Consider the following 115,343-nt stretch of genomic DNA (forward strand, 5'->3'; position numbering starts at 1 on the left):
CAATAAATCCGGTTTGAGCGAATCAGCAGGCAGAAAAAAGCGTATGCGAATGAGGATATCAGGTCCGTGAACAGTTTGAGCTTCAGGTAAGTGTAATGAGTTATGTTAACGTTAAGAAAGTAAAATGATGCTGGGGTAATGGGTAAACAAACCGCTGATAAATGTAAAGACGACTACTCCGGCAGCAAAAGGGCGGCCGGAGTAAAAGAGCTCTGGTTAAGTTTAATCAGCGTGCGCCGGAGTAAAAGAGCTCTGGTTAGTTTTAATCAGCGTGCGCCGGAGTAAAAGAGGCCTGGTTAGTTTTAACCAGCGTGCGCCGAAGTAAAAGAGCTCTGGTTAGTTTTAATCAGCGTGCGCCGGAGTAAAAGAGGCCTGGTTAATTTTAACCAGCGTGCGGCCGGTTATTTCGTTGTTAAGCAATTTTTCCGCGCTGGCTACCGCTTCCGCCAGCGTGATTTCGCTGGTGGCCTGCTGATAGAAAGCGTCAGGTAGGGTTTTCGTTAGCCTTTTCCAGGCTTCAAGGCGGCGATTAAGCGGCGTCGTCACTGAATCCACACCCTGAAGACGAACGTTACGTAAAATAAAAGGCATCACCGTTGTCGGCAAGGCAAAACCTGCCGCAAGGCCACAGGCTGCGACTACCCCGCCATAATTCATCTGCGCCAGCACGTTCGCCAGCACTTTATCGCCAGCGGTATCGACGGCACCCGCCCAGCGCTGTTTTTCCAGCGGACGGCTGTCGGCAACAAAAGCGTCACGCGGCAAAATTTCGCTGGCGCCCAGCTGGCGCAGGTAGTCGTGGGTTGATGAACGACCGCTGACCGCCACAACCTGATAGCCCAGCGAACTAAGCAGTGATACCGCCGTACTGCCAACGCCGCCGCTGGCACCCGTTACCACGACCTCACCGCTTTGTGGTACGAGACCGCCTTCTTCCAGCGCCATCACGCACAGCATCGCCGTTAATCCGGCCGTGCCGATAATCATCGCTTTGCGTCCATCCAGGCCTTCCGGCATGGGGATTAGCCAGTCGCCTTTCACCCGGGCCTGTTCCGCCAGGCCTCCCCAGTGATTTTCACCCACGCCCCAGCCGGTCAAAAGTACCGACTGGCCAGCATGGAAACGCGGATCTTCACTGTGGCGAACCGTGCCGGAAAAATCGATGCCGGGCACCATAGGAAACTGACGGATGATTTTGCCTTTACCGGTAATCGCCAGCGCATCTTTGTAATTCAGTCCTGACCAGTGAATATCGACCGTCACCTCGCCGGGCGGCAGGGTGTCCACGCTGATATGCTTAACTTCTGCCCGGGTTTTGCCTTCGGACTGCTCAAGAACAAGTGCCTGCATGAGAATCTCCTGAAAATGAATCGCAAAGGTATAATTAAAGCCTGACCTCACTATACTCGCGGCAGAACAAAATATTTTTTAAAAATACAGAAAGGCGTGCGAACCCCTTTGCGGAAATAGTCATCGTGAACCCTTGCAGGATGATTCACGGCGTTTCTTTAACGGCAGTCAAAGAGCACAAGGATGCGATTAACCACTAAACTTTCCGCCCTCATCACTTTTGTCAGCGCGCTGGTCATGCTTGTTATGCTGGTGTGTGGCGTCATGAGTTTCTATTACCTCAGCGATTTACGTGCCGAACACCGGCTGCAAACGATGGCCGAAGATGTCGACCTCGCGCTTGAGCAGCAAACGCCAGCACAGATTGCTGAATGGCTGCCCAGGGTAATGGGGCCGTTACGGGTCATTCGCGTGACGTTTCAGGAAGAGAACCGACCTGCCGCAAGCGTAGCCCGCCAGCAGGATGCGCTGCTGGAAGATGAGCCGAACCGCTACCGCGAAAGTACCATCCGGCTGAAACAGCACCCCGGTTACACTCTGCATATTGTCTGGATAGACATGGCGAAAACCTGGCTCACCTCTTTCACCGGTGCGTCAATATTAAGCCTGGCACTGCTGCTTGTTGGGCTGCTGACGCTCATCCTTTCTCTGACGCATCGCTGGCTATACCGACAGCTTGAAGGCATGGAGCGCCTGGAAATACGCGCGGAAAGGATCCTTAAAGGTGAAAGGGAGACGGTAAAGCAGGGTGCCGTACAGGAGTGGCCGCCAAAAGCCAGCAGCGCGCTGGATTTGCTGCTGGGCGATCTGCTGGAAGCGGGCGAGCAGCGCAATCGCGTCGATACGCTAATCCGCGCGTTTGCGGCTCAGGATCCCATGACCGGCCTCTACAACCGGCTGTTCTTTGATAACCAGCTGGCGACGCTACTGGAAAACAATGAAACCACCGGCGCGCACGGCATGGTGATGATGATTCGCCTGCCCGACCTGGACACGCTGCGCGATAACTGGGGGCATTCTCAGGTACAGGATTACCTCTTCAGCCTGGTCAACTTACTGTCCACCTTTGTTATGCGCTATCCGGGATCGCTACTTGCCCGCTATTTCCGTAGCGACTTTGCCTTACTCCTTCCTCATCGCAGTCTGAAAGACGCCGACAGTATCGCCTCGCAGCTTATTAATGCGGTAGACGCTTTGCCACCGACCCGCATGCTGGATCGCGAAGACATGATCCATATAGGCATCACTCCCTGGCACAGCGGACAGACCACCCAGCAGGTAATGGAAAGCGTCGAGCTGGCCACGCGCCACGCGGCGCTTTTAGGCGGTAACAACTGGTCGGTTAGCGAAACGCCGCAGCAGGAGTTCAGCCGTGGCAGCGTCAAATGGCGCACGCTGCTGGAAAATACGCTCCACCGTGGCGGCCCGCGTTTATACCAGAAGCCTGCCGTCACTCAGGAAGGACAAGTCCATCACCGTGAAATCATGCCGGGCATTTTTGATGGCGAAACGGAGGTCTCGGTGGCGGAATATTTGCCGCTGGTCCAGCAGCTCGGTATGGCAGAAAGCCACGACCGCCTGTTGGTCAGCCGTATCCTGGCCCTGATTAAAGCGTTACCGGAAGAGAGTATGGCTATCCCGCTAACGGTCGATGCGCTGCTACAGCGGCCTTTTCAGGTTTGGCTACGCGATATGCTGCTGCAATGCACTAAATTACAAAGAAATCGTATTTTATTTGAACTTGCGGAAGCAGATGTAGGTCAACACATCAGCCGCCTGCACAGGGCCTTTCATTTATTGAAGGGATTTGGTTGCCGGATTGTGATCAATCAGGCCGGGCTAACGCTGGTCAGCACGGCTTATATCAGAGTGGTTGAGCCGGAGCTGATCAAGCTGCATCCGGGGCTGGTACGCAATATCGATCGGCGGAAAGAGAACCAGCTTTTTGTGCAGAGCCTGCTGGAAAGCTGTAAAGGAAAGCCTACCCGGATTTTTGCTGCCGGGGTTAAAAACCGCAGCGAATGGCAAACCCTGAAAAAACTGGGTATTGCAGGTGGCCAGGGCGATTTTATTGCTGCATCGCAGTTGTTAACAGGTGATGCAAAAAAATATTCGCAAAGATATCGAGTTTAGTCTGCCGTTAAGCCGGATTTCACGTAGAATACCCGCGCGGCTGTGGTGCCGGCTACGGTTGACGGACGATGAAGCAGCGTCCAAATATGTAAAATTTTATGTACGTTATGTCCGTACAGCAGCCTTAAAATATGCGCGCGACGCCTGAATACGGGCACTTTGTCGGCCTGGCTTTTGGGGTTGTGTTTCAGGCGTGAGATAGCGTGATTTTTCACCGAAGCAGAGCGTTTTTGCGCCTTGTCGCTGCTTCGTGTGGTTGGTAAAGTAAGCGGATTTTATTTTCCGCCCCCAGCTAGCAGGATTATCCTTCAGTATGTTTAAAAAATTCCGTGGCATGTTTTCCAACGACTTGTCCATCGACCTGGGTACTGCCAATACCCTGATTTATGTGAAAGGACAGGGCATCGTTCTGAACGAGCCTTCCGTCGTCGCCATTCGTCAGGATCGTGCCGGTTCGCCAAAGAGCGTTGCGGCAGTCGGGCATGATGCTAAACAGATGCTGGGGCGTACGCCTGGCAACATCGCGGCTATTCGTCCAATGAAGGATGGCGTTATCGCCGATTTCTTTGTGACCGAAAAAATGCTGCAGCACTTTATCAAGCAGGTTCACAGCAACAGCTTTATGCGCCCAAGCCCGCGCGTGCTGGTGTGCGTACCGGTTGGTGCGACTCAGGTTGAACGCCGTGCTATCCGCGAATCCGCTCAGGGCGCAGGCGCACGTGAAGTTTTCCTGATCGAAGAACCTATGGCGGCGGCAATCGGCGCAGGCCTGCCGGTTTCTGAAGCGACCGGTTCAATGGTTGTGGATATCGGTGGCGGTACGACTGAAGTCGCGGTTATTTCTCTTAACGGCGTGGTTTACTCTTCATCTGTACGTATCGGCGGCGACCGCTTTGACGAAGCTATCATTAATTATGTGCGCCGTAACTACGGCTCGCTGATCGGTGAAGCGACGGCAGAGCGTATCAAGCACGAAATCGGTTCTGCTTATCCGGGCGACGAAGTACGCGAGATCGAAGTGCGTGGTCGTAACCTGGCAGAAGGTGTGCCGCGTGGCTTTACGCTGAACTCCAATGAAATCCTTGAAGCGCTGCAGGAGCCGCTGACCGGCATCGTCAGCGCGGTGATGGTTGCGCTGGAACAGTGTCCGCCAGAGCTGGCTTCCGACATCTCCGAACGCGGTATGGTGTTGACCGGCGGTGGTGCGCTGCTGCGTAACCTCGATCGCCTGCTGATGGAAGAAACCGGCATCCCGGTCGTGGTTGCCGAAGATCCGTTAACCTGCGTTGCACGCGGTGGCGGTAAAGCGTTGGAAATGATCGACATGCACGGCGGCGACTTGTTCAGCGAAGAATAATCAGCCCTGAAGGCGTGCGGCTGCCGCGCGCCTTGTTAATGATGTCGAGGACTACGCCGAGTTTATGAAGCCAATCTTCAGCAGGGGACCCTCCCTGCAATTACGTCTGTTTCTGGCAGTTGTGGTCGCGGTAGGCGTCATTATCGCCGACAGCCGCATGGGCGCTTTTAGCCAGATCCGCACCTATATGGATACGGCGGTCAGCCCATTCTATTTTCTGGCCAACGGGCCACGTCAGATTCTGGACAGCGTTTCTGAAACGCTGGCTTCTCGTCAGCAGCTGGAGCTGGAAAACAAAGCTCTGCAGCGCGAGCTGATGCTGAAAAACAGCGAATTGCTGATGCTTGGTCAGTTTAAGCAGGAAAACGCGCGCCTGCGCGAGCTGCTGGGATCGCCGCTGCGCCAGGACGAGCACAAAATGGTCACTCAGGTGATTTCAACCGGCACCGATCCCTATACCGACCAGGTGGTTATCGATAAGGGCAGCGTAAACGGCGTGTATGAAGGCCAGCCGGTGATCAGCGATAAAGGCGTGGTAGGCCAGGTGGTTGCCGTGGGCAAAATCACCAGCCGCGTGATGCTAATCTGCGACTCTTCACACGCGCTGCCTATCCAGGTACTGCGTAATGACATCCGCGTAATTGCGGCGGGTAACGGCTGTACGGAAGATTTGCAGCTTGAGCATCTGCCAGGCAACACCGATATTCGTCCGGGGGATGTGCTGGTCACTTCCGGCCTGGGCGGGCGTTTCCCGGAAGGCTATCCGGTCGGCGTGGTTTCTTCTGTAAAACTCGACACGCAGCGCGCCTACACCGTTATTCAGGCCCATCCAACCGCAGGGCTACAGAGACTGCGCTATCTGCTACTGCTGTGGGGTGCGGATCGTAACGGCACCATGCCGATGGCGCCGGATGAAGTTCACCGCGTCGCCAATGAACGCCTGATGCAGATGATGCCGCAGGTATTGCCGGCCGCCAGCGAGCTAATGGGCCCGCCAGCACCGGGCGCGCAGCAAACGCCTGCCGCCAGCCAGGCCGCGCCTGCTCGCGGAGGCCAGCCTTGAGCAGCTATCGCAGCCACGGACGCTGGGTCATCTGGCTCTCGTTTCTGGTCGCGCTGGTGTTGCAAATCATGCCCTGGCCTGAACAACTCTATATGTTCAGGCCGTCCTGGCTACTGTTGATTCTGATCTACTGGGTACTTGCGCTACCGCATCGCGTGAATGTCGGCACGGGCTTTGTGATGGGATCTATAATGGATCTGATTTCCGGCTCGACGCTGGGCGTGCGGGCGCTGGCCTTCAGCATTGTCGCCTATCTGGTCGCGTTTAAGTTTCAGCTTTTCCGCAACCTCGCGCTCTGGCAGCAGGCGCTGATGGTCATGGTGCTGTCGCTGGCGATGGACGTCATCGTCTTCTGGGCGGAATTTTTAGTCATTAACGTCTCGTTCCGTCCGGAAATTTTCTGGAGCGGCATCATAGACGGTATTCTGTGGCCCTGGCTGTTCTTACTGATGAGAAAAATACGCCGCCAGTTTGCCGTACAATAAGGAAGATTATGCTATCCCTTTATCTGGCTTCTGGTTCTCCCCGCCGTCGCGAATTGCTAACGCAGCTTGGCCTGCGTTTTGAACGCCTGAGTACGCAGGTTGCAGAAGAGAAGCGGCCGGAAGAAGCGGCCGCCGCCTACGTAATGCGCCTGGCCAATGAGAAAGCGCTGGCTGGCGTGGCGGTCGCCGAACAGGATCTGCCCGTTCTTGGCGCGGATACCATCGTCGTATTAAATAACGAAGTACTGGAAAAACCGGCGGATGAAGCGGCGGCAGCGGCCATGCTGGCGAAGCTTTCTGGCCAGACGCACGTGGTAATGACGGCTATTGCGCTGGCAGACCGCCAGCGGCAGCTTGATTGTCTGGTCACAACCGAAGTGACCTTCCGTATTTTGACCGCAGAAGATATCGCCGCTTATATCGCCAGCGGTGAGCCGATGGACAAAGCCGGTGCCTATGGAATTCAGGGGCTCGGCGGAAATTTTGTCAGAAAAATCAACGGAAGCTATCACGCCGTGGTGGGATTGCCGCTGGTGGAGACGGCTGAGCTGCTGAGCCATTTTCACGCTCTGCGCGAGATAAGGGAACAAGATGACGGCTGAATTACTGGTAAATATTACCCCTTCAGAAACCCGTGTGGCCTGGATCGACGGCGGCATCCTGCAGGAAATTCATATCGAACGCGAAGCGCGCAGAGGCATTGTCGGCAACATTTATAAAGGCCGCGTTAGCCGCGTTCTGCCCGGCATGCAGGCCGCTTTTGTCGATATCGGTCTGGAAAAAGCGGCTTTTCTGCACGCTTCTGACATTATGCCGCATACCGAGTGCGTCGCAGGCGACGAGCGCAAAAACTTCTCCGTACGCGATATCTCCGAGCTGGTGCGCCAGGGGCAAGATTTAATGGTGCAGGTGGTGAAAGATCCGCTGGGCACCAAGGGCGCGCGGCTGACCACCGATATTACGCTGCCTTCACGCTATCTGGTCTTTATGCCAGGCGCATCGCACGTGGGTGTTTCGCAGCGTATTGAAAGCGAAGCCGAGCGCGAACGCCTGAAATCGGTGGTATCGGGCTACTGCGACGAGCTGGGCGGCTACATTATCCGTACCGCGGCTGAAGGCGTGGGCGAGCAGGAGCTGGCTTCCGACGCCGCCTTTCTGAAGCGGCTGTGGACCAAGGTTCTCGAGCGCAAAAAACGTAATAAAACCCGCTGCCGTCTCTATGGCGAAGTGGCGCTGTCGCAGCGCATCCTGCGCGATTTTGCCGGTGCCGCACTGGACCGCATCCGCATCGATTCGCGCCTGACGTGGGAACATCTGGTCGAATTCACCAGCGAATACATTCCGGAAATGACGGCAAAGCTGGAGCTTTACACCGGCAAGCAGCCTATTTTCGACCTGTTTGATGTGGAAAACGAAATTCAGCGCTCGCTGGATCGCAAGGTAGAGCTGAAGTCCGGCGGCTACCTGATCATCGATCAAACTGAAGCGATGACCACCATCGACATCAATACCGGTGCCTTTGTTGGCCACCGCAACCTTGATGAAACCATTTTTAATACTAATATCGAAGCGACCCAGGCCATTGCCCGCCAGCTGCGACTGCGTAACCTCGGCGGCATTATCATTATCGACTTTATTGATATGAATAATGAAGAGCATCGCCGCCGCGTGCTGCACTCGCTGGAGCAGGCGCTCAGTAAAGATCGGGTCAAAACCGGCATCAACGGCTTTTCGCAGCTGGGCCTGGTAGAAATGACCCGCAAGCGCACGCGGGAAAGTATCGAGCACGTGCTGTGTCAGGATTGCCCGGTATGTAAAGGGCGCGGCACGCTGAAAACGGTAGAAACCGTCTGCTACGAAATCATGCGCGAAATCGTCCGCGTGCATCACGCCTACGATTCGGACCGTTTTCTGGTCTACGTTTCACCTTCCGTAGGGGAAGCGCTGAAAACTGACGAATCGCACGCGCTGGCGGAAGTGGAAATATTCGTCGGCAAGCAGGTGAAAGTACAGATTGAACCGCTCTATACTCAGGAGCAGTTTGACGTCGTCATGATGTAAATCAGCCGGGCCGTCCGGCTCGCTGATCAAACCCCAATTTTAGCCTGCGCGCCGCCGAGGGTTAACGTGCTTATGGTCCGCCACGGCGGACGTCAAGGAGAGGTGTGTGAGGCAATTGCCGAGGATTCTGCTACTAACCGGCGCAATAATCGTCGTTATTATTGCGCTGCTGGTCAGCGGCCTGCGTCTGGCAATGCCGCATATGAACAGCTGGCGTGAACCTCTTTTGCAGCGCGTCTCCTCCGCCATCGACATGCCCGTTCAGGCTAACTTTCTGCAGGGCCGTTGGGAAAACTTTGGGCCGGTGCTGGAGATCAAAGCGGTTCGGGTCGGCCTGAAAGATGGCGGTACGCTCAAGGTAGGACGCGTCACGCTGGCGCTGGACGTTTGGCAGTCGCTGCTGCATCTGCGGCCACAGTTCCGCGATCTCACTTTCTGGCAGCTTGACCTGGTCACTAACACGCCGTTGACCTCTGGCGACAGTGGCAAAATGCAGCTTAAGCCGGGTCAGTTCAGCGATCTTTTTCTGCGCCAGTTTGACCATTTCGATCTGCGTGAAAGCCAGATCAGCTTTCTGACGCTTTCCGGCCAGCGCGCGAAGCTGGCGATCCCGCAATTGACCTGGCTAAATGAAAAAACGCGCCATCGGGCAGAAGGGCTGGTCAGCCTCTCCAGCTTTACCGGGCAGCACGGCGTGGTGCAGGTGCGCCTCGATTTAAGCGATACCAACGGCTACCTTGATACCGGCCGCGCCTGGATGCAGGCCGATGATGTGGATGTCCGGCCCTGGCTGGGACAGTGGATGCAGGACAACACCAGCCTGCAAAGCGCGCGCTTCTCGCTGGCGGCGTGGATGAGCCTGCAGGACGGCGAAATCCACAGCGGCGATATTCTGTTGAAAAAAGGCGGTGCGCAGTGGCACGGCGACAAACAGTCCCATCACTTTACCGTGGATAACGTCACGGCCCATGTCGATCGTTTTGAGCAAGGCTGGCGCGTAGAAGTACCTCAGACCAATCTGAGCACCGACGGGCAAGCCTGGCCGCGCGGGCGCGTTTCACTGCTGTGGCTGCCGGAAAGCACCCTGGGCCCTGGCAGACCAGAAGAGCTACGCGTGCGCGCCACCCATCTGGCGCTGGAACGCTTTGACGCTTTGCTTCCTCTGTTTTCTAAAGCGACGCCTACGCTGCTGGCGAACTGGCGTGCGCTTCAGCCGCGCGGAGAAATTAAGGCGCTGGCTGCCGACATTCCGCTTCAGCAGCCGGAGCAAACCCGTTTTCAGGCCAGCTGGCAGGATCTGAGCTGGCAGTACTGGGAACTGCTGCCGGGAATGGAACACCTTAACGGTTCGCTGGCGGGTAGCGTAGCGGACGGCAAACTGAACTTCAGCCTGAAAAACGCTACGCTGCCTTATGGCACTATGTTTCGTGCGCCGCTGGAAATCAGCCAGGCTACCGGCGCGTTTAGCTGGCAAACCGGTAATGATGGCCTGAAGCTGTCAGGCAAAGACCTGGACGTACAGGCGCGATCGCTGTGGGCCAGAGGGGACTTTAGCTATGCTCAGCACAAAGACCAGGCACCGCGACTGGACATTCTGGCCGGTATCAACCTGACTAAGGCGGGCGATGCGTGGCGCTATTTCCCGGAGCCGCTGATGGGCACGAAGCTGGTTGACTATCTGGGTGGCGCCATCAAAGGCGGTCACGTTAATAACGCCACGCTGCTATTTGCGGGCAATCCCGAACTTTTCCCCTTCAAGCATAACGACGGCATGTTCCAGGTCAGGGTGCCGTTACGCCAGGCGACCTATCAGTTCCAGCCGGGCTGGCCGGATCTGCAAAAGCTGGATATCGATCTGAACTTTTTAAACGATGGACTGTTTATGAAGGCGCAGCAGACGCTGCTGGGCAAGGTGCAGGGCAGAAATATCGCGGCGGCTATTCCGGATTATATGAAGGAAAGGCTGATTATCGACAGCGATATCAGCGGCTCGGGCCTGGAGATAGGGCGCTATTTCAATCAGACACCGCTCAAGTCCTCGCTGGGTGCCGCGCTTGATGAACTCCAGGTGGGCGGCGATGTAAGCGGTCGCTTACATTTAAATATCCCGCTGGATGGGGAAAAGGTGAAAGCCAGCGGCGACGTCAATCTGCGCGATAATGCCCTGTTCATCAAGCCGCTCAACAGCACTATTAAACAGCTCAGCGGCCGCTTCACTTACGACAACGGTAATCTGCAAAGCGGCCCCCTGACCGCAAGCTGGTTTGGGCAGCCCATTAACGTCACCTTTAATACGCAGGAAGGCGAGAAAGACTACCAGATTGGCGTAGATCTGAAAGGCGACTGGCAGCCCGCTAAAACAGAGGGTATCCCTTCTGCGCTGAAGGAAAAGCTGGGCGGTTCCGCCAGCTGGCAAAGTGCGGTGCAAATTGCGCTACCGCACGACGGCGGGGCAAACTATAAGATAGCGCTGACGGGCGACTTGAAAAATGTAAGCAGTCACTTACCGTCGCCGCTGGATAAGCCGCAGAATGAAGCGATGCCGGTTAAAGTAGAAGCGCAGGGAAATCTTTCGGCATTTACGCTGCACGGCGCGGTTGGTGAAAATCATCGCTTTAACAGCCGCTGGCTGCTGGGCAAACAGCTGCGCGTCGATCGTGGCGTCTGGGAAAACAACGCGACGCGAACGCCCGACCTGCCGGAAACGTCCGGTATGGTGCTCAACCTGCCGCCGCTGGATGGCGAGGCCTGGCTGGGCCTGCTGGCAGGCGGTTCGGGCGCTGCTGGCGCCTCAGGCAAAGGGCAGGCTTATCTCCCCGGCAATATCACGTTACGGACGCCTGCTTTAACGCTGGGCGGTCAGCGCTGGCAGGATCTGCAGGTCACGCTAAACCAGACGGTGTCAGGCGAAAACGTCGTGCAGGCTAAAGGGCGTGAAATCAACGGCAAGCTGGTGATGAAGCAGCATTCGCCGTGGCAGGGCCAGCTTACTTATCTTTATTACAACCCACAGTGGTCAGACGCCGGCGGCGCTTCGCCGTTTGGTGACGATAAAGCGAAGGGCATCGATTTCAGCAGCTGGCCCGCTCTGAATCTGAACTGCGACGAGTGCTGGCTGCGTGGACAACGCTTTGGTCGTATCCAGGCGAATCTTAGCCACACCAGCGACACGCTGACCTTACAAAATGGCCTGATTGATACCGGCAAGGCTCGTCTCAAGGTAGAGGGTGAATGGGTCAACCGTCCTGGCGCGCAACGCACGGCGCTGAAGGGCACGCTTAGCGGCGCAAAAATCAATGAAGCTACCGGCTGGTTTGGCGTTAATTCGCCTTTAAAGGATGCACCTTTCAATATTCACTACGATCTGCACTGGCAGGCAGCACCGTGGCAGCCGTCGGTAACTACGCTGAGCGGCCTGCTGAAATCCCATTTCGGTGCGGGGCAAATTGCGGATGTGAACACCGGAGCCGCCGGACAGATACTGCGCCTGATGAGCTTTGACGCGCTGCTACGCAAGCTGCGCCTTGATTTTTCAGATACTTTCAGCCAGGGCTTCTATTTTGATTCCGTCAACGGCACTGCCTGGATTGAAAAAGGCGTATTGCATACCGATAACCTGCTGGTGGACGGGCTGGAAGCCGATATCGCCATGCAGGGCAAACTTGACCTGGTGAAGCGGCAGATTGATATGGAAGCGGTCGTCGCGCCGGAAATCTCCGCTACCGTCGGCGTGGCAACGGCATTTGCGGTCAATCCGGTTATCGGCGCGGCGGTTTTTGCCGCCAGCAAAGTGCTGGGACCGCTGTGGCATAAAATTTCGGTGCTGCGCTATCATATCTCCGGGCCGATGGATAAGCCGCAGATTGACGAAGTGCTGCGTAAACCGCGGGAAAAGAGCGCGAAGTGAATTTGACGTGACCGGGGAATTGCCTCAGGCTATAGAGAATAACCGCCAGCGACGACTGGCTCCCTAACAGAGCGAGAATACATGAGTCTGAATCTGGTAAGTGAACAGTTACTAACTGCTAATAATATCAACCAACAGGATCTCTTTTCCCTTCTCGGTCAGCTCTCTGAACGCAAGCTGGATTATGCAGATCTCTACTTTCAGTCCAGCTACCACGAATCCTGGGTGCTGGAAGACCGGATTATTAAAGACGGCTCCTGGAATATTGACCAGGGCGTTGGCGTGCGCGCCATCAGCGGCGAAAAAACGGGCTTCGCCTATGCCGACCAGATAACCCTTAACGCCCTGACGCAAAGCGCGACGGCCGCTCGCAGCATCGTGCGCGAGCAGGGCAACGGCAAAGCGCATACGCTTGGCGCAGTCCTGAACCGCCAGCTCTATCCTGCCGTTGACCCGCTGCAAAGCCTCACGCGTGAAGAAAAAATCGCCTTGCTGCATCGCGTTGATGCGGCGGCGCGCGCGGCAGACAAACGCGTGCAGGAAGTCAGCGCCAGCCTTAGCGGCGTGTATGAAATGGTGCTGGTTGCCGCTACCGATGGCACGCTGGCGGCTGATGTCCGTCCGCTGGTACGCCTTTCCGTCAGCGTGCAGGTAGAAGATAACGGCAAGCGCGAACGCGGCTCCAGCGGCGGCGGCGGACGTTTTGGCTACGAGTTTTTCCTGGCGGACGAGTCGGGCGAAATTCGTGCGGAAGCCTGGGCGCGTGAAGCGGTGCGTATGGCGCTGGTCAATCTTAGCGCCGTGGCCGCACCGGCAGGCACTATTCCCGTCGTGCTTGGCGCGGGCTGGCCGGGCGTGCTGCTGCATGAAGCGGTAGGCCACGGCCTGGAAGGCGACTTTAACCGTCGCGGCACCTCGGTATTCAGCGGGCAGATGGGGCAGAAAGTGGCGTCCGATCTGTGCACCGTAGTGGATGACGGCACCATCGAAGGCCTGCGCGGCTCGCTGGCGGTAGATGACGAAGGCGTGCCGGGTCAGTATAACGTGCTGATTGAAAACGGCATTCTGAAAGGTTATATGCAGGATAAGCTCAATGCGCGCCTGATGGGCGTTAAGCCTACCGGCAACGGCCGCCGTGAATCTTATGCGCACCTGCCGATGCCGCGCATGACCAATACCTATATGCTGGCCGGAAAATCCACGCCGGAAGAGATCATTGCCAGCGTAGAGTACGGCCTTTATGCGCCAAACTTCGGCGGCGGTCAGGTAGATATCACTTCCGGTAAGTTTGTTTTCTCAACGTCCGAAGCCTATCTGATCGAGAACGGCAAGGTGACTAAACCGGTGAAGGGCGCGACCTTAATCGGTTCCGGTATTGAAGCGATGCAGCAAATCTCGATGGTTGGCAACGATCTGGCGCTGGACAAAGGCGTTGGCGTTTGCGGCAAAGAGGGGCAAAGCCTGCCGGTTGGCGTCGGCCAGCCAACGCTGAAGCTGGACAAGCTGACCGTAGGCGGAACCGCCTGACAGGGTTATCTGAGGCATAATGAGGCGGAGTGCGTTTTAACGCGCTCCGCTTTTTTTTGCCGTTACATTATTCCTGCCGGTACTCCTGATAAATATCCGCCACCTTGTGGAAATAATCCGTCAGGTAGTTAATGCAGACCTGAACCTTCAGCGGCAGCTTATCTTTTTGCGTGTAGACCGCATAAACCGGCCTGGGGTCGGACTGATAGTGCGCAAACAGAATCTCAACCTTGCCCGCGTTAATTTCATCAATTACCCACATTAAAGGCACATAGGCGATGCCCGTTCCGGCCACCAGCCAGCGGATCAGCGTCTGTGAATCGTTAGTGGCAAAACGTCCCTGTGGCGAAAGGCGAATAGCGCTGCCTTCTGGCGAGGTCAGCTCGAAATCGTTATCGGGCCGCACGCTATATTCCAGCCAGGAAAAATTACCAATATCAGACGGTTTTTCCGGCGTGCCGTGCTGCGCCAGATAGCTTTTGGCGGCGCATACCACCATCGGCATGGAGCCAAGCCGCCGGGAAAAAAGGCTGGAATCACGCAGCGCGCCCACGCGGATCACCAGATCTAACCCGTCAGCGATCAAATCAGGAGCGGGAATGCCGGTAACGAGATTGACCGTCAGGCCGGGATACTCTTTCAGCATTTCGGCGGTCATATTCGCCAGCACGTTCTGCGCCATTGTCGAGGAACTGCCGATACGCAGCGTGCCAACGGGGGTATTGTTAAATGCGTACAGCTGCTCATGGACCTGCTGCGCTTCTGACATCATGCGGCGGCAGCCTTGAAAATAGATTTTTCCGGCTTCGGTCAGACCAAGGCTGCGCGTGCTGCGGTTCAGCAGCTTAACCTGCAGTTCATCTTCCAGCCGCGCGACGATCTGGCTGACGGCAGAAACGCTCATCTGCAGATGGCTGGCCGCCGCCGTAAAAGAACCCAGTTCGACCACGCGGGCGAACACGGACATGCCTTTCATTCTTTCCATTATTAACTCTGGCTTAAAAGTGATTTAGATCACATTTGGTAGAAAACAGATAGTCAGCCGCGTTACTATAGCACCGCCGGGTCACGATTCCGTCACCTGTCTCGCCAAAATGCTGGCTCCTGAATACGCTATTATTCATAGAGCGCCGGTTATGATAAGACCGCACGCGGTGAATCTGACATCATCACCTGTAGAGCAGCTGCTACCCCGTCCAGGGCGGCAGAAGATGTGTGGCGAAAGGAATGCCCGGTAAACCCGACAAGGATAAGAGATGAGTGTGCTTCCGGTTATTGTGATATTTGGGCTCTCCTTCCCGCCCATATTTTTTGAAATTATCGTGTCATTGATGCTGTTCTGGCTGGTGCGACGTTTGCTTACGCCCACCGGGATCTATGACCTGGTCTGGCATCCTGCTTTATTTAATACAGCACTTTACTGCTGCCTGTTCTACCTGGTTTCCCGATTGTTTGTCTGAGGTCATAGTGAAAGCGTTAACAAGAAAAATTTCCCGGTTCGCCATCACCCTTATCCTGGTTGCGATCGCTGTTGTTGGTATTTTCCACGTGTGGGTTTACTACACCGAATCACCCTGGACCCGTGACGCTAAATTTACGGCAGATGTCGTCGCTATTGCACCGGACGTCAGCGGGCTGATTACCGATGTGCGCGTGCGCGATAACCAGCTGGTGAAGAAAGATCAGGTGCTGTTTGTTGTCGATCAGCCACGCTATCAGCAGGCGCTGAACGAAGCGGAAGCGGACGTCGCCTATTATCAGGCGCTGGTGAGCGAAAAACGCCGTGAGGCGAGCCGCCGCAATCAGCTTGGCGTCTCCGCCATGTCTCGTGAAGCCATTGAGCAATCCAATAATGACTATCAGACCAGCGAACATCAGCTGGCAAAAGCCGTAGCAACGCGCGATACCGCTAAGCTGGATCTGGAGCGCACCGTGGTAAAAGCGCCGGCAGATGGCTGGATAACGAACCTCAACGTCTATCGCGGCGAATTCATCACGCGCGGCTCTACCGCCGTGGCGCTGGTTCAGCAGCATACTTTCTACGTGCTGGCCTATATGGAAGAGACCAAGCTGGAAGGCGTGCGCCCTGGTTACCGCGTTGAGATTACCCCGCTGGGCAGTAATCGTGTGCTGCACGGCACCGTAGACAGCGTTGCCGCTGGCGTAACCAACAGCAGCAGCTCCATAGACAGTAAAGGCATGGCGACCATTGATTCCAATCTGGAATGGGTTCGTCTGGCACAGCGCGTACCGGTACGTATCCATCTGGATCAGCAGCCGGGCAATCTTTACCCTTCCGGCACCACGGCTACCGTGATCGTAACCGGTGAGAAAGATCGCCAGCCGCAAGAAATGTCGCCGATGATGAAACTGATGCATCGTCTGCGCGAGTTCGGCTAAGCGCCATGTGGTATCAACTGCGCTTCCCGATCAAGCTGACCTTTGCTATTTTACTGGCGCTGCTGATTGGCTTTCATTTTAATCTGGAAACGCCACGCTGGGCGGTGATGACCGCCTGTATCGTCGCGGGCGGCACGGCCTTTGCCGCGGGCGGCGATCCTTTCTCTGGGGCGCTGCGCCACCGTGGCATGCTGCGTATTATCGGGACCTTTCTCGGCTGTATCGCTGCGCTGACCATTATGATTGCCACTATCCGTGCACCGGTGGTGATGCTGCTGCTGTGCTGCCTGTGGGCCGGTTTTTGCGTCTGGCTTTCTTCGCTTATTCGGGTAGAGAACTCTTATGCGCTGGGTCTGGCGGGCTACACGGCTTTGATTATTGTGGTCAGCGTGGACGCTAACGGCTCGCTGCTGCTGGCACCGCAGTTTGCCGTCGAGCGCTGCAGCGAAATTATTATCGGTATCGTCTGCGCTATCCTGGCCGATATGCTGTTTTCTCCCCGCTCCATTAAGCAGGATATTGACCGGGCTATCGACGGGCTGCTGGTCGATCAGTACAAGCTAATGCAGCTTTGCGTAGCGCACGGCGACAGGGACGAGGTGGATAAAAGCTGGGCCGATCTGGTACGCCGCACCACCGCGTTGAACGGCATGCGTACTCATCTGCTGATGGAGTCCGGCCGCTGGCATAAGGCTGACAGACGCTTACGGGCATTAAACACGCTTTCGCTGACCTTGATTACCCAGGCCTGTGAAACCTTTCTGATTCAAAACACGCGTCAGGAATATATCCCGCCGCAGTTTCACCTGTTTTTTGAAAAGCCGGTCGAAAACGTGGCGGACGTTCACAAGCGCATGAAATTGATGCGCCGTGTTATTACCGCCAGCGGCAGCAAGAATACGCCGCTTACCGTCAGCAACTGGGTAGGGGCCGCTTCACGTTATCTGCTACTGCTAAAAGGCACCAAAACCAACAGCAGTATTAGTCGTCTGGAAGAAGAAGTCCTGGATGGCGAACCCGTAGTGAAAATGCGCTCGGCGGAAACTCGTCACGCGCTGATTAACGGCGTGCGCACCTTTGTAGCGACGGCGGTCGGCTCGCTGTTCTGGCTGTGGAGCGGCTGGACGTCCGGCAGCGGCGCAATGGTAATGCTTGCCGTTATTACCGCGCTGGCAATGCGCATGCCCAATCCGCTGATGATGGCAAAAGACTTTCTGTACGGCATGATCGTGGCCATTCCGCTTGGCTCGCTTTATTACATGTTTATCATGCCCGCTACGCAGCAAAGCATGCTGCTGCTCTGTATCTGCCTGGGCGTCATGGCGTTTATCGGCGGTATCCTTATTCAGCGTCGGCAAATCGGCACGCTTGGCGCGCTGGTGGGCACTATCAATATCCTGACGCTGGATAATCCCATGACCTTTAACGTCACCGCGTTTCTGGACAACGCGCTGGGTCAGGCTATCGGCTGCTTTGTGGCATTAATCGTGATTCTGCTGATCCGCGATACCTCTAAGGCGCGTATCGGCCGTACGCTGTTAAACCGGTTTATGTATTCGGCCGTGGCGGCGATGACCACTAACCAGCTGCGCCGTCGTGAAAACCATTTGCCAGCGCTTTATCAACAGCTGTTTATGCTGCTGAATATTTTCCCCTGCGATATCAATAAGTTCCGTATCGCATTAACGCTGATTATCAGCCATCAGCGCCTGCGCGATGCCGATATCCCCGTTAACAGCGATCTGTCCTCCTTCCACAAACAGCTGCGCCATACGGCGGATCGGGTCATCTCTGCGAGCAGCGACGCCAAAAGGCATCGCTACTTTGAACGCCTGCTGGCGGAACTGCATATTTATCAGGAGAAGCTGGTGCAGTATGAAGCGCCGCTAAGCGTGACGGAACCCGTGCAGCGTCTGGTCACTATGCTGAAAAAATACCAGACCACGCTGCTGCAAATCTAACCCTTCCCGGCTACAAACCTGCCGCGCCTGAACAGCGCGGCTTTTACCTACTCTGTTACCAATCTGAGATCTGCTACGCAGGCTGCCATCTATACTTATCCCAACGCTAACTCAACGGGAGAACAGGATGAGCACTTCGCTTTCTGACCACGAATTATTCCAGACTGGCTATTTCACTAACGGCCAGTGGCAGCATACGGACGCGACTTTTGACGTAGTGAATCCGGCAACGGGTGAGGTCGTCGCACAGGTCGCACGTGCCGGGAAAGAGGAAACCGAGCGGGCGATTGCCGCAGCCAAAGAGGCGTTTCCAGCCTGGCGTGCGAAAACGGCTAAAGAGCGCAGCGAAATTCTTTACCGCTGGTATCAGCTGATTATCGATAACAAAGCCTGGCTGGGCAAACTGATGACCGCCGAACAGGGCAAACCGGTGAAGGAAGCCGAAGGCGAGGTCGATTACGCCGCCAGCTTTATTCAGTGGTTTGCCGAGCAGGCCAAGCGCGCTAACGGCGAAATTATTCCACCGGCCAAAGCGGGTTCGCGCATTCTGGCCACGCGCGAGCCTGTTGGCGTCGTGGCGGCTATCACGCCCTGGAACTTCCCTATGGCAATGTTGACCCGCAAGCTTGGCCCTGCGCTGGCGGCTGGCTGTACCGGCATTATCAAACCGGCCAACAATACGCCGCTGTCGGCCTTTGCTCTGGTGGCGCTGGCTAAAAAAGCGGGCGTACCGGATGGCGTGCTTAACGCCGTCGCGGGCGATACTAAAGCGATAAGCGAAGCCATTATGGCCAGCTCTGCCGTCAGGAAAATCTCTTTTACCGGTTCGACAGAGGTAGGCAAGCTGCTGATGCGTAATGCGGCGGAGACCATGAAAAAAGTCTCTATGGAGCTGGGCGGCAACGCGGCCTATATCGTTTTTGATGATGCGGATATCGACGCTGCGGTTAAAGGTGCTATTGCCAATAAGTTCCGCAATGCGGGCCAGGTCTGCGTCAGCGTCAACCGTTTCTACATCCATAACAGCGTTTACGATCGCTTCGTTAGCCAGCTGGCAGAAGAGGTTAACCAGCTGAAAGTGGGTAACGGCATGGAGGAGGGCGTGGTCGTTGGGCCGCTGATTGAAGCTTCCGCCGTGAAAAAAGTGGAAGAGCACGTTAACGATGCGAAAGCGAAGGGCGGGAAAATTGTGGCCGGCGGCGAGCGACATCAGCTGGGCGGCAATTTCTGGCAGCCGACGGTCATTGCCGAAGCCAACGAAACCATGCAGCTGGCAAAAGAAGAAACCTTTGGCCCGGTTGCCGCCTGCTTTCGGTTTGACAGCGAAGAAGAGGTTATTCAACGCGCTAACGACACGGAGTTTGGCCTGGCGGCCTATTTCTATACGCGCGACGTTCAGCGGATTTTCCGCGTCGCGGCGGCGCTGGAAAGCGGTATGGTCGGCATTAACGAATGCGCGGTTTCTACCGAACTGGCACCTTTTGGCGGCGTAAAAGAATCGGGGCTGGGCCGGGAAGGCTCGGTGCTGGGACTGGAGGAGTTTTTAGAAGTTAAAGCCCTGCATATCGGGGGCCTGTAACTCACCGGGCGGCCAGGCGTCGCCCAACCGTTTGCCCTGTGGAGCGGCCAGTATGAGAACAGAGATATTTGATTTTAATGAGATTGTAGACCAGGCACATTTCTTCCGGCAGTTTAGCGATCGCTTTGCGCTGGGCGACAGGCTGATTACCGATTTAGATAGTCTGTGGGATGTAGTGAACGACAAAAGCCTGCCGTTACCTTTAGATATCGTTTTTGTTCATCTTGGCTCCGGGCAAAGGCGACGCTATGGCGCATTGATTCTACTGTTTGACGAAGCGGAAGAAGAACTGGAAGGGCAGCTGCGTTTTAATATTCGTCAGGAAAGATAGAAAAAGGGCCCCGGCGAACGGGGCCAAAGGGTTCGTCAAAGACTGCTTAGGGTACAGCCCGAAGACGAGGAATTATTTATACAGTTCTGCCGTGGCGTGATAGTTGCCGTTATTGTAGGCCTCAATGACGCGATAGGATTTTGCACCCTGCTCGTCAGCTTTCTGAGAAAGCTGCTGGCGAATGGTGGTTGGCGCGCCGTCGATACCGCTTACGCTGATGGTACCGATAGACTGCATATTTTCATTGGCAACCTGTTCGTTGGTAACCAGATTAGCGGCGCTGGCGCCAAAAGAGATAACGGAAGCCAGGCTCAGTACAGCGATAGTCAGTTTAGTTTTCATTACAGATGCTCCAGAGTTTAGCGATAACCGAAAGGGCTAAAAAACATTTATTATTCTTGGGGTTATCGTGAGATTGTTGGGTACATTACGTCGGTTGTTTACTTACTTGTACAGCTCAGCCGTGGCATGGTAGTTGCCGTTGTTATAGGCCTCTACAATGCGATAAGCCTTCGCGCCTTGCGCTTCAGCCTTCTGATTCAGTTGGGCATTGATATCCATTGGCGCAGCGCTAACGCCGCTGACGCTGACCGTGCCCATAGCCTGCATGTTTTGCGCCTGCTCCGTGTTAACAGAATCAGCTGCAAAAGCACCAAAAGAGAGGGCGGATAACACGCTTAACGCGGCAATCGTAGTTTTAACTTTCATGATATTTTTCCTCGTCACTGTTTTTATCTTGTTTTTAGTGTGATTCACATCACGAAAAGAAGTATAGATCTAATAACGTAAAAAATTAATAGCATGCTAATAATGTTTTGTTGGGATACTTAAGCAATTAACCACCTTTTAATAACGTTCTGTTATAAAAAATGCTTATATTTTGTACCAGTGCAGTTAAATGTACGTAAAAACAGCAGGATAGGTAAATTTAACTATTTGTGCGCTAATCTGCGGCAGATCACACTGCGAGACGGGAGTCTATTACCTGAAGGTGCGAGAAGGGTACGTCCAGCCAGCATATCGTGCTGATTACGACGCTGTCAGGGCATATAAAATAAAGCGCCGACCGAGGTCAGCGCTGAGAGAAAAGGAATATAGCCGCGATGCATACAGGCCTTTTATAGTTCCTGTTCAAATAATTTCAGAACGGAATCGCGCAGGTGATGGATAGTAACGTGGCGAGAAGGCGTAATAAAAATCGTATCGTCCCCGGCAATCGTTCCCAAAATTCCTTCCGGCTTGCCCAGAGAGTCCAGCATCCTGGCGATCAGCTGCGCTGCGCCCGGGCTGGTATGGATAACCAGCAGGGCATCATTGTGGTCGATATCCAGCACCAGATTCTTCAGCGGACTACTGGTCGTAGGCACGCCCAGCTCTGCCGGCAGGCAGTAGACCATCTCCATTTTAGCGTTGCGCGTGCGTACCGCGCCAAAACGGGTCAGCATGCGTGACACCTTTGACTGATTGATATTGTCAAAGCCCTGGTCCTGAAGCGCAGCGACAATCTCGCCCTGCGAGCTAAATTTTTCTTCTTTAAGTAGGGCCTTAAAAGCCTTAATCAAATCTTCTTGTTTTGATGAGTTACGCATAGTTTTCGCTAAATGTCAGAAAGAGGTTTCCGGTCAGGGAGACCGTTATTATGCATTTTAGTGAATTTTTATGCAAATGCGCCGCCTTGTTTTTGCTTCTTTTTGCCGCTATCAACCTGCATTCACTGTAAAAGTACAGGAAAAAATTCGCCTAATCGTCTGGCGTCGCGCACAATAAGTGAACGGATTGTTATAATGTTGTTGTGATAATCAGTAGCCATCACCGTTGTACTCAACAACATCATCAACCTGCGGTTGCGAACGGCCTGGCGCTGACGTAATGCGGTCTCTCTCTGCTGCTTTATCCTGTATGATGCGCCGTTGTGCAAAAGAGGGTAAAGGCTTTCGCTCAAGCCTTGCGGGTCATATATGTTCATAACTAAATGAATTCCCGGCACTTCCCTTTCTAAATAATAAGGAGTTTAGGATGAAAGTTTCAGTTCTCGGCGCGGCTGGCGGTATCGGTCAGGCCCTCGCGCTTCTGCTTAAAACCCAGCTTCCGGCAGGTTCAGAACTCTCCCTGTATGATATAGCTCCTGTTACGCCCGGCGTGGCTGTCGATCTCAGCCATATTCCTACGGCGGTCAAAATTAAAGGTTTTAGTGGCGAAGACGCGACGCCTGCTCTGCAGGGCGCAGACATCGTGCTGATTTCCGCTGGCGTAGCACGCAAGCCAGGCATGGATCGCGCCGACCTGTTCAACGTGAACGCGGGCATTGTGCGTAATCTTATCGAGCAGGTAGCAGCAACCTGCCCTAAAGCGCTGATCGGTATTATTACTAATCCTGTCAACACTACCGTAGCCATCGCCGCTGAAGTCCTGAAAAAGGCGGGCGTTTATGACAAGAACAAGCTATTTGGCGTCACCACGCTGGATATTATTCGCTCTAATACCTTCGTGGCCGAGCTGAAAAACAAAAATCCGGCGGAACTTAACGTGCCGGTGATCGGCGGTCATTCAGGCGTGACGATTTTACCTTTGCTGTCGCAGATTCCAGGCATGAGCTTTAGCGAGCAGGAAGTGGCTGACCTGACTAAGCGTATTCAGAATGCCGGTACGGAAGTGGTTGAGGCAAAAGCGGGTGGCGGATCGGCAACCTTGTCGATGGGGCAGGCTGCGGCGAAATTCGGACTATCGCTGGTACGTGCGCTGCAGGGAGAGAGCAACGTCGTGGAGTGCGCCTATGTGGAAGGCGACGGCGCGCATGCTCGCTTCTTTGCCCAGCCGCTGCTGTTAGGGAAAAGCGGTGTGGTAGAGCGTAAGCCAATCGGCACGCTGAGCGCCTTTGAAGAAAAGGCCCTGCAAAACATGCTGCAAACGCTGAAACAAGATATCGCTCAGGGCGAAGAATTTGTGAAGTAAGCAAAAGGGCCAGCGTCGCTGGCCCTTCTCTTTAGCTGCCCGGATATTCCAGGACGGTAATCGGCAGCGTCATCTTGTGGTCGTTACGTAAAATATCCACGTCTATCACCGTGCCGGGCCGGATCTCCGCAACCTGATCCATCGTTTCCAGTGCGGAAACGGCAGGCTTGTGGTTCACGCTGGTAATCACATCGTTTACCTGTAGGCCCGCTTTCGCCGCAGGCCCGCCCTGTGCGACGTTAGTCACCACGATCCCCTGAATATGATCGATGCTGGGGTTCTGCCCGTGCATTTGCGGGATTTCCCGGCCGCTGATGCCGATAAAGCCACGGATTACGCGGCCATCCCGGATCAGCTTATCCATTATTTTTGTTGCCAGCGCGGTTGGAATAGCAAAGCCAATGCCTTCAGGCGTCTCGCCATCGTTGCTTTTATCAAACGACAGCGTGTTAATGCCCATCAGCTCGCCCAGCGAGTTAATCAGCGCACCGCCGGAATTGCCTTTATTGATAGAAGCATCGGTTTGCAGGAAATTCTGGTAGCGGGAAGGGCTTAAGCCTACGCGTCCGGTAGCGCTGATAATGCCCTGCGTCACCGTCTGACCAATATTATAGGGATTGCCGATGGCCATCACTAAATCGCCGATATGCGCCACGCGCGCGGGATTTATCGGAATGACCGGCAGGCCGGACGCGGTAATTTTCAGTACCGCCAGATCGGTCAGGCTGTCGGAACCTACCAGCATCGCCTCAAAAATTCGGCCATCCTGCAGCGCGACAATAATCTGATCCGCGTTATTAATAACGTGTTTATTGGTTAAAATATAGCCGCGACCGTCCATGATAACGCCGGAACCCAGCGTGCGGATCTCCAGATTATGGGCCGATTCGTTGGCGCTACGATTATAAACATTCACTACCGCAGGCGCGGCGCGGCGAACCGCAGCGTTATAGCTGACGGGCATCTGGCTGGCGCTGTCGTCTTTAGGCATAAAAAAGCTTGTGCCGATACGCAGCCCGGGCAGCGCGACCAGCAGGAGACCCGCCACAACAAGGCCAAGAAGCACTGAACGTAAAAGTTTAGGAAACATGGCTTTAACTGATGAATGAATGAACGTTGGGCAGGATACCATGAGTCGGGCGGACGCGCAGGTGTCCGCCCAATGTTTTAGCGTAAAAGCAGGTAGATACTTTCGTCGTTGCGGATCACGTTCAGCGCCAGTAGCTCCGGTTTCGCCGCAAGAACCTTACGTAATTCGGCAAGATTCTCAATTCGCGTGCGGTTAAGGCCGACAATAACGTCGCCTTTTTGCAGGCCAAACTGACCGGCCGGAGAAGCCTTATCCACGCCGTCGACGCTAACGCCTTTCGTACCGTCTTTGGCAGCGCCGTCGCTTAACGTCGCGCCCTGTAGGGCTGGGCTTAGCAGTTCGGCGCTGGCGGTCTGGGTGCTGTTATCCAGCTTAACGGTTAGCGTCTGCGGCTTGCCGTCGCGCAGCAGGCCAACCTTCACTTCTTTACCTGGAGGAGTAGTGCCGATTTTCACGCGCAGTGCGGCAAAGCTTTCAACCTGTTTGTCATCAAGGCTGGTGATAATATCGCCCGCTTTGATCCCGGCTTTGGCCGCCGCCGAGCCTGGCAGCACTTCGTTAACGAAGGCGCCGCGCTGAACGTCAACGTTAAAGGCTTTCGCCATCTCCGCCGTCATCTCCGTGCCTTTAATTCCCAGCTGGCCGCGCTTCACTTCGCCGAACTCAATCAGCTGCTGCGCAAGATTCATCGCCATATTGCTCGGAATAGCGAAGCCGATACCGATATTGCCGCCCGCAGAGGAGAGAATAGCGGTATTGATGCCGATCAGCTCGCCGTTCAGATTGACCAGCGCGCCGCCGGAGTTACCGCGGTTGATGGCGGCATCGGTCTGGATAAAGTTTTCCAGCCCTTCAAGATTAAGCCCGCTACGCCCCAGCGCCGAGACAATGCCGGAGGTGGCCGTCTGTCCCAGACCAAACGGGTTGCCGATAGCGACGGCGAAGTCGCCAACCTTGAGCTGGTCAGAATCAGCAATTTTGACCTGAGTTAATCCTTTGGCACCGCTAACCTGGATCAGCGCGATATCGGTCTGATCGTCGTGACCGATGAGTTTGGCATCAAAATCCCGGCCGTCGCTCAGCTGCACGCTGATTTTATCGGCGCCGTTGACCACATGGTTATTGGTAAGGATGTAGCCTTTTTCGGCGTTGATCACCACGCCGGATGCCAGTCCTTCAAACGGTTGGGCCTGCTCTTCACCGCCCTGATCTTCCTGGCCAAAAAAGCGTTTCAGCTGTTCAGGAAGTTCCTGCGCCTGGGTCTTTTGCGTGCCTTCCACATGTACACTGACCACCGCAGGCAGCACTTTTTCCAGCATTGGTGCTAGGCTGGGCAGCGGCTGTCCCTGAATTTGTGCAGGCAAAGAGGCCTGCGCGGCTGGCGCTAAACCTATGCTGATGCTCAGAGCTAATGCGCTCAACAATAATGTTTTTTTCATCGCTTTAAGGCTCGCAAGGTAGAAGGACGTCCCGCAACGTCGGGACACGGTTATCAGTAATAAGGGGCGATAAACGCCCCTTGCCCACCGAGTGCAGCGATGGCTTTTATTTCTCGTGCGCCGTGCGATCGCCACGCAGCAGGCCGGTAGCGCTGTCCGGATAGTCGCGCGGCATCTGTACCGGTACCTGATCGTTATCCGCTTCCGATTCGGTAAGCTGATAAGCGAACGGATTTTTTTCGCCCGGCAGGTTTGGCAGCAGGTCGTTAGAGCCTTTCGCCATGTGCTGATAAAGCTGGCGATAGTCGCGCGCCATGTTGTCCAGAAGCTCGGCGCTCTGCGCGAAATGGCTGGTCAGCTCTTCACGATAATCGGCCAGTTCGGCTTTCGTTTTTTCCAGTTCGTACTGCTGACTGCGCTGTTCACGCAGCTTCCTGTTGCCAAAACGCATGGCCAAAGCACCAATAATCAGGCCCACTACCAGGCCAATAAGCGCGTATTCCCAGGTCATAATAACTCCCGTGTTGTCTTCATCGTTCCGTAAGGACCTCCGGCTTAATGCCTGTCCGTTAATAGCCACTATAACCGCTAATCTTATGGAAGTGGAATCCTGCGGCAGCATCGCTTAGTGTAGAACGACTTTTTTTTCGACAATCAACCACCTGATGCACCGAATATTTCAGGGAACGGGAATCTATGCAAACCAAGTCACCTCTTGCGCTCTATCAGCAGGCGCTGGATAAGGGCGAATATCAACCTGATGATATTCAACGTGAAGCTGTTACGCGCCTTGACGCGATTTATCAGGCGTTAAGCCGTACTGGCAGCAGCGCCGAACCCCAGGCAAAAGGGCTGTTCGGCAAGCTGAATAAGCTTATAGGAAAAGGGAGAAGCGAAGCGCAAACCCCCGTACGCGGCCTTTACATGTGGGGCGGCGTGGGTCGGGGTAAAACATGGCTGATGGACATGTTTTTTCAGGCAATTCCTGGCGAACGCAAGCAGCGACTGCATTTTCACCGCTTTATGCTGCGGGTGCATGAAGAGCTGACCGGCTTACAGGGACAGAGCGATCCGTTGCAGATCGTGGCCGATCGCTTTAAAAGCGAAACGGATCTGCTCTGCTTCGATGAATTTTTTGTCTCAGACATCACCGACGCGATGCTGTTGGGCACGCTGATGGAAGCGCTGTTTGCCAGAGGCATCACGCTGGTGGCGACCTCTAACATTCCGCCGGATGAGCTTTACCGCAACGGTTTACAGCGTGCGCGTTTTCTTCCCGCGATTGAAATGATCAAGAAACATTGCGATATCATGAACGTGGATGCGGGTATCGATTATCGCCTGCGCACGCTGACTTCTGCGCATCTGTGGATGATGCCGCTGAATGAAGCGACCAGCAAAGAAATGGACAGGATGTTTGTCGCGCTGGCCGGAAAGGCGCGTACCGACCGGCCGGTGCTGGAAATCAACCATCGTCAGCTGCCAACGCTGGGCGTGGCGGAAGGCGTGGTCGCGATGGATTTCCTGACGCTATGCGGGGAAGGGCGCAGCCAGCACGATTATATCGAGCTATCACGCCGTTTTCACAGCGTACTGCTGTTTAACGTCCCGGTAATGATCTACAAAACTGAAGATCAGGCGCGCCGTTTTCTGGCGTTAGTAGATGAGTTTTACGAGCGTCATGTTAAGCTGGTGATCTCGGCTGAGGCCACGCTATACGAGATTTACCAGGGCGCGCGGCTGAAGTTTGAATATCAGCGCTGCGTTTCGCGCCTTCAGGAGATGCAAAGCGAAGAGTATCTTCGACTGCCGCACCTGCCATGAACCGTTAAATTTCCCGGCGTCGGGGTGCATTTAATTGTAAAAAGGGGTCGCGCTTTGCGGGCGACTTCTCTATAATCTTGCGACCCCACGTTACAGCAAAGGTTTTTTTCCCAAAACTCTTTGTGTTCCAGTAACTCTATCCGAAGGGGTGGGCTTGCTGGTCGAGATGGTCGTGTGAGCCTCAACCGTTTATTCAAGCGTTTGGGATTTCACCAACGTGTAACTTAATTTGGGTAAGCTTTTAGATGAAAACTTTTACAGCTAAACCAGAATCCGTCCAACGTGACTGGTATGTTGTTGACGCAACGGGCAAAACTTTAGGTCGTTTAGCGACTGAACTGGCTCGTCGTCTGCGCGGTAAGCATAAAGCGGAATACACTCCGCACGTAGATACCGGTGATTACATCATCGTTCTGAACGCTGACAAAGTTGCCGTAACCGGTAACAAGCGTACTGACAAGATTTACTATCATCACACTGGCCACATCGGTGGAATCAAGCAAGCGACCTTCGAAGAGATGATTGCTCGCCGTCCTGAGCGTGTGATTGAAATCGCGGTTAAAGGCATGCTGCCAAAGGGCCCGCTGGGTCGTGCTATGTACCGTAAACTGAAAGTTTACGCGGGCAACGAGCACAACCATGCGGCACAGCAACCGCAAGTTCTTGACATTTAATCGGGATTACAGGCAATGGCTGAGAATCAAAACTACGGCACTGGTCGCCGCAAAAGCTCTACCGCTCGCGTATTTATCAAGCCGGGCAGTGGTAACATCGTCATCAACCAGCGTTCTCTGGAACAGTACTTCGGTCGCGAAACTGCCCGCATGGTAGTTCGTCAGCCGCTGGAGCTGCTGGATCTGGTTGGTAAATTCGATCTGTACGTCACCGTTAAAGGTGGTGGTATTTCTGGTCAGGCTGGTGCGATCCGTCACGGTATCACCCGCGCTCTGATGGAATACGACGAGTCACTGCGTGGCGAACTGCGTAAAGCAGGCTTCGTTACCCGTGATGCTCGTCAGGTTGAACGTAAGAAAGTCGGTCTGCGTAAAGCACGTCGTCGTCCACAGTTCTCCAAGCGTTAATTTATTCTGCTGTTGCAGAGTCAATTATCGAAAACCCGGTGCCTGCACCGGGTTTTTTCTTGTCTTTTTTCTGGCGTAGCTCTTAAAAACGCAACGGGCTTTGTCATTTTCCCGTCAAATCCCAATTCCTACCCCCACAAGCTGGCTAAAATCTGGTAAACTGTGTGTCACTTTGTGCCTGTTAGCAGGGCGGTGGCGCTGGCGATAAGTCGTCCGGATTCAACCGCAGCTGGCGGCAATTTTAGCAGCCTGGTCGCCGCGTGGCGGGCTTGCGCAGTAATTTTCTGGATAAACTTGGAGGTTTACATGGCTGTCGCTGCCAACAAACGTTCGGTAATGACGCTGTTTTCTGGTCCGACTGACATTTTTAGCCATCAGGTGCGTATTGTCCTGGCGGAAAAAGGTGTCAGCGTAGAGATCGAACAGGTAGAAATGGATAATCTGCCCCAGGATCTGATTGACCTCAATCCCTACCGTACCGTGCCAACGTTAGTCGATCGCGAGCTGACGCTGTATGAGTCCCGCATCATCATGGAATACCTTGATGAACGCTTCCCGCATCCGCCGCTGATGCCTGTCTATCCGGTCGCGCGTGGCGAAAGCCGCCTGATGATGCACCGCGTAGAGCAGGACTGGTACACGCTGATGCGTAAAGTAGAAAACGGTACGGCGCAGGAAGCGGAAGCCGCGCGTAAACAGCTGCGTGAAGAGCTGCTGGCGATTGCGCCGCTTTTCTCCCGCACGCCTTTCTTTATGAGCGAAGAGTTCAGCCTGGTTGACTGCTATCTGGCACCGCTACTGTGGCGTTTGCCGCAGATGGGTATCGAGCTGATCGGTGCCGGGTCAAAAGAGCTGAAAGGCTACATGACGCGCGTATTCGAACGTGACTCCTTCCTGGCTTCCCTGACGGAAGCAGAACGCGAAATGCGCCTGCATACGCGGGGCTAATATGGAAATGTCGCAACTTACCGCTCGTCGCCCCTATCTGCTCAGGGCGTTCTACGAATGGCTGCTGGACAACCAGCTGACGCCTCATCTCGTGGTGGATATTAATCTGCCCGGCGTGATGGTGCCGCTGGAGTACGCTCGCGATGGACAGATTGTCCTGAATATCGCGCCGCGTGCCGTAGGCAATCTCGAGCTGGGCAACGATGAGGTTACTTTCAACGCCCGCTTCGGCGGCGTGCCTCGTCAGGTCAGCGTGCCGCTGGCAGCGGTGATGGCTATCTACGCGCGTGAAAACGGTGCGGGAACCATGTTTGAGCCAGAACCGGTCTACGAAGCGGCGGGCGAGTACAATCCGGACGCTGAGGCACCTGAAACGGTCATGTCGGTTATCGATGGCGATCGGCCAGATGATAGCGGGCAGGATGATGATGGCAACGACGAGCCGCCGCCGCGCGGAGGTCGTCCGTCGCTGCGCGTCGTGAAGTAAAAGCTATTAGCTGACTGTGAGTTCGGCAGTCGTTGTAAAACCAGCCTTTGCAGGCTGGTTTTTTTATGGCTTTTTAACGGTGAAGCATCAGTAAACGTCGCGCAGGTAACGCTTCTCTTTCTTCAGCTGATCCACGTAATCGGCAGCACGCTCGGCAGAGAGACCGCCAAACTGGGCGATAATCTCATACAGCGCTTTATCCACGTCCTTGGCCATACGTGACGCATCGCCGCACACATAGAAGTAAGCGCCTTCCTGCAGCCAGGCATACAGCTCGGCACCCTGTTCCATCATGCGGTTCTGTACATAAATCTTTTTGGCCTGATCGCGTGAGAAAGCCAGATCCAGACGGTTCAGCAGACCGTTTTCCTGCCACGCCAGCAGCTCGTCACGATAGATAAAGTCGTGCTCCAGGCGCTGATCGCCAAAGAACAGCCAGTTTTTGCCTTTTGCGCCGGTTGCCTGACGCTCCTGCAAAAAGGCGCGGAAAGGCGCGATACCGGTGCCGGGGCCAACCATGATCAGCGGCGCATCGTTGTTAGCCGGAACGCGGAACGCTTTGTTTGGCGAAATAAAAATGGCTGGCTTTTCACCGCGACCCACGCGCTCGGCCAGGTAGGTCGAGCAGACGCCGTTACGCGCGCGTCCTGCACTGTGGTAGCGCACGGAGGCAATGGTGAGATGAACCTGATTAGGGTGCGCCTTAGAGCTGGAAGAGATGGAATAAGCGCGATGCTGTAATGGACGCAGTAGCGCAACAAATTCAGGAATGCTCAGCGTACGCGCCAGTTCAAGCTGCAGCAGATCCAGCGAATCTTTGCCCCACAGCCAGACGCCCATCGCATCTTTATCATCATGCTGCAGAACATGACGCAGCTCCTGGTTAGTGGTGTTTTGACCAACCCATTCAATCAGCTTGCGTGAAGGCTCAGAAATCTCAAACTGGTAGGTTAACAGATCGCCCAGGCTGCGATCGTAACCGGAAACCGGCGTATCGTAATCGGCCTTCAGCTGCTTCAGCAGCAGGTTAACCAGCGTCGGGTCGTTAACCGGAATGACGCCAAGCGCATCACCCGCTTCATATTTCAGCCCGCTGTCGGTCAGGTCGAATTCGAAATGACGAATGTCTTTTTCCGAATCAGGCCCTGAGAGACGCTTATTGGTGACCAGCGCCGCAGCGTAAGGATTCTGCTTATTGCTGCCTGGAATAACCGGCGCTTCCGGACGGTTTTCCAGCGCCTTACCACTGCTGCCCGCGCTGGCGGCAAACTGCGGCATCGAACCGGCAAGCCATTGCTGAGCCGGATCTTCATAGTCAATATCGCAGTCGATACGGTCGGCCAGGCGTTGCGCACCGAGCTGTTCCAGACGCATATCGATAAATTTACCGGCCTGGCAGAAGCCGTCGTAGCCGGTATCGCCAATTGCCAGTACCGCAAAGTGCATCTGTTCAAGACGCGGCGCGGTGCTGGCAGAGATAGCCTGCCAGAACAGCTGCGCGTTATCCGGCATCTCGCCTTCGCCATAGGTTGACGTGATAACCAGCACGTGACGCATAGAGGCGAAAATATCGATATCCACTTCGCCCAGCGCCTGCACGACAGGGACCAGGCCGCTATCGCGTGCTGCTTTCGCTGCGCTTTGCGCCAGCGCTTCCGCATTGCCCGTTTGTGAGCCAAACAGGATATGCAGCTGCGTAGTGGCCGCCGCGCCGGTGCCATTGTCAGCCTGCGGACGCTCTTCCAGCACCAGCAGACGTGAATGTAATCCGGCAAGAAAGCCCGCCAGCCAGTATTTCTGCTCGCCGTTAAACGGCGCGTCTTCAGGAATGTAAGGAATTTTCATCGGTTTTCTGTACTCGATCCGTCATATAAACAAAGGCTCATTGTCAGGAAAGTTTCCCGACGGCAGCAGCGATCTCCGGCAGCGCGGCGCGGGCAAACAGCTCTTCGAAGTCAGGCAGTCCCCCCAGTACTTCGCGGTTACGCGCATCCTGATAAATGATCCAGCCATAGGTAGCCAGGCTGTCCATTGAACGAATATTACGCTGCGTTAACGCCGCTTTGTAGTCCGCCATACGCTTCGCGGCTATCAGGCAGGCCAGCTCGTCGTCGCTGTAGCTTTCAATCGCCGAACGCGCGTGGCGCTGTAGCTTGCTGATCAGAGCAAAGTCTTCCGTCATCAGCAGGTTACGCACGGCTTTTTCTACGGCTGCGTTATCTACCGAGGTGCCTTTTGGCAGGCGCGAGAGCGCCAGCTGTTGTGCAAAGCTGAGCACGGTATAGTTGTTCAGCAGCACGAACATTTCCGGCGTATCGGTCGCGCCGTAGGCCGGCACCGCACCGTTAGCGATGGTCGATTTATTGCGCCATGCCGCTTTAAATTTTGCCACCTGATGGGCCGCCAGCGCGGTAGACAACTCTTCCAGCAGGTCTTTACGCGCTTTCGCCTTCAGAATCTCTTTGCTGTCCTGGTAAAGCAGCAGTGAACGCGGCATCACGTAGACAAAGTGCTGGCATTCGGTTTCCCAGTGCTCCAGCAGCCAGGCCGCACGCGGCGAACCGGTTGCCTGCAGATGCCAGCGCAGCATAGTCAGCACCGCATCTTTATGGGTTCTGGCCATCTCGTCGTTGTCGGTAATCGCACCGAACAGAACAGAGTCGCCCGCTGCATGACTGGCCAGCTTGCGGTACGGGTCGTACTGGTAGGCGAAACCGCCGCTCATCCCGTTACCGAATCCGGTACCGAAGGTGCCGAGGTTTAACACCGCGCCGTTGGTCATATATTCGCAGCAGAAATCGCCCACGCCTTCGACTACTGCCGTTGCGCCGGAGTTACGCACGGCAAAACGGTCGCCCGCCTGGCCCTGCACAAACAGGCGTCCGCCGGTTGCCCCAAACAGTGCGAAGTTGCCGATCAAAACGTTGCCTTCTGCATCCTGTGAACCGCCGCCTGGCGACATGACGATCAGCTCGCCGCCGCACTGGCCTTTGCCCACGCCGTCGTTACAGGTGCCGCGATGCTTCAACTGCATACCATCGTTACAGAACACGCCGAACGACTGCCCGGCAGAACCGGACGTGGTAATTCTTACCGTTTCCGGTGCCAGATAGTGACGTCCACGATCGTCTGCCAGCACGGCAGGCATGGCGGCCAGCTCTGCTTTGCTTAGCTTATGGTTAAGCAGACGCTCAATATCGATAGCCAGCTGGCCACCGACGCTCTTGTTACGGTTGTTCAACGTGATGCCATGGCCCAGCTCAATCGTGCTGTCCGTTTTCAGCAGCGCGCTCTCTACCTGGCCAACCCAGCCATCGTCCAGCTCAAAATCTTTCTCCAGGTAAACCGGGTGAGCGATTTTGATTTCCGGTACGACGGTCAGCATTGCCCGCAGATCCAGTTTGCCAACTTCCAGCGGATGGTCCATCAGGTGCAGCAGATCGGAGCGGCCACGCGCTTCACGCAGCGAGCGCAGGCCAAGACGGGCCAGGATTTCACGCACTTCGTGAGCAACATTCATAAAATATTGCGCCAGCTGACGCGGATCGCCGTCGAAAGCCTCGGCATTGGTCGTCAAACCCGCCGGGCATTTCACGTTACAGTTTTTAGCCATCACGCACTTCAGCATCATCAGCGCGGTGGTGCCAAATTCAAAGCTGTCGCTGCCCAGCAGTGCCGATTTCACTACGTCGCTGCCGGTTTGCTGCGCGCCAGAACTGCGCAGCAGAACTTTTTGGCGCAGGCCGTTAGCGCACAGCGCCTGATGAACTTCGGCAATGCCGATTTCCGCCACGCGACCGGTATATTTCAGGCTGGTTACCGAAGCCGCACCCGTGCCGCCAGTGTTACCGGCAACGTTAATCACGTCCGCACCCGCTTTGGCAACGCCAACCGCGATGGTGCCGATACCTTCTGAAGAGACCAGCTTGACGATGACGCGTACGCGCGCCGCCTTGCAGTCGTGAATCAGCTGCGCCAGATCTTCGATAGAGTAGGTGTCATGGTGCGGAGGGGGTGAAACCAGCTCCACGCCAGGCGTACCGCCACGCGCGGCGGCAATTTCTACCGTAACTTTGGCCGCCGGCAGCTGTCCGCCTTCGCCTGGTTTTGCGCCCTGGCCAATTTTGATTTCCAGCTCTTCCAGCATCGGGTCGGCCAGGTAAGCGGCCCAGACGCCGAAGCGGCCGGAAGCCAGCTGCTTAATGCGCGAGGCGCGGATAGTGCCGTGACGGGAATAGTGCTCGCCGCCTTCACCGCAGTTGCTCATGCCGCCAACCATGTTGGTGCCGTGCGCCACCGCTTCGTGAGCCGGTGCCACCAGTGCGCCGTGGCTCATCGCGCCGGAAGCGAAGGTACGGGTAATTTCGCTGGCTGGCTGTACTTCGCTTAACGGCAGAGAAGGCGAAGTGGTAAACATCCGCGACAGATAGTCCGCCGCTTTGCCCGAGGCAATAATATGCAGGCTGCCCGCCATTACTTCGCCACTGCTGATTTCGTCGCCGAAGCGGCTTTTCAGCGCGGCCAGCAGGGCAGAGAGGCGCTCAACTTCCGTCTTCAGGCCTGCAATCGTGTCAGAAAGGCGCAGCGTAAAGTGGCCTTCGCCGCCGTCACCCGCCTCGCACAGCAGACCACGCACGGCGAAGCCGTTGTTAATCAGCGAATAGCGGCCCAGCTTACGGCTAAATTCCGCAACGCTGTCGACGTGAGTCAAATCTGCCGGGAAAGTCAGAATATCGCGCAGCGCGGCCGGACGACGTTTACGTTCTTCATGCATCTGGCTGGAGAACTCGCGGTAATCCGGCGTGATGGCAAAGTTGTCGATAACCTCGTTCGGAATACGCTCGAAGCTGCTGTCGGCAAAGGAGTTCGGCTTGATATTGAAAGCGTTATCCAGTTTTGCCAGCGTCAACAGACGGATAAAGTCGTCCTCTTCGCGCGGCTTGTCGGCATTGGCAAAGCGCAGCGGCTGCTCGGTCATATCGATAAAAGTACGTACCGCGATGGTACCGTATGAGTGGCCAGCGCCTTCGGCACGTTCTTTAAATAGGCCCAGCAGCGGCACTTCTGATTCGCCCTGGATCCTAAGAGCGCTTTGATGCCAGTCCACGGCCATCTGCGCGATAGTGGCAAAGCCCGCGCCGCCAACCGGCGTTTTAATATTCGGGAAGTATTTCTTCAGAACCCGATCTTCAGTATCCAGGAAGTTAGGCTCAAAGAATTCGCCGCAGCTGTAGCTTTCCACGGTACACAGACCCACTTTGCCCATGGTTTTCATCAGCGCTTTTTCGGCAGCTTTGGCATAGCGCTTAAAGGCTTTATTGCCTTCTTCGCCTTCACCGTATTTCTCTTCGGCCCGCATCTGTACGCCAAGCGGATAAATAGCGGAAGCGCCAAAGCCCAGCGCGGCAGCGATATGGTGCGAAGAGATGCTTTGTCCGCTTTCTACGACCAGCGACACGTCCAGACGCAGACCTTCCTGCACCAGACGCTGGTTAATAGCGGAAACCACCAGCAGCATTGGGATAGCGGCGCGCTCGCTGGAGATATGGCGGTCAGTCAGGACAGCAATGCCGCCCTGTGCGCGGGCGAAATCCACCACCTGCTGCGCCAGATCGTCAATCGCTTTTTCCAGCGCAATGGCGTTATCGGTACGGCTTTGCGCATCGCTGCCCACCACCGGACGATAAAGCATGTCGAACCGCGCATAAGGAGCAACATCCTGCTCGCGCAGCTGCAACATATCCAGATGGGTCAGAATCGGTGTGGGAACGATTATCTGGCGGCCTTTGCTGCGGCCCAGATGCGGCTTGGCACCCAGCGCAACGCGTAGCGTCATGCCATCTGCCTCGCGGATAGAATCCAGCGGCGGGTTGGTCACCTGCGCAAAGCGTTGTGAAAAATAGTGCGCCATGCCGCCTTCGTGATCGGAAAGCCCGTTGATGGCATTGCCGTAACCCATCGCGGAGATCTTTTCCGCGCCGGTTGCCAGCATAGGATCCATCATGAACTTAAAGCTTTCCTGGTTGTAGTAATAGGCGACGAAACGCTGATAGGTTTTTAAGTCACCACCGTAACGCAGCGGCGAACCCTGCTGCTCGGCAGGCACAACCGGCAGATCCTGCAAGGTTACGCGAGCCTGCTCCAGCAGCGCCGGATAATCTTTCTCGGCGGCCAGCTTCTCCAGCGCTTCGTTGGTGGTGTAGCTACGCTTTTCCTGGTGATCGTAATAGAGCATGCCGCCCGCTTCGATACGGCCACGACGCAGCACGCTTTCCGGAGGGAAGGCAATTTGTCCGGCTTCCGACATGGCACCGATATATTCAGCGGTCTCTACCGAACGCAGCGGACGCAGGCCCAGACGGTCCAGACGCGCGCCAATCACTTCGCCGTTACCGAAGATGAGCGCCGCCGGGCCATCGTTTTTCTCTTCGTACAGCGAAAAATATTCCAGCATCGCACGGACTTCCGGCGACAGCGTGTCATCGTTTTCCCACGCTGGCGGCATCATGGAGACCACCGCGTTGATCAGGTCAAGGTTATCTTCCATCAGGCGGCTGTGGATGCTCTGATCCAGACGCGAGCTGTCCGACTGGCCTTTTGGCCGCACGATCTTTTTACCGCGCGCCAGCGCCAGCGCAGCTTCGGCAATACGGTTTTTACGATCCGTATTCAGTTCGCCGTTGTGCGCCATCAGGCGGAAAGGCTGCGCCATCGTGGTATGCGGATCGGTATTGGTTGAAAAACGGGTATGGAAGAACAGGCCGCGAACCTGATGGTCCGGATCGGTCAGATCTTTAAAATATGGGATCACTTCGTTGGAATTCAGGCGAGCTTTGAAAACCTGGGTGCGTGATGAAAGAGAAAGCGGATAAAGACCGCCAAATTCGCTTTCGGTAAAAGCACGGGCTTCAATAGCCAGCAGGGCGCGATAGATGCGTTTTTCAAAGTCGTCCCGATCGGCCACGTCATAAGGCGCGTTAAATACCCATTGCACGATAGGCAGCTGGAACTGGATGGCCGCCGGCCGCAGAACGCTGGTATCGAGCGGCATATCGCGCTTTAAAATGATGTCCAGGCCGTGCGCGGCCAGCGTCTCTTCTACCAGGCTTTCCGCACGGGCGCGCTGTTCATCATCTTTAGGGACAAAAAAGTTGCCCACGCCGAAATGGCCTGACTTAAGTGGCGTACCGGTAATCTTGCGGAAAAATTGCAGAGAAATATCTACATTGACGCCGGCACCGTCGCCCACGCCTTCGGCTGACATGCCGCCACGATGCGGCACCGTGCAGAGTGCACTGTGCGCCATCTGAAGAATTTCATGGGTCTGCTCGCCATCCTTGCGGGTAATAAAACCGACGCCGCAGCTGTCGTTTTCTTGCGATGGGTCATACAGACCATAGGGAAACGCTTGTGGATTGGACATGGCAGACCTCCTGACTTCTTTTGACATTACCTACGTTATTTCAGGCACAGATTGCGACGGAGAAGGCTCCCCAGGCTCTGTATCATTTTCCTGACCGCTTGTCGGGTGACTGTTCGCCGGGCATTTTTCTTCAGGACTCTCTGAAGAAAAAGCTCGTTAATTTCCGGGTCTCTGATGGGAGATAACTTGCATCATGAGGGAGTCTTCTTGCTGCATAGATATGCCGAGACACTGGCCCGTCAGGAACGCTTCCAGCGAATTTCCAACTTATCGGGAAAGCGTACTCAGGTCAAATAGCCGCCTCTTAACGGTATTTAGTGCCCTTTTAAGATCTATCCATTTGATTATTATGATTTTATTGCTGTTTTTTCTGCATGGAGTTTCATCACAGAAACCCTGTTAAGTGTGAGCTGTCTCACTGTAGTGCAGGCAGCAAATCTCTGCACCATGCTGGTGCCGGGGTTATTGTCAGCAGAATATGCTGGTAAAGAGGTGTTAATTGTTGAAACGCACTGTTTTTCAGGTTGTCATGGATTTGAATTAAACCGCGTATCATCATTAGTAAAATTAATCAGGCTGTGAGTGACTAAATTACCACTTATCGTGAATGATTATTCTATCTGCAAATCAGTAAAACGCCACCGAAAGCGCTTATCGTAATGAAATTTAAAAAACCGTCATGCATTTATCCATAAACTAAAGCAGCGGAATTATGCAGCGGCTAAAAGCGCCTTAATTGATAGCAGGGCGCCACTAACCGGTGATATTTCAGGAAGTAACCGCTGCTGCCAGCGCATTTTCCTTGTTAAATCACACGCTTTTCTTCCAGTGCGTAAGTAATCACTTGTCTTCCAAATGCACTAAACAGGTGCACCACGGGCATTTCACCCGCAACCTTGGCCTTTCAGGCTTTTGCGGTATGATTGACCCAACCGCTCTGCAAGGATCTTTTATGAAACAAATTCGTCTGTTAGCCCAGTATTACGTCGATCTGATGGTGAAACTGGGGCTGGTGCGTTTTTCACTGTTGCTGGCTTCCGCGCTGGTCGTTCTGGCGATGATTGTGCAGATGGCGGTGACCATGGTGCTACGCGGCCATGTGGAAAGTATTGATATGGTTCGCTCAGTCTTTTTTGGCCTGTTAATTACGCCCTGGGCCGTTTATTTCCTGTCGGTAGTGGTTGAGCAGCTTGAGGAGTCGCGACAGCGCCTGGCGCGCCTGGTGGACAAGCTGGAAGAGATGCGCCACCGCGATCTGGAACTCAACCAGCAGATGAAAGAAAACATCACCCAGCTTAACCAGGAGATTGCCGATCGTATCAGAGCGGAAAAAGCACGCCTGCAGGTTATGGATAAGCTGACCGAAGAGATGACGATCCGTGAGCAGGCGCAAATAGAGCTGGAGCAACAGTCCTCTTTTCTGCGCTCTTTTCTGGATGCGTCGCCCGATCTGGTTTTTTATCGCAACATCGACCAGCAGTTTTCCGGCTGTAACCGCGCAATGGAACTGTTAACCGGCAAAAGCGAAAAACAGCTGATTGGCCTGACGCCGCACGATGTTTATGATCGCGACGCGGCCACTAAGGTACTGGAAACGGACGAAAAGGTTTTCCGCCATAACGTGTCATTGACCTATGAACAGTGGCTGCAATACCCCGACGGACGCAAATCCTGCTTTGAAATCCGCAAAGTGCCTTATTACGACCGTGTTGGCAAACGTAGCGGGCTGATGGGGTTTGGGCGCGATATAACGGAGCGTAAGCGCTATCAGGACGCTTTAGAGAACGCGAGCAGGGAGAAGACCACTTTTATTTCTACGATCAGCCACGAGCTTCGTACGCCGCTTAACGGCATCGTCGGGTTAAGCCGTATTTTGCTGGACACCGAACTGAACCAGGAGCAGCTCAAATACCTGAAAACCATTCACGTATCGGCCATTACGCTCGGCAACATTTTTAACGACGTTATCGAAATGGATAAAATTGAACGACGCAAGGTGCAGCTGGATAACCAGCCGATCGATTTTACCGAATTTATGGCTGACCTTGAGAATCTCTCCGGCCTGCTGGCGCAGCCTAAGGGTCTGAAATTCGTTCTGGAGACGCATCAGCCTCTTCCTCATAAAATTATTACCGACGGCACGCGCCTGCGTCAGATCCTGTGGAATTTAATCGGCAATGCGGTGAAGTTTACGCAGCAGGGCAACATCATCGTCAGAGTGGATTACCAGGGGGAAGATTGCCTGCGTTTTGACGTGGAAGATTCCGGGATGGGCATTCCGCAGGATGAGCAGGACAAGATCTTTGCCATGTATTACCAGGTAAAAGATCAGAATGGCGGTAAACCTGCGACCGGCACCGGTATCGGCCTGGCAGTGTCGCGACGCCTTGCGCAAAGCATGGGCGGTGATATTACGGTGAAAAGCGCGCCGGGCAAGGGTTCCTGCTTCACCTTAACCATTAACGCGCCGCGTATCGCCATGCAGCACGAAGACGAGCAGCCTGCTGACGATATGCCGCTACCGGCGCTGCACGTGCTGCTGGTGGAAGACATTGAGCTGAACGTGGTTGTCGCGCGCTCGGTGCTGGAAAAACTGGGCAACAGCGTAGAAGTGGCGATGACGGGCGCAGAGGCGTTGGCGATGTTCGATCCCGAAGAGTTCGATCTGGTGCTGCTGGATATTCAGCTGCCCGATATGACCGGCCTGGATGTCGCGCGCGAGATCCACCAGCGCTACAAACATCAGCAGCTGCCGCCGCTGGTGGCGCTCACGGCCAACGTGTTAAAGGACAAAAAAGAGTATCTGGACGCGGGAATGGACGACGTGCTGAGCAAGCCGCTGGCGGTTCCGGCGCTAACGGCCATCATTCAGAAGTACTGGGATTATCAGGAACAGGATGACGAACAGGTACAGGCAATCGCAGAGGCACCGGGCCTGCTGGATACGGCTATGTTAGAGCAATATATTGAGCTGGTCGGGCCGCAGCTGATTGTGCAGAGCCTGGAAATGTTTGAAAAAATGATGCCGGGTTACCTGGAAGTGCTGGATTTGAATATGACCGCGCGCGATCAAAAAGGGATCGCGGAAGAGGGGCACAAGATCAAAGGCGCAGCGGGTTCAGTTGGCCTGGTTCATTTACAGCAGCTGGCGAAGCAGATCCAAAGCCCTGAGCTACCGGCATGGTGGGACAACGTTCAGGAATGGATTGACGAACTTAAACAAGAGTGGCGAAAGGATGTGCAGGTATTACGTGAATGGGTTACTAAGGCCCAAAAAAAATGACCCCGACCGAGGCCGGGGTGCGCGAATACTGCGCCAACACCAGGGAAATCGAGCGCCTGTGCCATTCTTAATGGAAGAGTACAAAGCACAGGTGCGGTATTGGTTAAAACGCTTAGCCACTACCTTAGCAAAACTCGCGTCACACGTTACGAGATTCATTAAGATGTGTGATGTAGAGCAGCGTTTCCAGACAGAAAACATTAATTTGATGATACAGTCAAGCACGGAATGAATTTATTCGCGTTATTGCTCATAAAATGCACAGTTGTACCACTTTTTGTCCGGTTTAGATGATTGTCTCCTGGTAACCGGTCCTGAAGAGAGGGAACGCTGATGAGAAAGAAATTTATCAACGGAAGGTAAATATTTAACTCTATGTTATAGATGTTTTTTTATGAGATTAGGGTCTCTGAGCCGAAACGGTTCAGGCAGGGATGAAAGAAACAGCTAATGAGAGTTTATAACGATTCATTGAAGCTTTTTGCCAGGCAAAATTGTTTTTCAGGTCCAGATAATGCCAAAGCCTGTTTGCGCCACATTGTGCCTCATAGCGCGATGAAAGCGGGGATGTGATTAGTTTTACCGAGGTTAGAACAAATCATTCATAAGAGGTATGAATCTATTTTTAACGGTGTATCCGCTACAACTGAGTGATTAATTCTTCAGCGCTTTAGCTTCGTTTAAGCGCTGGAACCGATTCCTTTTTTACGGAAGTAATTGATGGCGTTAGCCCATTTACAAAGTGATACGGATTGTAAACAGATGAAAGCGGTTTCATTTACGGCAATTACCGCCTGCTTTTAGCAATCGTGAAGCGTATTTAAAACAACAATGTTACAGGAATTGATAAGATCGTAATGGATATATTTTTATGAGGCAGCATAAAAAATCAGTTTTTCAGCATTTAAAAAAATGGGTATTACGCCTGGTTATCGCTGTAGCGGGGGTATGGCTTACCGGGATCCTGCTTTTTGCATTTTTACCCGTGCCTTTCTCTGCGGTGATGGCAGAGCGTCAGGTAAGCGCGTGGTTTAGCGGTGACTTTCATTATGTTGCCCATTCTGACTGGGTAAGCATGGATCGGATCGCGCCCTGGATGCCGCTGGCGGTCATTGCTTCGGAAGATCAAAAATTTCCAACGCACTGGGGATTTGACGTGCAGGCTATCCAGTCCGTACTGGAAAACGAAGGCGGAGGCGGGCGTGGTGCTTCTACACTGTCGCAGCAAACCGCGAAAAATGTATTTTTATGGGACGGACGGAGCTGGGTGCGTAAAGGACTGGAAGCGGGTTTAACGGTCGGCATTGAAACCGTATGGACAAAAAGGCGTATTCTGACGGTCTATCTGAACGTGGCGGAATTTGGTCCTGGCGTTTTTGGCGTTGAGGCCGCGTCACAGCGCTATTTCCACAAGCCGGCCAGCCGACTGACGATGGCGGAAGCGGCGCTGCTGGCGGCGGTGCTGCCTAACCCGATTCGCTTCAGGGCCGATGCGCCGTCAGCGTGGGTTCGCCAGCGCCAGCAGTGGATTTTACGCCAGATGCGGCAGCTGGGCGGGGAAGGCTTCCTGCAGGCACATAAGCTTCGCTGAAAAGCGAAGCTTGTCAGACTACTGACGGGCACGCTGGCTTTTTTATAGCGGCCCCGTTACCAGGCAGCAGGGGCAGGGCGAACCGCTTTCACTCGTGGGAAGCCCGACGGCTAGTCTTCGTCAAAGCCTGCATTAAACAGCTCGATTACTGCCGCCAGCGCTTTCTCTTCATCCGGACCGCTGGCTTCAATTTCAATCTGGCCGCCCTTGGCAGAATCGAGCATTAACAGCGCAATCACGCTGCTGGCTTCGGCTTCTGTCCCGCTCTCATTGCGTAGCAGCACTTCCGCATCAAAACTCTGCACCAGTTCAAAAAGCTTCATTGCCGGACGGGCATGCATACCAAGCTTGTTTTTAATCTCAACCACTTGTTTCACTGTCATGATTTGCGCTTTTCCAGAGTGCGATGACGAGACTGTACATTTTTGCCGCGTGAACGGAAATAGTCGGCCAGCTGTTCGGCTATATAAACCGAACGATGTTTGCCGCCCGTACAGCCAATAGCGACGGTAAGATAGCTACGGTTATTGGTCTCCAGCATGGGCAGCCAAAGCTCAAGATAGCTGCGCGTCTGGTAGATAAAATTATGCACTTCAGTATGGCGATCGAGAAAGGCGGCGACCGGACGATCCAGGCCGGTCATCGGACGCAGTTTAGGATCCCAGTGCGGATTCGGCAGGAAGCGGACGTCAAAAACATAGTCCGCATCAATTGGAATACCGTGCTTAAAGCCGAAGGATTCAAATACCATGGTCAGCTCGCGTTCACGCTTGCCAAGCAGCCGCGTGCGCAGCATCTCGGCCAGTTCGTGCACCGACATCTCTGAGGTATCGACAATCAGATCGGCGCGGGAACGCAGGGGCTCCAGAAGATCGCTCTCTTCATCGATAGCGCTCTCCAGCGAAAGATTTTTGCTGGAAAGAGGGTGCAGTCGGCGCGTATCGCTGTAGCGGCGGATCAACGTGTTGCGATCGGCATCCAGAAACAGCAGCTGGGGAGAAAAGCTGTCGGGCAAGCCGGTCAGGGCTTTTTCAAAAACTTCCGGTGATTCAGGCATGTTACGTACATCAATGCTGACCGCAGCCGACATATTACGATCGGCCAGCGATCTGGCCAGCTCTGGCAGCAGCACCACGGGAAGATTGTCCACGCAGTAAAAGCCCATATCTTCCAGCGCCCGTAAAGCAACGGATTTACCAGAGCCGGAACGCCCGCTGACGATCATCAGCACCATGACTTATTCTCCTGAGTTTAAGCCTTTTCAAAGGGAAAAAGGTTCCCTGACAAACAGCGCTTTGCGCCAGCCTGGCTACTGCTCCGCCGGGGTTTCCGCCATGATTTCAAAAAGCTCTTCGTCGCTTTGCGCCGCCCGCAGTCGCCGACAGACCGTTTTATCGGCCAGGCGTTTTGCTACGAGAGACAGCGTATGCAGATGCGTTTTGCACTGGTCGGCAGGGACCAGCAGCGCAAACAGTAAATCTACCGGCTGGTTATCAATGGCATCAAAAGCAATAGGCTGCTCAAGACGGATAAACACGGCCACCGCGCGCAGTGTATCTTCTACCAGTTTACCGTGCGGGATAGCGATGCCGTTACCTATACCAGTACTTCCCATCCGCTCGCGCGTCAGGATCGCTTCAAAAATGGTCTGATGCGGCAGATTCAGCTGTTTGGCCGCCAGCTCGCTGATAATTTCCAGCGCCCGCTTTTTACTCTGGCAGTGCACGCCATTGCGGGTACAGGAGAGACTCAGTACCGAGCTCAGTTCCAGTTTCAGGTCATTGTTCATCATAGGTTCACTTAATTTTACTTCCGCCTGGCAAAACGGCTCGGCAGGCAGCTCAGGCTGCCTGCGGGCCATCGGTCGAGTGCAACACGCCTTATTGATTAACGGCCCGTCCCCTGCGATAAGAGGACGAGCCGGAACATTTTACGCCACTTTATTAGCAAAGGCGGTGTAAAAATAATCAACAGGTTTTTAAAATTTAATGTTGCTTCAACTTGTCTTTATGTTTATTGAGTTGGCGCACCAGCTTGTCTGTCAGGCCGTCTATCGCCGCGTACATATCTTTTTCTTCCGAGGTGGCATGCAACTCCCCACCGCTGACGTGTAGCGTCGCATCGGCTATCTGCGTCACTCTTTCCACCTTCAGGACAATATAAACCTGCGTAATTCGGTCGGAATATTGCTCCAGCCTGGCGAATTTCGTGGTGACAAATTCGCGTAACGGCTCGGTGATTTCCACATTCTGCCCGGTAATATTGAGTTGCATAGGCTATTCCTTATCTGTTCGTTCAGACCAGCTGTTTGCGCTGGTTTGAGGGCGGGATGGATAAAGACTCTCGGTACTTCGCAACGGTACGGCGGGCCACCATGATTCCCTGATCGGAAAGCAGCGTGGTCAGCTTGCTGTCGCTAAGAGGCTTGGCGGGATTCTCCGCCGAGATCAATTTTTTCACCAGCGCGCGTATAGCCGTAGAAGAGGCTTCACCTCCGCCTTCGGTATTAACGTGGCTGGAGAAAAAATATTTCAGTTCAAAAATACCGCGCGGGCTGTGCAGGTACTTTTGCGTGGTAACTCGCGATATGGTCGACTCGTGCATATCTACCGCAGAAGCGATATCGGCCAGCACCATAGGACGCATAAACTCTTCGCCTTGCTCAAAGAAAGCCTGCTGCTGATCGACGATACAGCGCGTCACTTTTAGCAGCGTATCGTTGCGGCTTTCAAGGCTTTTAATCAGCCATTTTGCTTCCTGCAGGTTGCTGCGAATAAACTGGCTGTCGCTGTCGCTGCGGTTTCCGGCGCCGAGCGAAGCATAGTGCTGGTTGATGCGCAGACCGGGCACGCTGTCGGCGTTCAGTTCCACCACCCAGCGCTTGCCGATCTTCCGCACCAGCACGTCAGGAATAACGTATTCCGGCTCGCTGGTGTTGATCGACTGACCGGGACGAGGATCGAGCGACTGAATCAGCTGCATGGCGTTTTTCAGCACGTCTTCTTTCAGACGCGTAACGCGCATCAGGCTACGAAAATCGTGATTGGCCAGAAGATCCAAATGATTGCTGACGATCAGTCTGGCTTCCTTCAGCCACGGCGTATCCGCCAAAAACTGTGACAGCTGGACCAGCAGGCAGTCGCGCAGATCGCGTGCGCAGACGCCAACGGGATCAAAACGCTGGATGCGCTTCAGTACCGCTTCTACCTCTTCAGCGGAAACCTCTTCGTCGCCGATGCTTTCCTGAATATCCTGGAGCGAAACGGTGAGGTAGCCGGTGGTATCCACCGCATCGACAATGGCGGTCGCAATGGCGCGATCGGTATCGGTAAAGGGCGTCAGCTCAACCTGCCACATCAGGTAATCCTGCAGCGTCTGGGTCGTTTCTCCCTGATAAACCGGCAGCTCATCGTCGTGATAGTCGGTGCCGGTGCCCGACGGCGTACCGGCGGTGTAAATCTCATCCCAGGTCGCATCGAGCGGCAGCTCTTCCGGCATATCCTTTTGCTCAAGCGCCTCGCGCGTGTCCAGCGCCTCTTTTTCCTGATATTCGCGGCTATCCACTTCTTCATGAAGATCGGTTTGTTCAAGCAGCGGGTTACTTTCCAGCGCCAGCTGAATTTCCTGCTGGAGTTCAAGCGTAGAGAGTTGCAGCAAGCGAATCGCCTGCTGCAGTTGTGGCGTCATGGCAAGCTGTTGGCTAAGCCTGAGCTGCAAACCTTGCTTCATATTCAGGATACGGATTCCTCAAAAAACATCATCAGTCAGGACACCTTATCAGAGTCTGAACTCTTCGCCCAAATAGACTCGCTTAACTTGTTCATCCTCAAGGATCTGTTCGGGTGAACCGTGGGCGATAAGATGGCCCTGGCTAACGATATAAGCGCGCTCGCAAACCGCCAGCGTCTCGCGTACGTTGTGATCGGTGATCAGGACGCCAAGACCGCTGTCGCGCAGGTGTTCAATAATTTTCTTGATATCGATAACCGAAATAGGGTCAACGCCGGCAAAAGGCTCATCCAGCAGAATAAATTTTGGATTGGCCGCCAGCGCCCGGGCAATCTCCACGCGGCGGCGTTCCCCACCGGAAAGCGCCTGGCCCATGCTGTCACGCAGATGGGAGATATGGAACTCATTCATCAGCTCGTTAGCGCGGTCGGTACGTTGCTCCGAGGTCAGATCGTCACGGATCTGTAAGACGGCCATCAGGTTATCAAACACGCTCAGGCGACGAAAAATCGAGGCTTCCTGGGGAAGATAGCCGATGCCGCGACGCGCGCGGGCATGCAGCGGCAGGATACTGATATCTTCATCATCAATAATGATGCGGCCCGCATCGCGAGGCACAATACCAACCACCATGTAGAACGTCGTGGTTTTACCCGCGCCGTTCGGGCCAAGCAGGCCAACGATTTCGCCGGATTTAACCTGCAGGCTAACGTCTTCCACCACGCGGCGGCCTTTGTAGGCCTTAGCAAGATTTTGCGCAATCAAAGTTGCCATAACTTAATTACTCTTTTTGTTTGACTGGGTGCCTTTATCCTGCAGCTGCGAAGGCACCAGCACGGTAGTAACGCGTTTACCGGTATTGCTGCCGTAAGCCTGCATTTTCTGCTCTTTCACCAGATAGGTGATGCGGTCACCCTTCACGTTGCTGTCCAGCTGTTCCAGATAGGCGTTGCCCGTCAGCTCGACAAAATCTTTCGCCAGCTCGTAGTGCATTTTCTGCGCGTGGCCTTTAACCGGTTTACCATTATCCTGCATCTGATAGAAGGTGGCCGGATTACCCCAGGCATCAACGATGGTTTTATTGCTGTCACCATTGGGACGCGTTACCACGACTTTGTCGGCGGTAATTTTAATCGAGCCCTGGGTCACGATGACGTTGCCGGTGAAGGTCGCCACGTTGCCCTGCATGTCCAGCGCCTGGTTTTCGGAATCTACATTGACCGGCTTGTCCGAGTCACCCGTCAGGGCAAAAGCGGGCAGGCTGGCTGCCAGCAGCAGGCCGAGCGTCAAAAACTTAAGGTTGTTTCGCATTCTGAATTTCATAGGAGGTTTTGACCTTTTCAATCAACTCGGCGGTTTTCTTCCGTAAATTGCCACGCATCTTCATGCCGGTAGAGTTAAAGCCATTGCCATACAACGTTACCTGATCTTGTGAGGTAACATCCTGCGTGACAAGGTTTGCTACGGCGTTATCGGTTTTAATTCTTTGCAGCTGGGCGTCCGGGGTCAGACTGTTTAGCTCAACGTGACCATACAGATAGAGCATACGATCCTGCGTGAGTTTTGCTTTGTCTGCCCGCACGGACCAGGTCGGGATTTTATTTTCGTCATAGGTGGTCATGACCGGGTTATCAAACCAGCTCACCGCATCGGCAGAAAAATAGGTCACCTTGTCCGAAACGAGCTTGTAGTTCAGCGCGCCGTCAGGATTATAAACCACCGTACTGGAGGACTGGCTGGTATAGGTCGGCTCCAGAGCGTTATCGGCAACCGGCGCGGGCTTATCCGTATCGGCCAGGTTCCAGCCGATCAATACGATAGCCAGCAGCGCCAGCAGCAGCGTAATCCAACGCCTTGTTTTACTCATACAGACTGCCCTTTGGCCTCATCAAACTTATCCTGTGCGATTAAAATGACATCACAAATTTCGCGAACGGCGCCGCGTCCGCCTGCAATTCGGGTTACGTAATCGGCGCGGGGAAGCAGTACCGGATGGGCATCAGCCACCGTGACGCTCAGGCCGACCTCCGCCATCACCGGCCAGTCAATCAGGTCGTCGCCAATATAGGCGACCTGCTCCGGCTGAAGGGACAGTTTATCCAGAAGTTCGCGGAAGGCCAAAATCTTATCTGACTGGCCCTGGTAAAGATGCGTAATGCCCAGCGTAGCGCAGCGATCTTCCAGCAGCTTCGCTTTGCGGCCGGTGATAATAGCGACTTCTACGTCCGAGGTCAGTAGGCAACGAATGCCATAGCCGTCCCGTACGTTAAAAGCCTTCAGCTCTTCACCATTATTGCCCTGGTAGATGATGCCGTCGGACATCACGCCGTCTACGTCACAAATCAACAGTTTAACTTTGCGTGCGCGATCCATTACATCCTGGCTCACGTCGCCATAACAGGTTGTTACCCAGCTTGCGCCAGCGCTCATTTTTTATTCCTTGTTAAACCACGCCGGCACGCAGCATGTCATGCATATGAACGACGCCAATCAGCCGATCGCCGTCGGCTACCAGTAAAACGGTAATATTACGGTTTTGCATCAGGTTAAGCGCGTCGACGGCCAGCGTATTGGGTCTGACCCGGATACCGCCTGACGTCATCACGCTGGCAATGCTGGCATGCTGAATATCCACGCCCATATCGAAAACCCGACGAAGATCGCCATCGGTAAAAATACCTTCGATTTTCATCAGGTCGTCACAGATTACCGTCATACCTAAATTTTTGCGCGTGATCTCAAGCAGCGCATCGCGCAGCGAAGCGTCACGGCTGACCCGGGGGATTTCATCGCCGCTATGCATAATATCGTCAACGGTCAGCAGCAGCTTACGGCCCAATGCACCGCCCGGATGCGAAAGCGCAAAATCTTCTGCCGTAAAGCCGCGAGCTTTAAGCAGCGCCACCGCCAGCGCATCCCCCATCACCAGCGTTGCCGTGGTGCTGGTGGTCGGCGCCAGGCCAAGCGGACAGGCCTCTTCGGGTACTTTAACACAGAGATGGATATCCGCCGCGCGGCCCATTGCGCTGTCGGGACGGCTGGTCATACAGATAAGCTTTACGCGCAGGCGTTTCAACACGGGGATCAGCGCCAGGATTTCAGAAGACTCGCCGGAATTGGAAATGGCAATAACGATATCGGCCGCGCTGACCATGCCCAGATCGCCATGGCTGGCTTCGGCCGGATGCACAAAAAAAGCGGGCGTGCCGGTACTGGCAAAGGTTGCCGCCATTTTTTTACCAATGTGGCCCGACTTCCCCATGCCCATCACCACGACTTTTCCCTGACAGCCGTAGATGCTTTCACACGCCAGGGTAAAATCTTCATTGATATACTGGTCAAGCTGTTCCAGACCCTGGCGTTCAATCGTCAGAACGTCTTTTCCCGCCTGCTGAAAATCGAAACCGGGTTGAAGAGGGGCAGGTGCCATAATGTCTATTCCTTTACCAGAAGGTTATCGAAGGCAGCCAGTACAGCATCGCTACCCAGGCAAGAAAGCCGCTCAGCAGCAGCGCGCCCGTGACTCTGCCGATACAGCGGCTTTTCAGGCAAATCAGCATAAACAGCGCGCTGACGCCGAGCATGACCCAGTAGTCGCGAGCAAAGGCATGCATATCGACGGAAGCGGGATGCAGCAGTGCCGGAATGCCGGGGACAAGGGTGAGATTATAGATATTGGAGCCGATCAAATTGCCGACGGCAATATCATCTTCACCTTTCAGCGCGCCGGCAATCACGGTGGCCAACTCCGGCAGGCTGGTGCCGACCGAAACGATAGTCAGGCCGATAACCAGCTCGCTGATACCAAAGAAATTGGCGATAACCGTGACGTTATCAATCACCATGCGGGTAGACATTGGCAGAATGATTAACGCGACCGCCAGCCATAAAAAAGCGACGGTATTGCCGGTATCATCCCGCGGAAGTTCGGCAAGCTGCTCGCGCGTCAGGGAGTCGGTGCCGCCGCGTTCCGCTTTACGGGCAATGGTGATAATAAACACCAGCCAGGCCGCCGCAAGCGCAATCAACAGCAACCCGTCGTTACGGCTGAGCCTGTCATCAAACAGGAGCAGGCCGCAGAGCAGGGTCACCAGCAGCATCAGCGGCAGCTCGCGTACTAATAGCTTAGAATGCAGCGTCAGCGGGTGCATCAGCGCCGCGCCGCCCAGAATCAGCAAAATATTAGTAATATTAGAGCCGATGGCGGTGCCGACTGCGATATCCATCTGGCCATGCACGGCGGCGGAAAAAGAGACGATCAGCTCCGGCAGAGAAGTGCCTATGCTGACGACGGTCATACCGATAATAAGCGGGGGAATGCCAACGGCACGGCACAAAATGGCCGCGCTGAATACCAGACGATCTGCACCATATACCAGCAGGACCAGGCCGATAATCAATAGTGCGGTAGCTACAAGCATGAAATGTCCTTTGATCGGGTATAATCGTCGGCTTGCCTGCGCGACGTAAATAACGGGCCAGCAGAATGGCAGTAAACGCGCTGATTTTGACGATCTGCGAGCAAAAAGTAAAACTTATGCCAACTTTAGACACGTTTGCCGGGTAAGTTTCTGTAAAAGTGTCCAGCCCCGGCGGTTATACGTTACCATCGGTAGAGATGACAGGCCTGAAAAAGAGGATAAGCAGTCACAATGAGCAAGACGGAGACGAATTTGGTGGATGTCCGTGGCGTCAGCTTCGCCCGCGGCGATCGCCCGGTTTTCGATAACATCTCGCTTACGGTGCCGAAAGGGAAAGTCACAGCCATCATGGGCCCTTCAGGCATTGGTAAAACCACGCTGTTGCGTTTGATCGGCGGCCAGCTGCGGCCGGACGCGGGCGAAATTTGGTTTAACGGCGAAAATATTCCCACGCTTTCGCGCTCGCGGCTTTATGAAGCGCGCAAAAAAATGAGCATGCTGTTCCAGTCCGGCGCGCTGTTCACCGACCTGACGGTTTTTGATAACGTCGCCTGGCCGCTGCGCGAACATACGCAGCTGCCGCCGCAGTTATTACACAGCACGGTAATGATGAAGCTGGAAGCGGTAGGCCTGCGCGGCGCAGCGCAGCTGAAGCCTTCCGAGCTGTCCGGCGGGATGGCGCGTCGTGCCGCACTGGCAAGAGCGATTGCGCTGGAGCCGGATCTGATTATGTTCGATGAGCCTTTTGTCGGGCAGGATCCTATTACTATGGGCGTGCTGGTTAAGCTTATTGATGAGCTTAACCATTCGCTGGGAATGACCTGCATCGTGGTATCGCACGATGTGCCAGAAGTTCTCAGCATTGCGGATTACGCTTATATCATCGCCGGTCAGAAAGTTATCGCCCAGGGAACGGCCAGCGGGCTGCGCGAAAATGAAGATGCCCGGGTGCGTCAGTTTATCGATGGTATTGCGGATGGCCCGGTGCCTTTTCGTTTTCCCGCAGGCGACTACCTGCAGGATTTAACCGGTTCAGGGAGTTAATCTGATGTTAATACGTGCACTGGCGTCTGTCGGACGCCAGGGAATCAATACCTGCGCTTCCTTTGGCCGGGCCGGACTGATGCTGTTCCATGCGCTAATCGGCGTGCCGCGCTTTCATAAGCACGCGCCGTTAGTGATTAAACAGCTTTACAGCATTGGCGTCCTGTCGCTGCTGATTATCGTGGTGTCCGGCTTGTTCATCGGAATGGTGCTCGGTTTGCAGGGCTACCTGGTGCTGAACACTTACGGCGCGGACAGCAGCCTTGGCATGCTGGTGGCGCTGTCGCTATTGCGCGAGCTTGGGCCAGTCGTGACGGCGCTGCTGTTTGCGGGCCGCGCAGGTTCAGCGCTAACGGCGGAAATTGGCCTGATGAAAGCGACCGAGCAGCTCTCCAGCATGGAAATGATGGCGGTGGATCCGCTGCGCAGGATCATCTCTCCTCGCTTCTGGGCCGGATTTATCAGTATGCCGCTGCTGACGTTAATTTTTGTTGCGGTCGGGATTATGGGTGGCGCTATTGTCGGCGTGAGCTGGAAAGGCATCGACAGCGGCTTTTTCTGGTCGGCGATGCAAAACGCCGTCGATATCCGCACCGATATTATTAACTGCGTGATAAAAAGCGCTGTTTTTGCCTTTACCGTCACCTGGATTGCGTTATTTAACGGTTATGACGCTGTCCCTACTTCTGAAGGGATTAGTCGGGCGACGACGCGTACCGTAGTGCATGCTTCTCTGGCTGTGCTCGGTTTAGATTTTGTGCTGACGGCACTGATGTTTGGGAACTGATGCAATGCAATCGAAAAAAAGCGAAATTTGGGTAGGGGTCTTTTTACTGTTGGCACTTTGTGCGGCGCTGTTTCTCTGCCTGCGGGTGGCCGATCTTAAATCTTTAGGCAGCGAGCCAACCTGGCGGCTCTATGCAACCTTCGACAACATTGGCGGGCTAAAAAGCGGATCGCCAGTGAAAATCGGCGGCGTAGTGGTGGGGCGCGTAACGGATATCGGGCTTGATGAAAAAACCTATTTACCGCGCGTCTCTATGGATATTGAAGATAAATATAACCAGCTGCCCGACACCAGCTCGCTGGCGGTCAGAACGTCTGGCCTGCTTGGCGAACAGTATCTGGCGCTGAACGTCGGTTTTGACGACCCCGACATGGGAACGGCTATGCTTAAGGACGGCAGTACCATTCAGGACACCAAGTCTGCAATGGTACTGGAAGATCTGATTGGCCAGTTCCTGTACAAAAGCGGCAACGGTAACGACAGTAAAAATGCTGCTGAACCGAACGGCTCTGCGCCAGCCGCCGCGACTAACCCATAAGAGGACCAGTAATGTTTAAACGTTTCCTGATGGTGGCAATGTTAGTTATTGCCCCGATTGCGGCTAATGCCGCCGCAGACCAGACCAATCCTTACAAGCTGATGAATGAAGCAGCGGCAAAAACCTTTACCCGCCTGAAAAGCGAACAGCCTAAAATCAAGCAGGATCCCAACTATCTGCGCCAAATCGTGCGTGAAGAGCTACTGCCTTACGTGCAGATTAAGTACGCTGGCGCGCTGGTGCTGGGCCGTTACTACAAAGAGGCAACGCCTGCCCAGCGCGAAGCCTATTTCAAAGCTTTTGCTGACTATCTGGCTCAGGCCTATGGCCAGGCGCTGGCGCTTTATCATGGTCAGACCTATCAGATTGCACCTGAGCAGCCGTATGGCGACGCTACCATTATTGCTATTCGCGTTTCTATTATCGATCCTAACGGCCGCCCACCGGTTCGCCTGGACTTCCAGTGGCGTAAAAACAGCCGCACGGGTGACTGGCAGGCTTATGACATGATTGCCGAAGGCGTCAGCATGATCTCCACCAAGCAAAATGAATGGGCGGGCGTACTGCGTCAGAAAGGCGTTGACGGTCTGACCAGCGTGCTGGAAAACGCGTCTAAGCAGCCAATCACGCTGGATAAACAGCAGTAATGAACATTAACTGGCGCACCGACGCGAACCGGCTCTATTTGGCTGGCGAACTGGAGCGGGAAACGCTGCTGCCACTCTGGGAGCAGCGCAACAGCGTAATGAAACAGATTGATACCATTGATGTCTCCGCGCTGGAGCGCGTGGACTCCGCTGGCCTGGCGCTGCTGGTGCATCTGCGCCAGACCGCGCTGCAACAGGGAAAAGTGCCGAGTTTTACGGGCATTACGGACAAGCTGCGTTCCCTGATTGCGCTGTATAACCTGCAACAGTTTATTACCTCCGACCGCTAATCTTCATAAGCGGGTCTTTGTCTGAAAAAGCCTCTGCTGCCGCAGAGGCTTTTTTGCCTGTTTAAGACTGCGCCACTTTCCACTAATATGTGTGCCTGTTTATTATCGAGCGAATAAAACATCATGGAAACCAGTGAAATTCAGGCCGTGCTGATGGAGGCACTGCCTCTTCAGGAAGCCATTGTGACCGGTGATGGCAGCCATTTTCAGGTTATCGCCGTGGGCGAGCTGTTTGGCGAACTGAGCCGCGTGAAGAAGCAGCAGGCGGTCTATGCGCCGCTGATGGCTTATCTTGCTGATAACCGCATTCACGCGCTGTCTATCAAGACCTATACCCCAGAAGAATGGGCTCGCGACCGTAAGCTGAACGGTTTTTAAGCCGCTGTCTTCATCGCGCTTTGCCGTGGTGAAGCGGCCGCACTCTATATCTGATTAATTGAGAGCAGGTTTAATGGATAAATTTCGTGTGCAGGGCCCGACCCGCTTAAGCGGGGAAGTGACTATTTCCGGTGCCAAAAACGCTGCGCTGCCGATTCTTTTCGCTGCTCTGCTGGCGTCTGACCCTGTTGAAATCCAGAACGTCCCGAAACTGAAAGACATCGACACCACCATGAAGCTGCTGAGCCAGCTGGGCGTGAAGGCGACGCGCAATGGTTCTGTGCATCTGGATGCCAGCGACGTCAATATTTACTGCGCGCCTTACGATCTGGTGAAAACGATGCGCGCTTCCATCTGGGCACTTGGCCCGCTGGTGGCACGTTTTGGCCAGGGCCAGGTCTCATTGCCGGGCGGTTGCGCTATCGGCGCTCGTCCTGTTGACCTGCATATTACCGGACTGGAGCAGCTGGGCGCAGAGATCAAGCTGGAAGAGGGCTACGTTAAGGCTTCCGTTGATGGACGCCTGAAGGGCGCGCATATCGTGATGGACAAAGTTAGCGTAGGCGCGACCGTGACTATCATGAGCGCCGCCACGCTCGCTACCGGCACCACGGTAATCGAAAACGCTGCGCGCGAGCCGGAGATTGTCGATACGGCAAACTTCCTGAACACGCTGGGTGCAAAAATTACCGGCGCGGGCAGCGATCGCATCACCATTGAAGGCGTAGAGCGTCTGGGCGGCGGCGTTTACCGCGTGCTGCCTGACCGTATTGAAACCGGTACGTTCCTGATTGCGGCCGCGATTTCTGGCGGCAAAGTTGTCTGCCGCGATACGCAGCCGGATACGCTGGATGCGGTACTGGCTAAGCTGCGTGAAGCGGGAGCCGACATCGAAACGGGTAAGGACTGGATCAGTCTTGATATGCACGGCAAGCGGCCAAAAGCGGTTAACTTCCGCACCGCGCCACATCCGGGCTTCCCTACCGATATGCAGGCGCAGTTCAGCCTGATGAATCTGGTTGCAGAAGGGACTGGCGTTATCACCGAAACGATTTTCGAAAATCGCTTTATGCACGTGCCTGAACTCATCCGCATGGGCGCGCACGCGGAGATCGAAAGCAACACGGCGATTTGTCACGGTGTGGAAAAGCTTTCTGGCGCTCAGGTAATGGCGACAGATTTGCGTGCTTCCGCGAGCCTCGTGCTGGCTGGCTGTATCGCAGAAGGCACGACGATTGTGGATCGCATTTACCATATCGATCGCGGCTATGAGCATATTGAAGACAAGCTGAAAGCGCTGGGCGCAAACATCGAACGCATCAGCGGCGATGAGTAAAAGCAGGGTAAAAGGGCGGTAGCGCGCTACCGCCTGAGCGCCGGCATGCCGCTAAAAGCGCATGCTGGCCTGCTTTACGGCGCGCAGGAGGCAGGAACCTGCTTCCCATGCGTTGCCCGCTTTAATTTTTTGAACGGATTAGCTTTTTGCGGTCGAGCAGCTCGTGGGTTACCGGATCGTAATAGCGGCTGGGCCAGATTTCCGCCGGATGAATCATGAGCGCATCGGCAATAATCCACTCTCCCTTCGGCCACGGCCTGAACATTGCGTTAGACAGCGTTGACGAGCTTAATCCGGCATTGCGCGAAACTTCGGCCAGGCTGGTGCCTTTTTTCCGCAATCCCGCAATAATATCCGCCTTATGCCAGTCCTTTTTCTCCTTGACCATCTGTACTTTCCTCCGTGTACGCTTTGCTGTTTTCTGGAAACATCTGACACGAGCTCTGCGCGTGTCCGGCAATGTTTTCACCCATAATGCGAATAAATAAGCTTTTATTTTTAAAATCCGCGCGTCGCTTTATATCAATAACGGGCAAGAAATTTCCAATATTTTTTTACAAGGTTTTGCTTTTTGCGTAGTAGTACGCAAAGTTACGCAACGGCGTGACGAGTTACATCAGAAAGGTGAAGGCGGCAGGCAAAAAGTAACTTATGAGGGGGGGATTGAGTACGGACAGGCGAAGTTAAGCTGCGTCAGGCTACAAAAAGCCGCACCCACGCTACCTTAGCCCGCACCTTTTCTGGCGCGTACGGCAGCGGGAGCTTGACGTTTTTACCGGTGCGAAGCGCGGCAGGTAGCCGCGCTTACGGCATTAAAACTCGCGCTGTACTGACATGTGCGCCAGTGCTTCAAGCGCGCTGCGCCACGGTGACTCCGGCAGGATGCTAAGGCTGGCGATAGCTTTATCCGCCTCGCGCTCTGCTGATTCACGCGTCCACTCCAGAGAACCGCACTGACGCATGGTTTCAAGAACGGGCTCCAGCAAATGGCGGCCGTTGCCCTGTTCTATTGCACCACGGATCATGGCAGCCTGTTCAGGCGTTCCGGTACGCATAGCGTGCAGCAGCGGCAGCGTAGGTTTTCCTTCGCTCAGGTCGTCGCCGACGTTTTTACCCAGCGTTTCCCCATCGGCGCTGTAGTCGAGAAGATCGTCGATAAGCTGGAAAGCCGTGCCGATATAGCGGCCATAATCCTGTAACGCCTTTTCCTGCTCCGGGGTAGCGGAGGCCAGAATCGCGGAGGACTGCGCGGCCGCTTCAAACAGACGGGCGGTCTTGCTGTAAATCACCCGCATGTAGCTTTCTTCGGTGATATCAGGATCGTTGCAGTTCATCAGCTGCAACACTTCACCTTCTGCAATGACGTTGACCGCTTCCGACATCAGCTCCAGCACGCGCAGCGAGCCGATGCTGGTCATCATCTGAAAGGCGCGCGTATAGATAAAATCACCAACGAGTACGCTGGCCGCGTTGCCAAAAGCGGCGTTGGCGGTTGCTTTACCACGGCGCATGTCAGACTCATCGACCACGTCGTCATGTAACAACGTTGCGGTATGGATGAATTCGATCAGGGCAGCCACGGTAACGTGCTGTTTACCGGAATAATTTAAGGCGCGAGCAGCCAAAACGGCAATCATCGGGCGAATGCGTTTGCCGCCGCCGCTGATGATGTAGTAACCCAGCTGGTTGATGAGAGAAACCTCAGAGTTCAGCTGCTCGAGTATGGTTGCATTGACGTCCGCCATGTCCTGCGCGGTGAGTTCGTTTATCTGTTCTAAGTTCATTAGTCTGTTCAGCTATTGCCCACTATTGCGGCTATGATAAGCGTCTTTACCCGTGCCTGCGGCATGTAATGTATAACAGATTGTACTTGAAAATTGCGGCTGTGAAACATTTGCCTGTGCTTTGCGTTTTTTTTCTGCAATACCCCCTACCAGGCACTTGTCATCGCTTGCGAAGTTGCGTAGAATTCGCGCCCTATTGTGAATATTTATAGCGCAGCCTGACATCAAGAAGGCAAGCGCGAGAGCGGAGTTTATATGTACGCGGTTTTCCAAAGTGGTGGTAAACAACACCGAGTGAGCGAAGGTCAGACCGTTCGCCTGGAAAAGCTGGACATCGCAACCGGCGAAACGATTGAGTTCGACCAGGTTCTGATGATCGCCAACGGCGAAGAAGTGACGATCGGCGCACCTTTAGTTTCAGGCGGCGTGATCAAAGCAGAAATCATTGCTCACGGACGTGGCGACAAAATTAAGATCGTTAAGTTTCGTCGTCGTAAGCACTACCGTAAGCAGCAGGGTCACCGTCAGTGGTTCACTGATGTGAAGATCACTGGCATCAGCGCCTAAGAGGAGATCTGACAAATGGCACATAAAAAGGCTGGCGGTTCCACTCGAAATGGCCGCGATTCCAACGCAAAACGTCTGGGTGTTAAGCGTTTCGGTGGCGAAAGCGTTCTGGCAGGTAGCATCATCGTTCGTCAGCGTGGCACCAAATTCCACGCGGGCACCAACGTAGGCTGCGGCCGTGACCACACCCTGTTTGCTACCGCAAACGGCAAGGTCCAGTTCGAAGTGAAAGGCCCGAACAACCGTAAATACATCAGCATCGTTGCTGAGTAAGGTTTTCGTGCCTGAAAGCGGTACCCGATACCGCTTTTAGCAGCGAATCAAAAAGCCCCGCTATGATTGCGGGGCTTTTTACATTCTGCATTCTGACCCGCATAGCGCGGGTTGCCAGCAAAGCCCTTTGCTGTACAATTTATATTCAGCTGCATGATGTCTTAAAGCGGATCCCTGTCTGGAAAAGACGCGTGGTCTGCGGCACCAGGGATCTGTTATAAGGCCAGCGAGCCACGACGGATCATCCTGCCAGCAGCGGGCAAAATGATTTACGGAGAAGTAACATGAAGTTTGTTGATGAAGCGACGATCCTCGTTGCTGCGGGCGATGGCGGCAATGGCTGCGTCAGCTTCCGTCGTGAAAAATATATTCCCCGGGGCGGACCGGACGGTGGTGATGGCGGCGATGGCGGCGACGTCTACATGCAGGCCGATGAAAACCTGAACACCCTGATCGATTACCGTTTCGAAAAATCTTTCCGCGCTGAACGTGGCCAGAATGGCCAGAGCCGTGACTGTACCGGCAAACGCGGCAAAGACATTATTATTAAAGTGCCTGTTGGCACCCGCATCATCGATCAGGGCACCGGCGAAACGCTGGGCGATATGATGACGCACGGTCAGCAGACCATGGTCGCCAAAGGCGGCTGGCATGGCCTGGGCAACACCCGCTTTAAATCTTCCGTTAACCGTACGCCTCGTCAGAAAACGATGGGCACGCCGGGCGAAAAGCGCGACCTGCAGCTGGAGCTGATGCTGCTGGCCGATGTCGGTATGCTGGGTCTGCCAAACGCAGGTAAATCTACTTTTATTCGCGCCGTTTCTGCTGCGAAGCCTAAAGTCGCCGACTATCCGTTTACCACGCTGGTGCCAAGCCTGGGCGTGGTGCGTATGGATAGCGAGCAAAGCTTTGTGGTAGCCGATATTCCTGGCCTGATTGAAGGCGCTTCTGACGGTGCCGGTCTGGGGATTCGCTTCCTTAAGCACCTTGAGCGCTGCCGCGTGCTGCTGCACACTATTGACCTGGCACCGATTGACGAGTCCGATCCGGTAGAAAATGCCCGTATCATCCTGGGCGAGCTGGAAAAATACAGCGAGAAGCTGTTTAACAAGCCACGCTGGCTGGTTTTCAACAAGGTTGACCTGCTGGACCAGGAAGAAGCTGAATCCCGTGCGAAGGCGATTGCCGAAGCGCTGGGCTGGACGGATAAATATTATCTGATCTCTGCGGCCAACCGCGTCGGCGTTACGCCTCTATGCTGGGACGTAATGTCCTTCCTGAACGCCAATCCAAAAGAGGCGGAAGTGGAAGAGAAGCAGCCGGAGAAAGTGGAATTCATGTGGGACGACTATCATCGTCAACAGCTGGAAGAAGCTGAAACGGCGGTAGAAGAAGATGACGACTGGGATGAAGACTGGGACGATGAAGACGACGAAGGCGTCGAAATCATCTATCAGCGCTAATCTTGCGGGGCACCTTAGGGTGCCTCTGTTTTTTGCGGCGAACCTTCGCCACCGGCAATTATTCCTTCCCGGTAATAAAGATAATCATTATCATTCTCTCTTGCTGAGGTGCGCGAGGCATACCGCTTCGCCCTGATTGAAAGAGCTTTGAGAATGACTGCTTATGTTCGCCTGCTTTCCCTGATCTGTTTTGCCCTTTCGCTCCTTTCTGTTAGCCCGGCTCGTGCCGAGGGAGGCTGGCCGCGTCATCTCACCAGCGTCAAGGGCGAGATTGTGCTTAAGCAACAACCTGAACGCATTGTCTCCACCAGCGTAACGCTGACCGGCTCGCTGTTAGCGATAGATGCCCCGGTCATTGCCAGTGGCGCAACCATGCCGGGCCATCGTATTGCGGATGGCCAGGGCTTTTTCCGCCAGTGGGGGAAAGTTGCGGTAGCAAAAGGCGTTAAGCGGCTCTACAGCGGCGAGCCAAACCTTGAAGCGATAGCTGCAGAAAATCCCGATCTGATCATCGTTAGCGCCACAGGGAATGACTCTGCGCTGCCGTTTTACGACCGTCTGGCCGCGCTGGCCCCGACGCTGGTTGTCAACTATGACGATAAAAGCTGGCAGGAAGTAGAGCGCGTGCTTGCGCAGGCCACAGGCAAAGAAGCCGAGGCGCAAAAGTCGATTCAAAGCTATGCGCAGCGTGAAAAAGAGGTCAAGGCCAGGCTCAGGCTGCCGCCGCAGCCCGTTTCCGCGCTGGTTTATAATCCTCATGCTCATCTGGTAAACCTCTGGACGCCCGAGTCCGCCCAGGGAAAATTGCTGGAGTCGCTTGGCTTCACGCTGGCTGAGCCGTCGGCTATCGTATTACAGGCCAGCCAGCGGCTTAAGCGACGGGATATTATTCCTGTCGCGGGAGAGAACCTGGTCACCGGACTGACGGGCAACAGCATAATGATGTTCGCCGCTGACGATAACAAAGCGCTGCTGGCCGAGCCGCTGCTTGCAACTTCACCAGCAATTAAAGCTAAGCAGGTTTACACCTTAGGCGAAGACAGCTTTCGTCTGGATTACTATAGCGCCAGCAACGTGCTGACTCGTCTTGAACAGCTTTTCTCCGCAAAATAGCCTGTCCGTGCCCCTGCGTTAGCCGGGGCACAATTCCTTTACTTTACGCGCCACCTCTCAAAATCAGCTGCCTCAATAAGAATGCGATGCATAATCGAATTGATAATAGTTTGCATTTAAAATAATGTATTGCCGCCTGGTGACAAACGTCAGAGCCGTTTGATAACGCTGGCAGGGCGGACAACAACGTATTTCCGCCTTTGAATTCATCTAATTGCCACTGTGGATACGGGCAGGGCGAATTGGCAGGGAATGAGAACGTTGAAAAGACTATCAAGATTATCACTAGCAATTTTACTTGAACTGGGCATGGTCGTGGCAGCGAGCGCGGCAGATACCACGCAGGAAAACACGGCGGCGGCGACGGCAAAAGCGGCCTCCGGCACGACCAGCAACACGGAAGGCGCGACCATGATGGTAACGGCGGAGCAGCAAAACCTGCAGGCACCGGGCGTTTCTACCATCACCTCTGACGAAATAAAAAAACGACCACCTGCCCGCGATCTGTCTGAAATCATCCGCACCATGCCGGGCGTTAACCTGACCGGCAACTCCACCAGCGGCCAGCGCGGCAACAATCGCCAGATTGATATTCGCGGCATGGGCCCGGAAAACACCCTAATCCTGATTGACGGCATGCCGGTTGCCAGCCGCAACTCGGTACGTTTGGGCTGGCGTGGTGAACGCGATACGCGCGGCGATACCAACTGGGTGCCGCCAGAGATGGTTGACCATATTGAAGTCATCAGGGGCCCGGCCGCCGCGCGTTATGGCAACGGTGCCGCGGGCGGCGTGGTCAATATCATTACCAAACAGACCAGCAACGAATGGCACGGCTCCTGGAACACTTATCTGAATATGCCGGAGCATAAATCAGAAGGATCGACCAAACGCTCGAACTTCTCCCTTACCGGCCCGTTAGGGGATGACGTTACCTTCTCGTTGTGGGGCAACCTGAGCAAGACGCAGGCTGACGCGCAATATATCAATGAAGGCCATCAGTCGCTGCGAACCGGCAGCTATGCCGATACCGTGCCGGCAGGACGCGAAGGCGTGGTGAATAAAGATATTCACGGCAAGCTGCGCTGGGAATTCGCGCCAAACCAGAATCTGGAATTCAGCGCCGGTTACAGTCGTCAGGGCAATCTCTATGCGGGCGATACGCAGAACACTAATACCAGCGCGCTGGTGAAGAGCGAATACGGTGATGAAACTAACCGCCTGTACCGTCAGGATTACGCGGTTAACTGGACGGGCGTTTGGGACAACGGCGTTAGCACGCGCACCTATGCCCAGTATGAAAACACGCGCAACTCACGTATGAACGAAGGTTTAGCAGGCGGAACGGAGGGGATCTTCTCCGACAGCGGCTTCTCTACCATCGAACTCAATGATGTGCTGCTGCACAGTGAAGTCAGCATACCGTTTGAGTTTTTAGTTAACCAGACTGCCACGCTGGGAACCGAATGGAACCAGCAGCGCATGAAGGATGGCGCTTCTAATACCCAGGCGCTCTCTGGCGGCGCTATTGACGGCATCAGCAGCACTAATCGCAGCCCTTACTCTTCTGCACAAATTTTCTCGCTGTTCGCGGAAGACAACATGGAGCTGACTGACAGCACCACGCTGGTGCCTGGTCTGCGTTTCGATCATCACAGCATTGTCGGCAACAACTGGAGCCCTTCGCTTAACCTGTCGCAGGCGCTGGACGATGACTTTACGCTGAAGTTGGGTATCGCCAGAGCCTATAAAGCGCCAAGCCTGTACCAGACTAACCCTAACTACGTGCTTTACAGCCGGGGTCAGGGCTGCGCTGACAGCGCCGGTGCCTGTTATCTGATGGGCAACGACGATCTCAAAGCCGAAACCAGCATCAACAAAGAAGTTGGCGTGGAGTACAAGCATGAAGGCTATCAGGCCGGTCTGACCTGGTTCCGCAATGACTATCGTAACAAGATTGAATCAGGCTATGAGCCATCCGGCTCAACCGGCAGTACCGATATCTATAAGTGGGAAAACGTGCCGAAAGCGGTAGTAGAAGGTCTGGAAGGAACAGTAAACCTGCCGGTCACGGAAGCTATTACCTGGAACAATAACCTGACCTATATGCTGCAAAGTAAGAATAAAACCACGGGTGACCGCCTGTCGATTATCCCGCAATATACCCTGAACTCCACGCTGTCCTGGCAGGCGACGCAGGATCTGTCGCTGCAAACAACCTTTACCTGGTACGGCCGTCAGACGCCGAAGAAGTACAACTACAAGGGCGAGGCGGTCAGCGGCACGGAGAAATCAACGGTGAGTCCTTACTCTATTCTGGGCCTGAGCGGCACCTATGCGGTGAACAAGTATGCCAGCGTAACGCTGGGCGTGGATAACCTGTTCGACAAGCGTCATTTCCGTGAAGGCAATGCGCAAACGACAGGAAATTCAACGACCGGGGCTTACATGTATGGCGCTGGTGCTAACACCTATAACGAGTCGGGCCGTACTTACTATATGAGCCTGAATACGCACTTCTGATTTCATTAAGGCACAGGCCCGCAATATTGCGGGCCTGTAACATCCAACAGTCTTAATAATTCTGATAAATATCTTTATACAAACGGCTTTCAAAGCGGACCAGCGGAATACGACGCTGTTTCTGATCCTGTGGCGGAACCGCATAACCCGAAAGATATTGTACAAAGGCAACCCGCTTGCCGCTGGCGGTAGTAATAAAGCCAGCCAGGTTATAAACGCCCTGTAGCGAGCCGGTTTTCGCCGACACTTTCCCGTCCACGCCCGCTTCATGCAGGCCACCACGATAGCGCAATGTGCCGTCATAGCCAGCCAGAGGCAGCATAGAGATATAGTTCAGCTGCTGGTCATTCTGCGCAATATATTGCAGCACCTGCATCATGGTCGCAGGAGAAATCAGGTCATGGCGTGACAGCCCGGAACCATCTACCTGAATGCTGTTGCCCAGATCGATATTCGCTTTTTGCCGTAAAATCTGACGTACCGCATCCGATCCGGCGCGCCACGTACCCGGCACGCCAAAGCGTTCGTGACCAATCGTCCGGAACACGGTATCCGCAATCATGTTGTCGGATTTTTTCAGCATGGTATGCAGCAAGTCGTGCAGCGGGGCGGATTGTTTCTCTGCCAGCACGGTGGCGGGCGGCGTTGGCAGCGTCTGGCGCAACAGATGGCCGGAATAGTCGATGCCGGCCTGCTGTAGTTCAGCTTTCAGCAGCGCGCCTGCATAGCTTGCTCCGTCCTGAATAGCGAAAGCCAACGGCAGCGGTTCTGAACGCTGGGTCATACAGCCCGTCAGGGTAAAACGGTTAAGTTCGCCCGGCACCACGTCCAGCTCGCAATACTGCGCTTCTGACGAGCCGCGCGCCAGCGTACGTACCTGGCTGAACATATTGACCGGATAGAAAGAGGCAACGCGAATGAAAGCCTTCTCGCCTGGCGTTTGCGCGCTATAGAGCGAAACCGAAAAGCAGTTACGATCGACAATGGCCGCCGCTGGCGGTGCGCTAAAGCATTGCGTTAAATCGTTCCACGGCCAGCCTGGCGCCTTATCGTGGCTGGCGAATACCGAAGTATCAATCACCACGTTACCCGCAATATGCTCAACGCCCTGCTTTTTCAGCGCGATAACCATATTGCGCAAATCCTGACGTGTTAGCGTCGGATCGCCACCAAATCGCGCAACCAGGTCGCCTTTTAGCGTATTACCGCTAATGGAACCTTTGCTTTCCAGCTGCGTATGAAAACGGTAGTCCGGCCCAAGCTGCAACAGGGCAGCCAGCGCGGTAATCACCTTCATGGTACTGGCGGGCAGCGCCATTTGCTTGCTGTGGTAATCAATCGAGGGCGTGTCCGCGCCGATTTTTTGCACAATCAGCGCCAGGTTTGCGCCATCGGGCAGATACTGAGTATAGTCTTCGACCGTGGCCGCATGGGCATTCAGCATAAATGCGCAGGCTAAGCCGGTAACAATTCGTGAAAATCGCATAATCTCGCGTTTACTGGCAGGTGATGTTGCCATACTACGGTGCATCATGGTGGAAAGTAAACGATGACCCATAGGGAACTCTGCGTTAAAATACGTATCAAAATGCAAAACCGCCAGGCCCTGGAAACTTTTCGGGTCAGGTTTCTTTCGTTTGTAAATCAGTGGCAAGCGCCGCAGAACGCTTTTTCTGCATTTGCCTGTCAGGATGACAACAATTTTGCACAGGACAGATTTTACGAGGTATTGAGATGAATCAGATTCCGATGACGGTAAGAGGCGCGGAAGCACTGCGCGCAGAGCTTGAAGAGCTGAAAACCGTTAAACGCCCGCGAATTATTGCCTCGATTGCCGAAGCTCGCGAACATGGCGATTTAAAAGAAAACGCAGAGTACCATGCCGCGCGCGAAGAGCAGGGCTTCTGTGAAGGGCGTATTCAGGAAATCGAAGCCAAGCTGTCAAATGCTCAGGTGATCGATATCACAAAAATGCCGAATAATGGCCGCGTTATTTTTGGGGCTACGGTGAGTATCCTGAACGTGGATACCGACGAAGAATCTACTTACCGTATCGTTGGTGACGACGAAGCGGACTTTAAACAGAATTTAATTTCGGTAAATTCCCCTATGGCTCGCGGCCTGATCGGGAAAGAACCGGATGACGTGGCCATCATCAAAACGCCAGGCGGCGACGTTGAGTATGAAATTCTGAAAGTTGAGTATCTTTGATTTATTCTTAGAGAACTTTGCAGAAATAATGTAAAGAAAAGAAAAAGGCCGCACTGCGGCCTTTTCCTGACATCGGGAGCGTGTCACTTTCACACGCTGCTAAGCTAGCGAGGAAGGGCGATTTTACGTTCCTTCGTTGGACGGTACAGCACCAGCGTCTTGCCGATAACCTGCACGTTTGCGGCTTTGGTTTCGCGCACGATAGCTTCAACAACCAGGGTTTTTGTCTCACGGTCTTCCGTGGCGATTTTTACCTTGATGAGCTCGTGGTGCTCCAGTGCCTGTTCGATTTCGGCCAGCACCCCTTCGGTCAGACCGTTGTTGCCTAACATGACGACAGGTTTCAGCGGATGGGCCAGTCCTTTCAGGTGCTGTTTTTGTTTGGTACTCAGATTCATCGTATTTTTTACTTACATTGGGATTGAAAACGGGTCATTCTACCGCCATCTCGGGTATATCACCAAATCGGCATGCTGATTTGCGCGGTTTATTTATCGCATACGTTGAATCATAGTTGGAAATTGTATGACTGGTAAAAAGCGTTCGGCCAGTTCCAGCCGCTGGCTACAGGAACACTTTAGCGATAAATATGTGCTTCAGGCACAGAAAAAAGGGCTGCGCTCGCGCGCCTGGTTTAAACTTGATGAAATACAGCAGGGTGACAAGCTGTTCAAACCGGGAATGACGGTCGTCGATCTCGGCGCAGCGCCCGGTGGCTGGTCTCAGTATGTGGTCACGCAAATTGGCGCCAAAGGTCGCGTTATCGCCTGTGATATCCTGCCGATGGATCCTATCGTCGGTGTCGATTTCCTTCAGGGCGACTTTCGTGATGAACTGGTGCTGAAAGCCCTGCTGGAACGCGTTGGCGATACCAAAGTGCAGGTTGTGATGTCAGATATGGCACCCAACATGACGGGAACGCCGGCGGTCGATATTCCAAGGTCAATGTATTTGGTTGAGCTTGCACTGGATATGTGTCGGGATGTACTGGCACCTGGCGGCAGTTTTTTAGTGAAAGTGTTTCAGGGAGATGGCTTTGAAGATTACCTCCGGGAAATTCGCTCCCTGTTTACGAAAGTAAAAATTCGTAAGCCGGACGCTTCGCGCTCTCGATCGCGTGAAGTGTACATTGTAGCGACAGGGCGCAAACTATAGTACCCTACGCTGTCTGTTAACACAGTTGTAATAAGAGGTTAATCCCTTGAGTGACATGGCGAAAAACCTGATTCTCTGGCTAGTCATTGCAGTCGTGCTGATGTCTGTATTCCAGAGCTTTGGGCCCAGCGAGTCAAATGGCCGTAGGGTTGATTACTCAACCTTCCTGTCAGAAGTGAACCAGGATCAGGTCCGCGAGGCACGTATTAACGGGCGTGAAATCAACGTTGTCAAAAAAGACAGCAACAAATACACAACCTACATCCCCGTCAACGATCCCAAGTTACTCGATAACCTGTTGACTAAAAATGTAAAAGTGGTTGGCGAACCGCCTGAAGAGCCAAGCCTGCTGGCTTCGATCTTCATTTCGTGGTTCCCAATGTTGTTATTGATCGGCGTCTGGATCTTCTTTATGCGCCAGATGCAGGGCGGGGGCGGCAAGGGCGCGATGTCCTTCGGCAAAAGTAAAGCCCGCATGCTGACGGAAGATCAGATCAAAACCACTTTTGCAGACGTTGCGGGCTGTGACGAAGCGAAAGAGGAAGTCGGCGAGCTGGTGGAATACCTGCGCGAGCCGAGCCGTTTCCAGAAGCTGGGCGGTAAAATTCCAAAAGGCGTGCTGATGGTCGGGCCTCCGGGTACCGGTAAGACGCTGCTGGCCAAAGCGATTGCTGGCGAAGCAAAAGTGCCTTTCTTCACTATCTCCGGTTCTGACTTTGTTGAAATGTTCGTCGGCGTAGGTGCATCCCGCGTGCGCGATATGTTTGAACAAGCTAAAAAAGCGGCGCCCTGCATCATCTTTATCGATGAGATCGATGCGGTTGGCCGTCAGCGTGGCGCGGGTCTGGGCGGTGGTCACGATGAACGTGAGCAGACGCTGAACCAGATGCTGGTCGAGATGGACGGTTTTGAAGGCAACGAAGGCATTATCGTGATCGCTGCGACCAACCGTCCTGACGTGCTTGACCCGGCGCTGCTGCGTCCGGGCCGTTTTGACCGTCAGGTCGTGGTTGGTCTGCCGGATGTGCGTGGACGCGAACAGATTCTGAAAGTGCATATGCGTCGCGTGCCGTTGGCTACCGATATTGACGCGCTGGTTATCGCACGCGGTACGCCTGGTTTCTCCGGTGCCGATTTGGCTAACCTGGTGAACGAAGCGGCGCTGTTTGCTGCTCGCGGCAATAAACGTGTTGTTTCGATGGTAGAGTTCGAGAAAGCGAAAGACAAAATCATGATGGGTGCGGAACGCCGCTCTATGGTGATGACGGAAGCGCAGAAAGAATCGACCGCCTATCACGAAGCGGGCCACGCAATCATTGGCCGTCTGGTACCAGAACACGATCCGGTGCACAAAGTGACGATTATCCCGCGCGGTCGCGCGCTGGGTGTGACTTTCTTCCTGCCTGAAGGCGACGCGATAAGCGCCAGCCGTCAGAAGCTGGAAAGCCAGATCTCCACGTTGTACGGCGGTCGCCTGGCTGAAGAGATCATTTACGGTGTGGAACACGTTTCTACCGGTGCTTCTAACGACATTAAAGTGGCAACTTCCATTGCTCGTAACATGGTTACGCAATGGGGCTTCTCTGAGAAGCTGGGGCCGCTGCTTTATGCGGAAGAAGAAGGTGAAGTGTTCCTGGGACGCTCCGTCGCGAAAGCGAAGCATATGTCCGATGAAACCGCACGCATCATCGATCAGGAAGTCAAAGCGCTGATCGAAGGCAACTACCAGCGTGCGCGCCGTATTCTGAACGAAAACATGGACATCCTTCACTCAATGAAAGATGCGCTGATGAAGTACGAAACTATTGATGCTCCGCAGATTGACGATCTGATGGCACGACGTGAAGTACGTCCGCCAGCAGGATGGGAAGATCCGGGCAGCAGTTCCGACAGCAACGGCACGCCAAAGGCGCCGCGTCCGGTTGATGAACCGCGTACGCCAAACCCTGGTAACACCATGTGATAGCCAGGCAAAAGCCTTAAGTAACAGCAAACCCCGGCAATGACCGGGGTTTTTTTATGAGTCAATCGGTCAGGCCGAAACGCAAAATCAAAGGGAGAAGCGCCACCATGAAACTTTACGCCAGAGATTCCGTGCTCGACTTAAGCCATCCTCACGTCATGGGGATCCTGAACGTAACGCCGGACTCGTTTTCCGATGGCGGCAAACATAATGATTTGGTGCAGGCGCTGACCCACGCCAACAGCATGATTAACGCGGGCGCGACGATTATTGATATCGGTGGCGAATCTACCCGGCCGGGTGCTGATGACGTCAGCGTCGAGCAGGAGCTTGAGCGCGTTATTCCCGTAGTGCACGCTATCGCGCAGCGCTTTGAGGTCTGGATTTCAGTGGATACCTCTAAGCCAGAGGTCATTCGGGAAGCGGCGAAAGCGGGTGCCCATATCATCAACGATATCCGCTCGCTACAGGAACCCGGCGCGCTGGAAGCCGCCGCAGAAACCGGGTTGCCAATCTGCCTGATGCATATGCAGGGCGAGCCGAAAACCATGCAGCAGTCGCCGAAATATCAGCATTTCCTGCAGGATGTCGAAACCTTTTTTATTGAACAGATTGCCCGATGTGAAGCCGCAGGTATCAAAAAAGAGCGGTTGCTGCTCGACCCGGGATTCGGTTTCGGTAAGAATCTCTCGCACAACTATCAGCTGCTCGCGCACCTGGGTGATTTCCACCGTTTTGGTTTGCCGCTGCTGGTCGGGATGTCACGTAAAAGCATGATTGGCCAGTTATTGAATGTCGGCCCTTCGCAGCGTTTGACGGGCAGCCTGGCCTGTGCTGTTATCGCCGCCATGCAGGGCGCGCACGTATTGCGCGTTCATGATGTTAAAGAAACCGTTGAGGCGATGCGCGTCGTCGAAGCAACACTGTCAGCGAAGGAAAAGTAGAATGAGCAATCGTAAGTATTTTGGTACCGACGGCATCCGTGGCAAAGTGGGCGAGCCGCCGGTCACGCCAGATTTTATGCTGAAGCTGGGCTGGGCAGCCGGAAAGGTACTGGCGCGTAACGGCTCAAGAAAAATCATTATTGGTAAAGATACGCGTATTTCTGGCTACATGCTGGAATCGGCGCTGGAGGCGGGCCTGGCTGCGGCGGGTCTGTCGGCTGCGTTTACTGGCCCTATGCCTACGCCAGCGATTGCTTATTTAACTCGTACTTTCCGCGCAGAAGCGGGCATTGTGATCTCCGCTTCGCACAATCCTTTCGACGATAACGGCATCAAGTTTTTCTCCATTGAGGGCACCAAGCTGCCTGACGAAGTAGAAGAAGCTATCGAAGCGGAAATGGAAAAGCCTATCACCTGCGTTGAATCCGCCGAACTGGGCCGTGCCAGCCGCATCGTGGATGCAGCCGGCCGCTATATCGAATTCTGCAAAGGCACTTTCCCCAGCGAGCTGAGCCTGAACGGCCTTAAAATCGTGGTCGACTGCGCTAACGGTGCGACCTACCACATTGCGCCAAACGTCCTGCGCGAGCTGGGTGCGGAAGTCATTACGCTGGGCGTTAATCCGGACGGCATGAACATCAACAAAGAGTGCGGTGCCACGGATGTTCGTCAACTGCAGGCGCGGGTACTGGCAGAAAAAGCCGATATTGGCCTGGCCTACGACGGTGACGGCGACCGCATTATGATGGTCGATCATCTGGGTGAAAAAGTCGACGGCGACCAGATCCTCTATATCATCGCGCGTGAAGGTCTGCGTCAGGGACAGCTACGCGGCGGGGTAGTGGGAACGCTGATGAGCAACATGGGCCTTGAGCTGGCGCTGAAACAGCTGGGCATTCCTTTTGCTCGCGCTAAAGTAGGCGATCGTTACGTGCTGGAAAAACTGCAGGAAAAAGGCTGGCGGCTGGGCGCGGAAAACTCCGGCCATGTAATCCTGCTGGACAAAACCACCACCGGTGACGGTATCGTGGCGGGTTTGCAAGTACTGACTGCGATGGTGCGCAACCACATGAGCCTGCACGATTTGTGCAGCGGCATGAAACTGCTGCCGCAAATTCTGGTTAACGTGCGCTTCAGCGGCGACACCGATCCGCTGGAAGATGCCCAGGTAAAAAACGTGACGGCCGAAGCAGAAAAAGAGCTGCGCGGACGCGGACGCGTATTGCTGAGAAAATCAGGCACCGAGCCGCTGATTCGCGTCATGGTTGAAGGCGAAGATGAAGCGCTGGTCACCGCGCTGGCGCATCGTATTGCCGATGCCGTGAAGGCGGTTTGAAAGCCGTAAATTACTGACCTACGCGCGCCGGACGAAAATATTTTATTCGGCGCGAAACGAGCGTAGCTGCGTGATATGTGACGAAATTTTCAGCATTATCTGCGTCATTGCCGTTTTTTTCTGCGATTGATATCGATGCGCTAAATTGCCCTTGCGCAATCATTCCGCTTTGGTTAGTATTCACACCCGCTTCTGATGGGTAGCAACAACGCTATCTTCTCACTGGGTTTGAAGCTTTTGATGTGCGGTTAACGCGCAAGGAAACAGGTTGATTATGTACGAAGCTCTTTTAGTAGTTTTCCTTATTGTGGCAATCGGCCTGGTTGGTCTGATTATGTTGCAGCAAGGTAAAGGCGCTGATATGGGCGCGTCGTTTGGTGCAGGCTCTTCAGCAACGCTGTTTGGCTCTAACGGTTCAGGTAACTTTATGACCCGTATGACCGCAGTGCTGGCGACTTTGTTCTTTATTATCAGCTTGATTCTGGGCAACCTCAACAGCAACAAAACGCAGAAAGGAAGCGAGTGGGAAAATCTGTCTCAGCCTGCACAGCAGCAGAGCCAGCCAGCTAAACCGGCCGCGCCGGGTAGCGATATCCCACAGTAAGTACGATAATTTCGACGCGACAGAAATCAAAAAGTCGCAACCTTTAGTGCCGTGGTGGTGGAATTGGTAGACACGCTACCTTGAGGTGGTAGTGCCCGCATGGGCTTACGGGTTCAAGTCCCGTCCTCGGTACCAAATCTCAGTTTTGCTTGCATTTTATGCAAGATCGGCGTAGTATTTGCCACGTTTTCGGACGCGGGGTGGAGCAGCCTGGTAGCTCGTCGGGCTCATAACCCGAAGGTCGTCGGTTCAAATCCGGCCCCCGCAACCACTTTCCCTTAGAGTTCTTTTTCAAATATACTGTATGCAATGCACGGCGCATCAACAGCGAATTTTGAAAAAAATTCTATCTGGATTGTGCCGAACCGCCATTTATGGCGTACAGGGTCCAGTCGCATAAAGCCCCGATTTTCGGGGTTTTTTGTTATCAGGAAAGAGCATACTGGGCTATTAAGCCCTTTTTTTATGTCTTGGGGGTGGGATTGTCCACATTAGAGCAAAAATTAACAGAGCTGATCACAGCACCGGTAGAAGCGCTGGGCTACGAGCTGGTTGGCATTGAGTTCGTTCGCGGTCGCACATCTACGCTGCGCATCTATATTGATAGTGAAGATGGCATCAATGTTGATGATTGTGCTGATGTTAGCCACCAGGTCAGTGCGGTGTTTGATGTCGAAGATCCCATCACCGTTGCTTACAACCTTGAAGTCTCCTCGCCAGGCCTTGAGCGCCCACTCTTTACCGCAGAGCACTACGCGCGATTCACCGGCGAAGAAGTAAGCCTGGTGCTGCGTATGGCCGTACAGAACCGCCGCAAATGGCAGGGAATCATTAAATCCGTAGATGGTGAAATGGTAACCGTTGCCGTTGAGGGTAACGACGAAGTGTTCGCGCTGAGTAACATCCAGAAGGCGAACCTGGTTCCCCACTTTTAAAAGTCCGGATTGAGGCATACCAGGATGAACAAAGAAATCTTAGCTGTAGTCGAGGCAGTATCTAACGAGAAATCCCTCCCGCGCGAGAAGATTTTCGAAGCGCTGGAGAGCGCACTGTCCACGGCTACCAAGAAAAAATATGAGCAGGAAATCGACGTCCGCGTCAGCATCGACCGCAGAAGCGGCGATTTTGACACGTTTCGCCGCTGGGTTATTGTTGACGAAGTCACCATGCCAACGCGTGAAATCACCCTGGATGCCGCGCGTTATGAAGACGAGTCGCTGAATCTGGGCGATTACGTTGAAGATCAGATTGAGTCAGTAACCTTTGACCGTATTACCACGCAGACGGCCAAACAGGTTATCGTACAGAAGGTTCGCGAAGCCGAGCGCGCAATGGTCGTTGACCAGTTCCGCGAGCAGGAAGGCGAGATCATCACCGGCGTAGTTAAGAAAGTTAACCGCGACAATATCTCTCTGGATCTGGGCAACAATGCTGAAGCGGTCATTATCCGTGAAGACATGCTGCCACGCGAAAACTTCCGTCCAGGCGACCGCATCCGTGGTGTCCTGTACGCTGTACGTCCGGAAGCACGCGGTGCCCAGCTGTTTGTCAGCCGTTCCAAACCGGAAATGCTGATTGAACTGTTCCGCATCGAAGTGCCGGAAATCGGCGAAGAAGTGATTGAAATTAAAGCTGCCGCGCGCGATCCGGGCTCTCGTGCCAAGATCGCTGTTAAGACCAACGACAAGCGTATCGACCCGGTCGGTGCCTGCGTAGGTATGCGTGGTGCGCGTGTTCAGGCGGTATCCAGCGAGCTGGGTGGCGAACGTATTGATATCGTGCTGTGGGATGATAATCCTGCGCAGTTCGTGATCAACGCGATGGCCCCGGCGGATGTCGCCTCTATCGTGGTGGATGAAGATAATCACACCATGGATATCGCCGTAGAAGCCGGAAATCTGGCTCAGGCGATTGGCCGTAACGGCCAAAACGTGCGTCTGGCTTCCCAGCTGAGCGGCTGGGAGCTAAACGTGATGACGGTCGACGATCTGCAGGCCAAGCACCAGGCTGAAGCCCATGCTGCCATCGACGTCTTTACCAAACATCTCGACATTGATGAAGATTTCGCAACCGTGCTGGTTGAAGAAGGCTTCTCTTCTCTGGAAGAACTGGCGTACGTGCCAATCAACGAGCTGTTGGAAATTGACGGTCTGGATGAAGAGACAGTAGAAGCGCTGCGCGATCGTGCGAAAAATGCGTTAACTACCCTTGCTCTGGAAAAAGCTGAGAGTCAGGGCGACAACCAGCCGGCAGAAGATCTGCTGAACCTGGAAGGTCTCGATCGTGAACTGGCATTTAAGCTGGCAGCGAAAGGCGTTTGCACGCTGGAAGATCTTGCCGAGCAGGGTGTTGACGACCTGTCGGATATTGAAGGCCTTAGCGATGAGCAGGCCGGTGAGCTGATTATGGCTGCACGTAATATCTGCTGGTTCGGCGACGACGCGTAATAAACTGTAGCAGGAAGGAACAGCATGACAGATGTAACTGTAAAATCGCTGGCCGCAGAGATTCAGACACCGGTAGAACGCCTGGTACAGCAATTTGCTGATGCAGGGATCCGCAAGTCTGAGAACGACTCTGTGACCCAGCAGGAAAAAGAGACGCTCCTTACCCATCTGAATCGCGACAACAACGGCGGTTCTGGTAAACTGACATTACAGCGCAAAACGCGCAGTACCTTGAACATCCCGGGCACCGGCGGTAAAAGTAAATCGGTGCAAATCGAAGTCCGCAAAAAACGCACCTATGTAAAAGGCGATCCTGCAGATGCCGCTCAGGCAGAAGCAGAAGAGCAGGCGCAGCGTGAAGCGGAAGAAATGGCTCGTCGCGAGGCTGAAGAAAAAGCCCAGCGCGAAGCTCAAGAAAAAGCGCAGCGTGAAGCCGAGGAGCAGGCCAAACGTGAGGCAGCTGAAAAAGCCAGGCGTGAAGCAGCGGAAAAAGACAAAGTGAGCAACCAACAAACCGACGATATGACCCGCACCCAACAGTCTGACAAAGCTCGCCGCGAAGCGGAAGCCGCAGAACTGAAGCGTAAAGCCGAAGAAGAAGCGCGTCGCAAGATTGAAGAAGAAGCGAAGCGCGTAGCGGAAGAGGCCCGTAAAATGGCGGAAGAAAAAGGCTCCGAGTGGGCGGAAGCAGAGAAAGAAGTGGAAGACACTTCTGACTATCACGTAACCACGTCCACGCACGCTCGTGCAGCAGAAGACGAAAACGATGCGCAGGTTGAAGGCGACCGTCGCACTCGCGCTGCGCGCCCGGCGAAAGCCCCACAGCGTAAGAAAGGCAACAAGCATTCTGAAGCGAAAACCGACCGTGAAGAAGCGCGTGCGCAGTTCCGCGGTGGTAAAGGCGGCAAGCGTAAGAGTACGCTGCAGCAGGGCTTCAACAAGCCGGCCCAGGCCGTTAACCGTGACGTGATTATCGGTGAAACCATCACCGTAGCGGAACTGGCTAACAAAATGGCGGTGAAAGGTTCTCAGGTCATCAAAGCGATGATGAAGATGGGCGCTATGGCGACCATCAACCAGGTTATCGATCAGGAAACTGCCCAGCTGGTCGCGGAAGAAATGGGTCACAAAGTGACGCTGCGCCGCGAAAACGAGCTGGAAGAAGCGGTAATGAGCGATCGTGATACCGATGCAGCGATGGAATCGCGTGCGCCGGTGGTGACTATCATGGGTCACGTTGACCACGGTAAAACGTCGCTGCTGGACTATATCCGCTCCACTAAAGTCGCCTCTGGCGAAGCGGGCGGCATTACCCAGCACATTGGTGCCTACCACGTTGAAACCGACAACGGTATGGTTACCTTCCTGGATACCCCAGGCCACGCCGCGTTTACCGCAATGCGTGCCCGTGGTGCTCAGGCAACGGATATCGTTATCCTGGTAGTGGCAGCTGATGACGGCGTGATGCCACAGACCATCGAAGCTATTCAGCACGCCAAAGCGGCAAAAGTGCCGGTTGTGGTTGCGGTGAACAAGTGCGATAAGCCAGAAGCCGATCCGGATCGCGTTAAAAACGAGCTGACCCAGTACGGAATCATTCCGGAAGAGTGGGGCGGCGAAAACATGTTCGTTAACGTTTCTGCAAAAGCGGGAACCGGTATTGACGATCTGTTAAACGCTATCCTGCTGCAGGCAGAAGTTCTGGAACTGACCGCGGTTCGTCAGGGTATGGCAAGCGGCGTAGTTATTGAATCCTTCCTGGATAAAGGTCGTGGTCCGGTTGCTACCGTGCTGGTACGTGAAGGTACGCTGAACAAAGGCGATATCGTACTGTGCGGCTTCGAGTATGGCCGTGTGCGTGCGATGCGTGACGAGCTGGGACGCGAAGTGCTGACCGCTGGTCCTTCTATTCCGGTTGAGATCCTGGGTCTGTCAGGCGTGCCTGCTGCCGGTGACGAAGCGACCGTGGTACGTGACGAGAAAAAAGCGCGTGAAGTTGCGCTCTATCGTCAGGGCAAATTCCGTGAAGTTAAGCTGGCGCGTCAGCAGAAATCTAAACTCGAAAACATGTTTGCTAACATGACCGAAGGTGAAGTTTCTGAGCTGAACATCGTGCTGAAAGCTGACGTCCAGGGTTCTGTCGAAGCTATCGCTGACTCACTGATGAAGCTGTCTACCGACGAAGTGAAGGTGAAGATTGTAGGTTCTGGCGTAGGTGGTATCACCGAAACCGACGCTACGCTGGCTGCGGCTTCCAACGCTATCCTGGTTGGCTTCAACGTTCGTGCTGACGCTTCTGCGCGCCGCGTGATCGATTCAGAAAGCCTGGATCTGCGTTACTACTCCGTCATCTATAACCTGATTGACGAAGTGAAGCAGGCGATGAGCGGTATGCTGTCACCTGAGTACAAGCACCAGATCACCGGCCTGGCCGAAGTGCGTGACGTGTTCAAATCACCGAAGTTCGGCGCTGTTGCAGGCTGTATGGTGACGGAAGGCAATATCAAACGTCACAACCCAATCCGCGTACTGCGCGACAACGTGGTTATCTATGAAGGCGAGCTGGAATCCCTGCGCCGCTTCAAAGATGACGTTAGCGAAGTCCGTAACGGCATGGAATGTGGTATCGGCGTGAAGAACTACAACGATGTGCGCGTTGGCGATATGATCGAAGTCTTCGAGATTATCGAAATCCAGCGTACTATCGCTTAATAGTTGCCTGAAACATAAAGCAATATATTTGGGAGGCCGCTGTGCCTCCCGAATTTTTTGAGGAAAAGAATTATGGCGAAAGAATTTGGTCGCCCGCAGCGCGTCTCCCAGGAACTGCAAAAAGAGATCGCGATTATTTTACAGCGCGAGATTAAAGATCCGCGCCTGGGCATGATGGTTACGGTTTCCGGCGTCGACGTTTCCCGCGATCTGGCCTATGCCAAGGTATTTGTTACCTTTTTAAACGATAAAGACGAAGACGCTATCAAGGCGGGCCTGCGCGCGCTGGGTGATGCTTCTGGCTATATCCGTACGCTGCTGGGCAAAGCGATGCGCCTGCGTATCGTGCCTGAGTTAACCTTCTTCTACGATAACTCGCTGGTTGAAGGTATGCGCATGTCTAACCTTGTCACTAACGTAGTACGCAACGACGCCGAGCGCCGTGGCCCTGCGGAAGATGACAAGGAGGAATAATGAGCCGTCCTCGTCGTCGCGGACGCGATATTCACGGTGTTTTACTGCTGGATAAACCCGGTGGGCTTTCCTCTAACGATGCGCTACAGAAAGTAAAGCGACTGTTTAATGCGAACCGGGCGGGCCATACCGGCGCGCTCGATCCGCTGGCAACCGGCATGCTGCCGATTTGCCTGGGTGAAGCCACCAAGTTTTCTCAATACCTGCTGGATTCTGACAAGCGCTATCGCGTGGTGGCCCGTCTGGGACAGCGTACCGATACGTCGGACGCCGACGGGCAAATTATCAGCGAGCGGCCTGTTACCTTTACGCAGCAGCAGCTCGACGATGCGCTCGACGGCTTCCGTGGGGAAACTCAGCAGGTGCCGTCGATGTATTCGGCGCTCAAGTATCAGGGGCGCAAGCTTTATGAATACGCGCGTGAGGGCATTGAAGTACCGCGTGAAGCGCGCAGCATCAACGTCTATGAACTAAAATTTATCCGTCTGGAAGGTTCTGAGCTGGAGCTGGAAATCCACTGCTCGAAAGGCACCTATATCCGTACCATTACGGACGATTTGGGTGAAATTCTGGGCTGCGGCGCGCATGTTATCTACCTGCGCCGCCTGCAGGTGGCGACCTATCCGATTGCCAGCATGGTGACGCTTGAGCAGCTTCAGGCGCTCAGTGAGGAAGCGCTTGCCAGCGGCCGTCCAGCAGCAGAGCTGCTGGATCCGCTGCTGATGCCGATGGATAGTCCTGCTGCTGCGTATCCGGAAGTGAATCTGTTGACCAGCGTAGCCGCATACTTTAAACAGGGTATGCCGGTGCAGGCGACTAACGTGCCGGATTCCGGCATGATCCGCGTGACGGAAGGCGAAGAACGCAAGTTTATCGGCATGGCGGAAGTGGCCGACGATGGCCGCGTCGCGCCACGGCGGCTGGTTGTAGAATATTCCGATGCGGCATTTGCGAAAGCCTCAGGCTCAGAGTAGAATGACTCGGCTTTACACTGGGTTGCTGAATTAGAGATCGGCACCTGTACATTTATCTTAAAATTTGGAGTGGTAACATGTCTCTAAGTGTTGAAACTAAAGCGCAGATCGTTGCTGATTACGGCCGTGATGCAAACGACAGTGGTTCTACCGAAGTTCAGGTTGCTCTGCTGACCGCACAGATTAACCATCTGCAGGGTCACTTCTCTGAGCACAAAAAAGACCACCACAGCCGTCGCGGTCTGCTGCGTATGGTTTCTCAGCGTCGTAAACTGCTGGATTACCTGAAGCGTAAAGATGTAGCACGTTACACCAGCCTGATCGAGCGTCTGGGTCTGCGTCGCTAGTCTTACAATCTGCTGCCTTTTTCTTCAGTCACCTGCGAGGAAAAGGAAACCAAAGGCAGATTTATGCGAGTTTCGCTAAAAAGGGGCCTTTACGGCCCCTTTTTTCAGTCTGAACGCAGCAATCCAGGCCAAACTATTGTATTGTTGCTGAGTGTGATCTTCAGTTGCAGAGATTCGCGCGGCTAATGAGAGGCTTTGTCCCATGGGGGATTAGGGTTGTCATTAGTCGCGAGGATGCAAAGAAGATTTAAGATTCACGGCAGGGCGGTGCCTTGCCAGGAACGTTAAGGATATAATTTTGCTGAATCCGATCGTAAAAAAATTCCAGTATGGTCAGCATACCGTTACGCTTGAAACCGGTATGATGGCGCGCCAGGCAACGGCTGCCGTGATGGTAAGCATGGACGATACTGCCGTATTCGTCACCGTTGTGGGCCAGAAAAAAGCTAAGCCAGGTCAGGACTTCTTCCCACTGACCGTTAACTACCAGGAGCGTACCTACGCTGCTGGCCGTATCCCGGGCAGCTTCTTCCGTCGTGAAGGCCGTCCAAGCGAAGGCGAAACCCTGATTGCGCGTCTGATTGACCGCCCGGTTCGTCCGCTGTTCCCGGAAGGTTTCGTTAACGAAGTGCAGGTTATCGCTACCGTGGTTTCCGTTAACCCACAGGTTAACCCGGATATCGTGGCGATGATCGGTGCGTCCGCCGCGCTGAGCCTGTCAGGCATTCCGTTCAACGGCCCAATCGGTTCTGCCCGCGTAGGTTATATCAATGACCAGTACGTGCTGAACCCAACCACCGACGAGCTGAAAGAGAGCAAGCTGGATCTGGTGGTTGCCGGTACCGAAGGTGCGGTACTGATGGTGGAATCCGAAGCGGAACTGCTGAGCGAAGACCAGATGCTGGGTGCCGTAGTATTTGGCCACGAGCAGCAGCAGGTTGTAATTGAGAACATCAAGGCGCTGGTTGCCGAAGCCGGTAAACCACGCTGGGACTGGCAGCCAGAAGCGGTTAACGAAGCGCTGCACAGCCGCATCGCCGCGCTGGCCGAATCTCGCCTGAGCGACGCCTATCGCATCACTGAAAAACAGGAGCGCTATGCTCAGGTTGACGTGATCAAATCTGAAACCACAGCGGCGCTGCTGGCGGAAGATGCAGACCTGGATGAAGGCGAAATCAGCGACATCCTGCACGGTCTGGAAAAGAACGTGGTGCGTAGCCGCATTCTGCGTGGCGAGCCGCGTATCGACGGTCGTGAAAAAGATATGATCCGTGGCTTGGACGTGCGCACTGGCGTACTGCCGCGTACTCACGGCTCCGCGCTGTTTACCCGTGGTGAAACTCAGGCGCTGGTAACGGCTACGCTGGGTACCGCGCGTGACGCACAGAATCTGGACGAGCTGATGGGCGAACGTACCGACAGCTTCCTGTTCCACTACAACTTCCCTCCATACTCCGTAGGTGAAACCGGTATGGTCGGTTCGCCGAAGCGTCGTGAAATTGGTCACGGTCGTCTGGCGAAGCGTGGCGTGCTGGCCGTTATGCCTAAAGGCGATGCGTTCCCGTACACCGTGCGCGTAGTGTCAGAAATCACCGAATCTAACGGTTCATCGTCAATGGCTTCCGTTTGCGGTGCTTCTCTGGCGCTGATGGATGCGGGCGTGCCGATCAAAGCGGCCGTAGCCGGTATCGCGATGGGTCTGGTTAAAGATAACGACAACTTTGTCGTGCTGTCTGATATCCTGGGCGATGAAGATCACCTGGGCGATATGGACTTTAAAGTAGCCGGTAGCCGTGAAGGCATCACCGCGCTGCAGATGGACATTAAAATCGAAGGTATCACCCGCGAAATCATGCAGGTGGCACTGAACCAGGCTAAGGGCGCACGTCTGCACATCCTGGGCGTAATGGAACAGGCTATCAGCACGCCACGCGGCGATATCTCTCAGTTTGCTCCGCGCATCCATACCATCAAGATCAGCCCGGACAAGATCAAAGACGTTATCGGTAAAGGCGGCTCCGTTATTCGTGCGCTGACCGAAGAAACCGGCACCACCATCGAAATCGAAGATGACGGTACCGTAAAAATCGCGGCAACCGATGGCGACAAAGCGAAATTTGCTATCCGTCGTATCGAAGAGATCACTGCAGAAATCGAAGTGGGCCGTATCTACAACGGTAAAGTTACTCGTATCGTAGACTTCGGTGCCTTCGTCGCTATCGGCGGCGGTAAAGAAGGTCTGGTGCATATTTCTCAAATCGCCGACAAGCGCGTTGAGAAAGTCACTGACTATCTGCAGATGGGCCAGGAAGTGCCGGTGAAGGTACTGGAAGTTGATCGTCAGGGCCGCGTGCGCCTGAGCATCAAAGAAGCAGCCGAGCCGGAAGCGGCGGCTGCGCCAGCACCAGAAGCTTCAGCAGAGTAAGAAGAACGCTAAGCTCTCCGCCGTTGGGCGGAGAGCCGTTTCATCGCGAGGGCAGGACGACACCTTGTGCACGGCAGGCGGATGAAGGAGTCATCCCATTGTTTGTATTCGGGAGTGGAAATGAAGCCTTTTTTGCGCTGGTGTTTCGTTGCGACAGCTTTAACGCTGGCAGGATGCAGCAACTCGGATTGGCGTAACAACGAGGTTTTAGCTGTTCCGCTACAGCCTACGCTGCAACAGGAAGTTATCCTGGCACGCATGGAACAAATTCTTGCCAGTCGGGCCCTGACCGATGATGAACGCGCACAGCTGTTATATGAGCGCGGAGTGTTGTATGATAGTCTTGGTTTGAGAGCACTGGCGCGAAATGATTTTTCACAAGCGCTATCTGTCAGACCAGATATGCCGGAAGTATTCAATTACTTAGGCATATATCTAACGCAGGCAGGCAACTTTGATGCCGCCTACGAAGCGTTTGATTCTGTACTTGAGCTTGATCCAACTTACAATTATGCGCATTTAAATCGCGGTATCGCCCTCTACTACGGTGGAAGATTTAAACTGGCGCAAGATGATCTGCTGGCGTTTTATCAAGACGATCCTAACGATCCCTTCCGCAGCCTTTGGCTCTATCTCAATGAACGCGAGATAAACGCCGACCAGGCAGCCGTATCGCTTCAACAGCGCTACGACAAAGCGGACAGAGACCAATGGGGATGGAATATTGTCGAGTTCTACCTGGGCCATATCAGCGAAAACACGCTGATGGAGAGGCTCAAGGCGGACGCAACGGATAACACCTCGCTCGCTGAACATCTCAGTGAAACCAACTTCTATTTAGGTAAGCACTACCTAAGTCTGGGGGAGAAGAGCAACGCAGAAGCGTTGTTCAAGCTGACGGTCGCCAACAACGTACATAACTTTGTTGAGCACCGATATGCATTGTTGGAGCTGGCGCTACTCGGCCAGACACAAGACGATTTATCAGAATCTGACCAGCAATAGCTGACGAACTTTTTTTGTCCTGATTTTTGAAATGTCATCATCTTCACGGGTGAGGGCTTTCTTGTTCGTCGAAACCACTAATTTGAGCCGGTTCACACTTTTTGATGAAAATGACTGAATGTTTTCACGACGAGTTATGTAGACTGGCCGCCGCAATCTAAGAGGCACGTGTACTACATGACTGAAATTGAAACCACTTTTGCTGACCTGGGTCTGAACGAATCCATCCTCGAATCACTTAACGGCATAGGCTATGTGAAGCCATCTCCGATCCAGGCTGAGTGTATTCCTCACCTGCTGGCGGGCCGTGACGTACTGGGTATGGCACAGACCGGTAGTGGCAAAACCGCAGCGTTCTCGCTGCCATTGCTGAACAACATTGACAGTAACCTGAAAGCGCCGCAGATCCTGGTGCTGGCACCAACTCGTGAGTTGGCGGTTCAGGTTGCAGAAGCCGTAACTGAATTCTCTAAACACATGCGCGGTCTTAACGTAGTGGCCCTTTACGGCGGCCAGCGTTATGACGTACAGCTGCGTGCACTGCGTCAGGGTCCACAGGTTGTTGTGGGTACGCCTGGCCGTTTGCTGGACCACCTGAAACGCGGCACGTTAGACCTTTCTAACCTGCGCGGCCTGGTGCTGGACGAAGCCGATGAAATGCTGCGTATGGGCTTCATCGAAGACGTTGAAACTATCATGGCGCAGATCCCGGAAGGTCATCAGACCGCTCTGTTCTCTGCAACTATGCCTGAAGCGATCCGTCGTATTACCAAACGCTTCATGAAAGAGCCGCAGGAAGTGCGTATTCAGTCAAGCCTGACCACGCGTCCTGACATCAGCCAGAGCTACTGGACAGCCTACGGCCGTAAAACCGACGCGCTGGTACGCTTCCTGGAATCAGAAGATTTTGATGCGGCGATCATCTTCGTTCGTACCAAAAACGCAACGCTGGAAGTGGCTGAAGCGCTGGAGCGCAGCGGTTACAACAGTGCAGCTCTGAACGGCGATATGAACCAGGCACTGCGTGAGCAGACGCTGGAGCGCCTGAAAGATGGTCGACTGGATATCCTGATTGCGACCGACGTTGCGGCACGTGGTCTGGACGTTGAGCGTATCAGCCTGGTTGTAAACTATGACATCCCTATGGATGCAGAGTCTTACGTCCACCGTATCGGCCGTACCGGCCGTGCTGGCCGTGCTGGTCGCGCGCTGCTGTTCGTTGAGAACCGCGAGCGTCGTCTGCTGCGCAACATCGAACGCACCATGAAGCTGACTATTCCAGAAGTTGAGCTGCCAAACGCAGAACTGCTGGGCGAGCGTCGCCTGGCTAAGTTCGCGGCGAAGGTTCAGCAGCAGCTGGAAAGCAGCGATCTGGAACAGTACCGTGCGCTGCTGAGCAAAATGCAGCCTGCGGAAGAAGAGCTGGATATCGAAACGCTGGCTGCCGCACTGCTGAAAATGGCACAGGGCGAGCGTCCGCTGATCGTTCCTGCCGATCCGGCTCCGCGTCCGCGTCGTGAGTTCAAAGAGCGTGACGATCGCCGTGGCGACCGTCCGGATCGTGGTCCTCGCGAAAGCCGTGATGGCGACCGTCCACGTCGTGAACGTCGTGACGTTGGCGATATGGAAGTTTACCGTATCGAAGTGGGTCGTGATGACGGCGTTGAAGTACGTCACATCGTTGGCGCTATCGCTAACGAAGGCGACATCAGCAGCCGCTATATCGGCAACATCAAGCTGTTTGGTACGCACTCTACCATCGAGCTGCCGAAAGGCATGCCGGGCGATATCCTGTCTCATTTCACCCGCACGCGTATTCTGAACAAACCGATGAATATGCAGCTGATTGGTGATGCACAGCCTCGTCCTGCCGATCGCGGTGGCGAGCGTCGTGGTGGTCCAGGCGCTGGTGCTGGTCGTGGCGGCTTCGGCGGCGGTCGTAGCGAAGGCGGCCGCAGCGAAGGCGGTCGTCGCTTCAGCAACGAGCGTAGCGGTGGCGGCGAACGTCGTGGCGGCGGTTTCAGCCGTGACGGTGGTAACCGTGGTCCGCGTCGTGAAGACGGCAGCGCACCAACCCGTCGTCGTGATGCGTAAGCACTGACTGCGAAATAAAAAACCAGCCTTCGGGCTGGTTTTTTTTTGCTCTTTATATTGGTCTTAAGCACTATTCCGGCAAGGATCGCTTTCTGGCAGAAGCGGTAATTTAATGGCCGGGCGGAGGAGAGGATCCCTCCGCCGCGTCGCTTACAGCGAACGGTAAGCTTCCATCGCCAGCGCAAAAGAGTGCAGGCGCGCTTCCTTATCGAAAATCTGGCCGTTGACCATGATTTCATCCGCCTGCGTTTCCCGCATCAGCGCTACCAGGCCGTGCCGTACTTTATCCACATCGCCAACGATAGACATGCTCAGCGCCTGCTGCACGCCGTACTGCTCGGAAGGCGACCACAGGTTATCCATATTCTCTACCGGCGCAGGCAGCGGGCCTGGCTTGCCGCGACGCAGATTGACGAACTGCTGCTGCATAGAGGTAAAGAGGAAGCGGGCATCGTGCTCGCTGTCGGCAGCGACTACGTTGACGCATACCATGGCATGCGGCTGTGCCAGACGAGCGGACGGCTTGAAGTTTTCCCGGTACAGATGCAGCGCCTGCAGCAGCATATCCGGCGCGAAATGCGAGGCGAAGGCAAACGGCAGCCCTAGCTTCGCGGCCAGCTGTGCGCTGTACAGGCTGGAACCCAGCAGCCATACCGGAATTTTCAGTCCCAGTCCGGGAACAGGCTGTACGGCAGGCTCTGCGCCTTCCGGCGCGTCAAACCAGGCGATCATTTCCGCCACGTCGGACGGGAAGTTATCAACGTGGCCGCCCATATGGCGGCGCAGCGCCATCATCGTACGCTGATCGGAACCCGGCGCGCGCCCCAGGCCCAAATCAATACGGCCGGGGTAGAGGGATTCCAGCGTGCCGAACTGCTCGGCAATAACTAACGGCGAGTGGTTAGGCAGCATCACGCCGCCAGAGCCAAGACGCAGCGTAGTGGTGTTGGCTGCAAGGTAGCCGATCAGCACCGACGTCGCCGCACTGGCGATGCCGGTCATATTGTGGTGCTCCGCCAGCCAGTAGCGGTTAAAGCCCAGTTTTTCCGCCTGCTGCGCCATCGCCAGCGAGGTATGAAAAGCGTCACGCGCGGTCGCGCCCTGCGGGATAGGGGCCAGATCGAGCACGGACAGGGAGGCATTTTTTTTATCAGACATAATCGCTCACTTTATTTCCAGGCTACGCGCCTGCGCAAACACACAGCCTAAGCGATCTTTGGTCAGGTAGATTGGCAATTTGCAGCACTTTACGCATCGAAAAGCCGCTTCGGCAACGGCTCAGGAGCCGGTAAAAGATAAGTATATCTTTACTGATAGAAAACAGAAGGGTAATTATCGGACAGCAGTCAGCGGGCATCCCTTCCCGCCTGTGGCTTAAACCACCAGCGTCAGGCCAGCGACCTGTCGCCAGTAGCCATTGCAGTGATGCTGGTTTGTCAGAGGCAGCGGCGCGCCTCCCGTTTCGTTAGCGCGGAAGGTATCAATCATCGCCAGCGTTTCATCACCCTGAGGCGAAAGCCTGACGATATCGACCAGGCCCTGCATAGAGACCAGCTCGTTACCCAGGTTGTAGCAGTAGCCGCTCATGGTCTGAATGCCGTTCAGGACAAAGACCTGCTGATCTTCCTGAGAGCGCAGCGCCCGGCCCGTCGGATAGTTAATGCAGCAGGTTTCGCATTCGTCCTTACCGCGGTTTTCTGCTCTGGCAGTAAAGCAGCGGGCAGAAAGAGCGAGCGGCAGATAACCGTAGCTCAACACTTCAACCTCAAACTTTCCGCGTATCTCCAGCTGCTCGCACTGTTGTAACAGGCTGGCGAGCCAGTCGCGCGAAAGCTCTACCGGCATGCACCAGCGCACCATACCAAGTTTATGCAGCAGGCGCAGCGTTGCTGCGTTGTAGCAGTTCAGCGCGTGTCCCGCGACAAAAGGCAGTCCGGCTTCGGCAGCCAGATTAACCGTCGCCATATCGTTGGCCTCGATCAGAAACTCGCCGTTATCGACATAGCGCTTCAGTTCGCTCAGTTCCGACGGCGACTCAATCAGCGCCAGCGTGCTCAGCGTTACCTGTTTGCCGGCGCTGGCCAGCGCTTTCGCCATCGCCATCCAGTCAGCAAATTTTGTCGCGCGGCGTTTACTGCAAACGGCCTCTCCCAGATAAATAATGTCGGCATGGCTTGCCGAAGCGGCCTGATAAAACGCTTCCAGGGTCGCTTTTGGCCAGTACCAGAGCACCGGCCCCAGGGCATATTTCATGATTTTTCCTACTGCCATTGACGATGATAAGCGCCCAGCGTGGTTTGCGTGCCTTCACTCAGCTCGCTAAGCGCGGCCATCCAGCGCTGCTGGACGGCAAAGTTTTGCGGGTCTGCCTTACAGCAGTCGATGGCCTGCCGCCAGATCTGCGTAACCTGCTCGACATAAGCCGGACTGCGCTGACGCCCCTCGATTTTTACCGAAGCAATATTCATCGCCAGCAAATCCGGCAGCAGCTCCAGCGTGTTCAGGCTGGTGGGTTCTTCCAGCGCGTGATAGCGCGCTTCTTCGACCTTATAGCGTCCTTTACACAGGGTAGGGTAACCGGCGTTTTCAGCGGCGTCGTAACGGTCAATCAGCACGTCGTTCAGGCGCGACTCCAGACCCTCCGGCGTTTGCTGCCAGCGTACAAAGCGCGCGGGCGAACAGGCACCCACGGTGTTGGGCGATTCGCCGGTTAGCCAGGAAGAGAGGTAGCAGCGGCCCTCTGCCATAATACAGAGGCTGCCGAAAGCAAAGACCTCCAGCGGGACGGGCGAGGTGCGGGCAAGCTGGCGCACCTGGTGGAGCGAGAGAACACGCGGCAACACCACGCGAGCGACGTCAAAATGACGCTGATAGAATTTTATCGCTTCCAGATTGGTTGCCGAAGCCTGCACGGAGACGTGGCGCTCAATCTGCGGGTAGCGGCGAGCGGCATAATCAAGCATGGCGATATCGGCCAGAATCAGCGCATCGACGCCCGCTGCGGCCGCGCTATCAATGGCGCGCTCCCAGCGTTCGAAGCCGGCCGGATGGGCGAAAGTATTGATCGCAACGTGCAGTTTGCGTCTATGCTGATGAACGTAGCGGGCTGCTTCCTCCAGCCGCTTTGCGGTGAAGTTAAGCCCGGCAAAATGGCGGGCGTTGGTATCATCCTTTAAGCCGACGTAGACAGCATCCGCGCCGCTGGCGACGGCCGCCTTTAGCGCTGGCAGATTCCCGGCAGGGCAAAGCAGTTCCATATGACATTCCATAAACAGAAAAACAAACGAGTGTAGTCATGCCGGCCGCGACGCTTTTTGATTCAGAACAGTTAAAAGCATATTGATAGCTATCAGTCTTGCTGTTAAAACCCCAGGGTTCACGCACTTTATTGATCCAACCGCCTGAAGGGATTTCTCAATCTGGCAAAATAGCTTAAATTTTATTTAAAGGAGTGATAATGGTGTTGAATCCGTTACGCGCGCAGCTTGTCCGCAAAGGTCCCCGTTTTCTGCGGCTTCCGCTGCAGTTTGCCCCCTTCATCGTGAAAAAGCAGCTGCTGCAACAGCTGCTGAACTGGCAATTTCACTATGCACTGGCGGAAGGTGAGTTAAACTTTCTGAAGGATCGCTGGTTAGGCGTGGAAATCCGCGACCTTGGGCTGCGCTGGACAACTACCGTTGAGCAAGGAATATTGCGCATAACCAATCGCACAGAGGCAGACGTCTGGTTTCGCGGTGACGTTAACGATCTGCTGTTAATTGCCGCACGGCGTCGGGATCCCGATACCCTGTTTTTTCAGCGTCGGTTGCTGATTGAAGGCGATACGGAGCTGGGGCTGGAAGTAAAAAACCTGATGGATGGGATCGATCTTGAGACTATGCCAAAGCCGTTGCGTAGTGGATTAATACAACTGGCTGATTTTATTGAAGCAGGACTGACTGAGGACGCGGCTGCAACAGCAGCGCGCGCAGGTGTATCATGTTAATTCGTACGGAAATCGGTGTTGATGCCGCCAGCATAGACAGCTTGCTGCGCCGCAGCTTCGCCACCGCTGCAGAAGCAGAGCTGGTGCAGCAGCTGCGTGAGGACGGTTTACTGACGCTGGGCGTTGTAGCCACCGATGAGGAAGGACAGGTGCTGGGTTACGCGGCCTTCAGCCCGGTTACGCTGAACGGTGAAGATAAGCAGTGGGTCGGTCTGGCGCCGCTGGTGGTGGATGAAAGCGTACGCGGTCAGCAGCTGGGCAAGCAGCTTATTTACGAAGGGCTGGATACGCTTAATGAGTTTGGCTATGCCGCCGTGGTGGTGCTGGGCGATCCGGCTTACTACGGGCGTTACGGTTTTGTACCGGCCGCGCGTCACCAGCTGCACTGCCGCTGGCCAGGCACCGAAGCGGCTTTTCAGGTTTATAAACTGGCGGACGACGCTTTTGACGATGCAAAAGGCAGGATCGACTATTCCGCGCCTTTCAATCGCGACTGAGCGGTCAGCCAGGCTTCAACCGAATCAGGCTGGTGGCGCACCAGCCTGATTTTATCCTGTCGCGTCAGCTGTTTTATTCTGTATTCCAGCTTAGAAGCGTTTGAGCGGTCGCCTGCTTCACAGTGAAACAGCAGCGCCAGCGGCCCTTTCCCGCGCAACGCTTTGGCACCGGTACCCGCCTGATGTTGCTTAAAACGACGCGTAACGTTATTAGTGATGCCGGTATAAAGCGCGCCGCTGGCGGTTTGCACAATATAAAGATGCCAGGGCGCGGCTGCCTGTATGTCCATTCGTTGCTACCGATAGCCAGTAATGGCCGGAAGTTTATCAGCTCTTGCCCGTCGTTAACGATTTTTTACCGGGCCTGGCAGGGAGATTTTAATGTCTGAATCTGAGCCGTTACAGGCTATCGCTCGCTACTTGCAAAAACAGCATGTCCTTTCCGTCTGCGGCGGCAGCCCCGTATGGTGCGCTAACTGCTTTTACGTTTTTGAACCGCAGGAAGTTGTTTTCTGGCTGATGACGGAGGAAAAAACCCGTCACGGTAGCCACTTCACCAGCGATCCTCGGGTGGCGGGGACGGTAAACGGGCAGCCCAAATCCGTTATGCTGATTAAAGGGGTACAGTATTCCGGTAGCGTCCGGCTGCTGGCGGGTACAGAAGAGGAAAGGGCGCGTAAGGCCTATGTTAAGCGTTTTCCCGTGGCGGCAGCGGCTTCTGCACCCATTTGGGAAATTGAGCTTAACGAGCTGAAGATGGTGGATAACGCGTTGGGTTTTGGCAAAAAGCTAAGCTGGCTGCGTGAATGAATATAGAAAGGCTAACGCGACAAGGTTACATGCCGCGTTTGCCATTATTCAATCTTAAGCGGTTTCAAGAATGCGTAGCGACTCACGGTTGAACGCGGGCAGATCGTCCGGCGTGCGGCTGGTAACCAGCTTGTCGTTGTCTACCACTACTTCCTTATCATAAAAGTCAGCACCGGCGTTTTTCAGGTCGATGGCAATGGCTTTTACCGAAGTCATTTTACGACCGCGCGTGGCGTTTGCACTGATCAGCAGCTGCGGGCCATGACAGATAGCAAATACTGGCTTACCGGCATCCACAAAGGCTTTGGTGAAGTTTACAAAACGATCGTCGCTGCGCAGGCTATCCGGTGAATGACCGCCCGGCAACAGCAGCGCGTCAAAGTCGGCCGCCTGAACGTGATCGATATCTTTATCGATCTTCACTTTGGCTTTGCCCTGCTTACCGGTAACGGTAATGCCCGCTTTTTTCTCAATAGTAACCACCTGGTGGCCAGCTTTGGTATAGGCTTCGGCTGGCGAAGTAAATTCGGAGTCCTCGAACTCATCGGTAATCAGAACCGCAATCTTCTTCATGTTTTCCTCCGGTTATTATTTTGCATAGCAGAGTTAAGTGTGGTTGGTAATTCTGAGAAATCAAGCTGGCCTAATGGATTACTCTGCATGTGGCTGATAATACGGGCCGCCTATCGCAAATAGTGGATAACCTGATTACTGCTGCCTCGCCAGCGCAGCGCCGGGTCTTTTAATGTTTGAATAAATTTTCCGTCTATCAGCACGTTAATCTGTTCTGCCACCTGCTGCTGCGCCGGGCTCAGCTCCGCCAGGCGGTAGCCCGTCCATAGCCAGATATCTTTTTCCGGGCAGTCACGGCGCACGCGCTGCACCAGCCGCAGAATATCGGCTACGTTGGCGGGATGCAGCGGATCGCCGCCCGACAGCGACAATCCCTGGCGCGGAATGCGCGTATCGTTCAGATCGGCAATCAGCTGTTCTTCCATCTGTAGCGTAAAGAGATAGCCGGAATTAAGCCGCCAGGTACTTTTGTTATAGCAGCCGACGCACTGATGCTCGCAGCCCGCAACAAACAGCGTACAGCGCGTGCCCGGCCCGTTAACAATATCGACCGAATAGTATTGATGAATATTCATCCCGGCTGGCCGTTGGATAAATGCTTAACGCGGCGCTTCACTTCCTCTTGCTTACCCGCGTTAAAAGGACGCGCGTCCGGGCTACCCAGGTAACCGCAGACGCGGCGGGTCACGGAGACGCGTTCGGCATTGTGATTTCCGCATTTGGGACAGGTGAAGCCTTTGCTGGTGCAGTCAAACTCGCCGGTAAAGCCGCAGTCATAGCACTCGTCAATCGGCGTATTGGTGCCGTAATAGGGGACGCGGCTGTAGCTGTAATCCCAGACGTCTTCCAGCGCTTTCAGGTTGTGCTGAATATTGGGATATTCGCCGTAACAGATAAAGCCGCCGTTAGCTAACGGCGGATAGGCCGCTTCAAAGTCAAGCTTGTCATAAGGGTTAACTTTTTTCTCTACGTCCAGGTGGAAGCTGTTGGTGTAGTAGCCCTTGTCGGTGACGCCCGCTATCACGCCAAATTCGGCGCGATCCAGACGGCAAAAGCGGTCGCACAGGTTTTCGCTTGGCGTACTGTAAAGACTGAAGGCGTAGCCCGTCTCTTCCTTCCAGCTATCCACCGCTTCGCGCAGGCGGCTGACAATCGCCAGCGCTTTTTGCCGCAGTTGCGCATCGTCGTAAAGATGCTTTTCGCGACCATACAGCGCAATGATGGTTTCGTGAATGCCGATATAGCCCAGCGAAATAGAAGCGCGGCCGTGCTTAAAGATTTTGGCAACGTTATCGTCAGCCTGGAGCCGCACGCCGCAGGCACCTTCCATATAAAGAATGGGGGCCACGCGCGCCTTGACGTTTTCCAGCCTGGCGATACGGCTCATCAGCGCCTTTTTCGCCAGCCGCAGGCGCTGGTCCAGCAAATCATAGAAGCGTGCTTCGCTGCCTGCCGCTTCCAGCGCAATACGCGGCAGATTCAGGCTGATCACGCCGATGTTGTTACGGCCATCATGAACCTGCCTGCCGTTCTCCTCCCACACGCCCAGAAAGCTGCGGCAGCCCATCGGCGTTTTAAACGAGCCGGTTACCTTAACTACCTGCTCGTAGTTCAGAATATCGGGATACATACGCTTGCTGGCGCACTCCAGCGCCAGCTGTTTGATATCGTAATTGGCATCGCCCGGCGAGCGGTTTAACCCCTCTTTAATGGCAAACACCAGCTTGGGAAAAACGGCGGTTTTATGATTTTTGCCCAGCCCGGCTATGCGGTTACGTAAAATGGACTGCTGCACCAGACGCGCGGCCCAGCTGGTGCCCAGGCCAAAGCCAAAGGTGACAAAAGGCGTCTGGCCGTTAGCGGTATGCAGCGTGTTGACCTCATACTCCAGCGACTGAAAAGCGTCAAAACACTCTTTTTCTGTCCGGCTTAGCGCATAGGCTTCCACGTCGGCAATCTGCCACTGGCGGGCCGTCTGACGATGTTTCTCCAGGCTCGCGTCAACAAAAGGTGCCAGCACCTCGTCAATGCGGTTAATCGTGGTGCCACCGTAAATATGGCTGGCAACCTGGGCGATAATCTGGGCGGTTACGGCGGTAGCGGTCGATATCGATTTTGGCGGTTCTATCTCCGCGTTACCCATTTTAAACCCCTGGGTCAGCATGCCTTTAAGATCGATCAGCATGCAGTTAAACATAGGGAAAAAGGGCGAGTAGTCCAGATCGTGATAGTGAATTTCGCCGCGCTCATGGGCCTGCACCACGTCGCGAGGCAGGATATGCTGCGTGGCATAGTGTTTAGCCACGATACCGGCCAGCAGGTCGCGCTGCGTTGGAATGACTTTACTGTCTTTATTGGCATTTTCATTCAGCAGCGCCGGGTTGCTTTGGTCGATCAGCCCACGGATCTCTTTATTCAGCTTGCCGCGCAGCTCGCGAGCGATATCGCGATCGTGACGATACTCAATATAGGTGCGTGCCAGCTCGGGATAGCGGCCCGCCATCAGCGTATTTTCAACCGTATTCTGAATAACGTGAATATCTACATTTTCCTGCTGCTGTAGCTGCTGGCAAATTTGTTGCGTAGCGATAGCGCAATAGGCGTCGTCATCAATATTGACCGCTCTGGCCGCGCTTTTAATCGCTTCCAGAATACGCGACGCGTCAAAAGGCGCGCGGCAGCCGTCCCGTTTGATTACTCTCGAAGTCATACCTTTTCCCTGTGCGAATCTCTATATGTAGATACAGCGTGGCATGATAATAACTATATGTAGCGTTTTCCTCCTGTTTAACCGCAAGGTTTTTGATTTGAAACAAGGATCAAAAAAAGCCTGTTGCGATCTCAGTCACTTAAGAAAAAGGGCGTTTTACTGACCGTCTAAATATTGGACGTTAACGGGAAAGCAGCAGCCGTTAGCGTCTGTTGACGACTATTATTTATCTTTTTTCACCCCATAGCGGACGTTCCGGAGTTGCAATCACCTGCACGGAATTCATATTATTGCCTGTTATGCGGAGTAGTTATGCTTCTGCTCAGGTCAGGCCGGGATACAGACTGATGTCTTCTGTGAAGTACAACGAAAAACAGGTTAGCCGCTGGACGGGCGCGCGCAGCGTAGCAAGAGCAAAAGAGCTGGTAGGTAAAGTTCAGCAACTGCAATGGCAAAATAATCTGTTAACGGGTGAAGTACCGGGCAGGAAAATCGAGCCTTTTCAGGTAATGGTTCACTTTAGCCGACCGCAGGGCAAACTTCATGCCAGCGGCGAATGCACCTGTCCGGTAAAAAATAACTGTCGCCACGTGGCGGCGGTGATGCTGGCGTGGCTACAGCGGCAGCCCGCCGTGGCGACGACGGTGGCGGTGGCGCCCGTCACGGCCAGGCCTTCCCCCGTCCTTCGGCTGGAGTCACGCGCAAAATTTATCAGCGGCTTTGGGCGCTATGGCCATCGCCAGAAGCGCCTCGACTTCGCCGCGCTCTATTTTGACTATGCGGGCGTTCAGGTGCCCGCCGGCAGCAGCGGTGAACAGTTCGCCGATCGCCACGGCCAGCTCTTTCAGGTTGTTCGTCAGCATGAGCAGGAACAGCGCTGGACAGATGACCTGAACGCCCTGGGCCTGAACAGCGTTTCATCCGGTCATATTTATACGCCGCACTCGGCACCGTTACCGCCAGTCATCTTTGCACCGGATGCGCCTGAGCAGTGGCAAAACGTCATTCATACCGTACTGCCAAAACTGACGCGAGATGGCTGGCAAGCCAGCGTAGACGATAATTTTACCTGGAACGTTCTGGAGATTACGGCTATAGACGGTGTGGTCGCTCAGCAGCAGGACGGCTGGTACGCGCTGGAGATGGAAGCCGCGATTGGGCCGCGTAAAGTCAAAATGCAGCCGCTGCTTGCCGGGCTTTTTCAGAAAGATCGCCGCTGGCTGTCTGGCGATCTCGCTGCGATCCCGAATGAGGAAACCATAGAGCTGCGCAGCGAGAGCAACGAACGCCTGCATATCGCGGCCAGCCAGCTAAAAACCGTGGTTGGCAATCTGGCCGATCTGTTTGCTCAGGGTGTAGAAACGCCGTTGCGCATAGCGCCTTACGAAGCGGGAAGGCTGACGGCGCTGAGCGAGACGGGCCGCTGGCAGTTCCACGGCGGAAACGGCGTATTACAGCTGGCCGAGCGCCTGCGGTCAGGCAGCAGCATTGAGCCCGTTGCGCCGCCGGTAGGGTTGCGCGCGCAGCTGCGTGACTATCAGCAGCAGGGCGTAAACTGGATGCAGTTTCTGCGGGCGAACGATCTTTCCGGCGTGCTGGCCGATGATATGGGGCTGGGGAAAACTATCCAGACGCTGGCGCACCTGCTGCTGGAAAAAGAAGCGGGGCGGCTGGATCGGCCAGCGCTGATCGTGGTGCCGACCACGCTGGTTTATAACTGGACGCAGGAAGCTTTACGCTTCGCCCCGGATCTAAAAATGCTGGCGCTGACCGGGCCACAGCGCAAAGCTTTTTATGACCGTATTGAAAGCTATGACGTGGTGATTACCACCTATTCTCTGCTGTGGCGCGATCAGCCGGAGCTGCTTGGCCACAGTTATCATCTGCTGATTCTGGACGAGGCGCAGTATGTGAAAAACAGCGCTTCGCGCGCGGCATCGGTCATTCGCACGTTGAAATCCCGCCATCGACTCTGCTTAACCGGCACGCCGCTGGAAAACCATCTTGGCGAGCTGTGGTCGCAGTTTGATTTTCTGCTACCGGGTTTCCTCGGCAGCGAAAAAGAATTTACTCAGGAGTGGCGTATTCCCGTGGAGCGGGATGGCGACAGGGTTCGGCGCGAGCTGCTGGCACGCCGCGTCAGGCCTTTTATGCTGCGTCGGCGCAAGCAGGAAGTGGCGAAAGAACTGCCGCCAAAAAACACCATCGTGCGCTCGGTTGAAATGGAAGGCGCGCAGCGGGATTTATACGAGAAGGTACGTGGCGCAATGCAAGATCGCGTGCGGCTGGCCGTCGAGCAGCAGGGGGCGGGGCGCAGTCACCTGCTGGTGCTGGATGCTTTACTTAAGCTGAGGCAGATCTGCTGCGACCCGCGCCTGATTGATAATGATAAAACGGCGAAGGTAAAACAGTCGGCCAAGCTGATGCTGCTGCGCGAAATGCTCAGCGATCTGCTGGCGGAAGATCGTCGCATCCTGATCTTTTCACAGTTCACCACCATGCTGACGCTGATTGCGGAAGAGTTACAGAAAGCGCGCATTCCTTATGTGATCCTCACCGGCAGCACGCGCGACCGAACCGAACCGGTGCGCCGTTTTCAGAATGGCGAAGTACCGGTGTTTCTGATTAGTTTGAAAGCAGGCGGCGTGGGACTGAACCTGACGGCGGCAGACACGGTGATCCACTACGATCCCTGGTGGAATCCGGCGGCGGAAAACCAGGCGACGGATCGTGCTTATCGCCTGGGCCAGGACAAACCGGTTTTCGTGTATAAGCTCATTGCCGCAGGCAGTATTGAAGAGAAGATCGTCGCGCTGCAGCAGCAGAAAGCGGAGCTGGCCGACGGCATCCTGGCCGACGACCTGAGCGAACCGGCCAGCTTCACCAGCGACGACCTTGCCGCGCTGTTTGAGCCGCTGGCTTAGTCACTCTGCGCCCCCAGGCCCGGCCGTTGCTTCCCTTAGCTGGTTTGACCGGAGCCGTTCCAGCGTTTCTGATACCACCAGACCGCTTCCCAGGGGCGCAGCATCACCTCACCTGGCGTAACGTGCGTATCGGGGTAGTTGCTTACCAGCACCTCCCAATGGCCGCTGTAGGCTGGTGGATGCCATACCTGCGTTTCGCCGCTGAAGTTGGCCGCTACCACCAGCACTTCTTTCTCAAAGCGGCGGCAATAGCACCAGAGATAAGCGTGATCCGGCAGCAAATCGAGATAGTCTCCCCAGGTCAGGATTGCGTACTCTTTTCTTAACCTAATCAGCTTCTGATAGGTGTAAAAGACCGAGTTTTCATCCGCCAGAGCCGCTTCGACGTTAATCGTTTCCATGTTGTCGCACATGCCGATCCAGGGCGTGCCGCTGGTAAAGCCGCCGTTTTCGCCGCCGTGCCACGGAATGGGCGTGCGGCCATTATCGCGCGATTTGCTGGCCAGAATTTCCAGCAGATTATCGCTGTCACGGCCTTGTGAACGCAGCTCGGCATACATGTTATGGCTTTCGATATCGCGATAGTCGATGATGCGGGTATAGTGCGGGTTGGTCATCCCCAGCTCTTCACCCTGAAAAATATAGGGCGTTCCCTGCATGCCGTGCAGCACCAGCGCCAGCATTTTGGCCGACTGCACGCGATAGTGGCCCTCGTCGCCCCAGCGGGAAACCACGCGTGGCTGATCGTGGTTACACCAGAACAGCGCGTTCCAGGCTTTGTTATGCATGCCGTGTTGCCAGTGGGTAAAAATCGCCTTCTGCGCCACCAGGTCCAGCGGCGTTAACGTCCACTTCTGGCCGTTAAAAAAATCTACTTCCACGTGATCGAAGCTAAACACCATCGACAGCTCTTCGCCGTCCAGCGAGCCGTATTGCTGACAGTGTTCCAGCGTGGCGGAAGACATCTCGCCAACCGTCATCAGCTCGCGCGGGCGAAAGACGTCGCGGCTCATCTCACGCATATATTCATGGATGCGCGGCCCGTCGGTATAAAGCCGCAGCCCGTCGCCGTTAGGATCGTCCGGGAAATCCTGATGTTTGGAAACCAGGTTCACCACGTCCAGCCGCAACCCATCAATCCCGCGATCGGCCCAGAAGTTAACGATCTGCTTCAGCTCGGCACGCAGATTATCGTTCTCCCAGTTTAAATCAGCCTGTTCCGGCGCCCACAGATGCATATAGTACTGGTTACTTTCCGGATGCCAGCGCCAGGCATGGCCGCCAAATTTAGACTGCCAGTTATTCGGCGGTTCGCCCGGCGTACCGTCGCGCCAGATGTAATAGGAACGATAAGGACTTTCGCGATCCAGCGCCTCGTGAAACCAGTGATGCTGCGTAGAGCTATGGTTAAACACCATATCAAGGATTAGCCGCATGCCACGCTGGTGCGTTTCCGCCACCAGATTGTCAAAATCGTTCATCGTGCCAAACAGCGGGTCGATGGCGATATAGTTCGCCACGTCGTAGCCGTTATCCACCTGCGGCGAGATATAAAAAGGCGTCAGCCAGATAGCGTCGACGCCCAGCTGTTTGAGGTAGTCCAGATGCTGGATCACGCCGGCCAGATCGCCCGTGCCGCTGCCGGTCGTGTCCTGAAAGCTCTTGGGATAAATTTGATAGATAACGCCGTTTTGCCACCACGGTGGATTTTTAGTCATTGCTCAATCCCGATATAAAAGAGGTCCGTTTGCGCTGCCGTTGCCTTTTTGTTCTTCCATAAGGTTAGCTATTAACTGGCAAGGTGCGCGCGCAGGAAAAGCGAAAAATTTTTACGGCGAGCACAAAGGATTGAACGTCAGGGATTAAAGGCGGCTGGCAGGAAAAAAAGGACGTGCATCGGGTGGGGAAAGATTCCTCTCCCGCAGGGGAGAGGAGAGAGGATTAGCGACGTACGGCTATCGCTTCGATCTCGATTTTGACATCTTTCGGCAGACGCGCCACTTCCACACAGGAGCGCGCCGGGAAGCTGGCATCGTGCTCGGTGAAGAACGCTTCATAGGCCGCGTTCACGGTAGCAAAATCGTTCAGATCCTTAACGAACACCGTAGTTTTCACGATATCGCCAACCTTCAGGCCCGCCGCTTCCACGATAGCCTTCACGTTTTCCAGCGACTGGCGCGCCTGGGCGGTCACGTCGTCAGCGACATTACCGGTTTTAGGATCGACCGGGATCTGGCCGGAGGTGATGATCATGCTGCCCAGATCGACGCCCTGTACGTAAGGGCCAATCGCCGCTGGTGCTTGTTCAGTGCTGATTTCGCGAGACATAATTTCTCCTTGTTAACGGGTAACGCCGGTAGTCACCGGAACCGGGCCATTATAAGCCGCTTAAAACTGATTACCAGTTTGCCATTACCACGTGGCGCGCAAACTCTTTTTCGCAGTATTTGCACTTTAACTGCACGTTATCATTGCGTTTTTTTACCGCAAAGCTGGAGTGAACCGGCTCGCTGCGGCTGATGCAGTTGCTGTTGGGGCAGGTCAGCACGCGTTCAATATTGTCCGGCAGCGTCGGCGAAATTTTGCCGACCACGTCATAATTATCGATGCGGTTTACCGTGGCGTGCGGCGCATAAACGGCCAGCTGATTGATCTGATCTTCGGTCAGAAAGGTGTTCTCAATCTTGATCAGATCTTTGCGTCCCAGCTCGCCAGAAGGCAGATTCAACCCGATGGTGATGCGCTGATCGGTTTCCGTCAGGCGAAACAGCGACAGCAGCTTAAAACCAACCTGCGCCGGAATATGATCGATTACCGTGCCGCGCTTGATCGCTTCGACCTGGAGTTTATTGTCTTGTGTCATCGTCAGTTCCTCTTACAAATCCAGTTCACTGTTCAGCACCAGCGCCAGCAGTGCCTGACGGGCGAAAATACCGTTGCCGGCCTGCTGAAAATACCAGGCGTGCGGCGTGGCATCGACATCGGTAGTGATTTCATCAATGCGCGGCAGCGGATGCAGCACTTTCATCGTGGCGCGAGCGCCAGCGAGGTCGGCGGCGCGCAGAATAAATTGCGCCTTCACGTTGGCGTATTCCGACGGATCCAGCCGCTCTTTCTGCACGCGAGTCATATAAAGAATATCAACCTGCGGCACGACTTCTTCAATGCTGTCGTGACGGCTCCACGCTATCCCTTTCTCGTCGAGCATATCGGTAATGTAGGACGGCATCGCCAGCGCATCCGGCGCGATAAACAGAAAACGGTTGCCGTCAAACTTCGCCAGCGCCTGCGCCAGCGAATGCACGGTGCGGCCATATTTCAAATCGCCAACCATCGCGATATTCAGGTTGCTCAGGCGACCCTGCGTTTCCTGAATAGTGAAAAGATCCAGCAGCGTCTGCGTGGGATGCTGGTTGGCACCATCGCCCGCGTTAAGAATCGGTATACCGCCGGAAAACTCCGTTGCCAGACGCGCGGCACCTTCCTGCGGATGGCGCATAACGATAGCGTCAACATAGGTGCCGATTACGGAAATCGTATCGGCCAGCGTTTCGCCTTTCTTGCCCAGCGACGTATTGCTGCCGTCAGCAAAGCCTACCACGGCGGCACCCAGGCGATGCATCGCGCTCTCAAAAGACAAACGCGTGCGGGTTGAAGCTTCAAAGAAGCAGCTGGCAATAACCTTGTGCTTTAACAGCTCCGGCTGCGGCGTTGCTTTCAGGCTGGCGGCGGTGCGCAGCGCCAGCTCCAGCTCTTCACGGCTGAGATCGTTAATTGAGATAATGTGTTTGTGATACAGCGGATTAGCCATGTTCACTCTCCTTTACGCGTGCCGCTAAGCTGAAAAATGGACAAAAAAAAGCCCCTCATTGAGGGGCATTTTTTAGGATCGGAAAGGAGGAAAAACGGCACTGCCCGCCGGCATTCAGGCGCGTCATTTTAACCATGTCAGCAGTACTCAGTTTCATGCATCCTCCAGGCAAACGGGGGGCATTATACGCCTTCGCCGCGCGGCAGCAAGCAAAAGTAATCGTTTGCCTGGCGGAAAATCAGGGTAGCTTCGCCAGCGTCGCCACCATCACGGCTTTGATAGTGTGCAGACGGTTTTCCGCCTGATCGAAGACCACGCTGTGCGCCGATTCAAACACCTCGTTGGTGACTTCCATACCGCCGTGCAGATCGTACTGTTCCGCCATCTGCTGGCCTAACGTGGTTTGATCGTCATGGAAAGCGGGCAGGCAGTGTAAGAACTTAACCTGCGGATTGCCCGTGAGCTTCAGCATAGCGCTGTTTACCTGATAGGCGCGCAGTAGGGCGATACGCTCTTGCCACACTTCTTTTGGTTCGCCCATAGATACCCAAACATCGGTATAGATGAAATCCGCGCCGTTAACACCTTCGGCAATATCTTCCGTCAGCGTAATTTTGCCGCCGGACTTTTGCGCCGCGAGACGACACTCGTTAACCAGCGCTTCATCCGGCCAGCAGCCTTTTGGCGCTACCAGACGCAGATCCAGTCCTACCAGCGCCGCCGCCTCCATCATGGTGTTGCCCATATTGTTTTGCGCGTCACCCACATAGGCGAAAACCATCTCGCTGAACGGTTTTTCCGGCAGATGTTCCTGCATAGTCAGTAAGTCGGCCAGCAGCTGCGTAGGGTGAAACTCGTTGGTTAAGCCGTTCCAGACCGGCACGCCCGCATGTTCTGCCAGCGCCTCTACCAGCGGCTGACCGTGACCGCGATATTGAATGCCGTCATACATACGTCCCAGCACGCGCGCGGTATCCTTCATCGACTCTTTATGGCCAATCTGACTGCCGCTTGGCCCCAGATAAGTCACGTTCGCGCCCTGATCGTAAGCGGCAACTTCGAAAGAGCATCGGGTACGGGTCGAGTCTTTTTCGAAGATGAGCGCGATGTTTTTGCCTTTCAGATGCTGAACTTCTTCACCATTTTTTTTCGCGGTTTTTAAGGTGGCGGCCAGCGCCAGCAAAGCGGTAATTTCGGCCTGGGTAAAATCCAGCAGCCTGAGAAAATGGCGTTGATATAGCTGACTCATAGGACGCTCCGGAGATAGTTATTGAATTAAAATTCAATCTAACTGTATTAATATTCATTTTCAACCCGGCGGCGCAGAAACTTTTCTTTAAAGGTAGTGGCGCGAAGGACACTGTGGGAAAATACTTACCAGAGATGCCACACACAGAGGAACGGATCATGGCAAATGAAGCATTGCTGGAAGAGCAGCGTGAAGAGACGCGGCTGATTATTGAAGAGCTGTTGGACGATGGCAGCGACCCGGATGCGCTCTATACCATCGAACACCACCTCTCCTGCGACAGCTTCGACGCGCTGGAAAAGGCGGCGGTAGATGCGTTCAAGCTGGGTTATGAAGTGACCGAGCCGGAAGAGCTGGAGCTGGAAGATGGCAGCAAAGTCATGTGCTGCGATATCCTCAGCGAAGCGGCGCTGAACGCCGAGCTGATTGATGCACAGGTTGAACAGCTGATTGACCTGGCGGCTAAATATAACGTTGACTACGACGGCTGGGGAACCTATTTCGAAGATCCTGACGCCGAGGACGAAGAAGACGAAGACGGCGACTATATCGACGAAGAAGATAACGGTACGCGTCACTAATCCCGGCGGGCGGCGCTGTTCCGCCCGCACAATTTTTTGTGCCGCACTGATTGCCCGTTATTCTTTGTCTCACCTCTTTTCAACGCTGCCTGAAGCAACATTCCCTTTCTGATACGGAACCGCTGTACGCATGACTACCGACCATCTTCTTGCTCCCGTCCACGCTTTTCTGCATTGTCGTACGCCGCAAAAATGGATTGATGAAGCCCGCAGGCCGGAGAATTTGCCGCTGCTGCTTACCGATCATCTTGTCTGCGAGCTAAAGGCCGCTCAGACCGCCATGTGGCTGATCCGTAAATACGTGGCGGATAAAGAGAGCGGCGATGCGCTGCTGGCCTGGCTGAAGCCGTGGGAGCAGTTTGTTCACAGCGAGAACGCCGAGCTGGCCTTTCTGGAGCAGCATAAGGCGCTGTCAAAAACCATTATCAGCCGTGCCGAAGTGCCTTATGGCGACGCACTGGTGGATAAGATGGTGCTGCTGATTAAAGAAGAACTGCATCACTTTTATCAGGTACTGGAAATTATGCAGGCGCGTCATATTCCCTACGTCAAAATCACCGCCAGCCGCTACGCAAAAGGCTTACTGCGTGAAGTAACCACTCACGAGCCGCAAACGCTGGTGGACAAGCTGATTTGCGGTGCTTATATAGAAGCGCGCTCCTGCGAGCGGTTTGCCAGCCTGGCCCCTTTTCTGGACGACGAGCTGGCGGCTTTTTACGTATCCCTCCTGCGTTCTGAAGCACGGCACTATCAGGATTATCTGGCGCTGGCGGCGGACATATCCGCAACGGACATTACCCATCGCGTGCGTAAAATTGGCGAGACCGAAGCAAAATTAATAACGGAACCGGACAGCGAGCTGCGCTTTCATAGTGGCGTTCCTGACTGGCTATAGCGTTATACCGGTTTATCAAAAAGCATAGCCTTATCGTGGGCGTCATTATTGACGCCTTAATAATATGGAAAGCCTGCCATTTTTTACTATTTATTCCATTTAATCAGAGTCGTTAACTGAACAACTAATTTCATTTATTTCTCACCTTTTCACTTTTTTATTTTTTGCGGCGCATCTCACAGGTTGTGCTTTTTGTGCTGCTCTTCAATATTTTCAGGTGTATATTCCCCGGCGTGATTGGTTTTTTCAGTTTCTTTTTTTGGGTTTTATTAAAAGCTATAGCGGAATCAATGAGTTTTATTATATGGGGATAGCGTTGGTTTAAAACAATAAACAAGGAAGATGGAAATGAAAAACAGGAACGTTTTTTTACTGGCTTTATTAGTCGCTGTTACTGCGCATGCAGAAGAAAACAGCAATGAATTTCAGCGTTTTTTGAACGACACGCACCTCGATCTCACGCTGCGTAACCACTGGAAATACCTGAAAGAGAACGAGGCGCAGCCTAAAGAGGTACACAACGCCTGGGGCCAGGCGGCAACGCTCGACTTCCGCTCCGGCTGGCTGTGGGATGCCGTAGGGTTTGACGCCAGCTACACCCGGGCCGTCAGGCTGGCAGCCAGCGACTATTTCGTCACGCGCGGCATGCTCTATAACCACGGGGAAGGATTCAACAAAAGCAACGCCGGCGGTTTTGGCCGCTTTGGCCAGCGCTATATCAAGCTGAGACTGGGTGATGATGACTTTGGCCTGCATGCCAAAGGCGGCTGGCACCAGCTGAAAAACGTCGGCGTGCTGAGCGACACCTATCGCCTTTCCCGCAACAGCTATCTGGGCTACAGCGGCGCGCTGTCGTGGCAAAACGTCCAGCTGGATGCGGCCTGGGTTACGCACTCCATTCAGTACGATGCGCCCAATCGCGTGCGGTTCCTGACGGCGAACAATAAAGAAATTAGCCATATTTTTACCAGCGGTATTACCTATAAAGCGGGTGACCTGTCGCTGGCTTACGGCTGGGGCGAATCAAAGCGCTATTTGCGCCGCAACCTGCTGGAAATCAATTATCCGCTTACGACGCAGTGGACGCTGGCCTCGCAGATTTACGGCAGCCACGCGCTGGAAGACTATAAGGCGATGCCGCAGAGTAAAAAGCAGTTCGACAACGACGCCTGGCACTACGCGGGAGAAGTTCAGCTGCGCGATAACCGCTGGATACACAAACTGGGCGTGGCCTATACGCAGGCGGATAAGACCAACGGCGTAGGATATTACGACCGCCATATGGGAAAAAACACGCGCGGCCGCTTTAGCGCGTTAACGTCGGCGGGCAAAGATTATATGCGCGACGGCGAGCTGGCATTGACGGCCTTCAGCGAATATCAGCTTAGCGAAAGCCTGGCCACCGCTCTCCAGCTTAATTATGGCCAGTTCGAGTATAAGGATAATAATATTCGTACTGGTGAAATAACCTGGATAAATCGCTGGCGGCCTGCTGAAAAAAGTTTAAGTGGTTTAACGGTAGCCGCACAGCTTGGTTATGGCTGGTCATATAAAAATTATAACGCGACGCCCATTTTGAATGCGGATGGCGATTATATGCGTTCCCCCAGCCTTTCTGCCGAAGTTGGCATAACGTGGAAATTCGGCCTTTTATAATAAGGAGTCACCATGAAAAAAATACTGCTTTTTTTAACGATTATATTTGGTATCAGCAGCTGCTTTGCCGCTGATGTAGAGCTGTATATGGTTCGGCACGGCAAAACGCTGTTTAACACCGTGCATCGTGCCCAGGGCTGGAGCGATACGCCATTAACGGCAGAAGGCGTAGAGGTAGCCAGAAAAGCGGGGCGCGGGCTAAAAACGGTGGACTTTGTTGCCGCCTGGAGCAGCGATTCGGGCAGGGCCAGAGAAACCGCGCAGCTGATCCTGGAACCGCGCGAGAAAACGCTGCCCGTACGGGAGCGCCAGGGGCTAAGGGAAGTTTTCTTCGGATCTTTCGAGGGTGATACTAACGACAATATGCTTATCGCTTCAGCTAAAAAGGGCGGTTACGCTTCCGGTCCGCAGCTGATGACGGCCTTTACCAGCGGCAAAATCAACATTGTCGATATTGTCGATATGATCCACGCGGCCGATCCGGCAAAACAGGCAGAAAGCTATGCGCAGGTTGCCCAGCGAGTGATGGCAACGGTAAAGGCAATTGCCCGTGACGCGCAGCAAAAGGGCGGGGGCAACGTGCTGGTTGTTACGCACGGCATGACGATTATGACACTGCTGCATGAGCTTGATGACAAAACGCTGACTCGTTCGCTCAGCAATGCCAGCGTCACTCGTATCCGCTATACCGATGCCGGGCAGTTTATTATCGAAGCCATTGACGATCTGAGCTATGTGCAGCGTGGCTCATAGCCGGAAGCCAGTATCAGGCACCGCCTGGTTACGGCTAGCCTGGGCTGCATAGCGCAATGGAGAAGCCCTAAAATTATTCCAGCGCGGCTAATCGTGGTTAACGTTACTGCGCTACGCCGCGCCGTTATAGCGAACGCAGCATGGTAACTTCGCAATCCACGTGGCCGGTGTTGCCCATCGGCCCGTCTATATGCTGGAAACCCAGATGCTCATACAGCCGCACTGCGCGAGTCAGCGAAGCGGTGGTTTCCAGATAGCAGCGCTTAAAGCCCCTTTCACGAGCGTAGTCCATCGCCTGCAGCGCCAACGCTTTTGCGATACCCATGCCGCGCAGCTGCGGCATAAAATACATTTTTTGCAGCTCGCAAACGTCTGCCTCGCTACCCTGTAGAGGCGCAACGCCGCCGCCGCCCATAATCTTACCCTCCAGCTCCACCACCCAATAGGCGCTGTTCGGCTGGCGATAGAGTTCACAAAGACGATCGAGATTGGGATCGGCCACCGTGAAGCCTTTATCGGCGGTCAGACCAAACTCGGCCGAAACGTCGCGGATGACGTTAGCGATAAAAGGGTTGTCTGCAGGCTCAATAGGTCGAACCCGCACGTTGTCCGGAAGCGTGTTAATCATAAAGCAGTGCCGTTTTTTTGGATTGTCTGGCAGTGTAATAACATCCGACGAATAAGGATGCAATCATCCGCTTTCCTGCCAGTCTAAGCGTCGGCCTGCCGCTGGGGCCTGAAAAAAGGCGGTTTTCGCCGTAGTACGGGCTTCTCGCCCCTTTTTTACCTGATACGCCGCGAAGGCATCATGCGCAGCAGCGTATTATCCTTGAGAAAATAGTGATGAAAGAGGGCGGCCAGCGCGTGCAGTCCGATTAGCCAGTAGCCTAAAGGCGCCAGCGTTTCGTGCCAGTGAATCAGCGTTTTCGCCAGTACCGGGTTGGGATTGTCTGATGACGGCATGGCAATGCCAAACAGCCACCACTGACGGCCTGAAAGATAACGAGAGGAAAGACCAAGTATGGGGAGCACGATAAACAATGCGTACAGCGCGCTGTGAACCGCATGCGAAAGCCCTTTTTGCCAGCGCGCTATCGGTGGCGTAATTGCCGGGCTGCGATGGCGACTGCGTAGCAAAAGACGCAGCAGCATCACCACCAGCACGCTAAAACCGGCGCTGAAATGTGTAACGATCAGCGCAAAACCTTGCCAGGAACCCCGTACGGCAAAGCTCCGCAGTTCAATAGCGGCATAGGCAATAGTCAGCAAAATCACCGTTAGCCAGTGAAAGGCAATCTGCGGCCTGGCATAGTTATCAGACATCTCTTTTATCCTTAAAAAATAACAGAACGCTAATCTACCACTATTTTCTTAAAGATATATTTGGACGGAATTTTGCGCAAAAAAAACACCTCGCCGGGCGAGGTGTTATTGGTAACGGATTGGGCTAAGGCGCACCGATATTAAATTGCCCCGCCAGCAGGCGGGGCAAAAGCATTACAGCGCTTTGATAACCGCCTGCTGCTCAATCAGTTTGGCTTTCGCCTGCTCGAACTCGGTCATGCGCTCGCGCTCTTTCGCCACGACGGCTTCAGGTGCCCGGGATACAAAGCCTTCGTTAGAGAGCTTGCCTTCAATCTTGCCGATTTCCACTTCCAGCTTGCTCACTTCCTTCGCCAGACGCTCCAGCTCGGCGGTTTTATCCACCAGGCCCGCCATCGGGATCAGCAGCTCCGCACCGTCGATAATCTTGGTGACGGAGACCGGCGCTTTGTCGTCAGCGGTCAGACAGGTCAGGCTGTCCAGACGCGCCAGCGTTTTCAGGAAGTTGTGATTGTCGTTAACGCGACGCACCACGTCGGCGCTTGCGCCACGCAGCATCACTTCCAGCGGCTTGGAAGGAGCCAGATTCATCTCGGCACGGATATTACGCACCGCAACAATCGCCTGCTTCAGCCATTCGGTATCGCTCAGTGCCGCTTCATCGACCTTCGCTTCTTCGAACTCCGGCATCGGCTGCAGCATGATGGTGTCGTCGCTGATATTTTTCAGCATTTTCACCTGCTGCCAGATGGTTTCGGTAATAAACGGAATAATCGGATGCGCCAGGCGCAGCAGGGCTTCCAGTACGTTAACCAGCGTATTACGCGTGCCGCGCAGCTGCGCTTCTGACCCCCCGTTCATTACCGGCTTGGCCAGCTCCAGATACCAGTCACAGAACTGGTTCCAGGTGAACTCATACAGAATGTTGGCAGCGATATCGAAACGATAGCTGTCCAGCGCGCCGCGATAAGCTTTCACCGTCTGGTTAAACTCGGCAATGATCCAGCGATCCGCCAGCGACAGTTCCAGCTCGCCGCCGTTAAACCCGCAGTCCTGATCCTGGGTGTTCATCAGCACAAAGCGGCTGGCGTTCCACAGCTTGTTACAGAAGTTGCGGTAGCCTTCCAGGCGCTTCATATCCCAGTTGATATCGCGACCGGTAGAGGCCAGCGCGGCCAGCGTAAAGCGCAGCGCGTCGGTGCCGTGCGGTTCGATACCGTTCGGGAACTGTTTCTCGGTGCGCTTGCGAATTTTCTCCGCCAGCTGCGGCTGCATCATGTTGCCCGTGCGCTTGGCAAGCAGATCTTCCAGCGAAATGCCGTCAACCATATCCAGCGGATCGATGACGTTGCCTTTCGACTTGGACATCTTCTGGCCTTCTTCATCGCGGATCAGACCGGTCATATAGACGGTCTTAAACGGCACCTGCGGCTTGCCGTCTTCATCTTTGATGAAGTGCATGGTCAGCATGATCATGCGGGCGATCCAGAAGAAAATGATGTCAAAGCCGCTGACCAGCACGCTGGTTGGATGGAAGGTGCTCAGGTCAGGGGTCTTCTCAGGCCAGCCCAGCGTAGAGAACGTCCACAGGCCGGAAGAGAACCAGGTGTCGAGCACGTCTTCATCCTGATTCAGCGCTACGTCTGCACCCAGGTTGTTTTCCGCACGCACTTCTTCTTCCGTGCGGCCCACGTAGACATTGCCTTCGGCATCGTACCAGGCAGGGATGCGGTGACCCCACCACAGCTGACGCGAAATACACCAGTCCTGAATATCGCGCATCCAGGAGAAGTACATGTTTTCGTACTGCTTAGGCACGAACTGGATGTCGCCTTGCTCAACGGCTTCTACCGCCACTTTCGCCAGCGGCGCGGTGCGCACGTACCACTGGTCGGTCAGCATCGGCTCAATCACTACGCCACCGCGATCGCCGTAAGGCACGGTCAGGTCGTGCGGTTTGATTTCGTCCAGCAGGCCCAGCGCGTCAACAGCGGCAACGATAGCTTTACGCGCGGCGAAACGCTCCAGCTTCTGGAATTCAGCCGGAATATCGCTGGCATAAACGTCGGACTCTTCGCCGTTGGTATCGTAAACCTGCGCAACGTCGCGGATATCGCCGTCAAAGGTCAGGATGTTGATCATCGGCAGCTTGTGACGACGGCCAACTTCATAGTCGTTAAAGTCGTGCGCTGGCGTGATTTTCACGCAGCCGGTGCCTTTTTCCATATCGGCGTGTTCGTCACCGACAACAGGAATGCGGCGGTTTACCAGCGGCAGCACGATAAATTTGCCAATCAGATCTTTATAGCGCGGATCTTCCGGGTTAACGGCCACGCCGGTATCGCCCAGCACCGTCTCAGGACGGGTAGTGGCCACTACCAGATAATCTTTACCGTCGGCAGTTTTTGCGCCGTCGGCTAACGGATAGCGGATATGCCACATCGAGCCTTTCGACTCGCGGTTTTCCACTTCCAGGTCAGAGATAGCGGTGCGCAGTTTGGGATCCCAGTTTACCAGGCGCTTGCCGCGATAAATCAGGTTCTCTTTATACAGGCGCACAAACACTTCTTTTACCGCGTTGGAAAGGCCGTCATCCATGGTGAAGCGCTCGCGCTCCCAGTCCACGGAGTTGCCCAGACGGCGCATCTGGCGCGTGATGGTGCCGCCGGATTCAGCCTTCCACTGCCAGATTTTTTCGATAAAGGCGTCGCGACCGTAGTCTTTACGCGTTTTGCCTTCTTCAGCGGCGATTTTACGCTCTACTACCATCTGCGTGGCGATGCCCGCATGGTCCGTGCCCGCCTGCCACAGGGTGTTTTTTCCCTGCATGCGCTGGTAACGGATCATGGTATCCATGATGGTTTGCTGGAACGCATGACCCATGTGCAAGCTACCGGTGACGTTCGGCGGCGGGATCATGATGCAGAAGCTTTCCTGGCTGGTGTCGCCGTTCGGCTTAAAGTAGCCCTGCTGTTCCCAGTGCTCGTAGAGCGGCTGTTCGATATCTTGCGGGTTATATGTCTTTTCCATGTCTGCTATGTCGTTGGGGGCACGGGCGGCGTGGCCGTATTCAAGTGGAATCCGACGCTGCGATAGGCTTTATAGCGATCGCGCGCCAGCTGTTTCAATTCTTCTTCGTAAGGCACGAAGTCTATCACTTCCTGGAAAGCGGTGGCAAAATCTGCAAACTGCGGCAGCAGGCTGATCAGCAGATCTCTGGGCGCGTTGCCGCGACGCTGCGGCCAGGCCAGCTCGACCGGCGCGCCATATTTCGGCCCTTCGCCCGCCAGATTGTGCGGTACAAAGGCGTTGGCCGGACGCTGCCATAACGCTTCATCCAGGCGGATCGCCTGCGCTTCATCCACGCAGGCAACCAGCACTCGCTTTCCCTCGCGCCAGCGCGTTTCGGCCAGCTCGCAGACCAGCGCTTCCTGCGCGCTCAGCCCGTCAACCGGCGTATCGCTTTCCAGCAGATAGAAGGTGGCGTTTTTCATGTTTTAATCGTCGCCGTTCAGACCGGCGCGGTTCAGCAGGAACTGCGACAGCAGCGCGACCGGACGACCGGTCGCGCCTTTGGCCTTGCCGGAGCGCCAGGCGGTGCCGGCAATATCCAGATGCGCCCAGTTATATTTACGCGTGAAGCGGGCCAGGAAGCAGGCTGCGGTAATCGCGCCGCCGGGACGGCCGCCAATATTCGCCATATCGGCAAAGTTGGAATCCAGCTGCTCCTGATACTCGTCCGCCATCGGCAGACGCCACGCGCGGTCGCCAGCCTGTTCGGAAGCACCGATCAGCTCGTGCGCCAGCGGATTGTGGTTCGACAGCAGGCCGCTAACGTGGTGGCCCAGAGCAATCACGCAGGCCCCGGTCAGGGTAGCGATATCAATCACCACTTCCGGATCGAATCGCTCGACGTAGGTCAGCGCGTCGCACAGCACCAGGCGTCCTTCCGCATCGGTATTCAGCACTTCAACGGTCTGGCCGGACATGGTGGTTAGCACGTCGCCAGGACGATAGGCACGGCCGCCAGGCATGTTTTCGCAGCCCGCCAGCACGCCGACGACGTTCAGCGGCAGGTTCAGCTCGGCGACCATACGCATGACGCCATAAACGGAAGCCGCGCCGCACATATCGTATTTCATCTCGTCCATGGCTTCGCCTGGCTTAATAGAGATGCCGCCGGAATCAAAGGTTACGCCTTTGCCTACCAGTACGATGGGACGGGCATCCGCATCCGGGCTGCCTTTATATTCAATAACCGACATCAGCGATTCGTTTTGCGAGCCCTGACCGACGGCGAGATAGGCGTTCATGCCCAGCTCTTTCATCTGCTGTTCGCCAATCACGCGCGTAGTGATGTTTTTCCAGGCGTCTGCCAGCTGGCGCGCCTGAGAGGCCAGATAGGCGGCGTTACAGATGTTTGGCGGCATGTTGCCGAGATCTTTCGCGGCTTTAACGCCAGCGGCGACGGCAAGGCCGTGCTGAATAGCGCGCTCGCCGCTGGTCAGTTCACGGCGGGTTGGAACGTTGAACACCATTTTACGTAGCGGACGACGCGGTTCCACCTTATTGCTTTTCAGCTGGTCGAAGCTGTAGAGCGTCTCTTTCGAGGTTTCTACCGCCTGGCGCACTTTCCAGTAGGTGTTGCGTCCTTTCACGTGCAGTTCGGTCAGGAAGCAGACCGCTTCCATAGAGCCGGTATCGTTCAGCGTGTTAATCGTTTTTTGAATTACCTGCTTATACTGGCGCTCATCCAGCTCGCGCTCTTTGCCACAGCCGATCAGTAAAATGCGCTCGGACAGGATGTTGGGCACGTGGTGCAGCAGCAGCGTCTGGCCTGGTTTCCCTTCCAGTTCGCCGCGGCGCAGCAGGGCGCTGATGTAGCCATCGCTGATTTTATCCAGCTGTTCAGCAATCGGTGACAGCCTGCGCGGCTCAAACACGCCAACCACAATACAGGCACTGCGCTGTTTTTCCGGGCTACCGCTTTTTACACTGAACTCCATGCACTCTCCTGAATCTTAAAGACAACGGCGCTTGCTGCGGCTAGAATGTAGCGCTTGTTGGCCGCATAGTGCGCGGAGCAACACGCCGTTAGCGTAACGGTCGTCAGATTTAGTTCGGATGATTTTTCCTTTCTGTCTGATGCTAAAACCGCGTTGGCTGCACAGTTTTCATCCCAGGCGTTTACGCATGAAATGAAGGTTTTGCCGCCTTGCTCTAGCACCGGATAGTCTGGATAAAAGCAAAAATTTGCATCACCAGAACGTGATTATTGTCATACTAGTTTAGCTATGACCGAGGCCATTGATGAGAAAAAATGGCGTATAAGCGATGAAACTATCGATTTTCCTGCAAAAAGACAAGTTTTCACAGGCGTATTCAGCGTGATTATCATTAGATATCTGGTAAGAGAAACGCTCAAAAGCCAGCTGGCTATCCTCTTTATTCTGCTGCTGATCTTCTTTTGTCAGAAGTTAGTCAGGATCCTGGGAGCCGCGGCGGATGGCGAAATCCCCACAAATTTAGTTCTGACATTACTCGGCCTTGGCATTTCAGAGATGGCGCAGCTGATTCTGCCTTTAAGTCTGTTTTTAGCCATTTTGATGACGCTGGGGCGTCTGTACACCGAGAGTGAAATCACGGTGATGCACGCCTGCGGCCTGAGCAAGGCCGTGCTGGTCAAGGCGGCGATGGTACTGATGTTTTTCACCGCCGTGGTCGCAACGGCTAACGTCGCCTGGCTGGGGCCGTGGTCGGCGCGCTATCAGAACGAGGTGACCAAAAACGCCAAAGCCAATCCAGGCGCGGCGGCGCTGGCTGCCGGTCAGTTCCAGCAGTCCGGCGACGGTCAGTCAGTACTGTTTATCGAAAACGTCAAAGGCAACAATTTTGGCAATGTTTTCCTGGCGCAGCTACGGCCTAAAGGCAACGCGCGTCCGTCAGTGGTGCTGGCAGATAAAGGCCATATGACGCAGCGAGCGGATGGCTCTCAGGTCGTGACGCTGGATAAGGGCACGCGCTTTGAAGGCACGGCGCTGCTGCGCGATTTCCGCATCACCGATTTCCAGAACTATCAGGCGATTGTTGGACACCAGGAAGTGCTGCTGGATCCGAACGACGCCGAGCAGATGAACTTCAACGCGTTAAAGCATTCCAGCAAGCCGGAGTTCCGCAGCGAGCTGCACTGGCGCCTGACGCTGGTTTTCTCGGTGCTGGTGATGGCGCTGATGGTGGTGCCGCTTAGCGTGGTGAATCCACGTCAGGGACGCGTGCTCTCAATGCTGCCTGCCATGCTGCTCTATCTGGTGTTCTTCCTGTTGCAGAGCTCGCTGCGCTCCAGCGGGGCGAAAGGGCGGCTCGATCCGGCTATCTGGATGTGGGTGGTCAACCTTTCTTATCTGGCGCTGGCGATTGTGCTCAACCTGTGGGATACGGTGCCGATGCGCCGCCTGCGCGCTCGTTTTACCAGAGGAGGCTCGGTCTGATGTTTGGCGTTCTCGACAGATATATCGGTAAAACGATTTTCAATACCATCATGGCGACGCTGTTTATGCTGGTGTCGCTCTCCGGCATCATCAAATTTGTCGACCAGCTACGCAAAACTGGCCAGGGCGACTACACCGCCCTGGGCGCCGGTTTGTATACCATCCTGAGCGTGCCAAAAGACATCGAGATTTTCTTCCCGATGGCGGCGCTGCTGGGCGCGTTGCTGGGCCTGGGCGCGCTGGCGCAGCGCAGCGAGCTGGTGGTCATGCAGGCTTCTGGCTTTACGCGGATGCAGATTGCCGCATCGGTAATGAAAACGGCGATTCCGCTGGTGCTGCTGACGATGGCGATTGGCGAATTCGTGGCGCCGCAGGGCGAGCAGATGGCGCGTAACTATCGTGCGCAGCAGCTGGTGGGCGGCTCGCTGCTCTCCACGCAAAACGGCCTGTGGGCAAAGGATGGCGATAACTTTATCTATATCGAAAGCCTGAAGGACAACAGCGAGCTGGGCGGCATCAGTATCTACAACTTCAACAAAGAGCGTCGCCTGCAGTCGGTGCGCTATGCCGCTTCTGCAAAATACGATAAGAATAAAAAGGTGTGGGAGCTGTCGGAGGTAGACGAGTCCGATCTGACCAATCCAAAACAGGTAACGGGCAGCCAGACGTTGACCGGCGAATGGAAAACCTCACTGACGCCGGACAAGCTGGGCGTGGTGGCGCTGGATCCGGACGCGTTGTCCATTCGCGGCCTGTATAACTACAGCAAATACCTCAAGCAGAGCGGGCAGGTTGCCGGCCGCTATCAGCTGAATATGTGGAGCAAAATCTTCCAGCCGCTCTCCGTCGCGGTAATGATGCTGATGGCGCTGTCGTTTATCTTTGGCCCGCTGCGCAGCGTGTCGATGGGAATGCGTGTGGTGACGGGGATTAGCTTTGGCTTCCTGTTCTACGTGCTGGACCAGATTTTCGGCCCGCTAAGCCTGGTTTATAACATTCCACCCGTGCTTGGTGCGCTGCTGCCGAGCGCCGCTTTTATGGCCATCAGCGTTTATATGCTGCTGAAGCGCCGTTAGGTACTGCTGAGGCACCGGCCTGCTGGTGCCATCAGGTTCTGCCGCCGCAGACGCTCGTCTGCGGCTTCTTCTGCCCGGTTCCCACGCACTCTGTTCTGACTGTCCTTTGTCAGGTTCTGGTACGATTTTTCCTGTGCAGCAAAGCACGGTATTTACCCGTTTCGCTGTGGGCCTGTTTTCCTTTATTTTTAGCTGGTTGCGTACGCCATTCTCGCTTTATTAAAGGCAACGTGCATGCGCGGTCAACTATATTTGTCGTTAGTTCCGTTAATTTAAAAAAATAATTAATGTATATATAGTTAAGGCATTTACAAAATCTGTTACATTTTGCCGCTTAATTTGCCAGGCAATCCCGCAACAGTCTACTACTATTAATGGCGTGTGCAACAAAACATAGCGGCGAGCAAATAAATTGCTCATGATTTTAAATCTCAGAGGCTGATTTTATGGGAAATAAAAACGCGCCGCTTGCTGAAAAAATTGATGACGTTGTGTCGATGCCGCTTGCTGAAGAGCAGGCTCACATTACTAAGCAGCGCAAGGTTGACAGTCGGATTAGTCTGACCCGCTCTACGCACCACGTAGAGAAGTTACTGGAAACCGAGCTGACCAGGGAAAATGTCGAAATCGAACACGTCGCAAAGAATTATCAGGTTGCCGATGATTATTCCGCTGAAATTCGTCAGGAAGGGGATGTGCTTATTATTCCCGTGATTGAAGAGCAGGTCGAAATAATCACAAAAAAAGTGCTTAAGGAAGAAATTCATATTCGCAAGCACGTTAATAAAGAAGAGTTTCAGCAGAAAGTCACTCTGCGTAATCAGGAAGTTAAAATTACGAAACAGAAACCTTAACCTATTTACGAGGATCTATTTATGTCACATGAAAAAATTGTCACCGCGTTTAACGAAGTTACTCAGGCGGAAGCGGCAAAACAGAAATTGATCGTCGAAGGTATTGCAGAGAAAAACATTGATATCATCTCCGGTGAGAGATTACGCGTAGAAGATAAAGAGATCCGTCACCCAAGCTTCTGGCAGCGCCTGTTTGGCGATGACGTTGATGACAACTACGCCAGCGAATACAGCAAAGCCCTGCGCTCAGGCGGCGTGCTGCTGACCGTTCGCGCACCGAAAGATGAAGCTGACCACATTGAACAGGAGTTAAGCGCCTTTGCTGCTGACTACTCTTCACTGAGCCACACGGACCGCGATCCGATTAATCGCAACTTTGCAGGCGAAACCAATGACCGTGGCCTGCTGTCCGGCAATCGCGATACGTCGTTAAATAACGATCTTAACACCACCAATAATATCGCGAATGGCGGCACGCTAGCAGACGACACGCTGATGGATAACCGTGATGCCATCAACGAACGTGACGCATTAAGAAACGAGCAGGATTCGCTGATTAATCGCGACCGTGCAGATATGGCCGTTTCCGAAACTAATCGTGATTCGCTGAAGCTGGCGGAAGAGCAGGTTGATATCGGCAAACGCCAGATTAACGATGGTTCCGTACGTCTGCGTCGCTTTACGGTAGAAGATGAAGTCTCGGAAGATATTTCGCTGTTCGATCAGCATGCAGAAGTATTCCGTCACGCGGTAGATGAGCCAGCCTATCTGAACGATGTGGACTGGTCAGATAAAACCATCGAAGTTGAGGAATCTCACGAGATCCCAACCGTGGCGAAAACCGCACGCATCAAAGAAGAAGTAGGCCTGCGCGGTGAAGAAACCGCCCGTGTTGAAACGGTGAAAGACAGCGTACGTCGTCAGGAAGTGGAAGTTGAGCATACCAATGAAAACCGTATGCAAAATAACCTGACCGGCAGCAACAACGCGCTTAAAGATGACGTGACTCTTAACGAGAACCGTCTGCGTGAAAACGAGCTGACCGACGACAAAATGGCACCAAACAACCTGACCGACAAGAAGTACTGATTCCCGTTAAGCTGACAACGCTTTAGTGGAAGATATGCAGCCCGCGTCCTGGTGACGCGGGTTTTTTTATGCGGACGTAACCATGAATCGCTGACCAATCTGTTCTTTGCGGCAGGCCAGTAACATGTAAAACCCCTTGCCAAATTATCGTGACAGCAGCGCAGGCAGCAGCGACAGCGCCCATAGCAGCAGGCCGATAGCGCCGCCAACCA

The 115,343-nt window shown here is 54.5% G+C and carries 105 protein-coding genes and 2 tRNA genes (1 of these 107 only partly in view); 63 read left to right on the forward strand and 44 right to left on the reverse strand.

Annotated features, from left to right (window positions below; translation table 11 throughout):
* Positions 1 to 342: 342 nt before the first annotated feature.
* Positions 343 to 1,350 carry an oxidoreductase gene (locus ACMGGR_RS01645; protein ID WP_414148011.1) on the reverse strand — a complete coding sequence of 336 codons (1,008 nt, stop codon included), beginning with the start codon at positions 1,348 to 1,350 and terminating at the stop codon, positions 343 to 345.
* A gap of 183 nt (positions 1,351 to 1,533) precedes the next feature.
* On the opposite strand from ACMGGR_RS01645, the gene csrD reads away from it, so the two are divergent.
* The 8 genes from csrD (at position 1,534) to tldD (ending at position 13,883) form a co-directional block, all read left to right on the forward strand.
* Positions 1,534 to 3,483: an RNase E specificity factor CsrD gene (gene csrD, locus ACMGGR_RS01650; RefSeq protein ID WP_246759776.1), complete on the forward strand. Its 1,950-nt coding sequence runs from the start codon at positions 1,534 to 1,536 to the stop codon at positions 3,481 to 3,483.
* Positions 3,484 to 3,796: 313 nt separating this feature from the next.
* Positions 3,797 to 4,840, forward strand: coding sequence for a rod shape-determining protein MreB (gene mreB, locus ACMGGR_RS01655; RefSeq protein ID WP_003855260.1), 1,044 nt, complete (start codon positions 3,797 to 3,799; stop codon positions 4,838 to 4,840).
* 64 nt (positions 4,841 to 4,904) lie between these two features.
* Positions 4,905 to 5,903, forward strand: a complete 999-nt coding sequence (gene mreC, locus ACMGGR_RS01660) for a rod shape-determining protein MreC (protein WP_414148012.1) — start codon at positions 4,905 to 4,907, stop codon at positions 5,901 to 5,903.
* Positions 5,900 to 6,388, forward strand: a complete 489-nt coding sequence (gene mreD / locus ACMGGR_RS01665; RefSeq protein ID WP_246759780.1) for a rod shape-determining protein MreD — start codon at positions 5,900 to 5,902, stop codon at positions 6,386 to 6,388. Before mreC ends, mreD begins: the two co-directional genes overlap by 4 nt.
* Positions 6,389 to 6,396: 8 nt before the next feature.
* Positions 6,397 to 6,990, forward strand: a complete 594-nt coding sequence (locus tag ACMGGR_RS01670; protein ID WP_414148013.1) for a Maf family protein — start codon at positions 6,397 to 6,399, stop codon at positions 6,988 to 6,990.
* Positions 6,980 to 8,449 (forward strand): ribonuclease G, encoded by a 1,470-nt coding sequence (rng, locus tag ACMGGR_RS01675; RefSeq protein WP_246759783.1) that lies wholly within the window; start codon positions 6,980 to 6,982, stop codon positions 8,447 to 8,449. Before ACMGGR_RS01670 ends, rng begins: the two co-directional genes overlap by 11 nt.
* 106 nt (positions 8,450 to 8,555) lie before the next feature.
* Positions 8,556 to 12,356, forward strand: coding sequence for an AsmA2 domain-containing protein YhdP (gene yhdP / locus ACMGGR_RS01680; RefSeq protein ID WP_414148014.1), 3,801 nt, complete (start codon positions 8,556 to 8,558; stop codon positions 12,354 to 12,356).
* An 81-nt stretch (positions 12,357 to 12,437) separates the two neighbouring features.
* Complete coding sequence (tldD, locus tag ACMGGR_RS01685; RefSeq protein WP_246759786.1) at positions 12,438 to 13,883, forward strand: metalloprotease TldD; 1,446 nt, start codon at positions 12,438 to 12,440, stop codon at positions 13,881 to 13,883.
* Positions 13,884 to 13,950: 67 nt separating this feature from the next.
* Here the strand turns inward: tldD and aaeR are convergent, their stop codons facing one another.
* Positions 13,951 to 14,868: an HTH-type transcriptional activator AaeR gene (aaeR, locus tag ACMGGR_RS01690; protein ID WP_246759787.1), complete on the reverse strand. Its 918-nt coding sequence runs from the start codon at positions 14,866 to 14,868 to the stop codon at positions 13,951 to 13,953.
* Between the two features lie 271 nt (positions 14,869 to 15,139).
* Between aaeR and aaeX the strand changes: the two genes are divergently transcribed.
* From aaeX to ACMGGR_RS01715, 5 genes are all read left to right on the forward strand, one after another.
* Positions 15,140 to 15,343 (forward strand): p-hydroxybenzoic acid efflux pump operon protein AaeX, encoded by a 204-nt coding sequence (aaeX, locus tag ACMGGR_RS01695; RefSeq protein WP_034890367.1) that lies wholly within the window; start codon positions 15,140 to 15,142, stop codon positions 15,341 to 15,343.
* Positions 15,344 to 15,350: 7 nt separating this feature from the next.
* Positions 15,351 to 16,283, forward strand: a complete 933-nt coding sequence (gene aaeA / locus ACMGGR_RS01700; protein ID WP_246759788.1) for a p-hydroxybenzoic acid efflux pump subunit AaeA — start codon at positions 15,351 to 15,353, stop codon at positions 16,281 to 16,283.
* A 5-nt stretch (positions 16,284 to 16,288) separates the two neighbouring features.
* Positions 16,289 to 18,244, forward strand: a complete 1,956-nt coding sequence (gene aaeB, locus ACMGGR_RS01705; protein WP_414148015.1) for a p-hydroxybenzoic acid efflux pump subunit AaeB — start codon at positions 16,289 to 16,291, stop codon at positions 18,242 to 18,244.
* A gap of 127 nt (positions 18,245 to 18,371) precedes the next feature.
* Positions 18,372 to 19,823 carry an NAD-dependent succinate-semialdehyde dehydrogenase gene (locus tag ACMGGR_RS01710; protein ID WP_414148016.1) on the forward strand — a complete coding sequence of 484 codons (1,452 nt, stop codon included), beginning with the start codon at positions 18,372 to 18,374 and terminating at the stop codon, positions 19,821 to 19,823.
* Between the two features lie 52 nt (positions 19,824 to 19,875).
* Positions 19,876 to 20,154, forward strand: coding sequence for a barstar family protein (locus tag ACMGGR_RS01715; protein WP_246759791.1), 279 nt, complete (start codon positions 19,876 to 19,878; stop codon positions 20,152 to 20,154).
* Positions 20,155 to 20,226: 72 nt separating this feature from the next.
* Here the strand turns inward: ACMGGR_RS01715 and yhcN (ACMGGR_RS01720) are convergent, their stop codons facing one another.
* From yhcN (ACMGGR_RS01720) to argR, 3 genes are all read right to left on the reverse strand, one after another.
* A complete protein-coding gene (gene yhcN, locus ACMGGR_RS01720; protein ID WP_246759793.1) occupies positions 20,227 to 20,496 on the reverse strand; it encodes a peroxide/acid stress response protein YhcN in 270 nt (89 codons plus the stop codon).
* A gap of 102 nt (positions 20,497 to 20,598) precedes the next feature.
* Entirely contained in the window at positions 20,599 to 20,862 is a 264-nt protein-coding gene (gene yhcN, locus ACMGGR_RS01725) for a peroxide/acid stress response protein YhcN (protein WP_246759794.1), read from the reverse strand.
* A 410-nt stretch (positions 20,863 to 21,272) separates the two neighbouring features.
* Positions 21,273 to 21,743, reverse strand: coding sequence for a transcriptional regulator ArgR (gene argR, locus ACMGGR_RS01730; RefSeq protein ID WP_246759795.1), 471 nt, complete (start codon positions 21,741 to 21,743; stop codon positions 21,273 to 21,275).
* 427 nt (positions 21,744 to 22,170) lie between these two features.
* On the opposite strand from argR, the gene mdh reads away from it, so the two are divergent.
* A complete protein-coding gene (gene mdh, locus ACMGGR_RS01735) occupies positions 22,171 to 23,106 on the forward strand; it encodes a malate dehydrogenase (protein WP_414148017.1) in 936 nt (311 codons plus the stop codon).
* A 31-nt stretch (positions 23,107 to 23,137) separates the two neighbouring features.
* On the opposite strand, the gene degS is transcribed toward mdh, so the two are convergent.
* From degS to zapG, 3 genes are all read right to left on the reverse strand, one after another.
* On the reverse strand, positions 23,138 to 24,196 hold the full coding sequence (degS, locus tag ACMGGR_RS01740) for an outer membrane-stress sensor serine endopeptidase DegS (protein WP_414148018.1): 1,059 nt from the start codon (positions 24,194 to 24,196) through the stop codon (positions 23,138 to 23,140).
* A gap of 77 nt (positions 24,197 to 24,273) precedes the next feature.
* A complete protein-coding gene (degQ, locus tag ACMGGR_RS01745) occupies positions 24,274 to 25,635 on the reverse strand; it encodes a serine endoprotease DegQ (RefSeq protein ID WP_246759798.1) in 1,362 nt (453 codons plus the stop codon).
* Positions 25,636 to 25,741: 106 nt separating this feature from the next.
* Positions 25,742 to 26,146, reverse strand: coding sequence for a Z-ring associated protein ZapG (gene zapG / locus ACMGGR_RS01750; RefSeq protein ID WP_246759799.1), 405 nt, complete (start codon positions 26,144 to 26,146; stop codon positions 25,742 to 25,744).
* A gap of 185 nt (positions 26,147 to 26,331) precedes the next feature.
* Between zapG and zapE the strand changes: the two genes are divergently transcribed.
* The 5 genes from zapE to sspB all read left to right on the forward strand — a co-directional run bounded on the left by zapE (position 26,332) and on the right by sspB (position 29,976).
* The gene (gene zapE / locus ACMGGR_RS01755; protein ID WP_414148019.1) at positions 26,332 to 27,459 is read left to right on the forward strand and encodes a cell division protein ZapE; all 1,128 of its coding nucleotides are present in this window, start codon (positions 26,332 to 26,334) and stop codon (positions 27,457 to 27,459) included.
* Positions 27,460 to 27,704: 245 nt separating this feature from the next.
* The gene (gene rplM / locus ACMGGR_RS01760) at positions 27,705 to 28,133 is read left to right on the forward strand and encodes a 50S ribosomal protein L13 (RefSeq protein WP_125287073.1); all 429 of its coding nucleotides are present in this window, start codon (positions 27,705 to 27,707) and stop codon (positions 28,131 to 28,133) included.
* Positions 28,134 to 28,148: 15 nt separating this feature from the next.
* Complete coding sequence (gene rpsI / locus ACMGGR_RS01765) at positions 28,149 to 28,541, forward strand: 30S ribosomal protein S9 (RefSeq protein WP_125287074.1); 393 nt, start codon at positions 28,149 to 28,151, stop codon at positions 28,539 to 28,541.
* Between the two features lie 306 nt (positions 28,542 to 28,847).
* Positions 28,848 to 29,489, forward strand: coding sequence for a stringent starvation protein SspA (gene sspA, locus ACMGGR_RS01770; protein ID WP_246759801.1), 642 nt, complete (start codon positions 28,848 to 28,850; stop codon positions 29,487 to 29,489).
* Position 29,490: 1 nt separating this feature from the next.
* A complete protein-coding gene (sspB, locus tag ACMGGR_RS01775) occupies positions 29,491 to 29,976 on the forward strand; it encodes a ClpXP protease specificity-enhancing factor (RefSeq protein WP_246759802.1) in 486 nt (161 codons plus the stop codon).
* An 87-nt stretch (positions 29,977 to 30,063) separates the two neighbouring features.
* Here sspB and ACMGGR_RS01780 read toward each other — a convergent pair whose 3' ends face one another.
* Together ACMGGR_RS01780 and ACMGGR_RS01785 are read right to left on the reverse strand one after the other, a co-directional pair.
* Positions 30,064 to 31,821, reverse strand: coding sequence for a sulfite reductase subunit alpha (locus ACMGGR_RS01780; protein WP_414148020.1), 1,758 nt, complete (start codon positions 31,819 to 31,821; stop codon positions 30,064 to 30,066).
* A 43-nt stretch (positions 31,822 to 31,864) separates the two neighbouring features.
* Complete coding sequence (locus ACMGGR_RS01785; RefSeq protein WP_414148021.1) at positions 31,865 to 37,399, reverse strand: glutamate synthase-related protein; 5,535 nt, start codon at positions 37,397 to 37,399, stop codon at positions 31,865 to 31,867.
* Between the two features lie 952 nt (positions 37,400 to 38,351).
* Here ACMGGR_RS01785 and arcB point away from each other — a divergent pair.
* Together arcB and mtgA are read left to right on the forward strand one after the other, a co-directional pair.
* Complete coding sequence (gene arcB / locus ACMGGR_RS01790) at positions 38,352 to 40,682, forward strand: aerobic respiration two-component sensor histidine kinase ArcB (RefSeq protein WP_414148022.1); 2,331 nt, start codon at positions 38,352 to 38,354, stop codon at positions 40,680 to 40,682.
* Positions 40,683 to 41,553: 871 nt separating this feature from the next.
* Positions 41,554 to 42,273, forward strand: coding sequence for a monofunctional biosynthetic peptidoglycan transglycosylase (mtgA, locus tag ACMGGR_RS01795; RefSeq protein WP_414148023.1), 720 nt, complete (start codon positions 41,554 to 41,556; stop codon positions 42,271 to 42,273).
* A gap of 110 nt (positions 42,274 to 42,383) precedes the next feature.
* On the opposite strand, the gene npr is transcribed toward mtgA, so the two are convergent.
* The 11 genes from npr to ACMGGR_RS01850 all read right to left on the reverse strand — a co-directional run bounded on the left by npr (position 42,384) and on the right by ACMGGR_RS01850 (position 50,423).
* Positions 42,384 to 42,656: a PTS phosphocarrier protein NPr gene (gene npr / locus ACMGGR_RS01800; protein ID WP_246759807.1), complete on the reverse strand. Its 273-nt coding sequence runs from the start codon at positions 42,654 to 42,656 to the stop codon at positions 42,384 to 42,386.
* On the reverse strand, positions 42,653 to 43,507 hold the full coding sequence (rapZ, locus tag ACMGGR_RS01805) for an RNase adapter RapZ (RefSeq protein WP_246759808.1): 855 nt from the start codon (positions 43,505 to 43,507) through the stop codon (positions 42,653 to 42,655). Before rapZ ends, npr begins: the two co-directional genes overlap by 4 nt.
* A gap of 75 nt (positions 43,508 to 43,582) precedes the next feature.
* Entirely contained in the window at positions 43,583 to 44,062 is a 480-nt protein-coding gene (ptsN, locus tag ACMGGR_RS01810; RefSeq protein ID WP_246760115.1) for a PTS IIA-like nitrogen regulatory protein PtsN, read from the reverse strand.
* Positions 44,063 to 44,258: 196 nt separating this feature from the next.
* Entirely contained in the window at positions 44,259 to 44,546 is a 288-nt protein-coding gene (gene hpf / locus ACMGGR_RS01815; RefSeq protein ID WP_246759809.1) for a ribosome hibernation promoting factor, read from the reverse strand.
* A gap of 22 nt (positions 44,547 to 44,568) precedes the next feature.
* Entirely contained in the window at positions 44,569 to 46,002 is a 1,434-nt protein-coding gene (gene rpoN, locus ACMGGR_RS01820; RefSeq protein WP_246759810.1) for an RNA polymerase factor sigma-54, read from the reverse strand.
* A gap of 48 nt (positions 46,003 to 46,050) precedes the next feature.
* The gene (lptB, locus tag ACMGGR_RS01825) at positions 46,051 to 46,776 is read right to left on the reverse strand and encodes an LPS export ABC transporter ATP-binding protein (protein ID WP_246759811.1); all 726 of its coding nucleotides are present in this window, start codon (positions 46,774 to 46,776) and stop codon (positions 46,051 to 46,053) included.
* Positions 46,777 to 46,779: 3 nt separating this feature from the next.
* Complete coding sequence (lptA, locus tag ACMGGR_RS01830) at positions 46,780 to 47,325, reverse strand: lipopolysaccharide ABC transporter substrate-binding protein LptA (protein WP_246759812.1); 546 nt, start codon at positions 47,323 to 47,325, stop codon at positions 46,780 to 46,782.
* The gene (gene lptC / locus ACMGGR_RS01835; RefSeq protein WP_246759813.1) at positions 47,297 to 47,869 is read right to left on the reverse strand and encodes an LPS export ABC transporter periplasmic protein LptC; all 573 of its coding nucleotides are present in this window, start codon (positions 47,867 to 47,869) and stop codon (positions 47,297 to 47,299) included. The genes lptA and lptC overlap by 29 nt, the downstream gene beginning before the upstream one ends.
* The gene (gene kdsC, locus ACMGGR_RS01840; RefSeq protein WP_246759814.1) at positions 47,866 to 48,432 is read right to left on the reverse strand and encodes a 3-deoxy-manno-octulosonate-8-phosphatase KdsC; all 567 of its coding nucleotides are present in this window, start codon (positions 48,430 to 48,432) and stop codon (positions 47,866 to 47,868) included. The genes lptC and kdsC overlap by 4 nt, the downstream gene beginning before the upstream one ends.
* Before the next feature lie 13 nt (positions 48,433 to 48,445).
* Positions 48,446 to 49,432 (reverse strand): arabinose-5-phosphate isomerase KdsD, encoded by a 987-nt coding sequence (kdsD, locus tag ACMGGR_RS01845; RefSeq protein ID WP_246759815.1) that lies wholly within the window; start codon positions 49,430 to 49,432, stop codon positions 48,446 to 48,448.
* 13 nt (positions 49,433 to 49,445) lie between these two features.
* Positions 49,446 to 50,423, reverse strand: coding sequence for a calcium/sodium antiporter (locus ACMGGR_RS01850; protein ID WP_246759816.1), 978 nt, complete (start codon positions 50,421 to 50,423; stop codon positions 49,446 to 49,448).
* 231 nt (positions 50,424 to 50,654) lie between these two features.
* On the opposite strand from ACMGGR_RS01850, the gene mlaF reads away from it, so the two are divergent.
* From mlaF to murA, 7 genes are all read left to right on the forward strand, one after another.
* A complete protein-coding gene (mlaF, locus tag ACMGGR_RS01855) occupies positions 50,655 to 51,467 on the forward strand; it encodes a phospholipid ABC transporter ATP-binding protein MlaF (protein WP_246759817.1) in 813 nt (270 codons plus the stop codon).
* Positions 51,468 to 51,471: 4 nt separating this feature from the next.
* Positions 51,472 to 52,254, forward strand: coding sequence for a lipid asymmetry maintenance ABC transporter permease subunit MlaE (gene mlaE / locus ACMGGR_RS01860; protein WP_246759818.1), 783 nt, complete (start codon positions 51,472 to 51,474; stop codon positions 52,252 to 52,254).
* A gap of 4 nt (positions 52,255 to 52,258) precedes the next feature.
* The gene (mlaD, locus tag ACMGGR_RS01865; protein WP_246759819.1) at positions 52,259 to 52,792 is read left to right on the forward strand and encodes an outer membrane lipid asymmetry maintenance protein MlaD; all 534 of its coding nucleotides are present in this window, start codon (positions 52,259 to 52,261) and stop codon (positions 52,790 to 52,792) included.
* A gap of 11 nt (positions 52,793 to 52,803) precedes the next feature.
* Positions 52,804 to 53,439, forward strand: coding sequence for a phospholipid-binding protein MlaC (gene mlaC, locus ACMGGR_RS01870; RefSeq protein WP_246759820.1), 636 nt, complete (start codon positions 52,804 to 52,806; stop codon positions 53,437 to 53,439).
* Positions 53,439 to 53,729: a lipid asymmetry maintenance protein MlaB gene (gene mlaB, locus ACMGGR_RS01875; RefSeq protein WP_246759821.1), complete on the forward strand. Its 291-nt coding sequence runs from the start codon at positions 53,439 to 53,441 to the stop codon at positions 53,727 to 53,729. Before mlaC ends, mlaB begins: the two co-directional genes overlap by 1 nt.
* 123 nt (positions 53,730 to 53,852) lie before the next feature.
* Positions 53,853 to 54,107 (forward strand): BolA family iron metabolism protein IbaG, encoded by a 255-nt coding sequence (gene ibaG / locus ACMGGR_RS01880; RefSeq protein WP_246759823.1) that lies wholly within the window; start codon positions 53,853 to 53,855, stop codon positions 54,105 to 54,107.
* A gap of 73 nt (positions 54,108 to 54,180) precedes the next feature.
* Entirely contained in the window at positions 54,181 to 55,443 is a 1,263-nt protein-coding gene (murA, locus tag ACMGGR_RS01885) for a UDP-N-acetylglucosamine 1-carboxyvinyltransferase (protein ID WP_246759825.1), read from the forward strand.
* A 121-nt stretch (positions 55,444 to 55,564) separates the two neighbouring features.
* Here murA and ACMGGR_RS01890 read toward each other — a convergent pair whose 3' ends face one another.
* Both ACMGGR_RS01890 and ispB read right to left on the reverse strand, forming a co-directional pair.
* Positions 55,565 to 55,831, reverse strand: coding sequence for a helix-turn-helix domain-containing protein (locus tag ACMGGR_RS01890; protein ID WP_246759827.1), 267 nt, complete (start codon positions 55,829 to 55,831; stop codon positions 55,565 to 55,567).
* Positions 55,832 to 56,255: 424 nt separating this feature from the next.
* Positions 56,256 to 57,227: an octaprenyl diphosphate synthase gene (gene ispB, locus ACMGGR_RS01895; RefSeq protein WP_246759829.1), complete on the reverse strand. Its 972-nt coding sequence runs from the start codon at positions 57,225 to 57,227 to the stop codon at positions 56,256 to 56,258.
* Positions 57,228 to 57,482: 255 nt separating this feature from the next.
* On the opposite strand from ispB, the gene rplU reads away from it, so the two are divergent.
* The 5 genes from rplU to ACMGGR_RS01920 all read left to right on the forward strand — a co-directional run bounded on the left by rplU (position 57,483) and on the right by ACMGGR_RS01920 (position 63,166).
* On the forward strand, positions 57,483 to 57,794 hold the full coding sequence (rplU, locus tag ACMGGR_RS01900; protein ID WP_125287102.1) for a 50S ribosomal protein L21: 312 nt from the start codon (positions 57,483 to 57,485) through the stop codon (positions 57,792 to 57,794).
* A 15-nt stretch (positions 57,795 to 57,809) separates the two neighbouring features.
* On the forward strand, positions 57,810 to 58,067 hold the full coding sequence (rpmA, locus tag ACMGGR_RS01905) for a 50S ribosomal protein L27 (RefSeq protein ID WP_013204035.1): 258 nt from the start codon (positions 57,810 to 57,812) through the stop codon (positions 58,065 to 58,067).
* Between the two features lie 284 nt (positions 58,068 to 58,351).
* Positions 58,352 to 59,530 (forward strand): Obg family GTPase CgtA, encoded by a 1,179-nt coding sequence (gene cgtA, locus ACMGGR_RS01910; RefSeq protein ID WP_246759830.1) that lies wholly within the window; start codon positions 58,352 to 58,354, stop codon positions 59,528 to 59,530.
* Positions 59,531 to 59,683: 153 nt separating this feature from the next.
* Positions 59,684 to 60,643 (forward strand): Fe2+-enterobactin ABC transporter substrate-binding protein, encoded by a 960-nt coding sequence (gene fepB / locus ACMGGR_RS01915; RefSeq protein WP_414148024.1) that lies wholly within the window; start codon positions 59,684 to 59,686, stop codon positions 60,641 to 60,643.
* Between the two features lie 261 nt (positions 60,644 to 60,904).
* On the forward strand, positions 60,905 to 63,166 hold the full coding sequence (locus ACMGGR_RS01920) for a TonB-dependent siderophore receptor (protein WP_281434575.1): 2,262 nt from the start codon (positions 60,905 to 60,907) through the stop codon (positions 63,164 to 63,166).
* Between the two features lie 52 nt (positions 63,167 to 63,218).
* On the opposite strand, the gene dacB is transcribed toward ACMGGR_RS01920, so the two are convergent.
* Positions 63,219 to 64,652, reverse strand: coding sequence for a serine-type D-Ala-D-Ala carboxypeptidase (dacB, locus tag ACMGGR_RS01925; protein ID WP_414148893.1), 1,434 nt, complete (start codon positions 64,650 to 64,652; stop codon positions 63,219 to 63,221).
* Positions 64,653 to 64,900: 248 nt separating this feature from the next.
* On the opposite strand from dacB, the gene greA reads away from it, so the two are divergent.
* A complete protein-coding gene (gene greA / locus ACMGGR_RS01930; protein WP_246759835.1) occupies positions 64,901 to 65,377 on the forward strand; it encodes a transcription elongation factor GreA in 477 nt (158 codons plus the stop codon).
* Between the two features lie 104 nt (positions 65,378 to 65,481).
* Here greA and yhbY read toward each other — a convergent pair whose 3' ends face one another.
* Positions 65,482 to 65,775 carry a ribosome assembly RNA-binding protein YhbY gene (gene yhbY, locus ACMGGR_RS01935; protein WP_125287107.1) on the reverse strand — a complete coding sequence of 98 codons (294 nt, stop codon included), beginning with the start codon at positions 65,773 to 65,775 and terminating at the stop codon, positions 65,482 to 65,484.
* Positions 65,776 to 65,902: 127 nt separating this feature from the next.
* Here yhbY and rlmE point away from each other — a divergent pair, with 127 nt between their 5' ends.
* The 4 genes from rlmE to glmM all read left to right on the forward strand — a co-directional run bounded on the left by rlmE (position 65,903) and on the right by glmM (position 70,775).
* Complete coding sequence (rlmE, locus tag ACMGGR_RS01940; RefSeq protein WP_246759836.1) at positions 65,903 to 66,532, forward strand: 23S rRNA (uridine(2552)-2'-O)-methyltransferase RlmE; 630 nt, start codon at positions 65,903 to 65,905, stop codon at positions 66,530 to 66,532.
* Positions 66,533 to 66,587: 55 nt separating this feature from the next.
* Positions 66,588 to 68,495: an ATP-dependent zinc metalloprotease FtsH gene (ftsH, locus tag ACMGGR_RS01945; protein WP_246760117.1), complete on the forward strand. Its 1,908-nt coding sequence runs from the start codon at positions 66,588 to 66,590 to the stop codon at positions 68,493 to 68,495.
* A gap of 107 nt (positions 68,496 to 68,602) precedes the next feature.
* Entirely contained in the window at positions 68,603 to 69,439 is an 837-nt protein-coding gene (gene folP / locus ACMGGR_RS01950) for a dihydropteroate synthase (protein ID WP_414148894.1), read from the forward strand.
* A 1-nt stretch (position 69,440) separates the two neighbouring features.
* Positions 69,441 to 70,775 (forward strand): phosphoglucosamine mutase, encoded by a 1,335-nt coding sequence (gene glmM, locus ACMGGR_RS01955; protein WP_246759837.1) that lies wholly within the window; start codon positions 69,441 to 69,443, stop codon positions 70,773 to 70,775.
* Positions 70,776 to 70,785: 10 nt separating this feature from the next.
* Here glmM and ACMGGR_RS01960 read toward each other — a convergent pair whose 3' ends face one another.
* The gene (locus ACMGGR_RS01960; protein WP_414148025.1) at positions 70,786 to 70,959 is read right to left on the reverse strand and encodes a hypothetical protein; all 174 of its coding nucleotides are present in this window, start codon (positions 70,957 to 70,959) and stop codon (positions 70,786 to 70,788) included.
* Between the two features lie 90 nt (positions 70,960 to 71,049).
* Here ACMGGR_RS01960 and secG point away from each other — a divergent pair, with 90 nt between their 5' ends.
* The 13 genes from secG to ACMGGR_RS02025 all read left to right on the forward strand — a co-directional run bounded on the left by secG (position 71,050) and on the right by ACMGGR_RS02025 (position 83,857).
* Positions 71,050 to 71,379, forward strand: a complete 330-nt coding sequence (gene secG, locus ACMGGR_RS01965) for a preprotein translocase subunit SecG (RefSeq protein ID WP_414148026.1) — start codon at positions 71,050 to 71,052, stop codon at positions 71,377 to 71,379.
* A 48-nt stretch (positions 71,380 to 71,427) separates the two neighbouring features.
* A tRNA-Leu gene (locus ACMGGR_RS01970) sits at positions 71,428 to 71,514 on the forward strand.
* A gap of 59 nt (positions 71,515 to 71,573) precedes the next feature.
* Positions 71,574 to 71,650, forward strand: a tRNA-Met gene (locus tag ACMGGR_RS01975).
* Between the two features lie 211 nt (positions 71,651 to 71,861).
* Entirely contained in the window at positions 71,862 to 72,314 is a 453-nt protein-coding gene (gene rimP / locus ACMGGR_RS01980) for a ribosome maturation factor RimP (RefSeq protein ID WP_148101243.1), read from the forward strand.
* A 24-nt stretch (positions 72,315 to 72,338) separates the two neighbouring features.
* The gene (gene nusA, locus ACMGGR_RS01985) at positions 72,339 to 73,826 is read left to right on the forward strand and encodes a transcription termination factor NusA (RefSeq protein WP_246759839.1); all 1,488 of its coding nucleotides are present in this window, start codon (positions 72,339 to 72,341) and stop codon (positions 73,824 to 73,826) included.
* Positions 73,827 to 73,850: 24 nt separating this feature from the next.
* On the forward strand, positions 73,851 to 76,538 hold the full coding sequence (gene infB, locus ACMGGR_RS01990) for a translation initiation factor IF-2 (protein WP_246759840.1): 2,688 nt from the start codon (positions 73,851 to 73,853) through the stop codon (positions 76,536 to 76,538).
* Between the two features lie 72 nt (positions 76,539 to 76,610).
* Positions 76,611 to 77,012, forward strand: a complete 402-nt coding sequence (gene rbfA / locus ACMGGR_RS01995) for a 30S ribosome-binding factor RbfA (protein WP_246759842.1) — start codon at positions 76,611 to 76,613, stop codon at positions 77,010 to 77,012.
* Positions 77,012 to 77,986 carry a tRNA pseudouridine(55) synthase TruB gene (gene truB / locus ACMGGR_RS02000; protein WP_414148027.1) on the forward strand — a complete coding sequence of 325 codons (975 nt, stop codon included), beginning with the start codon at positions 77,012 to 77,014 and terminating at the stop codon, positions 77,984 to 77,986. Before rbfA ends, truB begins: the two co-directional genes overlap by 1 nt.
* Positions 77,987 to 78,063: 77 nt before the next feature.
* Positions 78,064 to 78,333, forward strand: coding sequence for a 30S ribosomal protein S15 (gene rpsO / locus ACMGGR_RS02005; RefSeq protein WP_024966694.1), 270 nt, complete (start codon positions 78,064 to 78,066; stop codon positions 78,331 to 78,333).
* A gap of 298 nt (positions 78,334 to 78,631) precedes the next feature.
* Positions 78,632 to 80,758 carry a polyribonucleotide nucleotidyltransferase gene (gene pnp, locus ACMGGR_RS02010; protein ID WP_414148028.1) on the forward strand — a complete coding sequence of 709 codons (2,127 nt, stop codon included), beginning with the start codon at positions 78,632 to 78,634 and terminating at the stop codon, positions 80,756 to 80,758.
* A 120-nt stretch (positions 80,759 to 80,878) separates the two neighbouring features.
* Positions 80,879 to 81,763, forward strand: coding sequence for a lipoprotein NlpI (gene nlpI, locus ACMGGR_RS02015; RefSeq protein WP_414148029.1), 885 nt, complete (start codon positions 80,879 to 80,881; stop codon positions 81,761 to 81,763).
* Between the two features lie 104 nt (positions 81,764 to 81,867).
* Positions 81,868 to 81,924, forward strand: coding sequence for a protein YrbN (gene yrbN, locus ACMGGR_RS02020; RefSeq protein WP_106382000.1), 57 nt, complete (start codon positions 81,868 to 81,870; stop codon positions 81,922 to 81,924).
* Positions 81,925 to 81,940: 16 nt separating this feature from the next.
* A complete protein-coding gene (locus tag ACMGGR_RS02025) occupies positions 81,941 to 83,857 on the forward strand; it encodes a DEAD/DEAH family ATP-dependent RNA helicase (RefSeq protein ID WP_414148030.1) in 1,917 nt (638 codons plus the stop codon).
* 150 nt (positions 83,858 to 84,007) lie between these two features.
* On the opposite strand, the gene ACMGGR_RS02030 is transcribed toward ACMGGR_RS02025, so the two are convergent.
* From ACMGGR_RS02030 to ubiU, 3 genes are all read right to left on the reverse strand, one after another.
* Entirely contained in the window at positions 84,008 to 85,015 is a 1,008-nt protein-coding gene (locus tag ACMGGR_RS02030) for a luciferase-like monooxygenase (protein ID WP_414148031.1), read from the reverse strand.
* A 216-nt stretch (positions 85,016 to 85,231) separates the two neighbouring features.
* Complete coding sequence (locus ACMGGR_RS02035; protein ID WP_414148032.1) at positions 85,232 to 86,110, reverse strand: U32 family peptidase; 879 nt, start codon at positions 86,108 to 86,110, stop codon at positions 85,232 to 85,234.
* 8 nt (positions 86,111 to 86,118) lie between these two features.
* On the reverse strand, positions 86,119 to 87,114 hold the full coding sequence (gene ubiU / locus ACMGGR_RS02040) for a ubiquinone anaerobic biosynthesis protein UbiU (protein ID WP_414148033.1): 996 nt from the start codon (positions 87,112 to 87,114) through the stop codon (positions 86,119 to 86,121).
* 203 nt (positions 87,115 to 87,317) lie between these two features.
* On the opposite strand from ubiU, the gene ubiT reads away from it, so the two are divergent.
* Positions 87,318 to 87,842 carry a ubiquinone anaerobic biosynthesis accessory factor UbiT gene (gene ubiT, locus ACMGGR_RS02045; protein WP_414148895.1) on the forward strand — a complete coding sequence of 175 codons (525 nt, stop codon included), beginning with the start codon at positions 87,318 to 87,320 and terminating at the stop codon, positions 87,840 to 87,842.
* Positions 87,836 to 88,339 (forward strand): GNAT family N-acetyltransferase, encoded by a 504-nt coding sequence (locus tag ACMGGR_RS02050; RefSeq protein WP_246759853.1) that lies wholly within the window; start codon positions 87,836 to 87,838, stop codon positions 88,337 to 88,339. Before ubiT ends, ACMGGR_RS02050 begins: the two co-directional genes overlap by 7 nt.
* Here ACMGGR_RS02050 and ACMGGR_RS02055 read toward each other — a convergent pair.
* The gene (locus tag ACMGGR_RS02055) at positions 88,312 to 88,629 is read right to left on the reverse strand and encodes a GIY-YIG nuclease family protein (protein ID WP_246759855.1); all 318 of its coding nucleotides are present in this window, start codon (positions 88,627 to 88,629) and stop codon (positions 88,312 to 88,314) included. The genes ACMGGR_RS02050 and ACMGGR_RS02055 overlap by 28 nt on opposite strands.
* A gap of 91 nt (positions 88,630 to 88,720) precedes the next feature.
* Here ACMGGR_RS02055 and ACMGGR_RS02060 point away from each other — a divergent pair, with 91 nt between their 5' ends.
* A complete protein-coding gene (locus ACMGGR_RS02060) occupies positions 88,721 to 89,149 on the forward strand; it encodes a YhbP family protein (protein ID WP_414148034.1) in 429 nt (142 codons plus the stop codon).
* A gap of 54 nt (positions 89,150 to 89,203) precedes the next feature.
* On the opposite strand, the gene ACMGGR_RS02065 is transcribed toward ACMGGR_RS02060, so the two are convergent.
* The 3 genes from ACMGGR_RS02065 to nrdD all read right to left on the reverse strand — a co-directional run bounded on the left by ACMGGR_RS02065 (position 89,204) and on the right by nrdD (position 92,432).
* Positions 89,204 to 89,722, reverse strand: coding sequence for a type 1 glutamine amidotransferase domain-containing protein (locus ACMGGR_RS02065; protein ID WP_246759857.1), 519 nt, complete (start codon positions 89,720 to 89,722; stop codon positions 89,204 to 89,206).
* Positions 89,723 to 89,832: 110 nt separating this feature from the next.
* Positions 89,833 to 90,297, reverse strand: coding sequence for an anaerobic ribonucleoside-triphosphate reductase-activating protein (nrdG, locus tag ACMGGR_RS02070; RefSeq protein WP_414148035.1), 465 nt, complete (start codon positions 90,295 to 90,297; stop codon positions 89,833 to 89,835).
* Positions 90,294 to 92,432: an anaerobic ribonucleoside-triphosphate reductase gene (gene nrdD / locus ACMGGR_RS02075; protein ID WP_246759859.1), complete on the reverse strand. Its 2,139-nt coding sequence runs from the start codon at positions 92,430 to 92,432 to the stop codon at positions 90,294 to 90,296. Before nrdD ends, nrdG begins: the two co-directional genes overlap by 4 nt.
* A gap of 347 nt (positions 92,433 to 92,779) precedes the next feature.
* Between nrdD and ACMGGR_RS02080 the strand changes: the two genes are divergently transcribed.
* Positions 92,780 to 95,356, forward strand: a complete 2,577-nt coding sequence (locus ACMGGR_RS02080) for a DEAD/DEAH box helicase (protein WP_414148036.1) — start codon at positions 92,780 to 92,782, stop codon at positions 95,354 to 95,356.
* A gap of 35 nt (positions 95,357 to 95,391) precedes the next feature.
* Here ACMGGR_RS02080 and treC read toward each other — a convergent pair whose 3' ends face one another.
* From treC to argF, 5 genes are all read right to left on the reverse strand, one after another.
* Entirely contained in the window at positions 95,392 to 97,074 is a 1,683-nt protein-coding gene (treC, locus tag ACMGGR_RS02085) for an alpha,alpha-phosphotrehalase (RefSeq protein WP_246759861.1), read from the reverse strand.
* A 223-nt stretch (positions 97,075 to 97,297) separates the two neighbouring features.
* Positions 97,298 to 97,684, reverse strand: a complete 387-nt coding sequence (gene ridA, locus ACMGGR_RS02090) for a 2-iminobutanoate/2-iminopropanoate deaminase (RefSeq protein ID WP_246759862.1) — start codon at positions 97,682 to 97,684, stop codon at positions 97,298 to 97,300.
* Positions 97,685 to 97,754: 70 nt separating this feature from the next.
* Positions 97,755 to 98,219, reverse strand: coding sequence for an aspartate carbamoyltransferase regulatory subunit (gene pyrI, locus ACMGGR_RS02095; RefSeq protein WP_246759863.1), 465 nt, complete (start codon positions 98,217 to 98,219; stop codon positions 97,755 to 97,757).
* Positions 98,220 to 98,231: 12 nt separating this feature from the next.
* The gene (gene pyrB / locus ACMGGR_RS02100; RefSeq protein ID WP_246759864.1) at positions 98,232 to 99,167 is read right to left on the reverse strand and encodes an aspartate carbamoyltransferase; all 936 of its coding nucleotides are present in this window, start codon (positions 99,165 to 99,167) and stop codon (positions 98,232 to 98,234) included.
* A gap of 238 nt (positions 99,168 to 99,405) precedes the next feature.
* Entirely contained in the window at positions 99,406 to 100,416 is a 1,011-nt protein-coding gene (gene argF / locus ACMGGR_RS02105) for an ornithine carbamoyltransferase (RefSeq protein ID WP_246759865.1), read from the reverse strand.
* A 158-nt stretch (positions 100,417 to 100,574) separates the two neighbouring features.
* Between argF and rraB the strand changes: the two genes are divergently transcribed.
* The 4 genes from rraB (at position 100,575) to ACMGGR_RS02125 (ending at position 104,301) form a co-directional block, all read left to right on the forward strand.
* Positions 100,575 to 100,997 carry a ribonuclease E inhibitor RraB gene (rraB, locus tag ACMGGR_RS02110; RefSeq protein WP_246759866.1) on the forward strand — a complete coding sequence of 141 codons (423 nt, stop codon included), beginning with the start codon at positions 100,575 to 100,577 and terminating at the stop codon, positions 100,995 to 100,997.
* 130 nt (positions 100,998 to 101,127) lie between these two features.
* Entirely contained in the window at positions 101,128 to 101,892 is a 765-nt protein-coding gene (gene miaE / locus ACMGGR_RS02115) for a tRNA isopentenyl-2-thiomethyl-A-37 hydroxylase MiaE (RefSeq protein ID WP_414148037.1), read from the forward strand.
* A gap of 348 nt (positions 101,893 to 102,240) precedes the next feature.
* Positions 102,241 to 103,548 (forward strand): hypothetical protein, encoded by a 1,308-nt coding sequence (locus tag ACMGGR_RS02120; protein ID WP_414148038.1) that lies wholly within the window; start codon positions 102,241 to 102,243, stop codon positions 103,546 to 103,548.
* A 12-nt stretch (positions 103,549 to 103,560) separates the two neighbouring features.
* A complete protein-coding gene (locus ACMGGR_RS02125) occupies positions 103,561 to 104,301 on the forward strand; it encodes a histidine phosphatase family protein (protein ID WP_414148039.1) in 741 nt (246 codons plus the stop codon).
* Between the two features lie 124 nt (positions 104,302 to 104,425).
* On the opposite strand, the gene ACMGGR_RS02130 is transcribed toward ACMGGR_RS02125, so the two are convergent.
* The 5 genes from ACMGGR_RS02130 to pepA all read right to left on the reverse strand — a co-directional run bounded on the left by ACMGGR_RS02130 (position 104,426) and on the right by pepA (position 110,630).
* The gene (locus ACMGGR_RS02130) at positions 104,426 to 104,929 is read right to left on the reverse strand and encodes a GNAT family N-acetyltransferase (protein ID WP_414148040.1); all 504 of its coding nucleotides are present in this window, start codon (positions 104,927 to 104,929) and stop codon (positions 104,426 to 104,428) included.
* A gap of 155 nt (positions 104,930 to 105,084) precedes the next feature.
* The gene (cybB, locus tag ACMGGR_RS02135) at positions 105,085 to 105,624 is read right to left on the reverse strand and encodes a cytochrome b561 (protein WP_414148041.1); all 540 of its coding nucleotides are present in this window, start codon (positions 105,622 to 105,624) and stop codon (positions 105,085 to 105,087) included.
* A gap of 174 nt (positions 105,625 to 105,798) precedes the next feature.
* Positions 105,799 to 108,654, reverse strand: coding sequence for a valine--tRNA ligase (locus tag ACMGGR_RS02140; protein WP_414148042.1), 2,856 nt, complete (start codon positions 108,652 to 108,654; stop codon positions 105,799 to 105,801).
* A 5-nt stretch (positions 108,655 to 108,659) separates the two neighbouring features.
* Positions 108,660 to 109,118, reverse strand: a complete 459-nt coding sequence (locus tag ACMGGR_RS02145; RefSeq protein WP_246759874.1) for a DNA polymerase III subunit chi — start codon at positions 109,116 to 109,118, stop codon at positions 108,660 to 108,662.
* A 3-nt stretch (positions 109,119 to 109,121) separates the two neighbouring features.
* Positions 109,122 to 110,630 (reverse strand): leucyl aminopeptidase, encoded by a 1,509-nt coding sequence (gene pepA, locus ACMGGR_RS02150; protein WP_246759875.1) that lies wholly within the window; start codon positions 110,628 to 110,630, stop codon positions 109,122 to 109,124.
* Between the two features lie 381 nt (positions 110,631 to 111,011).
* Here pepA and lptF point away from each other — a divergent pair, with 381 nt between their 5' ends.
* From lptF to ACMGGR_RS02170, 4 genes are all read left to right on the forward strand, one after another.
* Positions 111,012 to 112,112, forward strand: a complete 1,101-nt coding sequence (gene lptF / locus ACMGGR_RS02155; protein WP_246759876.1) for an LPS export ABC transporter permease LptF — start codon at positions 111,012 to 111,014, stop codon at positions 112,110 to 112,112.
* A complete protein-coding gene (gene lptG / locus ACMGGR_RS02160) occupies positions 112,112 to 113,188 on the forward strand; it encodes an LPS export ABC transporter permease LptG (protein WP_414148043.1) in 1,077 nt (358 codons plus the stop codon). Before lptF ends, lptG begins: the two co-directional genes overlap by 1 nt.
* A gap of 446 nt (positions 113,189 to 113,634) precedes the next feature.
* Positions 113,635 to 114,042 (forward strand): YsnF/AvaK domain-containing protein, encoded by a 408-nt coding sequence (locus tag ACMGGR_RS02165; RefSeq protein ID WP_414148044.1) that lies wholly within the window; start codon positions 113,635 to 113,637, stop codon positions 114,040 to 114,042.
* 21 nt (positions 114,043 to 114,063) lie between these two features.
* Positions 114,064 to 115,131, forward strand: coding sequence for a YsnF/AvaK domain-containing protein (locus tag ACMGGR_RS02170; protein ID WP_246759879.1), 1,068 nt, complete (start codon positions 114,064 to 114,066; stop codon positions 115,129 to 115,131).
* Positions 115,132 to 115,275: 144 nt separating this feature from the next.
* Here the strand turns inward: ACMGGR_RS02170 and ACMGGR_RS02175 are convergent, their stop codons facing one another.
* Positions 115,276 to 115,343: the 3' end of a DUF445 domain-containing protein gene (locus tag ACMGGR_RS02175; RefSeq protein ID WP_414148045.1), read on the reverse strand. The gene runs 1,216 nt beyond the window's last position; 68 of the gene's 1,284 nt are visible here — the last part of the coding sequence; its start codon lies beyond the right edge, outside the window — the gene reads right to left on this strand; it ends in the stop codon at positions 115,276 to 115,278.

Source organism: Erwinia sp. BNK-24-b (genome assembly GCF_047456155.1).
In the GTDB taxonomy this organism is placed as follows: domain Bacteria; phylum Pseudomonadota; class Gammaproteobacteria; order Enterobacterales; family Enterobacteriaceae; genus Erwinia; species Erwinia phyllosphaerae.

Coding starts and splice junctions, on each gene's coding strand:
- ACMGGR_RS01645 (WP_414148011.1), bottom strand. CDS start 1,350: ATGCAGGCACTTGTTCTTGAGCAGTCCGAAGGCAAAACCCGGGCAGAA.
- csrD (WP_246759776.1), top strand. CDS start 1,534: ATGCGATTAACCACTAAACTTTCCGCCCTCATCACTTTTGTCAGCGCG.
- mreB (WP_003855260.1), top strand. CDS start 3,797: ATGTTTAAAAAATTCCGTGGCATGTTTTCCAACGACTTGTCCATCGAC.
- mreC (WP_414148012.1), top strand. CDS start 4,905: ATGAAGCCAATCTTCAGCAGGGGACCCTCCCTGCAATTACGTCTGTTT.
- ACMGGR_RS01670 (WP_414148013.1), top strand. CDS start 6,397: ATGCTATCCCTTTATCTGGCTTCTGGTTCTCCCCGCCGTCGCGAATTG.
- rng (WP_246759783.1), top strand. CDS start 6,980: ATGACGGCTGAATTACTGGTAAATATTACCCCTTCAGAAACCCGTGTG.
- tldD (WP_246759786.1), top strand. CDS start 12,438: ATGAGTCTGAATCTGGTAAGTGAACAGTTACTAACTGCTAATAATATC.
- aaeR (WP_246759787.1), bottom strand. CDS start 14,868: ATGGAAAGAATGAAAGGCATGTCCGTGTTCGCCCGCGTGGTCGAACTG.
- aaeX (WP_034890367.1), top strand. CDS start 15,140: ATGAGTGTGCTTCCGGTTATTGTGATATTTGGGCTCTCCTTCCCGCCC.
- aaeB (WP_414148015.1), top strand. CDS start 16,289: ATGTGGTATCAACTGCGCTTCCCGATCAAGCTGACCTTTGCTATTTTA.
- ACMGGR_RS01710 (WP_414148016.1), top strand. CDS start 18,372: ATGAGCACTTCGCTTTCTGACCACGAATTATTCCAGACTGGCTATTTC.
- ACMGGR_RS01715 (WP_246759791.1), top strand. CDS start 19,876: ATGAGAACAGAGATATTTGATTTTAATGAGATTGTAGACCAGGCACAT.
- yhcN (WP_246759793.1), bottom strand. CDS start 20,496: ATGAAAACTAAACTGACTATCGCTGTACTGAGCCTGGCTTCCGTTATC.
- yhcN (WP_246759794.1), bottom strand. CDS start 20,862: ATGAAAGTTAAAACTACGATTGCCGCGTTAAGCGTGTTATCCGCCCTC.
- argR (WP_246759795.1), bottom strand. CDS start 21,743: ATGCGTAACTCATCAAAACAAGAAGATTTGATTAAGGCTTTTAAGGCC.
- mdh (WP_414148017.1), top strand. CDS start 22,171: ATGAAAGTTTCAGTTCTCGGCGCGGCTGGCGGTATCGGTCAGGCCCTC.
- degS (WP_414148018.1), bottom strand. CDS start 24,196: ATGTTTCCTAAACTTTTACGTTCAGTGCTTCTTGGCCTTGTTGTGGCG.
- degQ (WP_246759798.1), bottom strand. CDS start 25,635: ATGAAAAAAACATTATTGTTGAGCGCATTAGCTCTGAGCATCAGCATA.
- zapG (WP_246759799.1), bottom strand. CDS start 26,146: ATGACCTGGGAATACGCGCTTATTGGCCTGGTAGTGGGCCTGATTATT.
- zapE (WP_414148019.1), top strand. CDS start 26,332: ATGCAAACCAAGTCACCTCTTGCGCTCTATCAGCAGGCGCTGGATAAG.
- rplM (WP_125287073.1), top strand. CDS start 27,705: ATGAAAACTTTTACAGCTAAACCAGAATCCGTCCAACGTGACTGGTAT.
- rpsI (WP_125287074.1), top strand. CDS start 28,149: ATGGCTGAGAATCAAAACTACGGCACTGGTCGCCGCAAAAGCTCTACC.
- sspA (WP_246759801.1), top strand. CDS start 28,848: ATGGCTGTCGCTGCCAACAAACGTTCGGTAATGACGCTGTTTTCTGGT.
- sspB (WP_246759802.1), top strand. CDS start 29,491: ATGGAAATGTCGCAACTTACCGCTCGTCGCCCCTATCTGCTCAGGGCG.
- ACMGGR_RS01780 (WP_414148020.1), bottom strand. CDS start 31,821: ATGAAAATTCCTTACATTCCTGAAGACGCGCCGTTTAACGGCGAGCAG.
- ACMGGR_RS01785 (WP_414148021.1), bottom strand. CDS start 37,399: ATGTCCAATCCACAAGCGTTTCCCTATGGTCTGTATGACCCATCGCAA.
- arcB (WP_414148022.1), top strand. CDS start 38,352: ATGAAACAAATTCGTCTGTTAGCCCAGTATTACGTCGATCTGATGGTG.
- mtgA (WP_414148023.1), top strand. CDS start 41,554: ATGAGGCAGCATAAAAAATCAGTTTTTCAGCATTTAAAAAAATGGGTA.
- npr (WP_246759807.1), bottom strand. CDS start 42,656: ATGACAGTGAAACAAGTGGTTGAGATTAAAAACAAGCTTGGTATGCAT.
- rapZ (WP_246759808.1), bottom strand. CDS start 43,507: ATGGTGCTGATGATCGTCAGCGGGCGTTCCGGCTCTGGTAAATCCGTT.
- ptsN (WP_246760115.1), bottom strand. CDS start 44,062: ATGAACAATGACCTGAAACTGGAACTGAGCTCGGTACTGAGTCTCTCC.
- hpf (WP_246759809.1), bottom strand. CDS start 44,546: ATGCAACTCAATATTACCGGGCAGAATGTGGAAATCACCGAGCCGTTA.
- rpoN (WP_246759810.1), bottom strand. CDS start 46,002: ATGAAGCAAGGTTTGCAGCTCAGGCTTAGCCAACAGCTTGCCATGACG.
- lptB (WP_246759811.1), bottom strand. CDS start 46,776: ATGGCAACTTTGATTGCGCAAAATCTTGCTAAGGCCTACAAAGGCCGC.
- lptA (WP_246759812.1), bottom strand. CDS start 47,325: ATGAAATTCAGAATGCGAAACAACCTTAAGTTTTTGACGCTCGGCCTG.
- lptC (WP_246759813.1), bottom strand. CDS start 47,869: ATGAGTAAAACAAGGCGTTGGATTACGCTGCTGCTGGCGCTGCTGGCT.
- kdsC (WP_246759814.1), bottom strand. CDS start 48,432: ATGAGCGCTGGCGCAAGCTGGGTAACAACCTGTTATGGCGACGTGAGC.
- kdsD (WP_246759815.1), bottom strand. CDS start 49,432: ATGGCACCTGCCCCTCTTCAACCCGGTTTCGATTTTCAGCAGGCGGGA.
- ACMGGR_RS01850 (WP_246759816.1), bottom strand. CDS start 50,423: ATGCTTGTAGCTACCGCACTATTGATTATCGGCCTGGTCCTGCTGGTA.
- mlaF (WP_246759817.1), top strand. CDS start 50,655: ATGAGCAAGACGGAGACGAATTTGGTGGATGTCCGTGGCGTCAGCTTC.
- mlaE (WP_246759818.1), top strand. CDS start 51,472: ATGTTAATACGTGCACTGGCGTCTGTCGGACGCCAGGGAATCAATACC.
- mlaD (WP_246759819.1), top strand. CDS start 52,259: ATGCAATCGAAAAAAAGCGAAATTTGGGTAGGGGTCTTTTTACTGTTG.
- mlaC (WP_246759820.1), top strand. CDS start 52,804: ATGTTTAAACGTTTCCTGATGGTGGCAATGTTAGTTATTGCCCCGATT.
- mlaB (WP_246759821.1), top strand. CDS start 53,439: ATGAACATTAACTGGCGCACCGACGCGAACCGGCTCTATTTGGCTGGC.
- ibaG (WP_246759823.1), top strand. CDS start 53,853: ATGGAAACCAGTGAAATTCAGGCCGTGCTGATGGAGGCACTGCCTCTT.
- murA (WP_246759825.1), top strand. CDS start 54,181: ATGGATAAATTTCGTGTGCAGGGCCCGACCCGCTTAAGCGGGGAAGTG.
- ACMGGR_RS01890 (WP_246759827.1), bottom strand. CDS start 55,831: ATGGTCAAGGAGAAAAAGGACTGGCATAAGGCGGATATTATTGCGGGA.
- ispB (WP_246759829.1), bottom strand. CDS start 57,227: ATGAACTTAGAACAGATAAACGAACTCACCGCGCAGGACATGGCGGAC.
- rplU (WP_125287102.1), top strand. CDS start 57,483: ATGTACGCGGTTTTCCAAAGTGGTGGTAAACAACACCGAGTGAGCGAA.
- rpmA (WP_013204035.1), top strand. CDS start 57,810: ATGGCACATAAAAAGGCTGGCGGTTCCACTCGAAATGGCCGCGATTCC.
- cgtA (WP_246759830.1), top strand. CDS start 58,352: ATGAAGTTTGTTGATGAAGCGACGATCCTCGTTGCTGCGGGCGATGGC.
- fepB (WP_414148024.1), top strand. CDS start 59,684: ATGACTGCTTATGTTCGCCTGCTTTCCCTGATCTGTTTTGCCCTTTCG.
- dacB (WP_414148893.1), bottom strand. CDS start 64,652: ATGCGATTTTCACGAATTGTTACCGGCTTAGCCTGCGCATTTATGCTG.
- greA (WP_246759835.1), top strand. CDS start 64,901: ATGAATCAGATTCCGATGACGGTAAGAGGCGCGGAAGCACTGCGCGCA.
- yhbY (WP_125287107.1), bottom strand. CDS start 65,775: ATGAATCTGAGTACCAAACAAAAACAGCACCTGAAAGGACTGGCCCAT.
- rlmE (WP_246759836.1), top strand. CDS start 65,903: ATGACTGGTAAAAAGCGTTCGGCCAGTTCCAGCCGCTGGCTACAGGAA.
- ftsH (WP_246760117.1), top strand. CDS start 66,588: ATGGCGAAAAACCTGATTCTCTGGCTAGTCATTGCAGTCGTGCTGATG.
- folP (WP_414148894.1), top strand. CDS start 68,603: ATGAAACTTTACGCCAGAGATTCCGTGCTCGACTTAAGCCATCCTCAC.
- glmM (WP_246759837.1), top strand. CDS start 69,441: ATGAGCAATCGTAAGTATTTTGGTACCGACGGCATCCGTGGCAAAGTG.
- secG (WP_414148026.1), top strand. CDS start 71,050: ATGTACGAAGCTCTTTTAGTAGTTTTCCTTATTGTGGCAATCGGCCTG.
- nusA (WP_246759839.1), top strand. CDS start 72,339: ATGAACAAAGAAATCTTAGCTGTAGTCGAGGCAGTATCTAACGAGAAA.
- infB (WP_246759840.1), top strand. CDS start 73,851: ATGACAGATGTAACTGTAAAATCGCTGGCCGCAGAGATTCAGACACCG.
- rbfA (WP_246759842.1), top strand. CDS start 76,611: ATGGCGAAAGAATTTGGTCGCCCGCAGCGCGTCTCCCAGGAACTGCAA.
- truB (WP_414148027.1), top strand. CDS start 77,012: ATGAGCCGTCCTCGTCGTCGCGGACGCGATATTCACGGTGTTTTACTG.
- rpsO (WP_024966694.1), top strand. CDS start 78,064: ATGTCTCTAAGTGTTGAAACTAAAGCGCAGATCGTTGCTGATTACGGC.
- nlpI (WP_414148029.1), top strand. CDS start 80,879: ATGAAGCCTTTTTTGCGCTGGTGTTTCGTTGCGACAGCTTTAACGCTG.
- ACMGGR_RS02025 (WP_414148030.1), top strand. CDS start 81,941: ATGACTGAAATTGAAACCACTTTTGCTGACCTGGGTCTGAACGAATCC.
- ACMGGR_RS02030 (WP_414148031.1), bottom strand. CDS start 85,015: ATGTCTGATAAAAAAAATGCCTCCCTGTCCGTGCTCGATCTGGCCCCT.
- ACMGGR_RS02035 (WP_414148032.1), bottom strand. CDS start 86,110: ATGAAATATGCCCTGGGGCCGGTGCTCTGGTACTGGCCAAAAGCGACC.
- ubiU (WP_414148033.1), bottom strand. CDS start 87,114: ATGGAACTGCTTTGCCCTGCCGGGAATCTGCCAGCGCTAAAGGCGGCC.
- ACMGGR_RS02050 (WP_246759853.1), top strand. CDS start 87,836: ATGTTAATTCGTACGGAAATCGGTGTTGATGCCGCCAGCATAGACAGC.
- ACMGGR_RS02055 (WP_246759855.1), bottom strand. CDS start 88,629: ATGGACATACAGGCAGCCGCGCCCTGGCATCTTTATATTGTGCAAACC.
- ACMGGR_RS02060 (WP_414148034.1), top strand. CDS start 88,721: ATGTCTGAATCTGAGCCGTTACAGGCTATCGCTCGCTACTTGCAAAAA.
- ACMGGR_RS02065 (WP_246759857.1), bottom strand. CDS start 89,722: ATGAAGAAGATTGCGGTTCTGATTACCGATGAGTTCGAGGACTCCGAA.
- nrdG (WP_414148035.1), bottom strand. CDS start 90,297: ATGAATATTCATCAATACTATTCGGTCGATATTGTTAACGGGCCGGGC.
- nrdD (WP_246759859.1), bottom strand. CDS start 92,432: ATGACTTCGAGAGTAATCAAACGGGACGGCTGCCGCGCGCCTTTTGAC.
- ACMGGR_RS02080 (WP_414148036.1), top strand. CDS start 92,780: ATGTCTTCTGTGAAGTACAACGAAAAACAGGTTAGCCGCTGGACGGGC.
- treC (WP_246759861.1), bottom strand. CDS start 97,074: ATGACTAAAAATCCACCGTGGTGGCAAAACGGCGTTATCTATCAAATT.
- ridA (WP_246759862.1), bottom strand. CDS start 97,684: ATGTCTCGCGAAATCAGCACTGAACAAGCACCAGCGGCGATTGGCCCT.
- pyrI (WP_246759863.1), bottom strand. CDS start 98,219: ATGACACAAGACAATAAACTCCAGGTCGAAGCGATCAAGCGCGGCACG.
- pyrB (WP_246759864.1), bottom strand. CDS start 99,167: ATGGCTAATCCGCTGTATCACAAACACATTATCTCAATTAACGATCTC.
- argF (WP_246759865.1), bottom strand. CDS start 100,416: ATGAGTCAGCTATATCAACGCCATTTTCTCAGGCTGCTGGATTTTACC.
- rraB (WP_246759866.1), top strand. CDS start 100,575: ATGGCAAATGAAGCATTGCTGGAAGAGCAGCGTGAAGAGACGCGGCTG.
- miaE (WP_414148037.1), top strand. CDS start 101,128: ATGACTACCGACCATCTTCTTGCTCCCGTCCACGCTTTTCTGCATTGT.
- ACMGGR_RS02120 (WP_414148038.1), top strand. CDS start 102,241: ATGAAAAACAGGAACGTTTTTTTACTGGCTTTATTAGTCGCTGTTACT.
- ACMGGR_RS02125 (WP_414148039.1), top strand. CDS start 103,561: ATGAAAAAAATACTGCTTTTTTTAACGATTATATTTGGTATCAGCAGC.
- ACMGGR_RS02130 (WP_414148040.1), bottom strand. CDS start 104,929: ATGATTAACACGCTTCCGGACAACGTGCGGGTTCGACCTATTGAGCCT.
- cybB (WP_414148041.1), bottom strand. CDS start 105,624: ATGTCTGATAACTATGCCAGGCCGCAGATTGCCTTTCACTGGCTAACG.
- ACMGGR_RS02140 (WP_414148042.1), bottom strand. CDS start 108,654: ATGGAAAAGACATATAACCCGCAAGATATCGAACAGCCGCTCTACGAG.
- ACMGGR_RS02145 (WP_246759874.1), bottom strand. CDS start 109,118: ATGAAAAACGCCACCTTCTATCTGCTGGAAAGCGATACGCCGGTTGAC.
- pepA (WP_246759875.1), bottom strand. CDS start 110,630: ATGGAGTTCAGTGTAAAAAGCGGTAGCCCGGAAAAACAGCGCAGTGCC.
- lptG (WP_414148043.1), top strand. CDS start 112,112: ATGTTTGGCGTTCTCGACAGATATATCGGTAAAACGATTTTCAATACC.
- ACMGGR_RS02165 (WP_414148044.1), top strand. CDS start 113,635: ATGGGAAATAAAAACGCGCCGCTTGCTGAAAAAATTGATGACGTTGTG.
- ACMGGR_RS02170 (WP_246759879.1), top strand. CDS start 114,064: ATGTCACATGAAAAAATTGTCACCGCGTTTAACGAAGTTACTCAGGCG.